At 70.1% G+C, this 113,258-nt stretch carries 102 protein-coding genes, 2 tRNA genes and 2 pseudogenes (2 of these 106 cut by a window edge); 53 read left to right on the top strand and 53 right to left on the bottom strand.

The genetic code is table 11. The annotated features are described in order from the left end of the window. Positions 1-1,009 carry the 5' portion of a hypothetical protein gene (locus EO776_RS07520; protein WP_100050456.1) on the bottom strand. It extends 62 nt beyond the left edge of the window, so 1,009 of the gene's 1,071 nt are visible here — the first part of the coding sequence; it begins with the start codon at positions 1,007-1,009; the stop codon falls past the left edge of the window. A 255-nt stretch (positions 1,010-1,264) separates the two neighbouring features. On the opposite strand from EO776_RS07520, the gene EO776_RS07515 reads away from it, so the two are divergent. Both EO776_RS07515 and EO776_RS07510 read left to right on the top strand, forming a co-directional pair. Beyond that, the gene (locus tag EO776_RS07515) at positions 1,265-3,727 is read left to right on the top strand and encodes a DNA topoisomerase VI subunit B (protein WP_100050455.1); all 2,463 of its coding nucleotides are present in this window, start codon (positions 1,265-1,267) and stop codon (positions 3,725-3,727) included. Continuing rightward, positions 3,727-4,812 (top strand): DNA topoisomerase IV subunit A, encoded by a 1,086-nt coding sequence (locus EO776_RS07510; protein WP_049929589.1) that lies wholly within the window; start codon positions 3,727-3,729, stop codon positions 4,810-4,812. The genes EO776_RS07515 and EO776_RS07510 overlap by 1 nt, the downstream gene beginning before the upstream one ends. A gap of 32 nt (positions 4,813-4,844) precedes the next feature. On the opposite strand, the gene EO776_RS07505 is transcribed toward EO776_RS07510, so the two are convergent. Beyond that, positions 4,845-5,081, bottom strand: coding sequence for a CDGSH iron-sulfur domain-containing protein (locus tag EO776_RS07505; protein WP_094519788.1), 237 nt, complete (start codon positions 5,079-5,081; stop codon positions 4,845-4,847). A gap of 107 nt (positions 5,082-5,188) precedes the next feature. Here EO776_RS07505 and msrB point away from each other — a divergent pair, with 107 nt between their 5' ends. After that, positions 5,189-5,599: a peptide-methionine (R)-S-oxide reductase MsrB gene (gene msrB, locus EO776_RS07500; protein ID WP_049929592.1), complete on the top strand. Its 411-nt coding sequence runs from the start codon at positions 5,189-5,191 to the stop codon at positions 5,597-5,599. Between the two features lie 27 nt (positions 5,600-5,626). Here the strand turns inward: msrB and EO776_RS07495 are convergent, their stop codons facing one another. From EO776_RS07495 to EO776_RS07480, 4 genes are all read right to left on the bottom strand, one after another. Beyond that, positions 5,627-6,379, bottom strand: coding sequence for a sensor histidine kinase (locus EO776_RS07495; protein WP_089307668.1), 753 nt, complete (start codon positions 6,377-6,379; stop codon positions 5,627-5,629). Positions 6,380-6,447: 68 nt separating this feature from the next. Further along, entirely contained in the window at positions 6,448-7,602 is a 1,155-nt protein-coding gene (locus EO776_RS07490; protein ID WP_094519789.1) for an acyl-CoA dehydrogenase family protein, read from the bottom strand. Positions 7,603-7,754: 152 nt separating this feature from the next. Continuing rightward, positions 7,755-8,894: a pyridoxal phosphate-dependent aminotransferase gene (locus tag EO776_RS07485; RefSeq protein ID WP_094519790.1), complete on the bottom strand. Its 1,140-nt coding sequence runs from the start codon at positions 8,892-8,894 to the stop codon at positions 7,755-7,757. Next, positions 8,891-9,379, bottom strand: coding sequence for an Lrp/AsnC family transcriptional regulator (locus EO776_RS07480; RefSeq protein ID WP_049929596.1), 489 nt, complete (start codon positions 9,377-9,379; stop codon positions 8,891-8,893). The genes EO776_RS07485 and EO776_RS07480 overlap by 4 nt, the downstream gene beginning before the upstream one ends. Before the next feature lie 136 nt (positions 9,380-9,515). Between EO776_RS07480 and EO776_RS07475 the strand changes: the two genes are divergently transcribed. Continuing rightward, on the top strand, positions 9,516-10,382 hold the full coding sequence (locus EO776_RS07475) for an aldo/keto reductase (RefSeq protein WP_049929597.1): 867 nt from the start codon (positions 9,516-9,518) through the stop codon (positions 10,380-10,382). Positions 10,383-10,413: 31 nt separating this feature from the next. Here EO776_RS07475 and EO776_RS07470 read toward each other — a convergent pair whose 3' ends face one another. Next, a complete protein-coding gene (locus tag EO776_RS07470) occupies positions 10,414-11,820 on the bottom strand; it encodes an adenylosuccinate synthase (protein ID WP_100050454.1) in 1,407 nt (468 codons plus the stop codon). Positions 11,821-12,124: 304 nt separating this feature from the next. On the opposite strand from EO776_RS07470, the gene EO776_RS07465 reads away from it, so the two are divergent. Next, complete coding sequence (locus EO776_RS07465) at positions 12,125-12,430, top strand: hypothetical protein (protein WP_049929599.1); 306 nt, start codon at positions 12,125-12,127, stop codon at positions 12,428-12,430. 83 nt (positions 12,431-12,513) lie between these two features. Here the strand turns inward: EO776_RS07465 and EO776_RS07460 are convergent, their stop codons facing one another. The 4 genes from EO776_RS07460 to EO776_RS07445 form a co-directional block, all read right to left on the bottom strand. Then, positions 12,514-14,790 carry a DUF7527 domain-containing protein gene (locus tag EO776_RS07460; protein ID WP_094519791.1) on the bottom strand — a complete coding sequence of 759 codons (2,277 nt, stop codon included), beginning with the start codon at positions 14,788-14,790 and terminating at the stop codon, positions 12,514-12,516. 131 nt (positions 14,791-14,921) lie between these two features. Continuing rightward, the gene (locus EO776_RS07455; protein WP_094494699.1) at positions 14,922-15,395 is read right to left on the bottom strand and encodes an NUDIX hydrolase; all 474 of its coding nucleotides are present in this window, start codon (positions 15,393-15,395) and stop codon (positions 14,922-14,924) included. An 81-nt stretch (positions 15,396-15,476) separates the two neighbouring features. Further along, positions 15,477-16,454: a transcription initiation factor IIB gene (locus tag EO776_RS07450; protein ID WP_049929602.1), complete on the bottom strand. Its 978-nt coding sequence runs from the start codon at positions 16,452-16,454 to the stop codon at positions 15,477-15,479. A gap of 270 nt (positions 16,455-16,724) precedes the next feature. Next, complete coding sequence (locus EO776_RS07445; RefSeq protein ID WP_094494700.1) at positions 16,725-17,381, bottom strand: hypothetical protein; 657 nt, start codon at positions 17,379-17,381, stop codon at positions 16,725-16,727. Between the two features lie 119 nt (positions 17,382-17,500). On the opposite strand from EO776_RS07445, the gene EO776_RS07440 reads away from it, so the two are divergent. The 3 genes from EO776_RS07440 (at position 17,501) to EO776_RS07430 (ending at position 21,221) form a co-directional block, all read left to right on the top strand. Next, entirely contained in the window at positions 17,501-18,676 is a 1,176-nt protein-coding gene (locus tag EO776_RS07440) for a M24 family metallopeptidase (RefSeq protein WP_100050453.1), read from the top strand. An 84-nt stretch (positions 18,677-18,760) separates the two neighbouring features. Continuing rightward, positions 18,761-19,945 carry an MFS transporter gene (locus EO776_RS07435; RefSeq protein ID WP_094579802.1) on the top strand — a complete coding sequence of 395 codons (1,185 nt, stop codon included), beginning with the start codon at positions 18,761-18,763 and terminating at the stop codon, positions 19,943-19,945. Positions 19,946-20,099: 154 nt separating this feature from the next. Beyond that, positions 20,100-21,221 carry a DUF7537 family lipoprotein gene (locus EO776_RS07430; RefSeq protein ID WP_100050452.1) on the top strand — a complete coding sequence of 374 codons (1,122 nt, stop codon included), beginning with the start codon at positions 20,100-20,102 and terminating at the stop codon, positions 21,219-21,221. A 72-nt stretch (positions 21,222-21,293) separates the two neighbouring features. Here EO776_RS07430 and EO776_RS07425 read toward each other — a convergent pair whose 3' ends face one another. Further along, entirely contained in the window at positions 21,294-21,530 is a 237-nt protein-coding gene (locus tag EO776_RS07425; RefSeq protein ID WP_008442562.1) for a hypothetical protein, read from the bottom strand. A 71-nt stretch (positions 21,531-21,601) separates the two neighbouring features. On the opposite strand from EO776_RS07425, the gene EO776_RS07420 reads away from it, so the two are divergent. Next, positions 21,602-21,988 (top strand): hypothetical protein, encoded by a 387-nt coding sequence (locus tag EO776_RS07420; RefSeq protein ID WP_049929607.1) that lies wholly within the window; start codon positions 21,602-21,604, stop codon positions 21,986-21,988. Positions 21,989-22,072: 84 nt separating this feature from the next. On the opposite strand, the gene EO776_RS07415 is transcribed toward EO776_RS07420, so the two are convergent. The 7 genes from EO776_RS07415 to EO776_RS07385 form a co-directional block, all read right to left on the bottom strand. Then, on the bottom strand, positions 22,073-22,675 hold the full coding sequence (locus EO776_RS07415; protein ID WP_049929608.1) for a CDP-alcohol phosphatidyltransferase family protein: 603 nt from the start codon (positions 22,673-22,675) through the stop codon (positions 22,073-22,075). A 26-nt stretch (positions 22,676-22,701) separates the two neighbouring features. After that, positions 22,702-23,259: an adenylate kinase family protein gene (locus tag EO776_RS07410; protein WP_094553507.1), complete on the bottom strand. Its 558-nt coding sequence runs from the start codon at positions 23,257-23,259 to the stop codon at positions 22,702-22,704. After that, positions 23,256-24,350: a histidinol-phosphate transaminase gene (gene hisC / locus EO776_RS07405; RefSeq protein ID WP_089307673.1), complete on the bottom strand. Its 1,095-nt coding sequence runs from the start codon at positions 24,348-24,350 to the stop codon at positions 23,256-23,258. Before hisC ends, EO776_RS07410 begins: the two co-directional genes overlap by 4 nt. Positions 24,351-24,433: 83 nt before the next feature. Continuing rightward, the gene (locus tag EO776_RS07400; RefSeq protein ID WP_094519794.1) at positions 24,434-25,879 is read right to left on the bottom strand and encodes an HflX-like GTP-binding protein; all 1,446 of its coding nucleotides are present in this window, start codon (positions 25,877-25,879) and stop codon (positions 24,434-24,436) included. 280 nt (positions 25,880-26,159) lie between these two features. Further along, positions 26,160-26,903, bottom strand: a complete 744-nt coding sequence (locus tag EO776_RS07395; protein ID WP_086215868.1) for a fumarylacetoacetate hydrolase family protein — start codon at positions 26,901-26,903, stop codon at positions 26,160-26,162. A 95-nt stretch (positions 26,904-26,998) separates the two neighbouring features. Further along, positions 26,999-28,126, bottom strand: coding sequence for a double zinc ribbon domain-containing protein (locus EO776_RS07390; RefSeq protein ID WP_094519795.1), 1,128 nt, complete (start codon positions 28,124-28,126; stop codon positions 26,999-27,001). Positions 28,127-28,165: 39 nt separating this feature from the next. Then, positions 28,166-29,263 (bottom strand): sensor histidine kinase, encoded by a 1,098-nt coding sequence (locus EO776_RS07385; protein ID WP_086215870.1) that lies wholly within the window; start codon positions 29,261-29,263, stop codon positions 28,166-28,168. A gap of 245 nt (positions 29,264-29,508) precedes the next feature. Here EO776_RS07385 and EO776_RS07380 point away from each other — a divergent pair, with 245 nt between their 5' ends. The 3 genes from EO776_RS07380 to EO776_RS07370 all read left to right on the top strand — a co-directional run bounded on the left by EO776_RS07380 (position 29,509) and on the right by EO776_RS07370 (position 32,437). Then, complete coding sequence (locus EO776_RS07380; RefSeq protein ID WP_094519796.1) at positions 29,509-30,231, top strand: metal-dependent hydrolase; 723 nt, start codon at positions 29,509-29,511, stop codon at positions 30,229-30,231. A gap of 315 nt (positions 30,232-30,546) precedes the next feature. Then, entirely contained in the window at positions 30,547-31,944 is a 1,398-nt protein-coding gene (locus EO776_RS07375) for a sugar porter family MFS transporter (protein ID WP_086215872.1), read from the top strand. 94 nt (positions 31,945-32,038) lie between these two features. Next, a complete protein-coding gene (locus tag EO776_RS07370; RefSeq protein ID WP_094519797.1) occupies positions 32,039-32,437 on the top strand; it encodes an OsmC family protein in 399 nt (132 codons plus the stop codon). 38 nt (positions 32,438-32,475) lie between these two features. Here EO776_RS07370 and EO776_RS07365 read toward each other — a convergent pair whose 3' ends face one another. Both EO776_RS07365 and EO776_RS07360 read right to left on the bottom strand, forming a co-directional pair. Continuing rightward, complete coding sequence (locus tag EO776_RS07365; protein WP_094519798.1) at positions 32,476-35,067, bottom strand: PAS domain S-box protein; 2,592 nt, start codon at positions 35,065-35,067, stop codon at positions 32,476-32,478. A gap of 218 nt (positions 35,068-35,285) precedes the next feature. Continuing rightward, complete coding sequence (locus tag EO776_RS07360; protein ID WP_094519799.1) at positions 35,286-35,951, bottom strand: O-methyltransferase; 666 nt, start codon at positions 35,949-35,951, stop codon at positions 35,286-35,288. A 131-nt stretch (positions 35,952-36,082) separates the two neighbouring features. Between EO776_RS07360 and EO776_RS07355 the strand changes: the two genes are divergently transcribed. Next, on the top strand, positions 36,083-37,756 hold the full coding sequence (locus EO776_RS07355; RefSeq protein ID WP_049929622.1) for an acyl-CoA mutase large subunit family protein: 1,674 nt from the start codon (positions 36,083-36,085) through the stop codon (positions 37,754-37,756). A 39-nt stretch (positions 37,757-37,795) separates the two neighbouring features. Here EO776_RS07355 and EO776_RS07350 read toward each other — a convergent pair whose 3' ends face one another. Continuing rightward, positions 37,796-38,599, bottom strand: coding sequence for a formate/nitrite transporter family protein (locus tag EO776_RS07350; RefSeq protein ID WP_049929623.1), 804 nt, complete (start codon positions 38,597-38,599; stop codon positions 37,796-37,798). A 112-nt stretch (positions 38,600-38,711) separates the two neighbouring features. On the opposite strand from EO776_RS07350, the gene mce reads away from it, so the two are divergent. Next, a complete protein-coding gene (mce, locus tag EO776_RS07345) occupies positions 38,712-39,098 on the top strand; it encodes a methylmalonyl-CoA epimerase (protein WP_094519800.1) in 387 nt (128 codons plus the stop codon). A gap of 31 nt (positions 39,099-39,129) precedes the next feature. Here mce and EO776_RS07340 read toward each other — a convergent pair whose 3' ends face one another. Further along, positions 39,130-41,292: a S9 family peptidase gene (locus EO776_RS07340; RefSeq protein WP_100050451.1), complete on the bottom strand. Its 2,163-nt coding sequence runs from the start codon at positions 41,290-41,292 to the stop codon at positions 39,130-39,132. Positions 41,293-41,424: 132 nt separating this feature from the next. Between EO776_RS07340 and EO776_RS07335 the strand changes: the two genes are divergently transcribed. The 9 genes from EO776_RS07335 to EO776_RS07295 all read left to right on the top strand — a co-directional run bounded on the left by EO776_RS07335 (position 41,425) and on the right by EO776_RS07295 (position 49,149). Beyond that, positions 41,425-42,102: a cyclase family protein gene (locus EO776_RS07335; protein WP_100050450.1), complete on the top strand. Its 678-nt coding sequence runs from the start codon at positions 41,425-41,427 to the stop codon at positions 42,100-42,102. Between the two features lie 101 nt (positions 42,103-42,203). Then, positions 42,204-42,485, top strand: coding sequence for a 50S ribosomal protein L44e (locus EO776_RS07330; RefSeq protein ID WP_004595867.1), 282 nt, complete (start codon positions 42,204-42,206; stop codon positions 42,483-42,485). Between the two features lie 2 nt (positions 42,486-42,487). Further along, positions 42,488-42,661 carry a 30S ribosomal protein S27e gene (locus tag EO776_RS07325; RefSeq protein WP_100050449.1) on the top strand — a complete coding sequence of 58 codons (174 nt, stop codon included), beginning with the start codon at positions 42,488-42,490 and terminating at the stop codon, positions 42,659-42,661. 18 nt (positions 42,662-42,679) lie between these two features. Beyond that, positions 42,680-43,480 (top strand): translation initiation factor IF-2 subunit alpha, encoded by an 801-nt coding sequence (locus EO776_RS07320; protein WP_049929626.1) that lies wholly within the window; start codon positions 42,680-42,682, stop codon positions 43,478-43,480. Positions 43,481-43,532: 52 nt separating this feature from the next. Beyond that, positions 43,533-43,712: an RNA-protein complex protein Nop10 gene (locus EO776_RS07315; RefSeq protein ID WP_049929627.1), complete on the top strand. Its 180-nt coding sequence runs from the start codon at positions 43,533-43,535 to the stop codon at positions 43,710-43,712. 77 nt (positions 43,713-43,789) lie between these two features. Further along, positions 43,790-44,542 carry a proteasome assembly chaperone family protein gene (locus EO776_RS07310; RefSeq protein ID WP_049929628.1) on the top strand — a complete coding sequence of 251 codons (753 nt, stop codon included), beginning with the start codon at positions 43,790-43,792 and terminating at the stop codon, positions 44,540-44,542. Between the two features lie 127 nt (positions 44,543-44,669). Further along, positions 44,670-45,836, top strand: a complete 1,167-nt coding sequence (locus EO776_RS07305) for a thiolase domain-containing protein (RefSeq protein WP_049929629.1) — start codon at positions 44,670-44,672, stop codon at positions 45,834-45,836. Next, positions 45,833-46,297: a Zn-ribbon domain-containing OB-fold protein gene (locus EO776_RS07300; RefSeq protein ID WP_049929630.1), complete on the top strand. Its 465-nt coding sequence runs from the start codon at positions 45,833-45,835 to the stop codon at positions 46,295-46,297. Before EO776_RS07305 ends, EO776_RS07300 begins: the two co-directional genes overlap by 4 nt. A 140-nt stretch (positions 46,298-46,437) precedes the next feature. Then, positions 46,438-49,149, top strand: a complete 2,712-nt coding sequence (locus tag EO776_RS07295; RefSeq protein ID WP_049929631.1) for a hybrid sensor histidine kinase/response regulator — start codon at positions 46,438-46,440, stop codon at positions 49,147-49,149. A gap of 41 nt (positions 49,150-49,190) precedes the next feature. Here the strand turns inward: EO776_RS07295 and EO776_RS07290 are convergent, their stop codons facing one another. Next, positions 49,191-49,958: a VOC family protein gene (locus EO776_RS07290; RefSeq protein WP_049929632.1), complete on the bottom strand. Its 768-nt coding sequence runs from the start codon at positions 49,956-49,958 to the stop codon at positions 49,191-49,193. A 449-nt stretch (positions 49,959-50,407) separates the two neighbouring features. Between EO776_RS07290 and EO776_RS07280 the strand changes: the two are divergent. From EO776_RS07280 to EO776_RS07270, 3 genes and pseudogenes are all read left to right on the top strand, one after another. Beyond that, positions 50,408-52,188 (top strand): annotated as a pseudogene (locus EO776_RS07280) (histidine kinase N-terminal 7TM domain-containing protein). A gap of 30 nt (positions 52,189-52,218) precedes the next feature. Next, a complete protein-coding gene (locus EO776_RS07275) occupies positions 52,219-52,659 on the top strand; it encodes an EamA family transporter (protein ID WP_049929634.1) in 441 nt (146 codons plus the stop codon). Between the two features lie 98 nt (positions 52,660-52,757). After that, positions 52,758-54,293 (top strand): MATE family efflux transporter, encoded by a 1,536-nt coding sequence (locus tag EO776_RS07270; RefSeq protein WP_049929635.1) that lies wholly within the window; start codon positions 52,758-52,760, stop codon positions 54,291-54,293. A 49-nt stretch (positions 54,294-54,342) separates the two neighbouring features. On the opposite strand, the gene EO776_RS07265 is transcribed toward EO776_RS07270, so the two are convergent. Next, positions 54,343-54,750, bottom strand: a complete 408-nt coding sequence (locus tag EO776_RS07265; protein WP_129452380.1) for a DUF6069 family protein — start codon at positions 54,748-54,750, stop codon at positions 54,343-54,345. Positions 54,751-55,045: 295 nt separating this feature from the next. Here EO776_RS07265 and EO776_RS07260 point away from each other — a divergent pair, with 295 nt between their 5' ends. Continuing rightward, positions 55,046-55,339, top strand: coding sequence for a hypothetical protein (locus tag EO776_RS07260; RefSeq protein ID WP_049929637.1), 294 nt, complete (start codon positions 55,046-55,048; stop codon positions 55,337-55,339). A 140-nt stretch (positions 55,340-55,479) separates the two neighbouring features. Here the strand turns inward: EO776_RS07260 and arcS are convergent, their stop codons facing one another. Further along, on the bottom strand, positions 55,480-57,312 hold the full coding sequence (gene arcS, locus EO776_RS07255; protein WP_100050448.1) for an archaeosine synthase subunit alpha: 1,833 nt from the start codon (positions 57,310-57,312) through the stop codon (positions 55,480-55,482). Positions 57,313-57,442: 130 nt separating this feature from the next. Here arcS and EO776_RS07250 point away from each other — a divergent pair, with 130 nt between their 5' ends. Together EO776_RS07250 and EO776_RS07245 are read left to right on the top strand one after the other, a co-directional pair. After that, positions 57,443-57,946: a hypothetical protein gene (locus EO776_RS07250; protein WP_049929639.1), complete on the top strand. Its 504-nt coding sequence runs from the start codon at positions 57,443-57,445 to the stop codon at positions 57,944-57,946. Between the two features lie 82 nt (positions 57,947-58,028). Next, positions 58,029-59,309, top strand: coding sequence for an amidohydrolase (locus EO776_RS07245; protein ID WP_094520300.1), 1,281 nt, complete (start codon positions 58,029-58,031; stop codon positions 59,307-59,309). Between the two features lie 30 nt (positions 59,310-59,339). Here the strand turns inward: EO776_RS07245 and EO776_RS07240 are convergent, their stop codons facing one another. Further along, the gene (locus EO776_RS07240) at positions 59,340-59,789 is read right to left on the bottom strand and encodes a Rieske (2Fe-2S) protein (RefSeq protein WP_049929641.1); all 450 of its coding nucleotides are present in this window, start codon (positions 59,787-59,789) and stop codon (positions 59,340-59,342) included. Positions 59,790-59,793: 4 nt separating this feature from the next. Next, complete coding sequence (locus EO776_RS07235) at positions 59,794-61,164, bottom strand: geranylgeranyl reductase family protein (RefSeq protein WP_094580682.1); 1,371 nt, start codon at positions 61,162-61,164, stop codon at positions 59,794-59,796. Between the two features lie 156 nt (positions 61,165-61,320). On the opposite strand from EO776_RS07235, the gene fer reads away from it, so the two are divergent. Then, on the top strand, positions 61,321-62,121 hold the full coding sequence (fer, locus tag EO776_RS19615; RefSeq protein ID WP_094519360.1) for a ferredoxin Fer: 801 nt from the start codon (positions 61,321-61,323) through the stop codon (positions 62,119-62,121). Between the two features lie 35 nt (positions 62,122-62,156). Here the strand turns inward: fer and EO776_RS07225 are convergent, their stop codons facing one another. The 5 genes from EO776_RS07225 to EO776_RS07205 form a co-directional block, all read right to left on the bottom strand. Next, on the bottom strand, positions 62,157-63,203 hold the full coding sequence (locus tag EO776_RS07225; RefSeq protein ID WP_086215892.1) for an ABC transporter permease: 1,047 nt from the start codon (positions 63,201-63,203) through the stop codon (positions 62,157-62,159). Next, on the bottom strand, positions 63,196-64,512 hold the full coding sequence (locus tag EO776_RS07220) for an ABC transporter permease (RefSeq protein WP_049929645.1): 1,317 nt from the start codon (positions 64,510-64,512) through the stop codon (positions 63,196-63,198). The genes EO776_RS07225 and EO776_RS07220 overlap by 8 nt, the downstream gene beginning before the upstream one ends. Next, positions 64,509-66,119 carry an ABC transporter ATP-binding protein gene (locus tag EO776_RS07215; protein ID WP_094553492.1) on the bottom strand — a complete coding sequence of 537 codons (1,611 nt, stop codon included), beginning with the start codon at positions 66,117-66,119 and terminating at the stop codon, positions 64,509-64,511. The genes EO776_RS07220 and EO776_RS07215 overlap by 4 nt, the downstream gene beginning before the upstream one ends. Positions 66,120-66,277: 158 nt before the next feature. Then, a complete protein-coding gene (locus EO776_RS07210; protein ID WP_086215894.1) occupies positions 66,278-67,363 on the bottom strand; it encodes a BMP family lipoprotein in 1,086 nt (361 codons plus the stop codon). A gap of 215 nt (positions 67,364-67,578) precedes the next feature. Continuing rightward, a complete protein-coding gene (locus tag EO776_RS07205) occupies positions 67,579-69,117 on the bottom strand; it encodes a phosphohexomutase domain-containing protein (protein ID WP_094519361.1) in 1,539 nt (512 codons plus the stop codon). Between the two features lie 115 nt (positions 69,118-69,232). Between EO776_RS07205 and EO776_RS07200 the strand changes: the two genes are divergently transcribed. After that, the gene (locus EO776_RS07200; RefSeq protein WP_049929649.1) at positions 69,233-69,511 is read left to right on the top strand and encodes an acylphosphatase; all 279 of its coding nucleotides are present in this window, start codon (positions 69,233-69,235) and stop codon (positions 69,509-69,511) included. Between the two features lie 26 nt (positions 69,512-69,537). Here EO776_RS07200 and EO776_RS07195 read toward each other — a convergent pair whose 3' ends face one another. Next, complete coding sequence (locus tag EO776_RS07195; RefSeq protein WP_086215896.1) at positions 69,538-70,011, bottom strand: hypothetical protein; 474 nt, start codon at positions 70,009-70,011, stop codon at positions 69,538-69,540. 128 nt (positions 70,012-70,139) lie between these two features. Between EO776_RS07195 and EO776_RS07190 the strand changes: the two genes are divergently transcribed. Beyond that, positions 70,140-71,042: a hypothetical protein gene (locus EO776_RS07190; RefSeq protein WP_049929651.1), complete on the top strand. Its 903-nt coding sequence runs from the start codon at positions 70,140-70,142 to the stop codon at positions 71,040-71,042. A gap of 435 nt (positions 71,043-71,477) precedes the next feature. Here EO776_RS07190 and EO776_RS07185 read toward each other — a convergent pair whose 3' ends face one another. Then, positions 71,478-71,870 (bottom strand): winged helix-turn-helix transcriptional regulator, encoded by a 393-nt coding sequence (locus EO776_RS07185; RefSeq protein ID WP_089307691.1) that lies wholly within the window; start codon positions 71,868-71,870, stop codon positions 71,478-71,480. A gap of 69 nt (positions 71,871-71,939) precedes the next feature. On the opposite strand from EO776_RS07185, the gene EO776_RS07180 reads away from it, so the two are divergent. Further along, on the top strand, positions 71,940-72,389 hold the full coding sequence (locus EO776_RS07180) for a DoxX family protein (RefSeq protein WP_094519362.1): 450 nt from the start codon (positions 71,940-71,942) through the stop codon (positions 72,387-72,389). A gap of 119 nt (positions 72,390-72,508) precedes the next feature. After that, positions 72,509-72,991, top strand: coding sequence for a VOC family protein (locus tag EO776_RS07175; RefSeq protein ID WP_086216626.1), 483 nt, complete (start codon positions 72,509-72,511; stop codon positions 72,989-72,991). A gap of 19 nt (positions 72,992-73,010) precedes the next feature. On the opposite strand, the gene EO776_RS07170 is transcribed toward EO776_RS07175, so the two are convergent. Continuing rightward, a complete protein-coding gene (locus EO776_RS07170; protein ID WP_094519363.1) occupies positions 73,011-73,469 on the bottom strand; it encodes an SRPBCC family protein in 459 nt (152 codons plus the stop codon). Positions 73,470-73,814: 345 nt separating this feature from the next. Between EO776_RS07170 and EO776_RS19885 the strand changes: the two are divergent. The 4 genes and pseudogenes from EO776_RS19885 to EO776_RS07155 form a co-directional block, all read left to right on the top strand. Next, positions 73,815-73,946, top strand: a pseudogene (locus tag EO776_RS19885) (CNNM domain-containing protein); the annotation flags it as partial. Positions 73,947-74,108: 162 nt separating this feature from the next. Next, a complete protein-coding gene (locus EO776_RS07165; protein WP_089307692.1) occupies positions 74,109-75,140 on the top strand; it encodes an ABC transporter ATP-binding protein in 1,032 nt (343 codons plus the stop codon). After that, positions 75,137-77,272 carry a PrsW family intramembrane metalloprotease gene (locus EO776_RS07160; RefSeq protein ID WP_100050434.1) on the top strand — a complete coding sequence of 712 codons (2,136 nt, stop codon included), beginning with the start codon at positions 75,137-75,139 and terminating at the stop codon, positions 77,270-77,272. Before EO776_RS07165 ends, EO776_RS07160 begins: the two co-directional genes overlap by 4 nt. Further along, the gene (locus EO776_RS07155) at positions 77,265-78,311 is read left to right on the top strand and encodes an ABC transporter permease (RefSeq protein WP_094494654.1); all 1,047 of its coding nucleotides are present in this window, start codon (positions 77,265-77,267) and stop codon (positions 78,309-78,311) included. The genes EO776_RS07160 and EO776_RS07155 overlap by 8 nt, the downstream gene beginning before the upstream one ends. Before the next feature lie 53 nt (positions 78,312-78,364). On the opposite strand, the gene EO776_RS07150 is transcribed toward EO776_RS07155, so the two are convergent. After that, entirely contained in the window at positions 78,365-79,024 is a 660-nt protein-coding gene (locus EO776_RS07150) for a trimeric intracellular cation channel family protein (RefSeq protein WP_049929659.1), read from the bottom strand. Continuing rightward, entirely contained in the window at positions 79,021-79,842 is an 822-nt protein-coding gene (locus tag EO776_RS07145) for a DUF2797 domain-containing protein (RefSeq protein ID WP_176454909.1), read from the bottom strand. The genes EO776_RS07150 and EO776_RS07145 overlap by 4 nt, the downstream gene beginning before the upstream one ends. Before the next feature lie 97 nt (positions 79,843-79,939). On the opposite strand from EO776_RS07145, the gene EO776_RS07140 reads away from it, so the two are divergent. Further along, the gene (locus EO776_RS07140) at positions 79,940-80,389 is read left to right on the top strand and encodes a hypothetical protein (protein WP_049929660.1); all 450 of its coding nucleotides are present in this window, start codon (positions 79,940-79,942) and stop codon (positions 80,387-80,389) included. A gap of 2 nt (positions 80,390-80,391) precedes the next feature. On the opposite strand, the gene menD is transcribed toward EO776_RS07140, so the two are convergent. Both menD and EO776_RS07130 read right to left on the bottom strand, forming a co-directional pair. Continuing rightward, positions 80,392-82,329, bottom strand: coding sequence for a 2-succinyl-5-enolpyruvyl-6-hydroxy-3-cyclohexene-1-carboxylic-acid synthase (menD, locus tag EO776_RS07135; protein WP_094519365.1), 1,938 nt, complete (start codon positions 82,327-82,329; stop codon positions 80,392-80,394). A gap of 112 nt (positions 82,330-82,441) precedes the next feature. Next, positions 82,442-82,840 carry a DUF5830 family protein gene (locus tag EO776_RS07130; protein ID WP_049929662.1) on the bottom strand — a complete coding sequence of 133 codons (399 nt, stop codon included), beginning with the start codon at positions 82,838-82,840 and terminating at the stop codon, positions 82,442-82,444. A gap of 121 nt (positions 82,841-82,961) precedes the next feature. Here EO776_RS07130 and EO776_RS07125 point away from each other — a divergent pair, with 121 nt between their 5' ends. Together EO776_RS07125 and EO776_RS19610 are read left to right on the top strand one after the other, a co-directional pair. Beyond that, complete coding sequence (locus EO776_RS07125; RefSeq protein WP_049929663.1) at positions 82,962-83,327, top strand: hypothetical protein; 366 nt, start codon at positions 82,962-82,964, stop codon at positions 83,325-83,327. 54 nt (positions 83,328-83,381) lie between these two features. Continuing rightward, a complete protein-coding gene (locus EO776_RS19610; RefSeq protein ID WP_254921850.1) occupies positions 83,382-83,513 on the top strand; it encodes a hypothetical protein in 132 nt (43 codons plus the stop codon). A gap of 198 nt (positions 83,514-83,711) precedes the next feature. Here EO776_RS19610 and EO776_RS07115 read toward each other — a convergent pair whose 3' ends face one another. Continuing rightward, positions 83,712-84,395 carry a helix-turn-helix domain-containing protein gene (locus EO776_RS07115; protein ID WP_394296309.1) on the bottom strand — a complete coding sequence of 228 codons (684 nt, stop codon included), beginning with the start codon at positions 84,393-84,395 and terminating at the stop codon, positions 83,712-83,714. 173 nt (positions 84,396-84,568) lie between these two features. Here EO776_RS07115 and EO776_RS07110 point away from each other — a divergent pair, with 173 nt between their 5' ends. Together EO776_RS07110 and EO776_RS07105 are read left to right on the top strand one after the other, a co-directional pair. Next, positions 84,569-84,829, top strand: a complete 261-nt coding sequence (locus EO776_RS07110) for a hypothetical protein (RefSeq protein ID WP_241897874.1) — start codon at positions 84,569-84,571, stop codon at positions 84,827-84,829. Positions 84,830-85,435: 606 nt separating this feature from the next. After that, entirely contained in the window at positions 85,436-86,539 is a 1,104-nt protein-coding gene (locus tag EO776_RS07105; RefSeq protein ID WP_100050433.1) for a TIGR04053 family radical SAM/SPASM domain-containing protein, read from the top strand. A gap of 19 nt (positions 86,540-86,558) precedes the next feature. Here the strand turns inward: EO776_RS07105 and EO776_RS07100 are convergent, their stop codons facing one another. From EO776_RS07100 to EO776_RS07075, 5 genes are all read right to left on the bottom strand, one after another. Continuing rightward, entirely contained in the window at positions 86,559-88,640 is a 2,082-nt protein-coding gene (locus EO776_RS07100; protein ID WP_094519496.1) for a S9 family peptidase, read from the bottom strand. A 167-nt stretch (positions 88,641-88,807) separates the two neighbouring features. Continuing rightward, positions 88,808-90,175, bottom strand: a complete 1,368-nt coding sequence (locus tag EO776_RS07095; protein WP_094519495.1) for an MFS transporter — start codon at positions 90,173-90,175, stop codon at positions 88,808-88,810. Positions 90,176-90,378: 203 nt separating this feature from the next. Continuing rightward, the gene (locus EO776_RS07090; protein ID WP_094519494.1) at positions 90,379-93,264 is read right to left on the bottom strand and encodes a UvrD-helicase domain-containing protein; all 2,886 of its coding nucleotides are present in this window, start codon (positions 93,262-93,264) and stop codon (positions 90,379-90,381) included. Further along, on the bottom strand, positions 93,261-95,843 hold the full coding sequence (locus EO776_RS07085; protein WP_094519493.1) for a PD-(D/E)XK nuclease family protein: 2,583 nt from the start codon (positions 95,841-95,843) through the stop codon (positions 93,261-93,263). The genes EO776_RS07090 and EO776_RS07085 overlap by 4 nt, the downstream gene beginning before the upstream one ends. 505 nt (positions 95,844-96,348) lie before the next feature. Then, a tRNA-Arg gene (locus EO776_RS07075) sits at positions 96,349-96,423 on the bottom strand. Positions 96,424-96,755: 332 nt separating this feature from the next. Between EO776_RS07075 and EO776_RS07070 the strand changes: the two genes are divergently transcribed. Together EO776_RS07070 and EO776_RS07065 are read left to right on the top strand one after the other, a co-directional pair. Beyond that, positions 96,756-97,355, top strand: coding sequence for an RAD55 family ATPase (locus EO776_RS07070; RefSeq protein ID WP_086219755.1), 600 nt, complete (start codon positions 96,756-96,758; stop codon positions 97,353-97,355). A 76-nt stretch (positions 97,356-97,431) separates the two neighbouring features. Further along, on the top strand, positions 97,432-97,854 hold the full coding sequence (locus EO776_RS07065) for a CoA-binding protein (RefSeq protein ID WP_049930089.1): 423 nt from the start codon (positions 97,432-97,434) through the stop codon (positions 97,852-97,854). 61 nt (positions 97,855-97,915) lie between these two features. Here the strand turns inward: EO776_RS07065 and EO776_RS07060 are convergent, their stop codons facing one another. Next, positions 97,916-98,896, bottom strand: a complete 981-nt coding sequence (locus EO776_RS07060; protein ID WP_094519933.1) for a PLP-dependent cysteine synthase family protein — start codon at positions 98,894-98,896, stop codon at positions 97,916-97,918. Between the two features lie 155 nt (positions 98,897-99,051). Between EO776_RS07060 and thrS the strand changes: the two genes are divergently transcribed. Beyond that, positions 99,052-101,028: a threonine--tRNA ligase gene (gene thrS / locus EO776_RS07055; RefSeq protein WP_176454974.1), complete on the top strand. Its 1,977-nt coding sequence runs from the start codon at positions 99,052-99,054 to the stop codon at positions 101,026-101,028. A gap of 9 nt (positions 101,029-101,037) precedes the next feature. Here thrS and EO776_RS07050 read toward each other — a convergent pair whose 3' ends face one another. Beyond that, positions 101,038-102,558, bottom strand: coding sequence for an ATP-binding protein (locus EO776_RS07050; RefSeq protein ID WP_049929673.1), 1,521 nt, complete (start codon positions 102,556-102,558; stop codon positions 101,038-101,040). A gap of 283 nt (positions 102,559-102,841) precedes the next feature. On the opposite strand from EO776_RS07050, the gene EO776_RS07045 reads away from it, so the two are divergent. The 5 genes from EO776_RS07045 (at position 102,842) to EO776_RS07025 (ending at position 107,110) form a co-directional block, all read left to right on the top strand. After that, positions 102,842-103,351, top strand: a complete 510-nt coding sequence (locus EO776_RS07045) for an IS630 family transposase (RefSeq protein ID WP_080508662.1) — start codon at positions 102,842-102,844, stop codon at positions 103,349-103,351. Next, the gene (locus EO776_RS07040; RefSeq protein ID WP_080508661.1) at positions 103,348-103,911 is read left to right on the top strand and encodes a transposase; all 564 of its coding nucleotides are present in this window, start codon (positions 103,348-103,350) and stop codon (positions 103,909-103,911) included. The genes EO776_RS07045 and EO776_RS07040 overlap by 4 nt, the downstream gene beginning before the upstream one ends. 14 nt (positions 103,912-103,925) lie before the next feature. Continuing rightward, a complete protein-coding gene (locus tag EO776_RS07035; protein ID WP_094519932.1) occupies positions 103,926-105,092 on the top strand; it encodes a pyridoxal-phosphate-dependent aminotransferase family protein in 1,167 nt (388 codons plus the stop codon). A 78-nt stretch (positions 105,093-105,170) separates the two neighbouring features. Beyond that, positions 105,171-106,280, top strand: a complete 1,110-nt coding sequence (locus EO776_RS07030) for a guanosine monophosphate reductase (protein WP_049929675.1) — start codon at positions 105,171-105,173, stop codon at positions 106,278-106,280. Between the two features lie 110 nt (positions 106,281-106,390). Then, positions 106,391-107,110 (top strand): methyltransferase domain-containing protein, encoded by a 720-nt coding sequence (locus EO776_RS07025; protein WP_094519930.1) that lies wholly within the window; start codon positions 106,391-106,393, stop codon positions 107,108-107,110. A 38-nt stretch (positions 107,111-107,148) separates the two neighbouring features. On the opposite strand, the gene EO776_RS07020 is transcribed toward EO776_RS07025, so the two are convergent. From EO776_RS07020 to EO776_RS19310, 4 genes are all read right to left on the bottom strand, one after another. Further along, the gene (locus tag EO776_RS07020) at positions 107,149-108,441 is read right to left on the bottom strand and encodes an MFS transporter (RefSeq protein ID WP_094494642.1); all 1,293 of its coding nucleotides are present in this window, start codon (positions 108,439-108,441) and stop codon (positions 107,149-107,151) included. An 89-nt stretch (positions 108,442-108,530) separates the two neighbouring features. Next, positions 108,531-109,268: an SDR family oxidoreductase gene (locus EO776_RS07015; protein WP_094519934.1), complete on the bottom strand. Its 738-nt coding sequence runs from the start codon at positions 109,266-109,268 to the stop codon at positions 108,531-108,533. Between the two features lie 91 nt (positions 109,269-109,359). After that, entirely contained in the window at positions 109,360-109,617 is a 258-nt protein-coding gene (locus EO776_RS19315; protein ID WP_241897966.1) for a hypothetical protein, read from the bottom strand. Positions 109,618-109,638: 21 nt separating this feature from the next. Then, positions 109,639-109,974 carry a hypothetical protein gene (locus EO776_RS19310; protein ID WP_241897967.1) on the bottom strand — a complete coding sequence of 112 codons (336 nt, stop codon included), beginning with the start codon at positions 109,972-109,974 and terminating at the stop codon, positions 109,639-109,641. Positions 109,975-110,554: 580 nt separating this feature from the next. Here EO776_RS19310 and EO776_RS07005 point away from each other — a divergent pair. After that, the gene (locus EO776_RS07005) at positions 110,555-111,610 is read left to right on the top strand and encodes a sensor histidine kinase (protein ID WP_241988236.1); all 1,056 of its coding nucleotides are present in this window, start codon (positions 110,555-110,557) and stop codon (positions 111,608-111,610) included. A gap of 431 nt (positions 111,611-112,041) precedes the next feature. On the opposite strand, the gene EO776_RS07000 is transcribed toward EO776_RS07005, so the two are convergent. After that, positions 112,042-112,115, bottom strand: a tRNA-Lys gene (locus tag EO776_RS07000). A 213-nt stretch (positions 112,116-112,328) separates the two neighbouring features. Between EO776_RS07000 and EO776_RS06995 the strand changes: the two genes are divergently transcribed. Next, positions 112,329-113,258: the 5' portion of a DHH family phosphoesterase gene (locus tag EO776_RS06995; RefSeq protein ID WP_086220460.1), read on the top strand. Its footprint extends 537 nt past the window's final position; only the first 930 of its 1,467 coding nucleotides appear in the window; the start codon lies at positions 112,329-112,331; its stop codon lies beyond the right edge, outside the window.

Genomic DNA, 113,258 nt, shown 5'->3' with positions numbered 1-113,258 from the left:
CGGCGTACTCGGTCGGGTGCCGTCGGGCGTGCGGGTACGTGTCCGGCTGCGGGACCGCGTACGTCTCCCGCCCCTCGAAGCCCCTGAAGAAGTCCCGCGTGATCATCGGTTCGACGAACGCTAACCGCGGCGGCTCGCTCTCGTCGGGTGCGATGAACCCTTGGATGAGCGTATTCGCGAACGCGTCCGGGTCCCCCGGCTCGCCCGGGCCGTCCGGGAGTTCCGGCGCGTCCGCGGGAGCCGTGTGTTCGCCCATGTCGGTGATGTACCGCTGGTCGGCGACCGGCTCGGGCGACCGCGCGTACCCCTCGGGGAGCTGGTCGTAATCGAACCGCGTCTCCGTCACCTCGCCGTCGGGATCCGGCTGCGGACTGCCGGGCGCGTACTCCCCGTTCCCGGTGTCGTACGGCGGGAGTCGAGGTCCGTCGACGGCGTCGACGGTCGCCGGATCGAGCATGTGGAAGTGAATATCGAAGTGCGGCTTGAGCCACGCGCCCGCCCCGCCGAAGTGGCCGCCCGGATTCCAGTTGAGCCCGAGGAACGTGAACGGCGTCCGCTCCGCGGCTGGGAACGGGACGAAGAACTGGAGCGACTGCTTGAAGTGGACCTGCGTCGCCTGCCCGCCCGCGTGGTACTTGTCGGTCTCGGCCCGGTGGTCGGCCGCTTCGAGCTCGCCGGCGTTCGGGAGGCCCTCCAGCGCCGTCCGGTCGAACTCCACGCCGTGGTACTTCGGCTCGCCCGACGGGGTCTCGGTGGTGAACGTCCTGACCGAGCCGTTTCCGAGGTCGACGCTCCGGCCGTAGGTCGTGATCCCCTTCGGTGGGAACCCGCCCGCAGCGCGGACGCCGGCGCCGTTCCCACTTCTCGGTTCGCCGACGGCGGTCGACGTGCCCCAGACGAGGGCGGCGCCGGTCGCGGCCGCGCCTCGGGGTACCGCCCGTCGGTCCGGCTCCGGCGGTCGGGTCGTGGTTCGCGCTCGGTTCGCCTCGCCACTCGCGTCGTCTGTCATTTCGGTGCTCCCTCCCGGCACGAATGCTGGTCTGTGACACATCACCGTGCCACATTAATCAATAAATTTAAATTATTTCAATGTAACGACCGGGCGGCCGACGGTACGACGGGATAGCAAGTTCAGACGCGTCCCGAGAACTGTCACGTGAGAGCGGCACACGCATCCGTCGGAGACGGCTTCTTCCGCGGGGATACACTTTCACCGCGCCGCCGGTGCGTTTTTAGGTGCCTCGGGGAAAGGAGTGAGTACCGAATGACGTCCTTCCAGTCGACGATCGGCGACGAGGAGGGGATCGCGGAGGAGCTGGCCGAGGGCCAGCGCGAGATCTCCATCGCCGAGTTCTTCGAGAAGAACAAACACATGCTCGGGTTCGACTCGGGCGCCCGGGGGCTCGTCACCGCTGTCAAGGAGGCAGTCGACAACGCCCTCGACGCGACCGAGGAGGCCGGCGTCCTCCCCGACATCTACATCGAGATCGAGGAGGTGGGCGACTACTACCGGCTCGTCATCGAGGACAACGGGCCTGGGATCACGAAAGAACAGCTTCCGAAGGTGTTCGGAAAGCTCCTGTACGGCAGCCGGTTCCACGCCCGCGAGCAGTCCCGCGGGCAGCAGGGGATCGGGATCTCGGCGGCCGTCCTGTACTCGCAGCTGACCTCGGGCCAGCCGGCGAAGATCACTTCGCGGCCGAAGGGCCAGTCGCGGGCGCAGTACTTCGAGCTCATCATCGATACGGACACGAACGAGCCGGAGATCCAGGCCGACGAGGAGACGACGTGGGACCGCCCCCACGGGACCCGGATCGAGCTGGAGATGGAGGCGAACATGCGCGCCCGCCAGCAGCTCCACGACTACGTGAAACACACCGCGGTCGTCAACCCCCACGCACGGCTCGAACTGCGCGAGCCGGGGCTCGACGAGCCGATGAAGTTCGAGCGCGCCACCGACGAGCTGCCGGCGGAGACGGAGGAGATCCGTCCGCACCCCCACGGCGTCGAGCTCGGCACGCTGATCAAGATGCTGGAGGCGACCGAGTCGTACTCGGTCTCCGGGTTCCTCCAAGAGGAGTTCACACGGGTCGGCAAGAAGACCGCCGACAGCGTGATCGACAACTTCCGGGACGTGTACTACGGCCGCGAGCTGTCGTGGTCGCCGCCCCGAGCGCACGACGACCGCGATATCGCGAGCGCGGTCTCCGAGGCCGTCGCCAACAAGGGCGCGGAAGCGACGACCGCCTTCGCAGCGGGCGTCGCCGAGACGGTCGGGAACAACGACCGGATCACCCGGTCCGAGCTCGCCGACATCGTCGACAACGTCGCGGAGACGGTCGAGGACGACACCGGAAAGACGTTCGGCGGGACCGTCCGCGAGAACGCGGTCGACGCCGGGTGGCGGGCGGTCACCGGCCGCGGCGGCGCGGACGAGGAGGCCGCGGCGTCGAGCGGCGACGGCGGGGCCGACGACCCCGAGGAGTCCCCGCTCGTCCCCGACGTGTACGCGCTGGTCGACGAGGCCACGTCGACGCGGAAGGACGACGCCGCGGTTCAGGCGATGGCCGAGGCGCTCGCGCGCCGGTTCGAGAACCTCGACGGCGACGCGTTCCGGACCACCCGCGACGACCTCGAACGCCTCGTCGCGGACGCGGCGTCGTTCGTCGCCGAGCAGCACGACGCGACCTTCGGCGAGACCGCGCGCGAGAACGTCGTCGAGGCGTTCTGGTCGCGGGCGCGGACCGTGCCAGACGACCCGCCGAAGGTGAAGTCGATCGCGGGCGACCGCGACGCCGCGGCCGACCTCCTAGAGGCGATGCGGACGACGGACATCCTCGCGCCGCCGACCGGGTGTCTCGCACCGATCACGGCGGAGCTGGTCGAGGCCGGGCTACGGAAGGAGTACGACGCCGACTTCTACGCGGCGGCGACCCGCGACGCCGAGGTCCACGGCGGCGACCCGTTCATCGTCGAGGCCGGGATCGCGTACGGCGGCGAGATTCCCGCCGAGGGGTCGGTCGAGCTGCTCCGGTTCGCCAACCGCGTCCCGCTCGTCTACCAGCGGGGCGCCTGCGCGACGACGGACGTGATAAAACAGATCGGGTGGCGCAACTACGGGTTAGACCAGCCCGGGGGGTCGGGGATGCCGAACGGGCCGGCCGTCATCAGCATCCACGTCGCCTCCACGAACGTCCCGTTCACGAGTGAGTCGAAGGACGCGCTCGCGAACGTCCCCGAGATCGAAGACGAGATCGAGCTCGCGGTCCGGGAGGCCGCCCGCGAACTGAAGTCGTTCCTCAGTAAGCGGCGCTCGATGCAGCAGCGCCGGGAGAAACAGGACGTGCTCGGTCGCATCCTCCCGGAGATGGCCGACAAGGTCTCGGAGGTCACCGGCCGGCCGCGCCCCGACATCGACGGGGCCCTGGCGCGGATCATGAACAACGTCAGCGTCGAGCGCGAGGTGAACGGCGAGGCGGTGACGCTCACCGTCGAGAACCACTCGGACGTGAACGAGGAGCTGGAGATCACCGACATCGTCTCGACGGAGCCGACCGACCTCTCCGACGGAACGGTGGTGGATATGGACGGCGAGTGGTTCGTCCAGTGGGAGCCCGAGGTCCCCTCGGGCGACGAGCGAGAACTGACGTACGCGGTCGACGGCGACCCCGAGTTCGAGGTCAGCGTCGGCGGCGTGGAGACCGAGAAACTCACGGTGAACGACTAATGACGACCGAAAGCGACGCACGAGACGAGCTGATCGACCTGGCCGCCGACTTCTACGACCAGTTCGCGGCGGGGTCGATTCCGGAGATGACGCTCCCCACGCGGACGAAGAGCAACATCGAGTACGACGAGGAGAGCGGCGTCTGGACCTACGGCGACCGCACCTCGACGCGAAGCGCGAACTCGGTGCGGGGCGCGCGCAAGCTGCTGAAAGCCGCCTACACGATCGAGTTCCTCGCGAACCAGCTCGACGACGATCGCTCGTCGACGCTGCGTGAGCTGTACTACCTGTCGGAGTCGTGGGACAACGACGAGGCGCAGTTCAACTCCCAGGACGAGTCGAACGACCTCGTGGAGGACTTAGAGATCGTCACGGGCGTCACCCGCGAGGACTTCCACATGCGCCCGGAGGAGTCTGGCGCGAAGGTGATGGGGCCGCTGCTCCTCCGCGAGCAGACCAACCGCGGTGAACGCGAGATCCACTGTCAGCTCGACGTGGGGCAGGGCGGCTACCAGATCCCGAACAACCCGGACACCATCGAGTTCCTCGACAACGACGCCGAGTTCGTCCTCTGCGTCGAGACCGGCGGGATGCGTGACCGGTTGGTCGAGAACGGGTTCGACGAGGCCCACGACGCCCTCGTAGTCCACCTCGGCGGCCAGCCCGCCCGCGCCACCCGCCGGCTCACGAAGCGCTTCCGCGACGAGCTGGACCTCCCGGTCGTGGTGTTCACCGACGGCGACCCGTGGTCCTACCGGATCTACGGCTCCGTCGCGTACGGCTCGATCAAGTCCGCACATCTCTCGAAGTACCTCGCGACGCCCGAGGCGCGGTTCATCGGGATCCAGCCCGAGGACATCGTCGAGTACGACCTCCCCTCCGACCCGCTATCCGACTCGGACATCAACGCCCTCGAATCCGAGCTGGAGGACCCGCGGTTCCAGACGGACTACTGGGAAGAGCAGATCGAGCTCCAGCTCGACATCGGCAAGAAGTCCGAACAGCAGTCCCTCGCGAGCCGCGGGCTCGACTTCGTCACCGACACCTACCTCCCCGAGCGGCTCGGGGAGATGGGCGTGATCTGACCGCCGGCGCCGTCGCGCTCGGCGGCCCGCCGCTACGCATCTTCGAACGCGATCCCGTCGACCTCGCGGCGCTCGCCGTCGGCGTCGTCGTCCTCGTACTTGTACACGACGCCGTCTTCCTCGTCGGCCGTGGCCCTATGCGAGCCGTCACAGAGCGGTTGCGAGTCGGAGAGCCCGCACCGACAGACGTAGATCAGGCCGTCGTCCCCCTTGTCGTCGTCGTCCAGTATCGTCGGCCCCCGGTCTTCGTGCGTGACTTCGCGTGCCATGGGCGCGAATCGGACCGCCGGGTGGATACCGTTTGGGGCCGCGGGCCGCAACTTCTCCGCGGCTCGCCCGTCGCAACCCCCTTGCCCGTGGGGCGCGTATCGGGGGTATGAGCGAGACAGACGAGCGCGACCCGGCGGAGCTGACCGACGACGAGTGGCGCGAGCGACTCTCCGACGAGGAGTACCGCGTGCTGCGCGAGAGCGGCACGGAGGCGAAGTTCTCCGGCGAGTACGTCGACCACCACCCCGACGACGGGGAGTACAAGTGTCGCGCCTGCGGCACGGTCCTGTTCGAGGCCGAGACGAAGTACGAGTCCGGCTGCGGCTGGCCCGCCTTCTACGCCGCCGAGGAGGAGTCGGTGACGACGACGGTGGACACCAGCCACGGGATGCGCCGCACCGAGGTCCGGTGCGCGAACTGCGACTCGCACCTCGGGCACGTGTTCGACGACGGCCCGGAGCCCACGGGGAAGCGGTTCTGCATCAACTCGGTCGCGATGGAGTACGACGACGAGTGAGCCGCCGCGACACGGCGCGTCGCGGGGTCACTCCGAGCAGAGCGGAAGCCTGACGACGAAGACAGCGCCCCTCGGCTCGTTGTCCTCGACCCACACGCCCCCGCCGTAAATCTCGACGAGCGAGCGGACGAGGTACAGCCCGATCCCCGCGCCCGGGCTGTCGAGGCCCTTCTCCCCCTTCCCGAATATCTCGTCGCGCTGGCCTTCGGGGATCCCCGGCCCGTTGTCGGCGACGCGGACCTCGGCGACGCCCTCGCCCTCGTCGACGGTCGCCGACACCGTCACCTTCGGCGGGGTCTCGTCGTTGTGCTGGACCGCGTTCCGCAGGAGGTTCCGGAACACCGAGCTCAACATCTCGTCGCCGACGACCTCGACCTCCGGGTACGAGCCCTCCACCGTGAAGACGGCCTCTGAGTACGCGGACCGCACCTCCTCGACCTGCTGTGAGAGGACCCGGTCGAGCGCGACACGGCTCGGCTCGGCGTCCTCGCGGAGCATCACTTCGGCGAGGTCGCGGACCGTCGTGGTGAGCGAGACGGCGCTCTGCGTGTTCCGCTTGATCACGTCGAGGTACTCCCGCCCCTCCTCGTCGACGTGGTCGTCGAGCAGTTCGGCGTACGCCCCGACGAGCTGGAGATCGTTGCGGATGTCGTGGCGCATCACCTGGTTCAGCAGCTGTAGATCGTCGCGCTGTCGCTTGAGGCGCTCTTCCGGGTCCGCCCTGTCGCCGCCCTCGAAGCGCGCGTCGTTACCCTCTCCGAGGGCCTCCTCCTCGTTCATACCGACGATATAGGCCTACCGGGGGTTTTAGATGTCGGTCGCGGGCGACCGGCGGTCCGTCGCCGCCCTCACACCCCCTCGTCGAGCAGTTCGCGGGCGACGATGTTCTTCTGGATCTCGGTCGTCCCCTCGTAGATCTGCGTGATCTTCGCGTCGCGGTAGAGCCGCTCGACGTCGTGGTCGTTGACGAAGCCGGCGCCGCCGTGGATCTGGACCGCCTCGTCGGCGACCTCGACCGCGGTCCGGGAGGCGAACTCCTTGGCCATCGACGCGAGCGCGGTCAGGTCGCCGGCCTCGTTGTCGACCGCCCACGCGGAGCGGTAGGTGAGCCAGCGGGCGGCCTCGGTGTTCGTGTGCATCTCCGCGAGCTTGTGTTTGATCGCCTGGAAGTCGGAGATGGAGCGGCCGAACTGCTCGCGCTCCTCGGCGTACTCCAGCGCGCGCTCGGCCGCGCCGCGGGCGATGCCGACGCCCTGCGCGGCGACCGCGGTCCGCGTCTCGTCGAAGAACTGCATGAGCTGGAGGAATCCCATCCCGCGCTGGCCGATCAGGTTCTCCTCCGGCACCCGCACGTCGTCGAAGCGGAGCTCCGCGGTGTCGCTCGCGCGGATGCCGAGCTTCCCGGTTATCTTGTCGCGGGTGAGCCCGTCGCGGTCGCCCTCGACGAGGATCTGCGAGTAGCCCGAGTAGCGGTCGTCGATATCGGGGTCCGTCTCGCAGACGACGACGAAGTAGTCCGCGACGGTGCCGTTCGTGATCCACATCTTCGACCCGTTTATGACCCACTCGTCACCGTCCTTCTCCGCCCGCGTCGTCACGCTCGTCACGTCCGAGCCGGCCTGCGGCTCGGAGATGGCCGACCCCATCACTGCGTCGCCCGCGGTCACTTCGGGAAGGACGCGCTCCTTCTGTTCCTCGGTGCCGAACTCCATCAGCGCCTCGGCGCCGAACCCGGCGCTCGAGATACAGAGCCCGATCCCGGGGTCGGCCGCGAACAGCTCCTCGGTGAGGATGGCGTTCTCCAGCGAGGAGTAGCCGATCCCGCCGTACTCGACCGGGACATGCGGCGCGAGCAGCCCCATGTCGGCGGCCTTGTCCATCACCTCGTGGGGGTACGCCTCGTCGACGTCGTACTCGGTCGCGACCGGTCGGATCTCCTCGTCGGCGAACTTCCGTACCTCCTCGCGCAGCTGCTTCTGTTCGTCGGTTAGCTGGAACTCCATGGCTCAAACATTAGGATCGAGCGTGATAATCTTTGGCGAACAGAAATAAATTTGGAATTAGTTGTTCGTTTACGCGCCGCGAGTGTGCCACCAGCGCGTCAGGCGCCCCGCGACGGCCGTATCGCGACGGGGACTGCGCCGCGACCGCGGCCTCAGCGTCCTTCGACGAATGCCGCGATCCGGTCGGTCGCCTCCTTCAGCTCGCGCATCGAGGTCGCGTACGACACCCGGAGGTGCCCTTCTCCGCCCTCGCCGAAGACCGACCCCGGGACGACGGCGACGCCCTGCGCCTCCAGCAGCTCCTCGGCGAACGCCTCGTCGTCCCCGCCGCACTCGGGGAACGCGTAGAAGGCGCCGCCCGGCTCGAAGGTGTCGAGGCCCAGCTCGTTGAACCGGGAGACGACCAGCCGCCGGCGGCGGTTGTACTCCTCGACCATCTCCGACACTTCGTCGTCGCAGCGGTCGAGCGCCTCGATCGCCGCGTACTGCGGCGTCGTCGGCGCCGACAGCATCGTGTACTGGTGGATCCGGTTCATCGCGTCGATCGCGTCGGTCGGCCCCAGCGCGTACCCCAGCCGCAGTCCGGTCATCGCGTACGCCTTCGAGAAGCCGTTGACGACGACCGTGCGCTCGCGCATCCCCGGCTGGGTCGCGATCGAGGCGTGGTCGCCCCCGTACGTGAGCGCGGCGTATATCTCGTCGGCCACCACGCGGAGCTCGTTGTCGCGGCAGAACGCCGCGACCTCCGCGAGTTGCTCGTCGGTCATCGTCGCGCCCGTGGGATTGTTCGGGTAACACAGCACGAGCAGGTCAGCGTCGGCCGCGCCCGCGGCCTCCAGCGACTCCCGGGTGAGCGCGAAATCGTCCGCGGCGCGCGTGGGGACCGTCAGCCGCTCGCCGCCTGCCAGTTCGATCCCCGGTCCGTATGAGATGTACGTCGGCTCGTGGACCGCCACGGTGTCGCCGGGGTCGACGAGCGCGCGGAAGGCGAGGTCGACCGCCTCGCTCGCGCCGGTGGTGACCAGGACCTCTTCGGACGGGTCGTACGACTGGTCGTAGCGCTCGTGGTGCGCGGCGACACGCTCGCGGAGCGCGGCCATCCCGCGGTTCGCGGTGTAGGACGTTTTCCCGCGTTCGAGCGAGTCGATCGCGGCGGTGCGGGCGGCCCACGGCGCCGAGAAGTCGGGCTCGCCGACCCCCAGCGAGATCACGTCGTCGCGCGCCTCAGCGAGTTCGAAGAACTTCCGGATCCCCGACTCCGGGAGGGTGCGCGCGCGGTCCGAGATCCTCATGGCGACACGGAGAGGCGGTCGTCGTCGTCCCCGTCCTCGAACCGGATCCCGCCGTCCTTGTACGTCTCCATGATGTAGTGGGTCACGGTCTGGGTGACCGCCGGCATCGGCGCGACCTGCTCGGAGATGAACTCGGAGACGTCCTGCATGTTCTCGCCGAGCACCTCGACGGCGAAGTCGTAGTCGCCCGAGACCAGGTGTAAGGCGTCGACGGCGGGGAACTTCGCGATCCGGTCCGCGACCTGCTCGTACCCCGTCTCGCGGTCGAGTTCCACGTTGATCTCGACGACGGCGCGGATCTTCCCCTCCTCGACGCGGTCCCAGTCGACCACGGCTTGGTAGCCGTGGACGACGCCGTCGCCCTCCAGCGCGTCGATCGCGTCAGCTACCGCCGCCGCGTCGAGGCCCGTCTGGGCCGCGATGTCGTCGATGTCCTCGCGGGCGTTCCGCGCCAACACGTCGAGTACCTCGCGCTCGGCGTCCATACCCTACGATTACTCGGGGGCGGTTTATGAGTAGCGACGGGCGCAAGACGGGCGGCGGCGCGCCGCGCCGCGCCCGTTCGTCGCGTCCCCTTCCGCCACCCCTACCGCTTTCAGCGTGGCGCGAGACGGACGGACCATGGCTTCCGACACCAGCGGCGGACGCGACACGTTCGACATCGGCGGGGCGTTCACGGTCGACCGACTCGGTTTCGGCGCGATGCGGGTCACCGGCGAGGACGTCATCGGCCGGCCCGCCGACGAGGAAGACGCGAGGGACGTGCTCCGGCGGGCAGTGGACCTCGGCGTCGACTTCGTCGACACCGCGGACTCCTACGGCCCGGGCGTCTCCGAGCGGCTCATCCGCGAGGCGATCGGCGATCCCGACGACGTGGTGATCGCCTCGAAGGCCGGGCTGCTCCGCAACCGCGAGGGCGACTGGCTCCCCCACGGCGACCCGGACTTCCTCAAGAACCAGGTCCTGTGTAGCCTCGACCGCCTCGGCACCGACACGATCGACCTCTACCAGTTCCACCGCCCGGACCCGGACACCGACTTCGCGGAGTCGGTCCACGCGTTCGCGGAGATGAAAGACGCCGGGCAGATCGCGCACGTCGGGCTCTCCAACGTCACCGTCGAGCAGCTGGAGACCGCGACGGACATCGTCGACATCGCGACCGTCCAGAACCGGTACAACGTCGGCCACCGCGACGACGAGGCCGTGCTGCGCGCTTGCGAGGGCCGCGGCGTGGGCTTCATCCCGTGGGGCCCGATGTACGCGGTCGACGACGACGAGTCCGCCGACGCGCTCGACGAGGTCGCGGCGCGACGCGACGCCACGCCGCGGCAGGTTGCGCTCGCGTGGCTCCTCGATCACTCCGACGTGACGCTCCCGATCCCAGGCACGTCGAGCGTCGACCACCTCGAATCCAACCTCGCGGCCGCGGACCTGTCGCTGACGGCGGAAGACATGGCCGCGCTGAACGCGATAGATCCGCGGGAATAGGCCCGAAATCCGACGGTAGACGGGCGAGTTCCTATTCGTCGAACGGGTTCGTCAGTTCGACCGTCTCCTCGCGGTCGGGGCCGACGCCGACGGCGTAGACCGGCGTGTCGATCTCGTCGGCGACGAACTCCAGGTAGTCGCGGGCCGCCTCGGGGAGCGCGTCGTAGCCCGCCTCGGCGACCGCCGAGGAGTCGAACGGCGCCCACGTGTCGAGCATCTCGTATACCGGCTCGCAGCGCTCCCACCGGTCGGTCGTGGTGGGGACGGTGTCGAGCGTCTCTCCGTCGAGCTCGTAGCCGGTACACACCTTCAGCTCGTCGAGCCCGGCGAGCACGTCGACGTGGTTGACCGCGACCCCGGTGAACCCGGAGACGCGCGCGGCGTGACGGAGCATCGGCAGGTCGAGCCAGCCGATCCGGCGTGGGCGGCCGGTGACCGTGCCGAACTCGCCGCCCTTCTCGCGGATCTCGTCGGCGAGCGCCTCCTCGTCGGCGTCGCCGTCGAGTTCGGTCGGGAGCGGCCCCTCGCCGACGCGCGAGAGGTACGCCTTCACGATGCCCACGACCTCGCCGTCGCCGACCGTCGTGACGCCGAGCCCGGAGCCGACGGCCGCGCCGCCCGCGGTCGGGTTCGACGAGGTGACGAACGGGTAGTTCCCGTGGTCGACGTCGATGTGCGTCCCCTGCGCGCCCTCGAAGAGGATCTCGTCGCCCGCCTCGTGACGGCGGTGAAGGTAGTCGGAACAGTTGACGGTCATCCCCTCGTCGGCGAGGCGCTCGCCGATCGCGGCGAACTCCTCGTGGAGGGCGTCGACGTCGAAGGCGGCCGCGCGGTCGTCATCGCTGTCGTCGTCGCCGGACTGCGTCCGGCTGCCAGAGGCGCGTTGCGCCTCGCTGTCGAGGTCGAGCCCGTACACGTCCTCGACGAGCGCGCGCTTCTGCGGGACCGCGTACTCGAGCTTCTCGCGAAGGGTCTCGGGGTCGAGCAGGTCCGCGACCCGGATCCCGCGGCGGCCGGCCTTATCCTCGTAGGTGGGGCCGATACCGCGACCGGTCGTGCCGACCGCGTCGCCGGCGTCGTCGTCGGCTTTTACCTCCTCCTCGATCCCGTCCAGCACGCGGTGGTACGGCATGATCACGTGCGCCCGGCGGGCGACGCGCACGTCGGGGTCGAGCCCCTGCTCGCGCAGGTTGTCGATCTCGGCGAACAGCGTCTTCGGGTTGACGACGCAGCCGTTGCCGAGGATACCGACGGTCCCCCGGACCGCGCCGCTGGGAACCAACGAGAGTTTGTACTCCGCGCCGCCTTCGACGACGGTGTGGCCGGCGTTGTCGCCGCCCTGATAACGGACTACGACGTCCGCGTCCCCTCCCCACCGGTCGACGAGCGCGCCTTTGCCCTCGTCGCCGAGTTGGGAGCCGACGATGGTGAGTGTCATACGACCTGCCGATTCCCGGCGGGGGGTAAAACCGATTACGGTCTGTGACTGCGACATAACCACGAATGAGGATCACTGAATAAACGGCTCACAGGAAATAGGCTCGTTCGTGTATCTTCGCAGTTTCCGGACCTGTACTCACTCTCGCGGTCTCCGTCGCGATCGGGCGCGCCGCGTCCGAGCCGCGCGCTGCGCCGCAATCGAACACGTTAATTACTGCCACGTCAAAGAGTGCGATCTGACAGGGTGACCGCGGTCGCCGACAGCAACTTTTAAACGGGGGCATGACAAGTTAACATGTGCCATGATAGATCGACTAGAGAAAGAGGTAGACATGCTGGAACGTCACCTCCAAGTCCTGCGGATGGTCATCGAGAACGAGCCGATCGGCATCGTGAAGATGTCGAACGAGACTGGGTACCCGCACCACAAGGTCCGATACTCGCTGCGCGTCCTCGAAGAGGAGAACCTCATCGAGCCGTCCAGCCAGGGAGCGATCACCACGGAGCGGACCCACGAGTTCGTCGACGAACTCGACGAGAAGCTCGACGAGACCGTTGATAAGCTGGGGTCGATGCGGATCGACGACGCCGCGGAACTCCAGAACTGACTGCGATTCCGATTTGGCCCGCCGACGTAGGTGCCGCGTTTTCTCTCTCAGCCCGCGCTCGCGAGCCGCGGCGGTCGGACCGACTACAGGTCCGGGACCGTCATGTGGAACCCGCCGTCGCGCGCCTCGACGAGGCACAGGTGGAACCCCTGCTTGCGCGAGAGCTTCACGAAGCTCGCCCGCTTGGACCGGCTGAACAGGCCGCCGCCGACCGCATCGCTCGCGGTCTCTAAGGCCCCGGGCTCGAAGAAGCTCTCAGTCACCGCGAACGCCCCGGCGAACGTCTCGTTGGAGGCGGCGATGTCGCGCCCGTTCTCGACGAGCGACTCCAGCGTCCCCTCGGGCGTCGGGTCCCGGCTGTCGTTCAGGTCGGCGACGAACAGCGGGTGCCCCATGCGATCGCGCAACACGAGGTCGAACGACCGCTGCTCGCGGACCTCCTCGCCGCCCTCGCGGAGTTCGACCGACACTGCCCCGCCGATCTCGGCGCGGTCGATGTCCGGGAGCGCGTCGTAGAGGTCCCGAAGCGTCCCCTCGTTCCCGGTACCGCGGACCTCGAACGGGAGGTCCTCGACGAGCCAGCGGGTGAAGCCGTACTCGATGGTGTCCCCGAGGAACTCCTCGAACGGCCGCCCGTCGACGGCGAGGCCCTCTGTCTCGAAGCTGGTGTGGTGTTCGACCCGGAGGTTCTCGCGGAGGGCCTCGCGGTCGACGCTCCCGTTGTGGGCGTCCGCCAGCGTCGCGCCCTCCTTCGATTCGTACCTGATGAACAGGTTCGTTCCGCTGCGCGCCTTCGCGGGGGTGAGCGTCCGCTCGGCGTCCGGGAGCCGGTCCTTCGCCTCGGAGAGCTCGCGGCGGAGCCGGTCGCGCTCCTCCCGGAGGTCGCCGACCTCGGACTCGAGCCGCTCGACCTCGTCGACCAACTCGTCGCGTTCGGTCGCGATCTCGTCGCGCTCGGCCGCTAGCCGGTCGCGTTCGTCGGCCAGCGACTGGCGCTTCGTCTCCGTCTCCTCGAGGGCCGCCTCGAGCTTCCGAAGCCGCTCCGGGCTCGCGTCGCCCGTCGCGTCGCGGGCGTCGCGGGCGTCGCGCTTCGAGACCGCCGACGGCGTCGACGCGGACCGCTCGGTGGAGCGCGGCGACGGCGACCCGCCGTTCGCGTTCGATCCGCTCCGCTCGGCCCGCCCGGGGTCGGCCGCCGAACGAGAACGCTGCGACGGCGGGTCGGGACGCTCGTCGGCCCCGCGGGGTTCGTCGCCAGCCTCCGACGGGTCGAGCGCCGGGATGGACTTCTGCTCCCGCCACTCGGCCTCCTCCGAGAAGACGTCCTCGTCGCTCGACGCGTTCCCGGTGCCCGACGCGCCCTCGGCGTTCGATGCGTCTCCCGCGTCCGGCGTTCCCCGGGTGTCCCGCGAAGCACCGTCTCCGGTCGCTTCGGTCGGTGGCCGGCGCTCGCGGTCCGCCACCCCCGCCGCCTCGACGTCCGTCTCCGCGGCGTCCATCTCCGCGGCGTCGGCGGCTCCTATCTGTACCGCGTCGGGCGACTCTTCGCCCTCCCCCGTCGTCGCTTCACCGCCCGCTTCGGCCGCGTCGGGCCCGTCCGAATCTGAGTCGCGAGCGGCGGTCGTCGGGTCGTCTCGGGGCCGGGCCGCCGAGCCGTCGTCCCGCCCGGTGTTCGGCGCGGGATCAACGGCGTCCGCGGGGGAAGCTTCATCGGCTCCGCCCGGCGCGTCCCTCCCGTCGTCGCCCCTCGAGTCGGGGTCGCTCCCCGCGTCTTCCGTCTCGTCGGTCGTCCCGTCGTCCGTAGCGTCCGCCGTCCCCGCGTCGTCCGGGAGCGGGCGGACGTCGAGATCGACCTCGTACACGGTGTAGATGCCGACCTCGTCCGCGGCGAGTTCGAAGGCGTCGTCCCCCGTCTCCAGCCGGCGCGCGTTGCCGACGTACGCGGCGGCCATCGACTCGCCGCCGGTGTACGCGACGTAGTAGTCGCCGGAGAGGACGTTCTCCGACAGCTCGATGTAGCCGGTGAATCCGCCCTGCGAGAGCTTCCGGTCCGCCTCCTTGAGCGGCGTGTCATTGGTGTAGTACTTCGCCCGCGGCTCGCCGCCGAGCTCCTGCATCGCGAAGAGCACCGGGAGCGCGTCGTCGGGGGCCCGGTAGACGGTCCCCGAGGCCTCCGCGAAGGCGTCGAGCGTCGCGTCGACCACGCCGACGACGCGACCGTCGACGAGGAACACCCACCCGACCCCGTCGGTCGCGGCGCCGGAGAACCCGTCGTCGACGATCCGCCCGAGCCCCGCGAGCCCGTCGGAAAACGAGCGCTCGTCCCACTCGGCGATCGCTTCCCTTCGCTGTGCGTCCATCCTTGCGTTTACGTCGCCAACACCGACTCAAATACCTTCCGGAGCGTGAGACGGCCGTCTGACGCCCCGCTCCGCCGCTCCGACCGGCGGACGGCGGCGGCCCCGAGAGCGCTCTCGACGGCCCGTCCCGCTCACCCCTCGTCGACGGCGGCGATCGCCTCCCGACCGAGGTCGACGACGTCCTCCGGGAGGTCGCTCGCCGCGAGTTCAGACCGGGTGTACCAGCGCCACTGGTCCGGGTCGACCTCGTCGTCGCCGACGGGAGCGATCTCTCGGGAGCCGACGCGGGCGTAGTAGAGGTGATCGACGTGCTGGTGGCCCACCGACCCGTCCTCGTGGACGTTGATGTCGTGGAGCATGAGGTGGGCCGGCTCCGGGAGCCCGCGGGTGTTCGGGCCCGTGATCTGCGACTCGGCGGCGACCAGCTCCGGCGTCAGCCCCGTCTCCTCGCGGACCTCGCGGCGAGCGGCCTCGTGCGGGAGCTCGTCGCGGTCGACGTGGCCGCCGGGCGGCAGCCGGATGCCGAGCCGCTCGTGGTCGTGAAGCGCCGTCGCGCCGTCGTTGACGATGTACGTCGTCGCCGTGAAGTGGCGGGTCGTCTCCATACGTGCGGGTGGCGACGCGTCACCTTCGCGGTTTCGACCCGGACGGAGGGCGACCGACGCGGCGGCGGGCAGAAAAGCGGCTCAGTTCAGCGCGACGGAGTCCTCGGCCTCGAGGAGCTCGTGGTACCGGTTCCGGATGGTGACCTCGCTGATGTTCGCGACCTCGCTGACCTCGCTCTGGGTCACCTTCTCGTTGACCAGCAGCGAGGCGGCGTAGACGGCGGCGGCGGCGAGCCCGACCGGCGACTTGCCGGAGTGGATCCCTTGCTCCTTCGCCGTGTCGAGCAGGCTGCGGGCGCGGCGCTCGGCCTCGTCGGAGAGGCCGAGGTCGGAGGCGAACCGCGGGACGTAGCTCTCGGGGTCGGCGGGCTGGATCTCCAGCTTCAGCTCGCGGACGACGTAGCGGTACGTCCGAGCGATCTCGTCCTTCTCGACGCGGGAGACGCCCGCGATCTCGTCGAGGCTCCGCGGCGTCCCGGCCTGCCGGGCTGCGGCGTACAGCGAGGCCGTCGAGACGCCCTCGATGGAGCGCCCCGGCAGGAGGTCCTCGTCGAGCGCGCGGCGGTAGATGACGCTCGCGGTCTCGCGGACGTTGTCGGGGAGGCCGAGGGCGCTGGCCATGCGGTCGATCTCGCCGAGCGCCTGCTTGAGGTTGCGCTCCTTGGAGTCGCGGGTGCGGAACCGCTCGTTCCACGTCCGCAGCCGCTGCATCTTCTCGCGCTGGCGGCTGGACAGCGACTTACCGTAAGCGTCCTTATCCTGCCAGCCGATGTTCGTCGAGAGCCCCTTGTCGTGCATCATGTTCGTCGTCGGGGCACCGACGCGGGACTTGTTGTCCTTCTCCTTGGAGTCGAACGCGCGCCACTCCGGCCCGCGGTCGATCTCGTCCTCTTCGACGACCAGTCCGCAGTCGACGCAGACGGTCTCGCCGTGTTCCGTGTCCGTCGCTAGCTGACCGCCGCACTCGGGACACCGCAGTTCCTCCTCTTGGCTCTCCGACTCGGTTTCGCGCTCGTCGTCGGCCGTCTCTGTCGTGTACGTTCGAAGGTTCTCGCTCATTGGTTTGGTACGTGGAGGGAACAACGAAACCGAGAGACGGATCTCGGTGTTTTCCTCACCTTCGGGTAAGTGAGCCAAATACTTAAATGTTTGTGTGGTTGGTCCCTCTGAGACACGCCCGAAAACGGAGTGTACAACCCTGTAAGATTCGGTATTCGAGATGCCTCCTGCGAAACCACGTCACGAGCGAAACAGACGGACTCTCCCCGGGATATAGTATATAGGCGTTTCGCGGTGACGGGACGGCGTTCGCGGCGACCGATCCGGCCGTCAGTCCCCGGTCGCGAAGGTCGCGCTCGCACCGACGAGATGGCCGACGACGACGCCCAGTCCGGTCACCAGTAGCACTGTCGCGGCGAAATCCGGACCGGCGGTGACGCCGGCGGCCTCCGTCACAGGTATCCCGTCCGCGTCGGAGATCGGCACCGTCCCGTCGGTCGCGTGACGCGTCAACGGCACCCGAGAGACCGCCCGCAGCGCGAGCATCGTCGGGAGGTATCCGAGGGTCGCGCCCATGCCGGTCACGGCGCCGGCGAGCAGGTCGTCGACACCGAGGTATCGGACGGCGGCCGCGGCGCCGAGAGCGAAGGTCAGCGGGACCGCGCGGAGCGGCCACAGCGCGGCGTCGGCCTGTATCAGCGGATGCCCGAAGATGACGTGGTTCGACAGCCCGGGTCCCGTCCGGACCCGGACCCAGTGGGCGTCGAGGAGGAACCAGATCGACCCCTCGACCGCGGATATCGGGCCGCCGACCATCCACCGGGCGACCTCGGACTCCCCCGGCGAGACGCCGGCGACCGCGAGCCCGATCCAGGTGAGCGCCAGTCCGAGCAGCGCCGCAGCGCTCCCGCAGGCGACGGCGACCGGCAGCCAGCCGGACGGGAGGTGTACGAGCGAGAGGAGGGTAGTTCGTCGGTCCGTCGACATCACGCCCCGGTCGTTCCGGCTTGGCGGGCATATGCTTTGTCGCGGGTCGTCGAGGCCCCTCACCGTCTCGCCGGTTCCGAGAGGACAACCGCTTTGCCCCTCCCCGAACAGGGGCACGTATGAACCGACCGCGGCTCGACGACCGCCTCGCCGACCTCGAGACGGACGGCTACCTGATCGACGCCTCGCAGGAGGACGCCAACCAGCTGTACCTCTCCGGGTTCACCGGGCCCGACCCGTTCCTCACGCTGTACGCCGACGGAGCGGTCCACGTCCTCGTCGGCGGCCTGGAGTACGGGCGGGCGAAGAAGGAGGCGACGGCCGACGGCGTCGAGCGCCACGCCGACTACGACTACGAGTACGGCGGGTGCGAGGCGCGAAACGACATGTACGCCGCGTTCGTCCGCGACAAGGGCGTCGAGTCCGTCTCGATGCCGCCCCGCGGCCCGGTCGGTACCGCCGACGCCCTCCGGGAGCGCGGCGTGGCGGTGACCGTCGACACCGACGACCGGCTCCGGGAAGTCCGGGCGGTCAAGACCGACGACGAGATCGAGGCGATCCGCGAGGCCCAGGCGGCGAACGAGGCGGCGATGCGCGCCGCCGAGGACCTGATCGCCGGCGCGGACGTGGCGACCGAGAGCGACGACGCGGAGACGGGCGTCCTGCTCCGCGACGGCGAGCCGCTCACCAGCGAGCGGGTGACCGAGGAGATCGAGGTCACCCTCCTCCGGCACGGCTGCGCGCTCGACGAGACGATCGTCGCCGGCGGCGCGCAGGCCGCGGACCCCCACGACCGCGGCTCGGGCCCGCTCCGCGCGGACGAGGCGATCATCGTCGACATCTTCCCCCGGTCGAAGGCGACGAAGTACAACGCCGACATGACGCGGACGTTCTGCGTCGGCGAGCCGAACGAGACCCTCCGCGAGTGGTACGAACTCACCGAGCGCGCCCTCGACGCCGCGCTCGACGCGGTCGAGCCGGGCGCGACCGGGGAAGACGTCCACGCCGCCGCCTGCGAGGTGTACGAGGAGGCCGGCGAGCCGACCTTCCGCACCGACCCGGAGACGGAGACCGGGTTCATCCACTCGACGGGGCACGGCATCGGTCTCGACGTCCACGAGTCGCCGCGGCTCGCGAGCGGCGGCGGAGAGCTGGAGCCGGGCCACGTGATCACCGTCGAGCCCGGCCTCTACGACCCCGACGTGGGCGGCGTCCGGATCGAGGACCTCGTCGTCGTCACCGAGGACGGCTACGAGAACCTCACCGACTACCCGATCCGGTTCGCGGCCGAGTAAGCTCTCGGGCGGTCCGGCCGGGGAGGCTCCGGTTCGTCTGACCGCGATCGGAAGCCGCTTTGACCCGTGTCCGGTACGGCGACCGTGAACTGGCGGTACGAACACACGGCGCTCGCGCTCTGTACGCTCGCGTTCACCGGCACCATGGTGGCGCGGCTGGCCGTCAGCCCGCTGGTCCCGGAGATCACGACGCAGTTCGGCGTCACCAACGGCACCGTCGGGCTCGCGCTCAGCGGCATGTGGCTCACCTACGCGCTGGCGCAGTTCCCCTCCGGCGTCCTCGGCGATCGCTACGGCGAGCGCCGCGTCATCCTCACCGCGGTGGGGGCCACCGCGATCGCGTCGGTGCTCCTCGCCGCCTCGCCCTCGATGCTCGCGTTCGGACTGTTCGCGGCCGTTCTCGGCGTCGGGGCGGGGCTCCACTACTCGGTCGCGACGACGTTCCTCACGCGGCAGTTCGACGACACCGGCCGCGCCATCGGCGTCCACGTGGCCGGGGGACCGCTCGCGGGACTCGCCGCGCCGCCGGCGGCCGCGCTCGTCGGATCGCGGTACGGGTGGCGCGCCGGGGTCCTCCTCGGCGCTGCCGTCGCGGTCCCCGTGTTCGCGCTGTTCGCGTGGCGGGTCCGGCCGACCGAACCGCTCCGCCCCGACCAGCCGATGGGCGAGCGGTTCGCGTTCGGTCCGCTCGCCGAGCTGCTCTCGCGGCCCGAGATCCTCTACACGACGGCGCTGGCGACGATGGGCGCGTTCACGTGGCAGGCGACCGCATCCTTCCTGCCGACGTTCCTCGAGGTCGGGACCGGCTTATCGAGCGCGCTGTCGGCGCTTTTGTTCTCGGCGTACTTCCTCGTCCACGGGGGAACACAGCCGGTCACCGGGTCGATATCCGACCGGATCGGCCGCGACGCCACCGCGATGGTGACCATGAGCGCCGGCGTCGTCGGGTACGGGGCCCTCGTCGCGACTGCGACGCTCGACCTGGGGCTGCCGGTCACGGTCGCGGGCGTCGGCCTCGTCGGCCTCGCGATGTCGTGGGGCGCGCCGGTACAGTCGCGGTTCATGGACCTCCTCTCCGACGCCGAGCGCGGCGCCGGGTTCGGGCTGGTCCGGACGGCGTACATGGTCACGGGGGCCTCCGGCAGCGTCGTCGTCGGCGCCGTCTCCGACGCCGCGGGGTGGCCAGTCGCGTTCGGGCTGCTCGCCTGCGTGATGGCGCTCGGGCTGGCCACGCTGTCGGCGAACCGGCTGTTTGGCTTGGGGTACTGACTCGCCGCAGGTATGTCAGCTACATGCCTGTTGTAGAGTTACTACACACAGATTCGGTCGACTGAACCCCGATTCGAACGCCAGCCAGAATATAATATACAAAACAAGTCAGCACGTATTTACGTACGTGTCTGGAGGGTACCGTAGACCACATATGAACAGGCGATACGTTCTCACCAGCGCGGCGGCCGTCTCTCTTCCACTTGCGGGCTGTAGCGGTTCGACCCCCGACGAGTCGGCGCCGCCGAACGGGTCCGAGGAAGCGTCCGACGGGGACGACGGGGACGACAACGGCTCGGAGAATCAGACGGAAAGCACCGAAGACGCGGCGCCGACACTGGACGATTTCGACTACCCGGACGGGGCACGTCAGGACGGTGTCGACGGAGCGACGCTGTTCGGCACGCACGAATCGACCCTGGTCGAGGCGGGGTCGTTGACGCACGAGGGGGAGCGCACCGACGTGTTCGACGACAACGAGTTCTCCCAGACGCAGACGAGCAAGTTCGACGACAACGCCGTCTCGCGTGAGGTAACGGAGAACGGGGAGACCGAGCGTGTCTGGTCGCCGGCCGACGAGGACGTGGCGTACGTCAGGATGGAGTCCGGGTTCGAGCAGGCCTACAGGGTGGACGAGCGCGCACCGCCGACGGACGAGGTGACCGGGCTGAGCGAGTTCAGGCGGTACATCTCCGAGGTGGAGTGGGGAGCGGCGACGGAACTGGTCGAGACCGCGGGCGGCTTGGGGGTCGTCTACGAGTCGGTCGGCTACTCGGAGCGACTCAGCTACGGGGAGATGCGGGAGTTCGACGCGTCGATAACGGTCAGCGAGTCCGGATTCGTGAGCCAGCTGGAGTACGATCAGACGGAGCTCCAGGGCGGCGAAACGATCGCGTTCGACGTTACGGCCGCGATAACCGCGGTCGGCGACACGAGCGTGGACGAGCCCGACTGGGCGGACGCGGCGCGAGAGCAGGGCGTCCGGTTCGACGTCGCGTTCACCGACGACGGCACCGCGTTCCGGGTGGAGATGACGGGCGGCGACGACGTGTCCCGAGACGCACGTATTCGTCTGCGAGACGAACGGGGGAGCGCCAGCAGCAGGCTTTCGGAGCCGCTCTCGGTCGGCGACGTGCTGTTCGTCGGACTCTCCGAGAGCGGCGGCCTCCTGATCGACGAGAGCGAAGCGCCCGCCGAGGCGCGACCGCTGGCCGGGGACCTTCGGCTCACCGTTCGCACGGAGTTCCCGCTTCTGACTCACACGCGGCGGCCGTAGTCCGCCGGACGCCGCTCGCTGTCGGCGTGGTGCGTTTCTAGGAAGAAGCCGGGTCAGGCGTCGAGACGACCCTTACAGCCGGTCGTCTTCGATGCTTCCGGGGTCTTCGGCGGTGTCGAACATGTTGTTCTCGGCGCCGTCGAGCATCTCGTCGCGGGGATCGTCGTCGACGACGCTCACGTTGTACGCCTCGATGCCGGACGCGATGAGGTCCTCGGCGGCCTGCTCCTCGGAAACGAACTCCTCATCGGCCAGCTGCTGAAACTCCGCGTACACGTCGTCCGAGAGGTTCAGCTCGAAAGTGGGCATACCTCCCGTATCGACCGGACGCTTTTAAATTGTTCCCTCGTTTCGCGAGGCGTTCGGAGAGGCTGGTTCCAGTGAGCGACTCTGCCGAGACGATCATCGAAACGTACGACGACGGCCATCGGATCGTCCGCGAGGAGCGTGTCCGCCCTGACGCGTACCACTTCGACGGCCCCGACGGGCGCATCGCGCCGTCCGACCTCCCGCAGGCGGCCCGGCTGTACGCCGATCTGTACGCTATCGCCGGCGGGTTCGACGAGAGACAGACCGGCAGACGGGGTACCCCGCCCTCGGTCGTCCGAGCCGACGAGGAGGTCCGGATGACGTGTCTCGCCGTCAGGCTGTCGGTGGCGTACGCCGCCCGGGCGTTCGACGTCGACGAGTCGATCGTCCGCGACGCCGTCGACGACGTCCACGCGCGGGGGTCGGAACTGCGATCACGGGCGGGCGAGAACGGCTGAGAACCCATCGCCGACGACGATCCGAACATCTGCTCAGGCGCCGCTCTTGGGCAGGACCGGACCGGGGGAGGGAACTGCGAGCGGCTACAGGTCGCTCCACGCGCCGAGGAACCGCTGGACCGCGGTCAGGTGACCGACGACGGCGAACAGCGCGAGCAGCAGGCCGACGACGTTCAGTCCGGCGACGATCGGCGCCGAGTAGACCGCGGCGACGACGCCCACGACGCCCATCAGCGCGAGCCGGTCGGCCCGGCCGAGGAGGCCGCCGTACTCGCGGCCGATCCCGACCGCCTGGATCTGCGTGCCGAGGTACGAGGTGAGCAGGACGCCCGTGACGGCGGCGAAGCCCAGCGCGTACGCCTCCACGCCGGCCGTGAGCCCGCCGATGACCGCCACGTCGGCGTAGCGGTCGAGGACGTGGTCGAGGAAGTCCCCGCCGTCGGAGGCGATCTCCTGGTGGCGCGCGAGGGCGCCGTCGACGAGGTCGAGCCAGCCGTTGAGGAGGACGAGTAGCGCGCCGGCCGCGTACAGCGGCGTCGACCCGGCGGCGAAGGCCGCGGCGGCCCCGACCGCGACGAGGAAGGCGATCACGCTCACCTGGTCGGGCGAGAGGCCGAGCCTGTCGGCCGCGGACACCCACGGGCCGAGCAGCCGGTCGGCCACGGAGCGGTACTGGTCGAGGGTCATCTACCGTCTCGACGCTCGCGGCCGGCTCATATATAATCGATGAAGTCCACGGTGCCGGCGCTCGGCTCGCGCTCCCCCTCGATCGCTGCCCGGATCGCATCGGCGACCGCCTCGGGGTCGCGGTCGGTGGCGTCCACCTCGTAGACGTTCTCCGCGCCGTGTTCGGCCACCGCCTCCGAGAGGATCACGTCGAGCGCCTCGCTCTCGGCGTTCTCGGCCGCCGTCTCGGCCGTCTCGCCGCGCGCCTCGAGTCGGGACTCGACCGTTTCGGGGTGACAGCGCAACACGACGACGCGGTCGACAGCGAACCGGTGCGCGAGGTGCGAGTCGAGGACCCCGGACCAGCCGCCGAGGTCCTCGCGGACCGCGTCGAGGTCGGCGACGAGCGTGTCGCGCTCGTCGTCGCGCTCGGTCCAGAGGTCGTCGTCGGACTTGATCCGGTCGTTGAGGTGGATCACGTCGTACTCCCCTTCGAGCAGCGCCGTCGCGGTCGTCTTCCCGGTCCCGGGCGTGCCCGTGACGGCGACGCGGTCGGCGCGGTCGCGGTCAGGGGTGGCGTCGGCGTCGTCGGCCCCCGCCGTCACGCCCGAACACCGAGGTCGAGGTCGGCCAGCGTCTCGTTGAGCAGTTCGACCGCCTCGCGGGTCTCCTCGCGGGTCCCCGTCGAGATACGGACGTGCTCGGGGAGCCCGAACGAGGTACAGTCGCGGATGATCACACCGCGCTCTTGAGCCGCCTCCGCGACGCGCTCGCCGTCCCCCACCGCGGCGAGGACGAAGTTCCCCGCGGAGTCGACGGTGGGCGCGTCGAGCTCGTCCGCGATGTACTCGCGGGCCCAGCGGGCGGACTCGATCGACTGCTCGACGTGGTCCTCGTCGTCGAGCGCGGCGAGGGCGGCCCGGCACGCCAGCTCGTTGGCCGCGAACGGCGTGTTGACGCGGGCGTACGCCTCGCCCCACGCCTCGGGGACGACGCTGTACCCGATCCGGAGCCCGGCGAGCCCGTACGCCTTCGAGAAGGTGCGCAGGACCGCCACGTCGTCGCGCTCGTCGGCGAGCGGGATCGCGCTGTCGACGTCCGAGAACTCCCCGTACGCCTCGTCGACGACGACCAGCGTCTCCGGCGCGGTCGCGTCGGCGATCGCCTCGACCTCGTCGAGCGGCATCGTCGAGCCAGAGGGGTTGTGCGGCGAGGTGACGTAGACGATGCGCTCGCCCCCGTAGGCGGACAGCACCGTCTCCGCGTCCTGCGCGAAGCCGTCGGCGGTCGAGAGCTCGTACTCGGTCACCTCGCCGTGGTGGTACCGCGAGGACATCGCGTAGTACGCGAAGCCGGGGCTCGGCACCAACACCTCGTCGCCCGGCTCCAGCGCGGCCCGAGAGAGGTAGTCGATCGAGCCGTCGGCGCCGGGCGAGACCCACACCTGCTCGTCGTCGACGCCCCACTTCTCGGCGATCTTCGCGGTGAGGTCCGTGTGCGAGGACTTCGGGTACTGGTTCACGCGGTCGGCGTGGTCGCGAATGGCCTCAACGGCCGCCGGGCTCGGGCCGTGCGGGTTCTCGTTCGAGGAGAGCTTGATGAGGTCGTCGGGGTCGATCCCGCGCTCGCGGGCGACCTCCTCGACGCCCCGCCCGGGCACGTACGGCGAGTGATCGGAGAGATCCCGTGGTCGCATGCCCGGAGGTCGGGGGCGGTCGGGCTTAAGGGTGGTCTTGACGGACGCCGGTCACGGCGCTCCCGGGTCGGTGTCGGGAGCGCTCACGGGGGCGAACCCGCGCCGCGCAGCCGCCGCTCCGCCTCGGCGACGACGTCGGGCCGTCCCGCCAGGTCGACGGCCATCGTCTCGCCGCCGTACTCGACGCCCGCGACCACCGCTCGGTCGTACGCCCACGAGAGCGCGGCCTGCGCGTCCCCGCCGTTCTGGACCTCGACGGTCGCCGTCGCCGTCGGCAGCGCGTCCGCCACCGCGTCCGCGAGGTCGCCGAGCCCCGACTCGTCCCGGACGCTCACCGGAACCGGCGACCGGAGCGCGTCGGCGACGGGCGCGTCCCGCGGGCCGAGTTCGGCGACGACGGTTTCGTACGCCTCGACGGCGGACGCGAGCCCGTCGGCATCGACCTCGTCGACCTTCGACAGGACGGGGACGACCGGGCCGTCGGTCGCTTCGATCGCCGACAGCGACGCGCTGAGCTTCCGACGGAGGGCCGCGGGGTCGTCGCTCGCGTCCACGACGAGCAGCGCGCAGTCGGCGGCCCGGACCGCGTCGATGGTGGCGCGGAACGAGCGCACCGCCTCGTGCGGCAGCCCGTCGAGGAACCCGACGGTGTCCGTGAGCAGGGTGCGCCGTCCGGCGACGGTCGCGCGACGCGTGGTCGTCGAGAGCGTCTCGAACGGGCGGTCGGCGACCGCGAGCGCACCGGCGTCGTCCGCCGGGTCCCCCGCGGCCGTGTCGGCGCGCGCTGCGGGCCGATCCGAGGCCTCGGCACCGAAATCGGGGTCGTCGACCTCGTCCGCGAGCCGCCGCGCCAGCGTCGACTTCCCGGCGTTGGTGTAGCCCGCGAGGGCGATCAGGTCGAACCCGGCGTCGCGGCGCTCCGCCCTGCGCGCCGCGCGGTCGTCGGCGATCTCGTCGAGCGCGCGCTCGGCCGACTCGATCCGCTTCTCGACGTCGAGGACGCGGCTGTCGCCCTCCGGCCGGAGGCGCACGTCCTCGCTCGCGTCGCGGGCGACCGCCTCCCGGAGTCTCGGCAGCTCGTAGCGGAGCCGCGCCAGCTCCAGCTGTCGGTCGGCGGCCCGCGAGTCGGCGGCGTCGGCGAACAGCTCCAAGGCCAATCGCGGGCGGTCGACGACCGCGGTCCCGGTCGGCAGCAGGTCGCCGAGTGAGAACGTCTGTCCCGGCGACAGGCTGCCGTCGTAGATGACGGCCTCGGCGTCGGCGTCGGCCGCGAGCCGCATCAGCTCCTCCGCCTTCCCGCGCCCGAGGTCGTAGGTCGGGTCCTCGCGCCGTCGCTGGGTGACCTCGCCGACCACCGCGTAGCCGGCCGCAGCGGCCAGCTCGCGGATCTCCGTTGTGTCTGGCGGGTCGTCCTCGGACCGCGCCGCGACTATCGCTCGGGTCGCATCGCTGTGTGCGGCGTCGGTCTCGGTTGTGCTCGGTCCGCTCGATTCGTCGCGTTCGTTCGTCGCGTCGTCGTCTCGTGACATTCGGTCGGGCGCTCGCGTCGGCCCGGAGAGGGGAGCGTCTCCGCTCCGCGTGCGGTCTCGGCGGCGCGTCCGATCGGTCGATCTGATTCGGACCGGTTGTCCCGCGTCCGACGGGGCCGGCCGGCGTCGGATCGCGCCGCGACGGTGCCGTCAAGGTTCGGCGACGAACGAACTGGTCTCCATACCTCCGACTCCGGGGGCTGGCATATAAGCGTTCACCGGAAACGAGGTGTGGTACCGAGCTACAGGAACGGCCGGACAGGTCGGTCGGTCCGGGCGTTCAGGGGACGCGAACGTCGTGTTCGAGCGTGCCGACGCCCTCGATCTCGATCTCCACCGTGTCCCCGTCAGAGAGGGCGCCGACCCCCTCCGGCGTGCCAGTGGCGATGACGTCGCCGGGCTCGAGCGTGAGGTACGTCGTGATCTCCTCGATCAGCGTCGGCACGTCGAAGATCATGTGCTCGCGGTCGCTCGACTGCTTCGTCTCGCCGTTGACGCGGAGCTCGACGCTCGCGTCGGCGGGAACCTCGTCGGGCGTCGCGAGGACCGGGCCGAGCGGCGCGGCGCCGTCGAACGCCTTCCCGCGCACCCAGTTCTGCTCGCGGTTCTGGTCGTCGCGGTTCGACACGTCGTTCATACAGGTGAACCCCGCGACGACCTCCATGGCGTCGGCGGCGTCGACCGCCTTACACTGCTCGCCGATCACGACCGCGAACTCCGCCTCCCAGTCGATCCGGTCTTTGCCGGCCGGGACGGTCACGGTGTCGCCGTGGCTCGCCACCGCGTTCGGCGGCTTGAGGAAGAGCAGCGGGCGGTCGGGCACGTCGTTCCCGAGCTCTTCCGCGTGGTCGGCGTAGTTGCGGCCGATACAGACGATCTTCGAGGGCTCGCTCGGCGCGAGCACGTCGATCGCGGGGTCCGAGAGCGCGTACGCCTCGCCGCCGAAGGCGACCGTGTCGGTCGCCGGGTCGTACTCGCCGTCGCGGATCGATCCGGCCGGATCGCGGAACCGTACGTGGTACATACGAGGCCGAACGGGCGGCCGCCCGAAAAGCGTTCGCGGAGGGGCAAGCGACGACCCATCGAAGGAAGCGACGACCGCGGCGGAGAGGCCCCGACTCACTCGGCGGAGTCAGCCGACTCGCGGACCGAGTCAGTCGCTGACTCCGCGCTCGAACCGTCGCCCACGGCGTCGTCCGCGGGACGGCCCGCGCCGCCGTCCGCGGCCTCGTCGTCGACCGCGGCCCTCTCGTCCGCGAGGCCGCCGAGCGACGGCGAGTCGACGCGGTCGCCGAACACCTCCGAGCGCGCGCAGTCGACGCAGTAGTGGTTGTGGCGGACCGAGTGGGTGCGGACGGGGACGCCGGCGACGAGCGTCTCGTCGCGGCGCCGCCTGACGAGTCCGCGGTCGAACTCTTGGCCGCAGACCACGCAGGGATCGTCGACGGACTCGGGCGGTCGGACGATCCGGTGGTCGACCGTCCGCTGCCGACCGAACCGCGTGATCCCGTGGCGGCGGTCGAGCCGTCGGCGGACTGGCGGAGCGACGCCGAGGCCGAGCCCCGCGAACGCGAGGCCGATCAGCGCGGCCGGCGGGGAGCCAGACTCGACCGAGAGGAACGCGATCCAGCCGCCGATCAGCAGCAGCAGCGCGGTCAGGACGTACGCGGAGGCGGTCTCGACCCGACCGCCGCCACCGTCGACGCTCGACGGGGCGCGCGCGGTCGTCTCGTCGCCGCGGACGAGTCGGCGCCGTTCGGCCAGCTTGGAGTAGTGCCACCAGCCGTACAGCAGGTTGCCGATGCCGCTGGTGAAGATGAACAGGAGGATGTGGACGCCGACGGAGCCGATTCCCCTGTCGACGAGGACGACGCGGTCGCCGTCGTCCCGCTCCACGTCCCACCCGGCGTCGAGGTGGTCCTGAACGCGGCGCCTGAAGGCGCGCTCGCTCTCGCCCGGGGACGGCTCCGAGCGGGAGGCGCGTTCCGCATCGCTCGGGCGCTCGGCCGCGTCGGTCCGGCTCTCTGACGCGGCCGGGGCGGACCCGTCGCCCGACCGCGACGCGCCGCAGTTCGAGCAGAACCGGTCGTCCTCGTCGAACGCCTCGCCGCACTCGGCGCAGTACGCGGCGGGGCCATCGAGGTCGGCGCCGCAGTCGGGGCAGAAGCTCGCCCCGGCCGGAACCGCCTGAGCACACTCGTGACACCGGTCGGTCGGCGGCGGGGCGTCGGTCCGCTTGGAGGGCATCGACAGTCGGTTCGCGCGGAGGCGTGTTAACTCCTCTCCTCACCGCCGGCGGAGCCGGATCGACACGTCGTTCCCGCCGAGGTCGCTCGCGCCGAACGAGAGCTCTCCGCCGAACGTCTCGACGGTCAGCTCAGCGAGCCAGAGCCCGAGCCCGCTTCCGTGGTGCGTCGGCGTTATCGCCGATCCGTCGCGGATCACGTCCCGCTCGTCGGCCGGGATCTGGGGGCCGTCGTCCTCGACGTGGATCACGACCCACTCCCCGGACGCCGCGCCCGAGAGGCCCTCCGCGCTCGTTATCCGGAGACGGACCCGGGGCTCCGGGCTCGGATTGTGCTCGATCGCGTTGTCGACGAGGCTGTCGACCGCGTACCGGAGCCGGCTGTCGGCCATCACCCGACCCGTCTCGCCGGTCTCGATCTCGATGTCGGCGCTCGGCGTCCGCTCTCGGTGGTCGTCGACGACGGCGCGCACCGTCGGTTCGGGGTCGATGTCGGCCACCTCGTCGGTCGGATGTTCGAGGACCTGACGGATGTGGTTGGCCTCGTCGGCCAGCTGTTCGAGCTCGTGGGCGGCGCGCTCGATCGTGGCCGCCACGTCGACCGTCTCGCCGCGTCGATCCTCCAGTTGGGCCAGCAACCGCGTCGTGTGGCCGGCGACGACGTTTGCGTTGTTACGGAGGTTGTGCCGGAGGATCCGGTTCAACACCTCCAGCCGCCGCTCGTTTCTGGACACCTCCGTGAGGTCGGTGTAGACCGCGAAGCCGCCGTCGGGGGTGTCGTCGTCCGCGTCGCCGGTCGCGTACGGGATCCCCCGGTAGAGGAACTCGCGGAGGCCGGTCGCGGTCTCACGGGTCACCTGCTGGTAGTTGATCGCGCCGGAGGCGGTGTTCGTGTCCAACTCCCTCGCCTCCGCGAGCTTCCAGTCGGGGACGACCCACTCGTTGAGCGACTCGCCGCGAATGTCGTCGGCCTCGTAGCCGAAGACGTCGACGAACGCCCGATTGACGTCGCTGACCGTTGGCTCTCCGTCGGCGAGCGTGAACTCAACGACCGCGTCCTGAACGTGTTCGATGAGGTGACGATATCGGCCGTCATTCGAGCCGTCCTCGACGCGTTCGTCGGTCGGCTCACCCGCCATGTCGAGGCTCCACTGTCACGGGCGTCGTAGGACGATCCGATTGTTAAGGCTGTATTCGCGGGAAGATATTGCGCAGGCCGCCGCTCGAACTGATCAGTCTGCGGAAAAACTGCGAAGACGAGACGAACAGACACCGCCGGTCGCGGTGCGGACCGGTTCGCCGTGGCCCCGCTCTCTATCGCGCGCCGATTGGGATCCGCAGCGTCGAGTTTTATTACCGTTCGCCGAGACGCATCGAACGGACCATGGAACTCACCTGGCACGGCCACTCCACGTGGCACGTCGTCGTCGACGACACGGAGCTGCTCATCGACCCGTTCTTCGACAACCCGAAGACCGACGTCGATCCCGCGGACCTCGACCCCGATTACCTGCTCTTGACCCACGGCCACGCGGACCACATCGCCGACGCGGCCGAGTTCGAGGACGCCACCGTGGTCGCCACCCCGGAGCTGACCGCCTACGTCCAAGAGAACTTCGGCCTCGCGAACACCGTGCCGGCCGGGGGGATGAACATCGGCGGCACCGTCGAGTGCGGCGACGCGTGGGTGACGATGGTCCGGGCGGACCACTCGAACGGCATCGAGAACGACCCGGACTACGCCGGCGGCATGCCGACCGGCTTCGTCGTGGGCGACAAGAAGCCGACCCAGGAGTCCGACCCGGACTGTACCACCTTCTATCACGCCGGCGACACGGGCCTGATGTCCGAGATGGTCGACGTGATCGCGCCGTACCTCGAGCCGGACGCCGCCGCCTTGCCCGCCGGCGACCACTTCACCATGGGGCCCGCCGGCGCGGGAATCGCCGCCGACTGGGTCGGCGCCGACGTCGTCTTCCCGATGCACTACGACTCGTTCGGCCCGATCGAGATCGAGACGCAGGAGTTCGTCAGCGAGGTGAAGGCGGCGGGGGCCGCCGCCGAGCCCGTCGTCCTGGACGGCGACGAGACGTACACGCTGGAGTAGCGCGAGGGGCGTCTCGTGCCCACGGCGACGGGGCTCCGACCGGGCTCTTTTCGCGAAACGACGACGCGTCCGCGGAGCGCGAGGGCCGCGCGAGGCACCGTTTCGAGCCCGCGTTCGGCGTACCACTGTCACGCGTCGAGTCCCGACTGCCGGGCGGACCGGTGATAAGATACTATTCGGATCCGAATAAATATAAGCCGTCCCAGTGGTAGATTTCGTCGCGCTCCGCTGACAGAAATATATTGAATATACGTAAATTAATAATAAATCAGAAGTCTTCTAAATAAAAGATGATTAGCGCCGGATCGGTACACCATGTCAACCGCCGATATGCGGGCCGCGATACGCGGAGACGGGGGACGGTTCGTGTACATCGTCTCCGCGCTCGCGGCGCTCAACGGACTCCTGTTCGGGTTCGACACGGGGATCATCTCCGGAGCCATCCTCTTCATCGACACCGCCTTTGAGCTGAGTCCCTTGGTGGAGGGGATCGTGGTCAGCGGCGCGATGGTCGGCGCGGCGGCCGGCGCGGCCGTCGGCGGGCAGCTGTCCGACCGAATCGGCCGCAAGCGCTTTATCCTGCTGTCGGCCGGGGTGTTCTTCCTCGGCTCGTTCCTCATGGCGGTCGCGCCCACCGTCGAGGTGCTCGTCGCGGGGCGGATGATCGACGGGATCGCCATCGGGTTCGCGTCGATCGTCGGCCCGCTGTACATCTCCGAGATTGCGCCCCCCGCCGTCCGCGGGGGGCTCACCTCGCTGAACCAGCTGATGGTCACCGTGGGGATCCTCTCGTCGTACTTCGTCAACTACGCCTTCTCCGGCTCCGGATCGTGGCGGATCATGCTCGGCGCGGGGATGGTCCCCGCCCTCGTGCTCGCCGCGGGGATGTCCCGGATGCCGGAGAGCCCGCGGTGGCTCTACGAGCGGGGCCGGACCGACGAGGCTCGCGCCGTCCTCCGTCGCACGCGCGACGGGGATATCGAGTCGGAGCTGTCGGAGATCGAAGCGACCGTCGAGGCCCAGTCCGGGAACGGGGTCCGCGACCTGCTCAGCCCGTGGATGCGCCCGGCGCTGATCGTCGGCCTCGGGCTCGCAGTCTTCCAACAGGTCACCGGGATCAACGCCGTGATGTACTACGCGCCGACGATACTGGAGTCGACCGCGCTCGGCAGCTCGCAGTCGATCCTCGCCTCGGTCGCCATCGGGACGGTCAACGTCGTCATGACCGTCGTCGCGATCCTCCTCGTCGACCGCGTCGGGCGGCGGCCCCTCCTGCTCGTCGGGACCGGTGGGATGATCGGGTCGCTCACCGTCGCCGGCCTTGTCTTCCAGTTCGCGGACCCGACCGGCGGAATGGGGTGGCTGGCGACGCTGACGCTGGTCTCGTTCGTCGCGTTCTTCGCCATCGGGCTCGGTCCGGTGTTCTGGCTGCTGATCTCCGAGATCTATCCGCTCGCCGTCCGGGGGAGCGCGATGGGGTTGGTGACCGTCGCCAACTGGCTCGCGAACCTCGTGGTGGCGCTCTCGTTCCCCGTGCTGCTCGACGGGATCGGCACGCCGATGACGTTCTGGCTGTTCGGCGCGTGTAGCCTCGTCGCGCTGCTTTTCACCTACCGCGTCGTGCCCGAGACGAACGGCCGGACGCTGGAGGCGATCGAGGCCGACCTCCGGGGGGCGACGGGACTGGGGTCCGACGCGTCAGAAGACGACTGAGGCCGGTCCGCCGCCCTCGGCGACGGGTCGCGGCGGTGTCGGCGTGCCGATGGCGGTAACTTTTATCCCCGCGAGTCCGAACTGCGAGACGACTATGGCAGACATCGAGACATCCACAGTTTCCGAGTCCGGATACGCCAGCACGAGTCAGGTCGGCGAGTTCGACCTCCAGATCGACGCGACCGACGAGACGGGACCGAACCCGAACGCGACGCTCGTCGCCACGTACGCCTCCTGTTACCTCCCGGCGTTCCGCGTCGGCGGCAACCAGCGCGGCGAGGAGGAGCTCGGGCAGATCCAGATCGACGCCAGCGCCGAGCTGGACGACCACGACGACCTCGAGTCGATCGCCTTCGACGTCCACGTCGAGGCCGACCTCGACGACGAGACCGCCGCGGACATCGCCGAGCGCGCCGAGGGTATCTGCCACGTTCACAGCGCTCTCCGCGAGGAGCTGAACGCCGACGTCAGCGTCTACACCGGCGCGTTCTAGCCGGGTCGACGCGGTCTTCTCTTTCCCGCGCCGTACGCTCAGCCCGACGACTCGGCGGTCTCCGCGGGCGACTCCGGCCGGTCGACGCCGGTGAACTCGAACCGAGCGCCGCCGCGTTCCCCCTCCGTCACCGCGACCTCCCAGCCGTGCGCCTCGGCGATGCGCTGGACGATGGAGAGCCCGAACCCGGTGCCGGTCTCCGAAGTCGTGTAGCCGCTCTCGAACACCTCGTCGCGGCGGTCCGCGTCGATCCCGGGGCCGTCGTCCGCGACGTAGAACCCGTCCGGGAGGTCGCCGACGACGACGCGGTCCCCGCCGTGTTCGTCGGCGTTGCGGAACAGGTTCCCGAGCAGCTGGCCGACCCGCCCGGAGTCGGCGCAGATCTCGCCGTCGGCCTCGACCGCGACCGTGACGCGAGGCTCTCCCTCCGTCTCGTCGCCGCCGAAGGGGTCCTCGCCCTCGGCCGACCCGAACGCGTCGTCGCTGTACCGGGCGGCCAGCTCGCCCAGGTGGACGGGCTCGAACGAGCCGACCGCCTCGCCCTGTTTGGCGAGCGTCAGGACGTCCTCGATGAGTCGCTCCATCTCGTCGAGCGCGCGCTCGCACCGGTCGAAGTACGAGTCGTCCCCGGTCTCGCGGGCGAGACGCAGGTACCCCGAGAGGACGTTGAGGGGGTTCCGGAGGTCGTGTGAGACGATGCTCGCAAACTCGTCGAGCCGCTCGTTCTCCCGTTCGATCCGGCGCTCGTACGCCTTCCGCTCGGAGATGTCCCGGCTGCTCGCGAGGAACCGGTCTTCCCCCTGAACGTCGATGCGTCGCACGTGGACCTCGACGGGGAACGTCGACCCGTCCGCGCGGGTGAACGTCGTCTCCAGCCGCACCGTCTCGTCCATCTCCAACCCCTGCCAGAGCCGTATCCCCTCGTCGGGCTCCAGCTCCGCGTCGACCTCCCATACGTCCATCCCGACGACCTCGTCGCGGTCGTACCCCAGCTCTCGGGTCATCTCCCGGTTGGCGTCGACGATCTCTCCCCCCTCGTCGTGGATGTCGATCATGTCGGGAGACCCCTCGAACAGCGCTTCGAGGCGCGCCGAGGTGCGTTCGAGCCGGCGCTGACGCCGTCGCTGCTCGGTCACGTCCCGAGAGATGCCGAGGACGCCGTCGAGCTCGCCGTCGATGACCAGCCGGCTGAAGTCGTAGTCGACGATGGCGTCCGACTTCGTCGGCAAGTCGACTTCCGTCGTCCCGGTCAGCGAGTCGCGGTCACCCTCGACGAGCGCCCGCCACGGGTCCCCGTCGCTCGCCGCTCGAACACGCTCGACGAGGCGACTCGACTCGCCGGCGAGCCCCTCCGGAGCGGCGTCGTACACCTCGGCGAGGTGGTCGTTGACGAGGGCGAACCGGCCGTTCGCGTCGTATGTACAGACGGACTCGGGCAGCTCGTCGACGATCCGCCGGTACCGTTCGAGGTCGCGTTCGCGCTCCTTCTCGTCGGTGACGTCGATGTGGATCCCGACGGCCCGCCGGGGCTCGCCGTCGTCGGTCCACTCGACGACACGACCGCGGTCGCGGATCCACTTCCAGTCGCCGGACTCCGTCCGCATCCGGTAGTCCGACTGGTAGAGGTCCGACTCGCCGGCGAAGTGAGCCTCGATGGCGCTCCACGCGGCGTCGATGTCGTCGGGGTGAACCCGCTCTTCCCAAGTGCCGAGCTCGAACGCCAACTCGTCGCGCTCGTGCCCCAGTATCGCCGCCCACCGCTCGTCGAACCGGACCTCGTCCGTCCGGACGTTCCAGTCCCAGACGCCAATGTCGGCGCCTTCCACGGCCAGCTGAAGGCGCTCGGAGAGCTCGCGGAGCTCTCGCTCCCGCTCTCGCCGCTCGGTCACGTCGCGGAAGTACAGCGCCCGCCCGCCGGGGGCCGGGTACGCGTTCACCACGAGGTCCGCGCCGAGCCGGTCGACGTGGTATTCGAACCGCTTCCCCTCGCCGGTCTCGGCGACCTCGCGCAGCGCCGTCTCGGCGTCGGTGCCGACGATCTCCGGGAACAGGTCCCAGATCCGCTCGCCGAGCACCTCATCCGGGTCGCGCTCGATGAACTCGGCCGCCCGCCCGTTGAGGTACGTCAGCCGCCACTCGGCGTCGAGTTCGCAGAAGGCGTCGCTGGTGTGCTCCAAGTGCGTGGCGAGCCGACGGTCGTCCCGCGTCTCCGAGACGAGTTCGGTCACCGCGCCCGCGAGCCGCGCGTACTGGTCGGCGGGCTCGCTCCGCCTGACGTACTCGTCGACCCCGGCGGAGATCGCCTCACTGGCGACCGCTTCGGACCCCGATCCGGTGAACAGGACGAAGGGCACGTCGCCGTGTCTGTCACGGACCGTTTCGAGCAGGTCGACCCCGTCGGTCTCCGCCAGTTCGTAGCCGGACACCACGCAGTCGAACGTCGCCGCGGACAGTGCGTCGAGCGCCGCGTCGGCGTCGACCGCCGTTCGCACCTCGATCCGGTCGTCGCGCGACTCGAGCCGCGAGGCGGCCGCCTCTGCGAATCCCAGTCCCCCGTCGACGACGAGCACGCGGACCGGCGACGCCGCTTTCGCTCCGGCCGTCCCGTCGGCTCTGTTCGCTCCGCTCATCCGGACTGATGTTTTCTATTCGACATGATAACCGTTTCGTTCGGTTTCACCGAATAACCGCCGAAACGGAGATACCGGAGCCAGCGGGGAGCAGCGCCGGCGCCGACGAGTACGCGAACCGGTGACGGCGCGTTCGCCCCGCCGTCCCGTCGGTCCCGTACGGTCCGCACACCCGGAGTAATATATGTAACTCGATATGATGACCGTTCCGTTCGATCTCATCGAACGACCGTCGAAACGGCGATTCCGGAGCCGACGGGGAGGATCGCCGTCTCCACCGCGTCGTCGGAGCGGACGGTCCCCACGTACTCGCCGATGCCGCGCGTCGCTCCGTCGACGGCGTCGTCCGGCAGCGGCTCGCCCGCCTCGAAGTGTGCGACGAGGGTCTCGAAGTCGATGGGCCCCCGGGCGATGTTGTCGGCGACGATCACGCCCCCGGACCGGACTTTCGGCAGGACGGTCCGGTAGGCGTCGGCGTACCGGCCCTTCTGGTGGTCGATGAGGACCACGTCGAAGGGCCCGTCGTAGCGGTCGACCGTCTCCATCGCGTCGCCGACCTCGAAGGTGACGCCGTCGGCGTAGCCGTGGTCGGCGGCGAACGCGACGCCGCGCTCGGTCTCGTCGGCGTCGAACTCGGTACAGACCACGCTCTCGGCGCCGCCGCGGAGGAACCACGTTGCCGAGTAGCCGAAGCCGGAGCCGAACTCGAAGACGCGGTCGGCGTCCGTCAGCCGCGCGAGCAGCCGGAGGACCGCCCCCGCCTCGGGACCGATGATCGGGAACCCCCACTCGTCGGCGAGGTCGGCCATCTCCGCTTGGACCGCGGTGTGGTCCGGCGCGGTCGCGGCGAGGAAGCGGCGCGCGGGGTCCGTGAGTACGTCCATGCGGCCGTGTCGAACGCGGGATACTTAAATCGCCCCCGCGAGGACGGGGTGCCGTGGCGCCGCCGGTCGCGCGGCCCGCGCCCGCCCGTCCCTGAAAACTGTTAAGTCCCGTTCGGTCGACCGATTTAGTAATGTACGACCCTGAGGAACTCGCCGAGATCCGGGAGGGCAAGGAGTCGTGGGAGGCGGGCACCTACGGCGAGACGGTCGACCGGTTCGGCGAGCGCGAGGAGACGTTCACCACCGACACCGGCGGGCAGGAGGTCGATCCGCTGTACACGCCGGCGGACGTCGACCTGGACTACCGCGAGGACCTCGGTTACCCCGGAGAGGAGCCGTACACCCGCGGCGTCTACTCGACGATGCACCGCGGGCGGCTCTGGACGATGCGCCAGTACGCCGGGATGGGCACCGCGGCGGAGACGAACGAGCGGTTCCGCTACCTCATCGACGAGGGCTCGTCGGGGCTGTCGATGGCGTTCGACCTCCCGACGCAGATGGGGTACGACTCCGACGCCGCGATGGCCGAGGGGGAGGTCGGGCGCTCCGGCGTCGCCATCGACACCCTCGACGACTTCGAGACCGTCTTCGACTCGATCCCCCTCGACGAGGTGTCCACGTCGATGACGATCAACGCGCCCGCCGCGGTGCTGCTCGCAATGTACGTCGCGATGGGGGACAAGCAGGGCGTCCCGCGCGAGCAGCTCCGCGGGACGATCCAGAACGACATCATGAAGGAGTACATCGCGCGGAACCTCTACATCTACCCGCCGAAGGAGTCGATGCGGCTGATCACGGACATCTTCGAGTTCTGCGCGGCGGAGACCCCGAAGTTCAACACGATATCCATCTCGGGGTACCACATCCGCGAGGCGGGGTCGACCGCGGCCCAAGAGATCGCCTTCACCCTCGGCGACGGGATCGAGTACGTCGAGGCGGCCCTCGACGCCGGGCTCGACGTCGACGAGTTCGCCCCGCAGCTCTCCTTCTTCTTCAACGCCCACAACAACATCTTCGAGGAGGCCGCGAAGTTCCGCGCCGCCCGCCGGATGTGGGCGAAGATCATGGACGAGCGGTTCGGCGCGGAGAACCCCAAGTCGAAGCAGCTGAAGTTCCACACCCAGACCGGCGGCTCGACGCTCACCGCCCAGCAGATCGAGAACAACGTCGTCCGCGTCTCCTATCAGGCGCTGGCCGCGGTCCTCGGCGGCACCCAGAGCCTCCACACGAACGGGAAGGACGAGGCGCTCGCGCTGCCGACGGAGAAGTCCGTCCGCACCGCGCTCCGCACCCAGCAGATCCTCGCGCACGAGTCGGGCGCCGCCGACACGATCGACCCGCTCGCCGGCTCGTACTACGTCGAGGACCTCACCGACGGGATCGAGGAGGAGGCGTTCGAGATCCTCGAGGAGGTCGACCGACGCGGCGGCATGCTGGAGGCCGTCGAGAGCGGCTGGGTCCAGCGCCAGATTCAGGACGTGGCCTTCGAGCGCCAGCAGGAGATCGAGGAGGGCGAACGGATCATCGTCGGCGTCAACGAGTTCGAGGTCGACGAGGAGCCCGAGATGGACTTAGAAGAGGTCGACCCCGATCAGGAGCAGAACCAGCGGGACCGCCTGAAGGGGGTCAAAGACGAGCGCGACGACGACGCGGTCGACGAGGCGCTCGCCGGACTGCGCGAGGCCGCACAGGGGACGGAGAACGTGATGCCGCACGTCGTCGACGCCGTGAAGGCGTACGCGACGGTCCAGGAGATATCGGACGTGCTCCGCGACGAGTTCGGGGAGTACAAGCCGGGGCGGTGAGGTCGGAGACGATCCGCGGTCGCCCCTGTCCGGGCGTTTTCAGTCCGCGCCGCGGACGACGTGACCGTACTTCAGCAGCGCGACGAACACCGCGCCGCCGACGGCGTTCCCGACCGTCGCCAGCGCGAGGAACGCGACGTAGTCCATCGGAGTGATCGCCGAGGAGACGATCAGCCCGAACAGTACCTCGACGTTGCCCGCGATCGAGTGCGGGAGGTGGAGCAGACCGATCGTTCCGGTGACTATCAACACGAGGAGGATCCGAGCGGTCGTGTCCTGCGCCGCCGCGACGAGCCACGCCAGCAGCCCCATGAGCCACCCGGCGAAGACGCCGCCGACGAACAGCCACGGGAGGTCGTGGTCGACCAGCTTCAACGCGATCGTCTCGAAGGAAGTCGGGTCGACGACGCCGAGTTCCGGCATCAGCAGCGTCACGAGCAGCGTGAACAGCAGCCCGCCGACGATGTTCCCCGCGTACACCAGTCCCCAGAGCCGGCCAAGCTGGCGGACCGAGGCCTGCCGATCGATCACCGGGATGACCGCCAGCGTCGTGTGTTCGGTGAAGAGCTCCGAGCGCCCCAGTATCACGAACATGAAGCCGACGGAGTAGACTGACGCCAACAGGAGCTCCGTCGTCAGATCGCCGAAGGTCCCCGGAGAAAGCGTCAACACGACTGCCATCATCAGCGGTCCGAACCCGATGTCGAGCCCGGCGGACAGTCCCGAGAGGAGGAGCCCGGACCGTTCGCGGTTCATCTCGTGGAGCCCGCTTTTGAGCAGCGACCCGAGGATGTTCCGCGAGGTCATCTGCTCCGTCGAGCCGCCTGTCTCTGAGTCGCTCACGGCTGGGTGATGATGCGGGGTACGGCAGGGACGCACCCAAACCTTGGGATAGGGGCAGGGCGACCGGGAACCGCGCGGTCATTATAAGTCGACGCCGCCGGAACTGAACCGTATGCGCTTCGACCACGTCGGCGTCGCGACCCGCGACGCGACCGACTTAGCCGACCTGTTCGGCGGCCTGCTCGACGCCCCGGTCGCCCACGAGGAGACGTTCGACGACATGCGGATCGTCTTTCTCGAACTTGACGGCGGTGGGTACTTCGAGCTGCTCGAACCGGACGCTGGCGGGACGATCGCGGAGTATCTCGACCGCGAGGGGCCGGGAGTTCACCACGTCGGGCTCGCGGTCGACGACCTGCCGGCGGCGCTCGGCCACGCGCGCGACCTCGGTATCGACCTCGTCGACGAGGAACCGCGCCCGGGGGCGTGGGGCCACGAGGTCGCGTTCTGCCACCCGCGGTCCACCGGCGGCGTCCTCGTCGAGTTCGTCGAACACTAAGAGCGGTTCCGCCGGAGGGAGCCGCCGCGATTCAGTCCGCCGCCTCGATCGCCGGGTCGTGCGTCTCGTACCAGCCGAGAATCTTCTCTAGCCGGTGGATCGCGCGGTCCGGGTCACCGATGTTGTGATGCTCGTCGGGGTAGACGACCAGCTCCGCGTCGACCCCCTGCTTGCGGGCGGCGACGTACAGCTGCTCCGACTGGGAGGGCGGACACCGCCAGTCCTCGCCGCCGGCCATCACGAGCAGCGGGGTCTCGATGTTCCCGGCGTCCAACATTGCCGTCGACGACGCGTACGCCTCGGGGTCCTCCCACGGGAGCCCGAACTCCGCCTCCAGCCAGACGTGGGTGTCGTCCGTGCCGAACGCCGAACGGAGGTCGTAGATGCCGTGCTCCGGCGCCGCGGCGGTGAACAGGTCCGGCTCCTGCGTGACGAGGAACCCCTGCGCGATGCCGCCGTACGAGAAGCCGTGGCCGAACACGCGGTCCGGGTCGACCCACCCGCGGTCCGCGAGCGACTCGACGCCCGCCGCGATGTCGTCGACCTCTGCGGTGCCCCACTTTCCGCTCAGTTCCGCGGTGAACTCCCGGCCGCGGGAGGTACCGCCGCGGTAGTTCGGCCGGAACACGAGGTACCCTCGGCTCGTCAGGGCGGCGTGGCCGAAGCTGAACACCGGCTCGTCGTACGACATCGGGCCGCCGTGGATCGCCACCACCAGCGGGTGGTCGCCGTCGTCCGGATCCACGTCGGGGCCGTGGTAGAGCACGCCGTCGAGCGTCCAGCCGTCAGACTCCCACTCGACGCGGCGGGCCTCCGGCATCGGGAACTCGTCGGTCAGCGACTCGTTGACGCTCGTGAGGCGGCGAAGGGAGTCGGGTTCGGCGGCCGCGTCGAGGTCGGTGACGTCGACCGCGTACAGGTCGGTCCCGGACTCCGGCTCAGAAAGGACCTTCACCGCGGTCGCCCCGTAGTCGGCGACGTCGAACCCGACCATGGCCCGGTCGCGGCCCTGCGCCTCGAAGACGCGCTCCGCGCTGCCGTCGGTCTCGACACGGACCAACCGGGTGTGGCTCTCGTCGGCGATCCGGGTGTAGATCGACCCGTCGACCCACTCGACCCCGCCGCCGCGGGCGATCGTCCGGTCGAGAGCGGCAGTGACCGAGGTCGGGGCGTCGCGGTCGTCGGCATCCGGGTCGTCGCCTTCCCGCTCGGCGGCGTCGACGAGGTACACCACCGCCGGCGCGGGCGGGTCGTCCGGGTCGCTCGCGGTCGTCGCGATCCGGTCGCCGTCCGGGTGCCACGCGGGCGCGCCGTGGGCGAGGTCGCCGCCCGTGAGCCGCTCCGCGTCGCCCCCGTCGGCCGACACCGCGTAGAGATCGCGGACGGTGGTGTCGTCGGGGCGGTCGAGCCGACAGGAGGTGAACGCGATCCGGTCGCCCGGCCCCCACGTCGGGTCCATGCCGGCGACGTCCTCGAACGCGCCGCCGCCGTGCGCGTCGTCGAGCCGCCGGGGGTCGGTCTCGGGGTCGTCGAGGTCGACGACGAAGAGGTACCGCGTCACGTCGTCGGTCCACCCGGCGCCGTTCACCTTGTGCTGAAGGCGGGTCGTCTCGATCGGGCCGCCCTCCTCGCGGACCTGGTCGAGGTACTCGGACTCCTCGTCGGTCGGGTCGCGCGACTCGATCACCACTCGGTCGCCGTCGGGCGACCAGTCGAACCCGGCGACGCCCTCGTCGCGCTCGGTCACCTGTCGCGCGTCGCCGCCGAGGGCGAGGTCGAAGATCCACACCTGCGGCTTGGGCCCGTCGTCGCCGCCGAGGTGGTCCTCGCCCTCACCGTCGGCCGATTCGTCGTCCGCGTCGTCCTCGCTCGCGTCGCCCTCCGCGTCGCCCGCGTCCTCATCGTCGCGGTCCCGCCAGCCGACCCGCTTCTCGGCGTCGCGATCGCGGGCGGCCACGAACGCGAGGCGGTCGCCGTCGGGTCCCCACGTCGGCGAGGCGGCGCCCGACGCGCTCGTCAGGCGGTGGGGCTCGCGGGAGCCGTCGGTCGGGACGACGAACAGCGAGGAGACCGCCTCGTCGGCGGCCTGGTCGTACTCGGTCGCGGTGAAGGCGACGCGGTCGCCCGCCGGTGAGACGGCGACCTCGCCGATCTGGGTCAGGTCGTAGTAGGCGTCGAGCGGCAGTTCCGACATGGAACCACCCAGCGGCGGGCGCAGGAAATACGTTCGGGCCGCGGAACCCCGCGGACGACGGCGGGCCGACCCCGTCGTGTCGGGGGCACTGACGGCGACCGACTTAACCGCGCCGCGGTCCGACCGCCGACCGTGTTCCGCGACCTCTCGCGACCGACCGAGACGGGGATGCCGACGTACCCGGGCGACCCCGACGTGACGCTCGCGCCCGACGCGACCCACGAGGCCGACGGGTACGCGACGAGCGAACTCCGGACCGGCACCCACGCGGGAACCCACGTCGACGCGCCTCGTCACACGCTCCCCGAGGGGGAGGCGATCGACGACCAGCCGGTCGGTCGGTTCGCCTTCGACGCGCGCCTCGTCGACCTTCGACCGCTGCAACCGCGAGCGGCGATTCCGCCCGAGGTGCTGCCCGAGCCGAGCGACCTCGACCCCGGCGTCGACCTCCTCGTCCTCCGCACCGGCTGGGCGTCTCACTGGGGGAGCGACCGGTACCGCGACCACCCGTACCTCGCTGCGGCGGCCGTCGAGCGCTGTCGGGCCGCGGGCGTCGGGGTCGGCCTCGACACCTTCGGACCGGATCCGACGCCGGCGGCGAGCGGCGCGGCCGACGCGCGGTCGTCCGAACGGAACGAGCCGGACGGGACCCCCGCTCACGACGCGCTCTTGGGCGACTCGCTCCCGATCGTCGAGAACCTCCGCGCGCTCGACGGCCTCCCGTCGCGGTTTCGGCTGTACGCCTTCCCGCTCCGCCTTCGCGGCGCCGACGGGTCGCCGGTGCGCGCGGTGGCAGAGTGGGCGGACTGAGCGGCGCATCGAACGCTCGGTCAGGGGCGGCGTCTCGCCGGCGCCCCAGACCAAACCCGTTTTAAGCGTCGGCGACGAACCGCGTTTCAAGGTCGATATCCATGGAAATGCCACGCCGCTTCAACACGTACTGCCCCCACTGTGACTCCCACCACGAGCACGAGGTGGAGAAGGTTCGATCGGGTCGCGCGACCGGAATGAAACGCGACGCTCGGCAGCGACGCCGCGCGCTCGCGACCATCGGCAACGCCGGCGGGTACTCGAAGGTGCCCGGTGGCGACAAGCCGACGAAGAAGACCCACCTGAAGTACCGCTGCGGCGACTGCGGGAAGGCTCACATGCGCGAGGGATGGCGCGCCGGCCGTCTCACGTTCCAGGAGTAAGCATGGCGGGAGACTTCCACCGCGTCGCCTGCGGCGACTGCGAGAACGAACAGGTCGTCTTCGGCAAGGCCTCCTTCACGGTGTCGTGTGCGGTCTGCGGCACGACCCTCGCGACCCCGACCGGCGGTGAGGCCGAGCTTCACGGCGAGATCGTCGAAACCGTTGAGGCGCGGTAACCGCCTCGCATCTCCGTCATGAAGTACAGCGGCTGGCCCGAACCCGGCGAACTAGTGGTTGGCGAAGTCGACGAGATAGCCGACTTCGGCGTGTTCGTCGACCTCGACGAGTACGAGGACAAGCGCGGCCTCTGCCACATCAGCGAGGTCGCCTCCGGCTGGATCAAGAACGTCCGCGACCACGTCCGCGAGGGACAGACGGTCGTGGCGAAGGTGTTGGAGATCGACGAGTCGTCGAACCAGATCGACCTCTCGATCAAAGACGTCAACGAACACCAGCGCAAGGAGACGATCCAAGACTGGAAGAACGCCCAGAAGGCCGACAACTGGATGCTGATCGCGCTCGGCGAGGACGTCGACGACGACCGCTACACGACGGTCGCGAACGCCCTCCTCGCGGAGTACGAGAGCCTCTACGACGCCTTCGAGGCGGCCGCGATCAGCGGCGACGAGGCGCTCGACGACGTCGACGTCGACGGCGACACCGTCGACGCGATCGTCACGGCCGCCCGCAACAACGTCTCCGTCCCGTACGTCGACGTGACCGGGTACGTCGACCTCGAGTCCGCGGCCCCCGACGGCGTCGACGACGTGCGCGACGCCCTCGCGGCGGCTGAGGGGAACGGCGAGATCCCGGACGGTGTCGACCTCGACGTCGGCTACGTCGGCTCACCAGAGTACCGGATCAAGGTCCGCGCGCCGAACTACAAGACGGCGGAGTCGCAGCTCGAGGCCGCCGCCGAGCGCGCCCGCGAGTCGATCGAGGCCGCCGGCGGCGCCGGCGAGTTCCACCGCGAGCGCCGCGAAGACGACGAGTAGCGCCGATCGGCCGAGGACACGACCGTTTTCCCGTAACACGACCCTTCTATCCGTGAAATCAGATATCCGCGTCTGCGCGAACTGGGAGCGCGTCCACGACCGACCGGTGTACGCGCTCGGCGACCGCTGCCCGGAGTGCGACGGTCCCACCGAGAACAGCGCGCCGGCCCCGTTCGGGCCGGAGGACCCGTACGGCGAGTACCGGCGGCGGGCGCGACGACGGACGGAGTGACCCCTCGGTCGGTCGCGAGGACGGTACCGACGCGCGAATAGCCACGCTCTTGTGACCGCCGCCCGGACGGACGGGACATGGAGGACATCGAGATCGACGAGGTCGCGACGCCGGAGCTGGACGACCCGGTGTTGATCGAGGGGCTGCCGGGCGTCGGCCACGTGGGGAAGCTGGCGGCCGAACACATCTTAGAGGAGTTCGACGGGGAGTTGGTCCGCCGGGTGTACGCCACGGAGTTCCCCCCGCAGGTGAGCGTCGACGACGAGGGGGTCGCGGAGCTGACCTGCGCGGAGTTCCACGCCGTCGAGACGGACGGCGCCGACCTGCTCGTGCTGACCGGCGACCACCAAGCCGGGTCGAACGCGGGCCACTACCGGCTCACCTCGACGTTCCTCGACGTCGCCGCGGAGTTCGGCGCCGAGCGCGCGTTCGCCCTCGGGGGCGTCCCGACCGGCGAACTCGTCGAGGAGTACACCGTCCTCGGCGCGGTCTCCGACGGCGACCTCACCGCCGACCTGGAGGACGCGGGCGTCGAGTTCCGCGCGGACGAACCGGCCGGCGGCATCGTCGGCGTCTCCGGCCTCGTGCTGGGGCTCGGCGGTCGCCGCGGCTTCGACGCCACGTGCCTGATGGGCGAGACGAGCGGCTACCTCGTCGACCCGAAGAGCGCGCGGGCCGTGCTGGAGGTCCTCGAAGCCGTCCTCGATCTGCGCGTCGACTACGAGAGCCTCGAGGACCGCGCCGAGGAGATGGAGGAGGTCGTCGGCAAGATCCGCGAGATGCAGGAGGGGCCGGCGGTGCCGGACGACGACCTCCGGTACATCGGCTGAGCGCGGGCAGACCCTCGACGCAGTCCGGCAATTTTTCTCTTCCTCGCCCACGCGCTGCTCCGCCGTCCGCCGACCGGGACTCCCGCTTCCGGCAGAGCTAAACCGCATCCCCGATCATCGTTCGTGTATGTCTGAGGTACGCGTCGCCGGTGTCGGGCTCACACCCTTCGGCAGCCACCCTGAACGGACCGGCCGCGATCTGTTCGCGGAGGCCGCGCTCCGGGCGTTCGAGGACGCCGCAGTGGCTCGGTCCGACGTCGAGGAGCTGAACTACGGGAACTTCATGGGCTCGCTCGCCGAGCACCAGGGCCACCAAGCGCCGCTGATGGCCGAGGCCGCCGGGGTCCGCTGCCCGGCGACGCGCTACGAGTCGGCCTGCGCGTCGGCCGGGGTCGCGGTCCGCGAGGCGGTCCGGACGGTGGCGGCCGGCGACGTCGACGTGGTCCTCGCGGGCGGAATGGAACGGATGACGAACCTCCCGACCGACGAGGTGACGGAGGGGCTCGCCATCGCCGCCGACGACCTATTCGAGGTCCGGTCGGGCGTGACGTTCCCCGGCGCGTACGCGCTCATGGCGAACGCGTACTTCGACGCCTACGGCGGGACCCGCGAGGACCTCGCGCACGTCGCGTCGAAGAACCACGCCAACGCGGTGCCGAACGAGTACGCCCAGTACCGGAAGGAGGTGTCCGTCGACGAGGCGATGGACGCCCCGCCGGTCGCGGAGCCGCTCCACCTGTACGACGCCTGTCCGATCACCGACGGCGCGAGCGCGCTCGTGCTCGTCTCCGAGGAGTACGCGGCCGACCGGGACCTCGACGCGCCGGTCGCGGTGACGGGGACCGGACAGGGGACCGACCGGATGGCGCTCGGCGACCGCGACAGCCTCGCGCGGACGCCCGCCGCGGACGACGCGGCCGACGCGGCCTACGCCGACGCCGACATCGGTGCCGACGCGGTCGACGTCGCGGAGGTCCACGACTGCTTCACCATCGCCGAAGTGCTGGCGCTGGAGTCGCTCGGACTGTTCGAGCCGGGTGAGGGGATCGCGGCGGCCCGAGAGGGCGTCACGACCGCCGACGGCGACCTCCCGGTGAACCTCTCCGGCGGCCTGAAGGCGAAGGGCCACCCGGTCGGCGCGACCGGCGGCTCGCAGATCGCGGAGCTGACCCGCCTACTGCGGGGCGACCACCCCAACAGCGACCACGTTCCGGACGCCGAGGTCGGCGTCGCGCACAATGCGGGCGGGACCGTCGCGAGCGCGGTCGTCCACGTGCTGGAGGTGGCGGAATGAGCGACGACGGCGCGGACGCGGCGGACGCCTCGTCGCCGACGGACCGAGAGTACGCCGAGTGGCTCGACGCGCTCGCAGACGGGGACGGGTTCGCGGTCGTCTGCCCGGAGGGGCACGGTTCCCTTCCCCCGCGGCGGGTGTGTCCCGAGTGCGGCTCCCCCGAACTCTCGCGGGAGCCCCTCGACGAGACGGGGACCGTCGAGACGTACAGCGTCGTCCACGTCCCCTCGCCGCGCTTCGCCGACGACGCGCCGTACGCGACCGCGGTGGTCGACTTCGGCCCGACGCGGCTCACCGGCGTGGTCCGCGACGGCGACGCGGAGCGAGACGGAGACGACGCCGCCCCGGCGGTCGCGATCGGCGACGCGGTGACGGTCGATATCGGCGAGCGGGCCACCGACGGCGAGCGGCTGGTCGCCTTCCGTCCGGCCGCCGGTGAGACCCCGGCCGAAGACGAGTGAGCCGCGAGCGGCGGGCTGACGGACCGGTTCGGGAGCCCCGGGCGATCGCGGCCGGCGACCGCTGACCGCTCGGACGGAGCCGACCGCTCGACGCCTGCGGGGCAAAACCGTTATACCCGAATGGTAAGTAATCCGAGTGTATGACCGACCGCATCCCGGTCCTGCTCGTCGACGACGACCTGGACCTGCGTGCGGTCGTCGCGTCGTTCTTACGGGAGGAGCGAGACCGGATCGCGGTCGAGACGGCGCCCGACGCGGCCGCCGGACTCGAGACGCTGTCGGAGCGCGACGTGGAGTGTATCGTCTCCGACTACGAGTTGTCCGGTCGAGACGGCCTCGATCTCCTCGACGAGGTCCGTGAGCGCGACCCGGACCTTCCCTTCATCCTGTTCACCGGAGGGGGGAGCGAGGCGGTCGCGAGCGAGGCGATATCCGCGGGCGTCACCGACTACATGCGGAAGTCCGGCGACACGGAGCAGTGCGAGCGGCTGGCGGACCGGATCGTCGAGGCCGTCGAGCAGCGGCGGGCCGAGCGGGAGGCCGAGCAGGCCGTCGGACAGTTCCGCGCGGTCGCAAAAGGGGCGTCGGACGCGATCCTGTCGGTCGACACCGACGGCGTGATCCGGTTCGCGAACGCCGCCGTCGAGCCGATGTTCGGGTACGAACCGGCCGATCTGGAGGGTGAACCGCTCACGACGCTGATACCGGAACGACACCGCGACGACCACCTCGAGGCGGTCGATCGGTATCTCGCCGACGGCGAGCGGAGCGTCGACTGGTCAGACGTCCGGTTCAACGCGCTCCACCGCGACGGCCACGAGGTCCCCGTCTCCATCTCGTACGGTGAGTTCACCGCGGACGGCGAGCGGCGGTTCGTCGGCGTGGTCCGCGACGACAGCGAGCGCGAGCGACACCGGGCGTTCATCGAACACGCCGGCGACGTGGTCACGGTGCTGTCGAGCGACTGGCGATTCCGGTACCTGAGTCCGTCGTGCGAAAGCGTGATCGGCTACGCGCCGTCGGACCTCCTCGGCGAGCGGGCGCTGGAGTACATCCACCCGGAGGATCGAGATGCCGTGAGTGAGGCGCTCGGCGCGCTCGAGGGCGACGGGGACCCCCCGACCGCCGAGTACCGGTTCCGAACGACCGACGGCGGCTACCGCTGGCTCGAGTCCGTCGGCAGCGACCGGATCGAGACGGACGGCATCGAGGGGTACGTCGTCACCACGCGCGACATCTCCGAGCGGAAGGAGCGCGAGCGGACGCTCGCGAGCCTCCGGGAGTGGACGCGGGAGCTCAACTACACGCGAACCACCGACGAGGCGGCCGAGCTGGCGGTCGAGGCGGTCGACGACCTGATCGACGCCGGGTTGAGCGGGATCCACCTGCTCTCGGAGGACGGCGAGAGCCTCCAGCCGGCCGCGCTCGGCGACTCTGTGCCGATGCTGTTCGAGGAGCAGCCGTCGTACGACCGCGACGCGCCGGCAGGATCGCGCGCGGCGCTGGCGTGGGGCGCCTTCCGCGGCGAGGGGTCGGTCGTCATCGACGAGCTCTCGTCGTCCGATCGGTTGGACGAGCCCTCGCCGGCGGAGAGCCTCGTGTTGGGCCCGATCGGCGACCACGGGCTGTTCGTCGTCTCCTCCCCGGACCCGCACGAGTTCACCGACACCGACGTCCTCGTGGCGGAGATCCTCACCGACCACCTCGAAGCGGCGCTCGACCGGATCGAGCGCGAGAGCCGCGTCGAGCGGCTCCACGGCGCCACGCGGACGCTCGTCCGCGCGGAGTCGCGGGAAGCGATCGCCGAGCAGGCCGTCGCGGCCGCCACCGACGTCCTGGAGTTCTCGATCGTTACCGTCCGGCTCTACGACGAGGCGGCCGGCGGGCTGGTCCCGGTCGCCGTCTCCGACCGCGCGACGGAGGTGTTGCCCGAGCGGGAGACGTTCACGCCGGACGGCGGGAGCCTCAACTGGGCGGCGTTCGAGGCGGGCGAGCTCCGGAAGTTCGACGACATCCGGACGACCGACGCGCTCGACGTCGACACGCCGCTCCGGAGCCTGCTCATCGTTCCGATCGGCGAGTTCGGGACGATATCGATCGGCGAGACGGAGCCGGGCATGCTCGGCAGCGTCGACGAGTACCTCGCCGGAATCCTGGCGACCGCGGCCGAGACGGCGTTCCAGGCCGAGGCGCGCACCCGTCGCCTCGCGGATCGGACTGCGGAGTTGGAGCGGCAGAACGACCGACTAGAGGAGTTCGCCGGCGTCGTGTCACACGACCTCCGGAACCCGCTCGAAGTCGCGCGGGGCCGGACCGAACTCGCTCGCGAGGAGTGTGACAGCGAACACCTGGCGGCGGTCGAGCGCGCCCACGACCGGATGACCGCGCTGATCGACGACCTCCTCACGCTCGCGCGCGAGGGCGACCCCGTGACCGACGCCGAGCCGGTCGACATCGCACGGGTCGTCGGCGCCTGCTGGCGGACCGTCGACACCAGCGACGCGACGCTGCGCACCGAAGTCGAGGGGACGGTGGTCGCGGACGAGGGGCGACTCAAACAGCTGTTAGAGAACCTGATCCGGAACGCGATAGAACACGGCGGCGAGGACCTGACCGTCACGGTCGGATCGCTGCCGGACGGTTTCTACGTGGCCGACGACGGCCCGGGGATCGACCCGGACCTGCGCGGGACGGTGTTCGACGCCGGCTACTCCACATCGCAGTCGGGGACCGGATTCGGGTTGCGGATCGTCGAGCAGGTGGCCGACGCGCACGGCTGGTCGGTGCGGGCCGTCGAGAGCGAGGCCGGGGGGGCGCGCTTCGATATCACCGGGGTCGAGTCGGCAGACTGACGGCGACCGCGGAGGAGAAACGGAGTCGGACGGCGGCGGACTCAGTCCCGCGTGACCAGTTCGACCTCGTGGCCGTCCTGGTCCTTCGTGAACGCGTAGTTGTGGTCACAGGAGGCGGGGTCGCGGTAGTCAGGGGCCTCGCGGGTCATCAGCGCGTCCCACGCGTCGTCGAGGTCGTCGACGCGGACCGCGACGTGGCCCCACGCGTCGCCCATCGTGTACTCCCGGCCGTCGTAGTTGTAGGTGAGTTCGAGCTTCATCGCCTCCTCCGGTGCGTCCTCGGGCGCCACGAAGTAGTTCGAGAAGGTGTCGGCCTCCCAGCGGCCGGGGTACTCGGTGTACTCGAACTTGCGGGTCCAGTAGCCGAGCGCCTCGTCGGCGTCCTCGACGCGGACCATCGTGTGGTCGATGCTCCACTTCGCGCCGTGGTCGCGCTTGACGATCTCGATCTCGTGGCCGTCCGGGTCCTTCACGAACGCGTAGCGGTTCCCGCAGGACTCGGGGTCGCGGTAGTCGTCGACGCCCTCCGACATCAGCTGGTCGTACGACTCCTGGAGCGCGTCCTCGGGGACGCGAACCGCGATGTGACCCCACGCGTCGCCGAGCTCGTAGCTCCGGCCGTCGTGGTTGTACGTGAGTTCGAGGAGCGCGCCGTCCTCGTGAACGTCCTCGGGACCGAGGAAGACGTTGGTGAAGGTGTCGGCCTCCCAGCGGCCCTTCTCCTCGTAGTTCAGGTGGGTCTGGTACCAGTCGAGGCTCTCCTCTAAGTCCTCGACGCGGATCATCACGTGATCGAAGGTTCCGTCCATACGCGAGTTATCGGCCGCTCGTGTCAAAAGCGTACTGAACCCCGAAGGTGCCCGCGTCGTTCGACCGAGCCCGCTGATACCGCGAGCGCTCGCGTTTTGTTAACGCCTCACGGCGTGGGTAAGTGTAGATCGATACCCCACGACGCACGTCCGTCGCCGACCTGCGGCGGACGTCTCCATGGCAAACGAACCGATCAGGCCGTCGACGCCAGACGGCACGGCAGCGCAGTCTCGTCCGCGCGCAACCACCCCCGCCGCGGGGTCCCTCGGACGGGTCGCCGCGTTCGACGCGGGCGCGCTGTTCACCGCGCGTTCGTCGCCGGCGTCGCGCTCCTCGCGCTCGGCGGGTGAGGCGGCGCCCACCGGTAGGTTCGGCCGGGTGACGCCGGAATTTTCAATTAGGTGAACAGACCCGATGAGTTATAAATCCGATCTGTGTAAAAAACGGCATGGCCGCGTTGAGCCCGCTCTCCGTCGCTCTCCTCGTCGCCGTGACGGTCGGTCTGGCGGCGGCGATCCTCGCGTGGCGGGAGCGACCGGAGCCGGGCGCGACGTGGCTCGCGGTGTTGCTCGCCGGGCAGGTCTGGTGGGCGACGTTCCTCGTCTTCGAACTGGAGGCGACCACGCTGCCGGCGAAGGCGCTGTGGTACGACGTCCAGTGGGTCGGCGTCGTGGCCATCCCGGTCGGCTGGCTCTTCTTCGCGCTGGCGTACACCGGCTACGACCGCTACGTGACGCCGTTCTCCGTTGCGCTGGTGTCGGTCGTGCCCGTCGCCACCGTCGCGGTCGCCGCCGCGGACGACCCGGGGAACCTCCTCACGGTCGGTCGATTCGTGCGCGAGACCGCGGTCGGAACGTTCCTCGACGTCGTCCCCGGTCCGCTGTACTACGTCATCGCGGGGTACACCTACCTCCTCGGCGCCGTCGGTTCGGTCCCACTTATCCAGCTGATCCGCGACGACGCGCGCCCGTTCCGCGGGCAGAGCGCGGCGCTGCTCGTCGGGACCGCGGCGCCGTGGGCCGGGAGCGTCGCCTACCTCTCCGGCGCGATTCCGATCCCGGGGCTCGATCCGACCCCGCTGGTGTTCGTGGTCTCGGGGGTGGCATACCTCCTCGCGCTGTCGCGGTTCCGACTGCTGACGCTCGCGCCCGCGCCGCGCCGCCGCGCGCGCCACAGCTCGTCTTCGAGCAGCTTCACGACCCCGTCTTCGTCGTCGGCACCGAGGGGCTCGTCGTCGACCTGAACGAAAGCGCGGCCGAGACGTTCGGCGTCGACCGGCGCGCGGCGATCGGCGAGCCCGCCGACGCGGTCGTCCCGAAGTACGAGACGGTCAGCGAGCCAGACGGCGCCGAGGGTGACGCGCCGCGAGCGGTCCCGATCGTCGGCCGCGACGGGCGGCGACCGTACGAGGCGACTGTCAGGGACGTGACCGACGACCACGACCGCACCACCGCCCGAGTGATACCCTTCCACGACGTCGGCGCGTACCTCGGCCAACAGCAGCGGCTCAACGTGCTCAACCGCGTGTTCCGTCACGACGTGCGGACGGAGACCAACCTCATTCAGGGGTACGCCGCGCGGCTCCGGACCGACCCGACGGACGAACGCGCGCTCTCGGTCATCGAGGAGAGCGCCGGGCGGATGCTCGAACGCAGCGAGCGCACCCGGACCGCCGGCGAGCTGTTCGCCCCGACCGAGGAGTCCGGGTCGGCGCCGCTGCCGGACGTGGTCGACGAGGCCGTCGCCGACGCGCGGGAGATCGATCCCGACGCGCGGATCGAGGTCGGAACGGTGCCGTCCGTCTCGGTGTCGGTGGTGCTGCGGGTCGTCTTGGAGAACCTCTGTTCGAACGCGGTCCGACACAACGACGCGGACGAGCCGTGGGCCCGGATCGACGCCCTCGTCGAGGACGGCTGGGTCGAGGTCACCGTCGCGGACGACGGTCCCGGCATCGACCCCGCGGAGTACGACGTGTTGGACCGCGGCACCGAGACGCCGCTGCGCCACGGGAGCGGGATCGGCCTGTGGATCGTCAAGTGGGGCGTCGACCACCTCGGCGGCCGGATATCGTTCGCGGAGCGCGAGCCGAGGGGGACGGCGGTGACGGTCTGCGTCCCGGTTCACGACCGGGGCGGTTCGGACGCCGACCGGGAAGGCGACGTTCCCGACGACTCGCGGTCGGCCGACGAGTCGGCCCCGCTGGGGCCGCCGCCGAACGCGGGTCGATAGGCACTTGCCTCCGGGCGGTGACCCCGTGGTATGGACGCTACGGCCACGACCTACCTCCCGTACGCGCTGCTCGCCATGGGTGCGTACGCGCTCGTCTCGCCGCTGATGCGCGTCGCCACGACCGGTCCGAACGCGATCCCGAGCGACGTCGCCGTCGTCGTCTCGAACACGCTGCTCGTCGCCATGGCGCTCGGCGTGATCGCGTACACCGGACAGGAGTTCACCGGCCACCTCGCCTCGCCGAAGCTGGCGCACGTGCTCGCCGCGGGCGTGTTCCTCGGTATCGGGATCCTCGCACTGTACCGTTCGCTCTCCGCGGGTCCGGTGAGCGTCGTGACGCCCATCTTCGCGATGTTCCTCGTCTTCTCGTCGGTGATCGGCTTCCTCTTCCTCGGCGAGTCGTTCACGGCTCGGAAGGGGCTCGGGATCGTCTTCGCCGCCGCGGCCGTCTACCTCGTCTCGGGCGCCTGATCGGGCGACGGCTCGGCCCGCGACCCCCGCTCGATCCGGAACCGCCTGCCGCGTGACGAAACTCCTTTAGCCGCCAGCGGAAAAGGCGGGCATCTGCCGTGTCTCGCCTTCCGAACTCCCTCCGCGAGCTGATCTCTCGGCTGCCGAACCCCTTCCGCGCGCTGATCCTCTACATCGGCTTCGCCCTCGCGAGGGCCGGGCTGATCGACCGTCACCGGGTGGTGCGGACCACCGACCTCGCGTGGCCCCGGATCGTCACCGGGATCGCCCGGATGTCGAAGAACGCGGTCGACGTCGCGATGGTCGGCGTCGCGGTCGGCACGAGCGCCGTCGCCGGCGTCGGCTTCGCGGGGCCCTACTGGGGGCTCGCGTTCGCGTTCGGCGGCGGCGTCGCCGGCGGCACGATCGCCTTGGTCTCCCAGCGGTACAGCGCCGAGGCGTTCGGCGAACTGGGGGACGCGGTGCGCTCCAGCGTCCTCCTCGCGGTGGCGATCACGCTGCCGGTCAGCGCGGCGTTCTGGCTGTTCGCCCCCGCGCTCATCGACGTGTTGAGCAGCAACGAGGCGGCGATCGCCTACGGCGCGGACTACCTCCGCGTCGTCGGCCTCGGCGTCCCGTTCGCCGCGCTCAACCTCGTCGGGAGCCGCATCCTCGTCGGCTGCGACGACGCCTACACCGCGATGCAGGTCCGGGCCGGCGGCGCGGTCGCGAACATCGCCCTCAGCGCGCTGTTCATCTTCGGGTTCGGCTGGGGCGTCGAGGGGGCCGCGGTCGGCACCGTCCTCTCGAACGTGCTCGCGGTCGGCGGCTTCACCGTCGGCCTCGTGCGCGGGAGCGCCCCCCTCATCGGCGAGTTCCCGGTCGCGATCGACCCGACCGGCTCGTACCTGAACCCCGGCATGCTCCGCGACCTCGTCGAGATCGGCGTCCCGGTCGGGGCGCGCAACCTCGTGTGGACGGCCGCCGAGTTCCCGATGCTCGCCATCCTCGACGTGTTCGGGGAAAACACCGTGGCCGCGTTCGTCATCGCCCGCCGCATCTGGGGGATCATGAACACGCCCGGCTGGGGGTTCGGCCTCGCCTCCTCCAGCCTCGTCGGGCAGGAGCTCGGCGTCGAGCGCCCGGACGAAGCGGAGGCGTACGCCCGCGACATCATCCGCTTCTCGGTGGCGACGTACGCCGTCTCCGCGGTGCTGATCGCCGTCTTCGCCACCGACATCGTCTCGCTGTTCGCCGAGTCGCCCGACAGCCCGGAGATACCGATCGCCGTCAACCTCGTGTACGCGGCCTGCGCCGCGGTGATCTTCCAAGGCGTCTCCGGCGGGGCGGCCGGCCCCCTCGACGCCGCCGGCGACACGAAGATCCCCTTCGCGAGCCAGTTCCTCGGGATGTTCTGCGTGTCGATCCCGCTCGCGTACGTCGGCGCACACGACGCGACACCCGCGATCGACCTCCCGCTCGTCGGCCTCACGGTCCCCGAGGTGGCGCTCCCGGCGATCGGGCTGTGGGGACTCTACTTCGCGTTCATGGCCGAGACGACGATCCCCGCCGCGATCAACTACCTCCGGTTCCGGTCGGGGAAGTGGAAGAAGATTAGCGAGGCGTACCGACCCGAGGCGACCGCCGACGACTGAGGAGTGCGGGTTCGGCCGGCCTCGCGAAGGTGTAAACTCCGGAAGCTGGCTAACGCCCGAACGGAGTGTTCGGGAGCGCGATCATCGCGGTGATCGCCGGCGGGACGTGAAGCGCCATCAGCGCGACGGCCTCGCTCGTCGTCACGCCCTCGACGGCGACGAGCAGGCCGACATCGGGGACGAACGACAAGACGAGCGCGGCGACGGCGACGCGGACGAACGTCCGGTCCGGCGTCGCGGAGAAACGCGTGAGCGCCCCGTAGATAACGGCCGCACCGATCGTTCCCAACAGCGTCCAGACGACGATCGGGGGGTACCGGAAGAACTCCGTCGACGCCACGAGACCCCCGGTCAACGCGATCCACCCGAGAGCGAGATTGACGGCGACCCCGATCAGGAACGTCCCGGCCCCGCGGACGGCGAGCGTCCGAGCGGCTATCGGATTCCGTGCGGTCATGCCGACCTCCCGTCCGGGGACGGCCCGACGCGCGACGGGGTGTCGGCTCCGAGCGGCGAGTCTGTCGGGCGCTGCTTCGCGGTCGCAGCGACGGCGGTTCCACAACATCGGTCCGCCGCCTCAGCGTCTCTCATCATAGGTCGTATACAGGCGCCCTACGGATAAACATAGTGTTGTAAAAAGTCCACAATATATACGGAGGAAGTTGCTGGAAATGCGCATCTGAAGAAAACTGACGGGGTGGTATTGCGTGTTAGGGGCAATAGTTATCCGGCGGCGAGACGTACTACCGTGTATGAAAGGCTGTGAGAAAGGCCGTCTATTCGGGTCCGCAATGATACTCGTCCAAGGGGTCGTCACCGCGCTCTTCCCGCGGGCGAGCGTCAGGCTCAGCAAAAAGATGATCGGGAAGAACTTCGACAACGCGTCGGAACTCGAAGCGAAGCCGGCGTACCTCCGGCAGCTCCGTGCGATCGGCGTCGGTATGATCGCCGCGGGCGGGACGGGGTTGCTCCTCGAAGACTCCGAGGAATTGGAAACCGAACTGTCCGAACTCGGCGGCGCGGAGGGATCCGAGGCCGACGAGTGAAGCGCTCGCAACGCCGATAGTTCGGGGAACTTCTCGCGGAGCGCTCCCGAGTCGTAGCGGGCCGACATCGAAACGGGCTCCGGGTCCGGCGCGACAACTGAAGGCGATCGTCCGCCGAGGAGTTCACCGGAGCCGTCCAGTTACTTCTCCTCTCCGTGCCGCACCTCGACGGCGACGCCGCGGGTCGATCCCGCCATTTCTGGGCCAGACATCGCCGCGCGGCCGACCGCGAACGCCTTCGGCCCCTCGATGACGACCTCGTCGCCGACCCGAATATCGTCGTCCGCGTCGACGACGCCCGGCGCGAGCACGGAGCCACGCGGGACGAACTGATCGATCTCCACCCGCTTCGTCGGCGCGTCGCTCTCGACCCAGCGGCGCGCGCCGGCGAGGGTGAACGAGAGCGTGCCGTACTGCGGGACCATCGTCGCGAGCTGTTCGCCCGGCTCGCCCTCGCGGCCGGCGTCGGGCTCGTCGCCCCACACCTGGAGCTTGGGGTAGCGGCCGGTGGTGCGGACGTCGGCCTCGCCGCCGTATCGGTCGCCTCCGCCGCTCGCGCCGAGACCGCCGAACAGGTCGTCGCCCGCGCCGTCGCCGAGCAGGTAATCGGCGATAGCGCGAACCGTGTTGTGCTCGCGCTCCCGCTTGCTGTACGCCGGCTCGCCCTGGAGGGCGGCGTTCAGTTCGCCGAGCGACTCGTCGGTCGTCGGGTGGTCGACGCAGGTGTACTCGAAGCCGGCGTCGATCGCGGGGTCGCTCTCCACGCGCTCGCAGATCTCGCGGTACCCGTCCTCGGGGACGTGCGCGACGACGCGCGAGTAGTCGTTGCGTTCGAGATACCGCCGGAGGACCTCCGCGACGAACTCGATCTCGTCTTCGCTCCAGTCGCCCGTGACGACCGAGTCGTAGTGTTGAGCGGGGTAGGTCGTCTCGAGCTCCTGCGGCACCACGCCGATAGGGGAGGTAATCGAGACGGTGTGGCCGCGCCACTTGATCGCGTCGTGGAACTGGCGGTGACTCTGGGAGTCGCTGTACGGCTTCGTCGCCGAGCAGGGGACCAACACGAGCGGCTGGTCGGTGAACCGGTTCCGGTAGCGGCTCGTGACGCGGTCGGCGAACCGACGGATCTCGACGCGGTCGAGCGTCTCCGCCGACGCCGCCGTCACCTCCGCGTCGCGCATGAGCGGCGTCCGCTCCTCCAAGTACCCCCACTGGTCGTCGAACTCGCGGAACGCGGCCGTGAGCCACCCCTCGTGGCGGGCCTGCGCCTCGATGTAATCGCGCAGGCGGCCGCTCCGGATCCGCTCGCGGACCCGCCGAAGCTCGGCCCGCAGCGCGTTGGCGTTGTGGTCGGCGCAGTCGTCCCGGGTGAACTCGCTTCGGGGTTTCGCGCAGGCCGGGCAGGCGCAGGGGAGCTCCTCCAAGTCTTCGAGGAAGTGTTCCGCGTCGGCGGTGAGGTACATCCCCTGCGTCCCCTTCGTCCGGGCGCGCGTCGCGTCGACGAGGTCGGCGCCGGCGTACGCGAGGAGCGCGACGTTCCGCGGGGTCGCGACGCCGGAGAGGCCGAGCGCGGCGTCCGGCGGCAGCGCCGACTTCGCGCGGAGGATCGCGTCCCGGAACGCCTCGCCGTGGCCGACGAACCCCTGCGCGTCCGAGAGCAGGTACGCGTCGGCGCCGAGGTCGCGGGCGCTCCGACTGTCGACGACCGCGGCCGAGGGGAACGCGACGCCAGGGTGGTCGACCGCGAACGACTCGCGCACCTCGTCGCGGGTCCCCGCGGGGAACGCCCTGTGGGGAAGCACCGTCAGCGCGGTCTCGTCGCCGTCTGGGACCTCGCGGTCACCGGCCCAAAGACTTCCGCCGTCGTCGAGGAACGGGTCCGCCAGCGCCGGCGTGGACATGGGCTCGGCGAGGCGGACCTCCCCGAGCCGGGCGGCGCCGTCGCGCTCGTGGACCTCGAAGTAGTCGGTCATACCACCTCTCGCGGGGGGACCGTCAATTCTCTTGTGTTCCGGAGCCGCCGGGCTCCGAGTGGTTCGGCCGCCGACCTCGATCGAGTCCGGGCGGCGCAACTGTTAGGCGGGGCGCGGGCGTGGGATCGGTATGGACCCGACCGGCCCGTGGGACCGCGACCGCGTCGACGAGTTCCTCGCCGCCGCGTCCGTCCCGGTCCGCCTCGGCTGCCGTACCCCGGGCGACCGTCCGTGGATCGTCTCGCTGTGGTTCGCGTGGGACCCGGACGGGGGGAGCGCCGACGGTGGAGACGACGGCGACGGCGCGGCGCGGCCGCCCGGCGCGATCCGCTGTGCGACGAGCGCGAACGCCGATCTGGTCGAGTTCGTCGACCACGACGACAGCGTCTCTTTCGACGTGTCGACGAACGACCCGCCGTACAAGGGGGTCCGCGGCCGCGGCCGAGCGACGGTCCGACCCGACGATGGGAAGCGGCTCCTGCGGTCGCTCCTGACGAAGTACCTCGGCGGCACGGACAACCCGACCGCCGACCGGCTCCTGCGATCCGAGCGCGAGGAGGTCGAGATCCGGATCGAACCGGAGCGGATCCACGCGTGGGACTACTCTGAGCGGATGGGGACGGCCGAGGAGTGAGCCGCCCGCGGTCGGCTCCGATGCGGTCCCCGTCGCTCTCCGGCAGCCGACGTTTTAACCTGTCCCCGGGCCACCCACGGGTATGAGCGTTCTCGAAGACGACGAGTACCGCGCGTTCCGCCGCGACCTCCACCGCCACCCCGAGCCCGCGTGGCGCGAGTTCTACACCACCGCCCGCATCGTCGAGGCCCTCCGCGAGCGGGACCTGACGGAGCTCCACGTCGGCCCAGACGCGCTGGCGACCGACGAGCGACTGAACGTCCCCGACGACGAGGAGCTTTCGGAGTGGGAGGAGCAGGCGCGCGAGGCGGGCGCTGACCCGGATATCCTCGACCGGCTCTCGGGCGGCTACACCGGCTGCGTCGCGGTCGTCGAGCGCGGCGACGGCCCCGTGATCGGCCTGCGGGTCGACATCGACGCGCTCCCGATCACGGAGTCTGAGTCGGCCGAGCACGTCCCGGCCGCCGAGGGGTTCCGCTCCGAGCACGAGGGGTTCATGCACGCCTGCGGCCACGACGCCCACGCGACGATGGGGCTCGGCGCGCTCGACGCCGTCCTCGACTCCGACTTCTCCGGCACGCTCAAGGTGTTCTTCCAGCCGGGCGAGGAGCAGGTCGCCGGCGGGAAGCCGATGGCCGAGTCGGGCCACCTCGACGACGTCGACTACCTCTACGCGGTCCACGTCGGCCTCGATCACCCGTCCGGCGAGGTCGTCTGCGGCGTCGAGGGGTTCCTCGCGGTGCGGCACTTCCTCGCGGACTTCTCCGGCGAGCCCGCGCACGCCGGCGCGCGCCCCGAGCAGGGTCGGAACTCGGTTCAGGCGATGGCGGCGGCGGTCCAGAACCTCTACGCCATCCCGCGGCATGCCGACGGCCCCACGCGCGTGAACGCTGGGCTCGTCGGCGGCGGCACCGCGACAAACATCATCCCCGAGGAGTCGCACATCGAGGGCGAGCTCCGCGGACAGACGACGGAGCTCGCCGAGTACATGTCCGACCACGCCGACCGCATCCTCGACTCCGCCGCGGCGATGCACGACTGCGAGGTCGAGGTGTCGACGCTCGGCGAGGCGCCCAGCGCGACGAGCGACGACGCGCTCGCCGCCCTCGTCCGGGAGTCCGCGGGCGACGTCGAGGGCGTCACGAACATCGTCGACAGCGACGACCTCGGCGGCTCCGAGGACGCTACGTACCTGATGAACCGCGTCCAAGATCAGGGCGGGCTCGCCTGCTACCTCGGCGTCGGAACCGACCACCCGGGCGGGCACCACACCACCGACTTCGACGTGGTCGAGGACGACCTGTCGCTCGGCATCGACGTGATCGCCGGCGCGATCCGGCGAGTCGCGGAGGCGCAGCCGTAGACGTCGCCAGTCCGCCGAATCTCGCCCCGTTCAGAAGGTGAGGTGCGAGCTCGACGACGGCCCCGCGCCGTCGTCGTCGTCCTCGTCCGGCAACCCCTCGCGGAGGTAGCTGAGGTCGTCGTCGGTCAGGAACACCGCGCCGTCGCGGACGGTCACGTCCACCGATCGGAGCGTCGTGCCCGCCGCCTCGCCGTTGTCGCAGCCGCCGTCGCACGCGTCGAACGCCGAGCCGTGCTTCGGGCAGACGACGGAGCCGCCGCGGGTGACGGCGCCCACCGCCTCGCGGTGAAGCCGCTGGTCCTCGTGGGTACAGCGGTTGATCCACGCACGCACCGGTGGGTCCTCGTCGTCGCGCTCATCCGACTCGTCCGCGCACGGCACGAGGAACACCTCGCGGTCCTCGTCGCCCTCACGAGCCGTGAACGCCCACGAGCCCTGCTCGCGCACCGTCTCGACGGTAGTGAGCCGGTAGCCGCTCACGGCCTCAGTACTTCGCGTCGGCGCCGGTCGTCTCGTAGACGCGGTCCATGATGTCGTCGCGCTGGCGGGTCCAGTTCGCCATCGCGGCGGGGCTCGTCGGGTACTCCTCGTAGTGGCCGATCAGCTCGTCCGCCAGCGACTTCGTCTGGTAGAAGTTCCGGATCGTCCCCCAGTAGCCGAACGACTTGACCGCGGCCTTCAGCTTCAGCCCGAAGGACATCGAGGTCGACCCCTCGTACAGCGCCTCCGCGAGCTTCTCGCCCGGCAGCGACGCGAGCAGCCCCATGAGGTTGTCCACGTCGACCGAAGTCGCGAGGACGTTGTACACGTCGAGGCCGGCGTACCGGCCGCCGAAGTGGTCCATCACGCGGGTGTTGTACCGCCAGAGGTTCTCCTCGCTCACGTCGTCGTCCGAGACGGCCTTCACGGCCTGCTCGCCGGCGTACTTGCCCGCGTACGCCGCGCCGGCGATTCCCCCTCCGGTCGTCGGGTTCACGTGACCCGCCGCGTCGCCGACCGCCATGTACCCCGGCGCGACCGCCGAGTCGTAGGGGCGTCGGGTGGGCAGGGCGGCGCCCAGTTTGTCGCGGACCTCCGCGCCCTCGAACTCGGGGCGGTCGCGGAGGTCCTTCTTCAGCGACTCGACGAGCTTCATCGGCTCCTCCGTCATCTGGAAGCCGAGGCCGGCGTTGATCTCCGTCGCGGTCCGCGGGAAGTACCAGAGGTAGCCCGCCGCGCGGTCGGTCGCCTTGAACACCAGCGCGTCGTCCCACTCGACCGGCTCCGGCACGTCGACGATCTCGCGGTACGCCGAGCAGAACTGCGAGTACCGGACGTTCGTGTCGAAGGTCGTCCCCTCGAAGTCCGCCTTGTCCTGGAGCAGCGAGAGCGACCCGGCACCGTCGATCACGACGTCCGCCTCGTACGTCCGCGGGTCGCCCTTCCGCACCGCGTGGATACCGGTGACGCGGCCGCTCTCGTCCTGTCTCACGTCGTTGATGACGGTGTCGTAGTGGAAGTCGACGCCCGCGTCCTCGGCCCCGGAGATGAGCTGGCGGCCGTACTCCCAGCGATCGATGACGGCGAGCTCACCGGGGACGGGGATCTCTAGGACCGTGTCCTCCTGCGGGATCTCGAAGCGACCGTGGTCGACGCCGGTGTTCGTGAACGCGGGTTCGAGTCGGTCCTTCGGGATCGCTTCGGGGAAGGCGTCGGCGCCCTTCAGGGCGTCGCCGCAGGCGATGTGGCCGGCCTCCTCGGCGTCCTTCCGCTCCACGATGACGACGTCGAGCCCCTCGTTCGCGATCGTCGCGGCGGCGTAGCAGCCGGCGGTCCCGGCCCCCGCCACGACGACGTCGTACTCGTCGATATCCATTACCGGACCGTGTCGTGCGCCGGGCAAAACTCTTTGCTCCCGTTTCGGTCGGCCGCGCGCCGACGAATTTCGCGATGGCCGGGGCGAGCCGGGGCGCGTCCGGAGCCTAACTGTTCAGGCTCGTCGTTTAACGGCCTCGAAACGAACGATACGGACATGGGGCAACTCGAACGGGTCGACGCCGACCGGCTCCGGGCGTGGCTCTCGGAGGTCCGGTCGGCGGAGGCGACCGCGGCGCTGATGACCGCCGTCGCGTACGACCGAGGTATCGGCACGGCCGAACTCGCTTCGTGGTACGACCGCTCCGAGGAGTGGGTCGAGGAGACGATCACGGCCCTCGACTCGCCGGGGCTCGTCTCGACGGTCGCCCGGCTCGAAGGGGTCGACATCGGGGCGGTCGCCGCGGAGTCGAACCTCGCGCCCGCGACGGTCCGCGATTGGTTCGACGACCTCGGCGACGAGCCGGTCGGCGAGGCGGCCGACGTGGTTCGGCGGTACGCGGAGGGGTCGGTCGAACCGGTCCGCACCGGGTCGCCGTCTACCGTCTATCACCTCGACCGCGACGCGCTGACCGAGCACGGCTGGTCGCTCGACGATGAGGACCTCTTCGAGAAGGCCGCGGACGCCGACCTCGACCTCCCGGAGTACGGCCGCTTCCTCGTCGAGCCCGGCGAGTCGATCCTGGAAGCGGCGGAGCGCGGCGGCCGGTCGTGGCCGTACGCCTGCCGCGGCGGCGCCTGCTCCAACTGCGCCGTGGTCGTGGTGAAGGGCGACGTGGCGATGCCGGGGCAGTCGATCCTCTCCGACGAGCAGATCCGCGGGGCGAACGCCCGCCTCTCCTGCGTCGGCGTCCCGATCACCGACGAGGTCAAGATCGTCACGGGGATCGGCGACACCGAGGCGTTCGCCGACCTGCGACTGCCCTCGCCGACCGAGGAGACCGAGGCGTCGGACTGACCGTCCGGACCCGGGAGGTCGTCAGCGGGCGCGAGCTACTCCTCGGTCTCGTAGTGTTCGCCCGCGGCCTCGGGGATCTGCGTCCGGCCGACCAGCGTGAGGACGACGATCACGACGACGTACGGGATGGTCTGGACCAGCGTGTCCGGGATCGCGTACCCGAGCTGCTGGAGCCGGATCTGTATCGCGTCGAGGCCGGCGAACAGCGCGCCCGCGCCGAGCGTCCCGAGCGGATTGTAGTTGCCGAACAGGTACGCGACGATGGCGATGAATCCCTTGCCCTGGACCATCGTCTCGCCGGAGCCGACGAACTGCCCGATGGACAGCGCCAGCGCCGAGCCGCCCACTCCGGAGAGGACGCCCGAGAGCAGCACCCCGGCGTAGCGCACCTTCGAGACGGAGACGCCGACCGTGTCGAGCGCCTTCGGGTTCTCGCCCGCCGCGCGGAGGTGTTTGCCGAACGCGGTCTTGTTCAACAGCCACCACGAGCCGGCGGTCGCGAAAACCACCATCGTCGCCGAGTACTGCCACCCGACGCTCACGCCGAGGTTCGGCGTGTTGACGCCGCCGAAGAACACGGTCGACAGGAACGGCGCGAGCCCCAACGCGATGAGCCAGACGGCCAGCCCGGCGATGATCTGGTCGGCCTTGAACTCGATACAGACCACCGCGAACACCGCCGACAGGAACGTCGACGCCGCGATGCCGGCGAGGAACGCGATCGCGAGCGCCGGGACGCCGAGGACGGCGTTGCCCACGCCGACGACCGACGCGGCGTACACCGACACGAACGCCGAGATGATGAGGAGCCCCTCTAGGCCAATGTTGATGACGCCGGACTTCTCGGCGAAGATGCCGCCGAGTCCGGCGAGCACGATGGGCGCCGCGAGCCGCGCCGTCGACGTGGCGGTACTCGTCGAGAAGACGATGCCCGCGAGGTCGCCCGCCACGGAGTCGGGGAACGCGAGCCCGGACACGCCGAGCAGCGCGAGCACTCCGACGGTGCCGGCGATAAGCGAACGGACGTACCCCGACTCGCTCGCGCCTTCGAGGAGCGACGCCGGCGAGAGCGGGTTACGCATCGGCTTCACCCCCGTCGCCGCCGGCGGAGGCATCTGACTCCGCCGACGCCGCGCCGCCCGGGCCGCCGGCAGTCCCCCCGACGCCGGTGTATCGACCGATCATCCGGAAGAACTCCGGCATCGCGACGAACAGGATGATGAGCCCGCGCAGCACGGCGACGAGCTCCGTGGGAACGTCGGTCCGGAAGCCGATCTCCAAGGCGCCGCCCTTCAGGACCCCGAAGAGGAACGCCGCCGGCAGCACGCCGATCGGGTTGTTCCCGGCCAGGATCGAGACGGTGATCCCGTCGAAGCCGAGGTCCGGGATCGAGGCCATCCACCGCCCCTCGGACATCAGCACCCACACCGCGCCGCCGATACCGCCGAGCGCGCCGGACAACGTCATCGCCCGCACGGTCGTGAGCTTCGCGTTCACACCGCCGTACTCGGCCGCGGCCGCCTGGACGCCACTCGTCCGGAGGTCGTACCCGAGCGACGTGTGCTCGACGAAGTAGTAGAGCGCGCCGATGAAGGCGATGCCCCCTGCCAGCGCGAGCAGCGCGAAGTCGGTGGACGGGGGGAATAGCACCGACGGGAACTGCGCGTATTCTGGGACGTAGCGGGTGGCGACCACCGAGGAGCCCTCGGCGCGGAACACCTCCAACACGAGCACGTACGCGACGTTCGCGGCGACGAAGTTGAGCATGATCGTCGTGATCACCTCGTTGGCGTCGGCGTACGCCTTGAGCGCGCCGGGTATCGCGCCCCAGAGTCCGCCGCCGACCGCGCCCGCCGCGGTCCCGACGACGATCAGCACGGCACCGGCGACCGGGCCGGCCGGGAGCAGGGGCGCGAGCGCGAGGACCGAGAGGGCGGTCGAGAGCGCCCCGACGACGAGCTGCCCCTGCGTGCCGATGTTGAACAGGCCGGCGCGGAAGGCGACGGCGACGGAGAGCCCGGTGAAGATCAGGAGCGTCGTCTCCGAGAGCGTCAGACCGAACGAGAGGTTGAACGGCGTCCACGCGGGGTTGAACAGCCCGGGGTCGCCGACGGCGAACGGGTACCCGAGCGCGCCGTTGAACAGCACGACGTACACCTCGATCGGGTCGTAACAGAAGCCGATCCCGGTGAGCGGCATCGTCCACGCCGCGGTCGAACACTGCGCGATCCGGCCGGAGACGAGCACGAGCGCGAAGCCGACGACGATCGAGAGGAGGATCGCGGCGACGCTGATGACGAGCCGCTCGGCGACGCTCCGGTCGACGAAGGGGGCGACCACGCGGGCGAGGAGGGACTCCGTACGGTCCCCGTCGGGCGCCGAATCGCTCACGCGTCCACCCCCTCGTCGTCGGCCGCCCCGCCGTCGACCTCGTCCGGCGCGCCGCCGGCGTCGTGGATCGCCGCCCGTTCGACCGAGTCGTCGTCGAGCGACTCGCCCGCCATCAGCAGCCCGATCTCCTCTTCGGTCACGGTCGCGGGGTCGACGACTCCGGTGAACTCTCCTTCGTGAATCACCGCGAGCCGGTCGGAGAGCCCCTGTACCTCGTCGAGCTTCGAGGAGACGAGCAGGACCGCCTTCCCCTCGGCGCGCAGTTCGAGCAGCCGGTCGTGGAGGAACTCCGTGGAGCCGATGTCGACGCCGCGGGTGGGGTGGGCGGCGACGACCAGCTCAGGGTCGCGCTCGAACTCCCGCCCGACGATGAACTTCTGCTGGTTCCCTCCCGACAGCGACTCGGCCTCCGCGTCGGCGTCCGGCGGCCGGACGTCGTACTGCTCGATGACGGACTCGGCGTGGTCCTGCGCCGCGCCCCAATCGAGCCGTCCGCCGCGCGCGAACGGCGGGTCGTGTTGGCTCCCTAGAACCCCGTTTTCGGTGAGGTCGTATGACATCACCAGGCCGCGCTCCTGTCGGTCTTCGGGGATGAACGCCATCCCGCGGTCGATCCGGTCGCGGCGGGTCTGCCCGACCATCGACTCGCCGCGGTAGCGGATCTCCCCGGACGCCGTCTCGCGCAGACCCGTGATCGCCTCGGCGAGCTGTGACTGTCCGTTGCCGTCGACGCCCGCGATCCCCAGGATCTCCCCGCCCCGGAGCTCGAAGGACAGGTCCGAGACCGCCTCGACGCCCCGGTCGTCCTCGACGCACAGGTCGGTCACCTCCAGCACGCGCTCGCCCGTCTCTCGGGGCGACGTGGCGGGGTCCATCAGCACCTCCCGGCCGACCATCATCTCCGCGAGCTCCTCGCGCGTCACGTCGGCCGCGGCGACGGTGCCCACGTTGACCCCGTCGCGGAGGACGGTGATGTCGTCGGCCGCCGACAGCGCCTCGCCGAGCTTGTGCGAGATGAAGATGATCGTCTTCCCCTGTTCGGTGAGCTCTTCGAAGACGCCGTACAGCTCCTCGACCTCCTGCGGCGTCAGCACCGCGGTCGGCTCGTCCATGATGAGCACCTCGGCGCCGCGGTACAGCGCCTTCAGGATCTCGACGCGCTGCTGCTCTCCGACCGAGATGTCCGCGATCGTCGCGTCCGGGTCCACGTCGAAGCCGTACCGCTCGCTCAGTTCGACGACGGCCTCCCGCGCCGCCTCCCTGTCGACGCGGAGTCCGCCCCAAGTCGTCGGCTCGTTGCCTAAGACGACGTTCTCCCACACCGTCATCGGGTCGACGAGCATGAAGTGTTGGTGGATCATGCCGACGCCCGCGTCGATCGCGTCCCGCGGCGAGTCGAACGACCGCGGCTCGCCGTCGAGCCGGACGGTCCCCTCGGTCGGTCGGTAGAGACCGTACAGGACGTTCATCAGCGTGGTCTTGCCGGCCCCGTTCTCGCCGAGGAGGGCGTGGACGCTCCCGCGCTCCACCGCGAGATCGACGTCGTCGTTCGCGACGACCCCGGGGAATCGCTTCGTGATACCGTCCAAGTGGACCGCCGGGTTCATTCACCCGTAACTCCGCGCCGGAGCCTAAAAGCGCCCGGATTCCGAGCTACTGCGCCCGGTCCTGTTCGTCGTCCGACCGGAACGAGGGACACTCCGTCGCCCGACCGGAAACAAAAATTCCGCCGGCGAGGTTCGGTTCCGAGTCGGCGGCGCCGCGTTCAGTTGCTCGTCGTCTCCGGGACCTCGATGTTCCCGGCGATGATCTCGTCGCGCGCGTCGGCCACGGCGGTCGCGATCTCGTCTGGGACCTGGTCGCCGATCTCCTGCCCGTAGACGCACTCGACGCCGTTGGACTCCAAGCCGAGCGCGGTGGTCGACCCGCCCTGGTGATTGTCGTCGATGACGTTCGATATCGACTCGTACACCGCGGTGTCGACGCGTTTCACCATCGACGCCAGGATGACGTCCGAGAACGACTCGTTGGAGACCGACTGGTCCTGGTCGACGCCGAAGGCGAACCGCCCCTCCTCCTGTGCGGCTTGGAACACGCCGACGCCCGTCGCGCCCGAGGCGTGGTAGACGACGTCCGCGCCGCTCTGGTACATCGACAGCGCCGCCTCCTGCCCGCCGGTGGGGTCGGCGTAGCTGCCGACGTAGCTCGTGGTGACGTCGACGTCGTCGGTCGCGTAGTCGACGCCGGCCTCGAACCCGGCCTGGAACCGGCGGATGACGGGGCTGTCGACGCCGCCGACGAACCCGACGGTCGTCGAGTCCGGGTCCGTCTCGCCGGCGCCGGCCGAGAACTCGGTCTCGGTCAGGCGGCCGGCGAGCACGCCCATCAGGAACGAGCCCTCGTGCTCGCGGAACAGGTAGTTCGCGACGTTCGGTTCGTCGACGACGGTGTCGACGATCATGAAGTCCTGGTCGGGGTACTCGGGCGCGGTCTGCGAGAGCGAGTCGCCCTGATTGAACCCGATCGTACAGACCAGGTCGTAGGCCGGGTCGGTCGAGCCGGCGTACTGCTGCTGGAACTGCTCGAACTCGCCGGCGCCGTCGGGCTCCGACTCGTCGTACGCGATGCCGAACTCCTCTTCCGCCTGGAAGATCCCCTGCTGGGCCGCGTCGTTGAACGAGTTGTCCCCCAGTCCGCCGTCGGAATAGACGATGCCGATCCGCGCCGGCACGTCGCCGTCGCCCCCGTCGCCCCCGTCACCGCTCGGGCCGCCGCTACACCCGGCGAGGCCGACGAGGCCCGCTGCGCTTGCCGCCTTGATGAACCGCCGCCGATCGAAGTCGGATGCCATCTCACTCGTACCCCCGTCGGAACGCGGCATAAATTCGTCGTTCTCGCGGTGTCGAGGTGGCACGTTCGTGGAGAGAAGCGGCCCGATTCCGGGGTATCAGTCGCCCGATCGCCGCCGTCTGATCCACGAACCCGAATCTCTCACGGTTCCGAACGGGGTGACGCGGGGTCGCCGACGCGTCCGCGACGGGGCGTCGGCGGTCGGACCGGCCGGCCCTACGCGTCCGCGACCGCGTCCTCGACCACGGCTTCGACCTCGGCGACGAGGGCGTCGACGTCGTCGCTCTCGGCGTACACGCGGACGTACGGCTCGGTGCCGGAGGGCCGAACCAGCGTCCACGAGGCGTCGTCGAACTCCAGGCGGACGCCGTGGTCGGTGTCCACCGCGGCGTCGGGGAACGCGTCCGGCAACGCCGTCGCCAACCGGTCCATCGCCGGCTCCTTCGCGTCGTCGGGACAGGCCACGCTCACCTTTCGGTACGGGCGCTCGGTCACCGGGCCGCGGAGCGCGTCGAGCCCCTCGTCGGCGACGAGGCGCGCGAGCACCGCCGCGGAGGTCACGCCGTCGATCCAGCCGCCGAACGCGACGTGGATGTGCTTCCACGGTTCGGCCGCGAAGACGACGCGCGTGTCAGCGCCCACCTCTCCCGCGGCGCCCGCCTCGCCGACCGTGCCGGCCTCGCCGAGGGCGCCGGCCGCGCTGGCGTCCTCCCGGACCGCGGCGATCCCCTCGTGGAGCGCGCCGAGCCGGACGCGCTCGACGCGCCCGCCGGCGTCGCGGACGCGTTCGTCGATCCGACCGGAGGCGTTCGGCGTCGTCACGACGACGGGGTCAGCGGCGTCGCTCGCGCGGGTGTACCGCTCCGCGAGCACCGCGAGCACCGTGTCCTCGTGGACGACCTCGCCGTCCGCGTCGACGATCACGATCCGGTCGGCGTCGCCGTCGTGACCGATACCGAAGGCGAACCCCTCGGTCTCGTCCGCGTCGCCGTCGCCTCCCGCTCCCCTCCCGTCGTCGGTCGGCCGTCCGGGGTCCTCGACGCCCTCGTTGGCGTCGGCGACGAACGCGCGCAGGTCGGCGAGCGTCTCCGGGGTCGGCTTGCTCCCGCGGCCGGGGAAGTGGCCGTCGACGTTCCCGTTGAGCGTGACCACGTCGGCGCCGAGTTCGCGGAGGACGGTCGGCGTCGCGGGCGCGCTCATCCCGTTTCCGCAGTCGACCGCGACCCGGAGCCCGTCGAGGGGCGCGCCGAACCCCGCGGCGTACTCGCGGACGGCGGCGAGGTAGTCGCCGAGCGGGTCGGTTCGAGTCGGCTCGGTCCACTCGTCCCACGGAGCGACCGGCTCCTCGTCGGCGACCCGCGACTCGACGGCGCGCTCCGCGTCGCGGTCGAACTCCGTCCCGTCGCGGAACAGCTTGATCCCGTTGTCCGTCGGCGGATTGTGGGACGCGGTGAGCATCACGCCGTAGCGCCCCCGCGAGGCGTACGCGAGCGCCGGGGTCGGGAGCTGCCCGGCGCGGCGGACGGCGACGCCGCCGGCGGAGAGACCGGCCTCCATCGCGGCCGCGAGCGCCGGGCCGGTCACCCGCCCGTCGCGGGCGAGGACGACCGTCGGCTCGGGCGTCGACGCGGCGGTCGAATCGTCGGTACGCGATCGGATCTCGGCGCCCACGGCCCGCCCGACTGCGAGCGCGAGCGACGGGGTGACGCGGTCCTCGACGCCGCCGCGGATCCCGGCGGTTCCGAACAGGTCCATGTCGCCCACGTCGGCGCGCGGGAGTTAGTAGGCGTCGGTTGCGGGCGCGGGTCGGTCGGCGGCCGGTCGGTCGCGGGCGGGTCGTTTAACAGGCAGCGCGCCGCACCACCGACCGATGACCGACCGCGTTCGAGCGCACGTGTTCGTCTCGGGCCGCGTCCAAGGCGTCTACTACCGGGCGAGCACCCGCGACGCCGCCCGCGAGAAGGGCGTCGACGGCTGGGTGCGGAACCTCGACGACGGCCGGGTCGAGGCCGTCTTCGAGGGTCCGGAGGGAGCCGTTCGCGACATGGTGGCGTGGTGTGAGACCGGGAGCCGGGCCGCCGAGGTCGGCGACGTGGACGCCGAGTACGGCGCGCCGGAGGGGGAAGACGGGTTCGAGGTCAGGCGGTGAGCGGGCGTCGGCGCCGCCCGACCGTCTCAGTCGTCGCGCGCCAGCGCGGCGGCGTCGCCGGGGGGCTCCCGGACGCCGAGCTCCTCTAGCGCGCGCAACACCACGATCGCCTCGACCACGTCGCGCTCCTCTGTGTAGGGATCGTCGACCGCGTCGAGCGTCGCCTCGGCCTCGGATGCCAGTCGCGTCTCCAGTTCCGTCTGGTCCGTCTCGGCCTTCGTCGCCGACAGCAGCGCCTCGTGGTCCTCGCGGAGGTCGAGGGAGACGTGCGCCGCGTTACACCGCGAGAGCGGGTGCGCGTCCATCTCGACGGCGAGGTCGCTCACGAGGTCCCAGTCGTCGGCGCAGAAGCGGAGCGTCACGGTGCCGACCACGTCGCGCCACGCGATCGGCTCGCCGTTCTCCATGAGCCGGAGCGCCCGCGGCGGCACGGCGATCCGGGTGTGGGTGTCGTCCCGGCCGCACAGGCAACAGGGAGTGTTCTTCAGTCCGGCGTACACGGCGTCACGTACGCGCCGGAGAATGGTGTGCGTTTCGGCGGCGAAGCACTTTCCGCCCGCGCCGGGAGCGCCGTCGCCGAATCGAGGTCACACAAAACACATACGCCGTCGGAGGATCGGAACAGGTGATGAATCGCCCGTCACCCGAACTCCTCGCGGCCCTCTGCCTGTTCGTCGTCGGAGTCGGGGTCGTCACCGGCGCTGTCGCGGGCGCGACGGACCCGGCCCCGGTTACGTACTCGGTGGATCGAACGGACAGCGAAGTCCACCGCTACGCGGACCTCTCCGGGGCGGCGCGGGACGTCGTCGACGCCGGCTCTGATCGCGGTGAAGCCTCCGTCAAGGCTGCCGGCGATCGCGACGAGGTCGCCGTCGACGACCTCCCGTCCGAGTTCCGGTCGGGGGCTTGGAACTTCGTCAGGGACGGCGGCGAACTGGCGTGTTTCTTCCCGACGGACGACGCCGACTCCGGAGACGTCAGCGTCGCGTTCGCCGACTGCGAGGGGTTCGCCTTCGAATACGAGGACCTCTCCGAACGGGGACAGCGCTTCTTCACGGTGGCGGCGGACTCCGACGACGGCAGCGTCTCGATCTCGAAACCGGTTCCCTCGGGATTGGACGTCGCTCCGGGAGACACCGGGATCGACATCGAGGAGGCTCCCGAGGAGGGAGGCCTGTACTACGTGTTCGCGGACGAGCGCGTCTACGAGTTCACGCTCTACGGACCGGGTCCGCTCGGCGGGTTCGGCGCGCTCATCTACGCCGCCTTCGTGATCGCTCTCGGCCTCGCCCTCATCGCCGGCAGCGCCTACGGCTATCGGGTCTCGGCGGTCCACGCGCCGGCGGCCGCGGCGGTCGGTGCGAGCGTGTACCTCGTGCCGCCGCTCGTGGAGGCCGCCGGGCTGCTCAGGTGGTCGATACGACTCGACGGGTACACCCCATGGGGGGTCCCGCTCGTGATCGCTCTCGCGGTGGGCGGGGTAGCGTACATCATCCCGGACCTGTACGCGTTCGCGCGAAAGTACGTGTGAGAGCGACGCAGCGGCTGCGCGACGCGGCGGCACGATTTACAAACCGATGTGCCTGCCAGCGCCGCTCATCGATTTGTGAGGCGGTGGCGCGTGCCTCCGAGCGTCCAACGGACGCGAGGAGCACGCGCGAGGGAGTCGGCGGGCCGGAGCGAAGCGGAGGCCGGCCGACGAGGCTGGGGAGGTGTGAGGCTGCGGTGCTGTACGGGGCGGGACTCAAAGGGGCAGTCGCGAGGGCAGCGCAGGCGACGCAAGCACCGCAGGGAGCGAGCGACCGAGGAGCGCAGCGAGCGACCGAGGAGCGCAGCGAGCGTGCGCCGCCCTCGCGGCTGGGGCTTTGGAGGCCTTCATCGACGATTCGCTGTTGGTAGTTTATAAACAAACAGCCTGGGAACGGATGTCTGTTTATAAACGAAATCCACTCCTGCTAACGCACGCTTACGCGTCGCACTCGGCGAGCCACTCCTGGGCCCACTCGTCGATCTCCTCGAAGACGGGGGCGAGCGACTCGCCTTTCGCGGTCAGGCTGTAGTACGTCGCCACCGGCGCGTCCTCCTCTAACCGGCGGTCGACGAAGCCCGTCTCTTGGAGGTCGTCGAGCACGCGCGAGAGCGTCCGGGCGTTCGCGTCGGTCTCGCGCTTGAGCTCGTTGAACCGCGCCTCGCCGTTCAACAGCTCGTGGAGGACGACGAGCCGCCACTGCGAGCCGATCTGTTCGATGGAGTCGATGACGGGGCATGGGGTCTCGGGCGCCGTCGCCTCGCCAGCCGCTTCAGCCCCCGAATCCGCCGTCTCCGCCGACTCCGCCGCGGAAAGGTCCTGTGATGACATCGGTGTTACCTACTAACTCTATTGTCCGGGAAACGATAAATAGGTTACGTCCGTATAGCAGGTTACACGATGTTAGCTGAAACCGCGACGTTACCGCTCCAGTTCGACACACCCCTCGCGGGCGAACTCTTCCTGCTCGGCCGGATCCTGTTCGGCGCGACGCTCGCGTTCATGGGGCTCAACCACTTCACCGACCTCGAGACGATGGCCGGCTACGCCGAGTTCAAGGGCCTCCCCGCGCCGCAGTTCTCGGTGATCGCCTCGGGCGCCGTCCTCGTCCTCGGCGGACTCGCCGTCGCCGCGGGCGCGTTCCCGGTCCTCTCCGGGGGCTCGCTCGCGTTCTTCCTCCTCGTCTCCGCCGTGACGATGCACGACTTCTGGTCGGTGGACGACCCCGAAGAGCGGCAGAATGAGATGACGAGCTTCCTGAAGAACGTCTACGGCGCCGGCGCCGCGCTGGCGTTGCTCGCCGTCGGCGGGGCCGCGTGGCCGTACGCGGTCGGCGTCGGGCTGTTCTGAGCGCCGTTCGAACCGACTGACCGAGCCGACCCCCAACCGAATCGTCCGGCGACTGGCGTATCCGCGTTTCGAACCCCCAGTACGACTAACTACTCTCCCGACGACCGATCACGCGGACCATGACCGACGCGCCGCCGACGACGGGACTCCACCACGTCACGAACATCTGTACCGACATCGAGGAGACCGCGGCGTTCTACGAGGACGTGCTCGGCTGGCACACGGTCAAGCGGACGCAGAACTACGACGACCCCGGGACGCCGCACTACTACTTCTCGTCGACTCCGGAGGGCGAGCCGGGCACCAACGTCACCTACTTCGAGTACCCGAACTCGCAGGGGACGCCCGGCCCGGGCGCGAGCCACCACTTCGCGTTCGGCGTCGAGGACGAGGCGACGCTCCGCGAGTGGAGGGAACACCTCGAGGCCCACGATGTCCGCGTCTCCGAGGTGAAAGACCGGACCTACTTCAAGAGCGTCTACTTCACCGACCCCGACGGGCTCGTCTTCGAACTCGCGACGCGAGGGCCGGGAGTCACCCGCGACGAGGACGAGCCCGGCGGCGAGGTCATCGACCCCTTCGAAGCGGGTTACGAGAACTGAGGCACGGGCGCCGCCCGGATCACCTTCCCTCGACGAGCGCCGCGAACTTGTCGAGCGCGCGTCGGCAGACGGGGACGTACGGGGCCGCGACGAGCGGGACTTCGATCACCGCTCGACACCGACCCGGATCCTCCGGATAGCGGTCGACCCGGTGGCCCGTGGCCGGAACCCCGGCGACCCGCCAGTCCCAGCGGAGGCGCGTCGCGGCCGTCACCCGGAACGGAACCCAAGCGTCCGCGACCCGGACCCGTCCGGTCGTCCCGGTCTCGACGTACCGATCGGTGCTCTCCACGCCCCCCACGGACGGGCTCCAGTCGGGCCACCGTCGCGTGTCGCGGAGCGCCGTCGCGGTCCGCTCAGGCGGGGCGTCGATGTCGCGGCCGACCGCGAGCGTCGTCCCCTCTCGGACCACCGCGGTTTCGCTGTCGCGATCGGAATCTCCCAACACGTCGCGTCCTCCGGCGGCGGCGTCCCTCATCGCTGTGATCCTCCGCTCAGATCCGAACACACATCCGATACCTGGGGCATAAAACAGAGGCAATACGCAATTCGTCCACTTTTTGCGCTATCGTGGCACAGAGCCATATTAATACCTTATATGGTATGAGGACTCATTATCTCTTTCCACGAAGGGTTAATACAGAGGTCCGGGGTATTGGGAGTCAATATGGCAAGCAATCGCGACACCATGAAAGACGTCTCGCACACAGCACCGAACGACACCTCCGCGGACGCGGTCTGGGAACGAGGGCGAGGACCGGTCGAGGAAGAAGAAGAAGAGTAGCGCGAGTCGACCGTTTTCTCTCGTCGGGCCGGCCCGTCCCGGCCTTCGTCGCCGATCCGACTCGTCGAGCGCGTCCTCTCGCCGCTCAGTACGCTGTTCGACGGGATCACCCGTCGGATGAACGCGTACATCAGCGGCGACGGGAACGTCGAGAAACCTTACACGGAGTGACGGACTACCGGACGGAGCGATCGACTACCGAACGGAGTCGGGGGCTCGGCCGACCGTCGTTCGTCGCGCTCGCTCGCCCTCCGGTGTCCTCGCCGTCGCCGCGTTCTCGGGGCCGATAACCGCGGGCGTGGCTTTAACCCACGCGCCGGCGGAGGCGCAGGCATGATCGAGGTGTCGGGGCTGCGGAAGACCTACGGTGACTTCGCGGCCGTCGTCGACAGCGACTTCTCCGTCGACGACGGCGAGGTGTTCGGGATCGTCGGCCCGAACGGGGCCGGCAAGACGACGACGCTGAAGGTGATCGCCGGTCTCGTCGAACCGACCGACGGCGAGGTGACCGTCGCCGGGTTCGACGCCTCGGACCCCGAGATGCGTCGCCACCTCGGGTTCCTGCCCGAGGATTCGCCGCTGTACGAGGAGATGACCGCGCGGTCGTACCTCCGCTTCTTCGCCGACCTCTACGACGTGCCCCGAGAGGTCGCCGACGAGCGGATCGAGGCCGCGCTCGACCGGCTGGAACTCGACCACCGGGAGCGTCGCCTCGGCGACGTCTCGAAGGGAATGAAACGCAAGGTCGCAATCGCGCGCTCGCTGGTCAACGACCCGGACGTGCTGGTGTACGACGAGCCCGCGTCCGGGCTCGACCCGGTGACGACCAACTCTGTGCTGGCGTTCACCCGCGAACTCCGCGAGACGGGGAAGACCGTCGTCTTCTCCGCGCACAACCTCTACCACGTCGAGTCGGTCTGCGACCGCGTCGTGGTGATGAACGAGGGGCGGATCGTCGCCCGCGGGAGCGTCGACGGGATCCGCGAGCGACACGGCGAGACGACCTACCGCGTGTTCACTGACGTCGAGCCGACCGCGACGCCGCCCCTCGACGACCTCGACGCGACGCCCGAGGAGGTCGGCGACCGGTACCGCACGGCGGTCCCGAGCATGGACGCGGTCGCGGCCGTCCGCGAGGCCGCCGCCGACGCCGGCGGCGAGGTCGTCGACATCCGGAGCCGCGAGCCGAGCTTGGAGGACGTGTTCCTCGACATCGTCGGCCGGCCGATGCCCGGCCGCTACACCGGCGACGGGCTCGACGACGGCGAGGTCGACGGGCAAGAGCCTGACGGGCCGGAAAACGACCGATCGACCGACGGAACAGAGCGGGAGACGGCGGCGACCGCGACGGAGGCCACCGAGTGACCGACCGGCTGCGTCGCCTCGGTCGACGGCTCGCCGTCGCCGGCCGCCGAGTGCTTCGCGTCGCCAAGTGGGAGTCGGCGCGGGCGTCCGGCGGCGTCGACCGCCGGACGCTCGCCGCGGGCGTCGCCCTGCTTCTCGTCGCCGGCGGCGTCGTCGGGGTCGGCGTGGCCACCGGCGTCGCCGGCCTCGACGTCGACCAAGACGTGTACCGGGTCGGCGTCGACGCCGGCTCGCCGTACGCGGAGGCGATCGAGGAGGAAGCGTCGCTGCGACCGGTCCCGGCCGAGACCGCGTCGCTCGGCGACTCCGCCGACGCGGTGGTGGTGACCGTGGTGCGGCCCGGTTCCGTCGACGACGGGGCGATCGATCCGGCGGACGTCGACTCGGTCGTCGTCCGCGCGACCGACACGCGGAAGGGCGAGGCGGCCGCCGCGTCGGTTCGCGAGGCGGTCGAGGCGCACAACGAGCGGCTGCTGCGCGCCGAGCCGAACCGGACCGCGGCGTTCCCGGTCACCGTTACGCTCCGGTACGTCGGCAGGACGACCGGGTTCGACGACGGCGCGACGCTCGGCGGGAGCGACGGCAGTCGGACGGGCGATCCGGGCGGCGGCAGCGCGAGCGACGGGGACGACGGCGGCACCGCGGCCGACGGCGGAACGGAGGGCGACGGCACGGAGACGAGCGGTTCCGGGTCGGACGCGGACTCCGCCGGCGACTCCGGTGGGGCCGACTCGGGCGACGGTTCCTCCGGAGACGCGTCGACCGACGGGGAGTCCGGCGGCGGGTCCGCTCCCGACTTGGGAGCGGGCGGAACCGCCGACCCGGGCTCTGATGGCGGCGAGACGGGATCGGACGGGGAGGGCGGCTTCGCGATCCCGTCGATCGGCGGCGGGGCGTTCGGCGCGGACACGACCGGTTCGCCCGCCTCGATCACGCCGCCGTTCCCGTTCACCTCGCTGCTCTTGGCGTTCGCCTTCCTCGTACCGATGAACTTCCTGATACAGGCGTACGGCTCCTCTATCCTCGACGAGCGGACGAACCGTCGCGGAGAACCACTGCTCGTCACGCCGCTCGCGCCGGCGGAGATCGTCGCGGGCAAGACGCTTCCGTACGCGGCGGCCGCCGCGGTCGTCACGACCCTCATCGCGCTCGTGATCGGCGGCGGACCGCTCTCCGTGGTGGCGGTGGCGCCCGTCGCGGCGACGTTCCTCGGGGCCACCTTCGTCGGCGCGATGTTCGCGCGGTCGTTCAAGGAACTCACCTTCGTCACGGTTGGCGTGAGCGTCCTCCTGACGACCTACGCGTTCGTCCCGGCCATCTTCACGAACGTGACGCCCGTCGCGCTCGTCTCGCCACTGACCCTCGTTGTCTTCGACCTTCAGGGCGAGGCGGTGTCGGCGGGCCAAGTTCTCTTTTCGACCGCGCCGATGGCGGTCGGGGCGACTCTGCTTTTCGGCCTCGGGCTCGGCGTCTACCGCGAGGAGGACATGTTCTCCCAGAAGCCCGTGACGCGGAAATTCCTCGACGCGCTCGCGGTCCGGCTCTCGGCGGTGCGGACCGGCGGCGGACCCGGCGGCGTCGGGGGCGCGCTCTTCGACCGCGAGCGGCTCCGCGCGCTCGGTTCGGTCGCGTTCCTCACCGCCTGTACGATTCCCTTCGTGTTCGTCGCGGAGCTTCTGGCCGTCGCGGTGCTGTTCGCGCTGCCAGTCACCGTGTCGATCCCGGTGTTGCTCGTGACGATCGCGTTCATCGAGGAGGTCGCGAAGAGCGTCGCCCTGTACGCCGGGTTCGAGCGCGGCGTCTTCGAGCGGAGCGACCGCGTCGCGCTCGCAGTCGGCGTCGCGTCCGGGACCGGCTTCTTCCTCGCGGAGAAGGCCACGGCGGTCGTCCAAGCGGTCGGGCTCACCGAGCTCTTCCTCGGCCGCGCCGCGTTCGCCGACGTGGCCGGGCTCTCCGGGCTGCCGCCGATCGCGCTCGTGGCGCTGTTCTTCGCCCCGCTCGTCCTCCACGTGACCGCGACGAGCGCGGCCAGCCTCGGCGCGAGGAGGGGCCGGACCGCCTACGCCCTGGCGCTGACGCTGGCCACGCTGGGGCACGCCGCGTACAACGTCGGGGTGGTGAGCCTTGGATAGCCGCGTGACGATCGCCGGCCGGGAGCTCGCGGGGCTCCGCGCCGAGAAGACGATCCTGTTGGCGATCGGGATCCAGCTGTTCATCGCCGCGTTCTCGTCGTTCCTCGTCGTCGGGCTCGTCTCGATGTACGACCCGGGCGCGCTCGACGGCGCGCAGATCGAAGTCGCGGCCGCGGGCGACGCGGTCGACGACCTAGAGCGCGCCGCGAGCGAGGTCCCCGGCGCCTCGGTCACGCCCTACGACGACGCTGACGCCGCGCGAAGCGCCTTCGAGCGGAACGCGGCCGACGCGGTGGTGGTCGCGACTCGCACGGAGTCGGGACGGGTGTCCGCCGCCGTCACCGCCCCGGACGCCACCGTTGAGACGACCGTGATCGTGGTACAGCTGCGCGAGCTGCTGCGAACCTACGAGCTGAACGAGCGTGAGCGCCGCGCCTCGTACCTAGAGGAGTCGCCGCTGCCCCTGCCCGACCGGAGCGACACTAGCCCGTACTTCACATTCACTTACACCGTGTTGATCCCGCTCTTAGTCTTCCTCCCGGTGTTCATCTCGGGCTCGCTCGTCGTCGACTCGATCACCGAGGAGTTGGATCAAGGGACCATGGAGCTGCTCCGGGTCGCGCCCGTGACGCTCGCCGAGATCGTCGACGGGAAGGCGGCCGCGGCGATCGGGATCGCCCCCGCGCAGGCGCTGCTGTGGCTCCTGCTGTTGGAGGCGAACGGCACCGCGGTCGCGAACGTCGGCCCGATCTTGGCGCTGATGACCGCGCTGACGACGCTGGTCGTCGCCGTCGCGGTGGGCATCGCGGCGGTCGCGCCCGACCGGCGGGCGGCGCAGCTGCTCTACTCGGTCGCGGTCCTCGTGCTGTTCGGCGGCGCGACGGCGATGGCGGGCGGCCCCGCGAACGCGGTCGCCAGATTGGCGATCGACAGCGCGAGCGCGACGACGGGCGTCCTCGTGGTTGCGTACGCCGCCATCGCCGCGGCGGCGTACCTCGGCGTCCGCCGCGTCGTCTCGGTCGACGGGCTCGGACGCTGAGGGGGCGGATCGCTTCGGGCTCGGCCCGTTGTGCGGCCCGCCCCCCGAATCGATCAGTCGGCGAAGCGATCGCCGAACCGCTTCGCTGTCGGGAGCCGCCAGCCGCGGGCGACGGCGACGAGTCGGAGGCCGACCGTCACCGCCGCGCACGCCGCAGCGGCCAGTCCCGCGGGCCCGCCGAGCGTGCCGACGGCCCAGTACGTCGCGCCGCCCAACACGGCGCAGCTCGCGTAGAAGTCTTCGAAGAGGATGAACGGCGAGCGGTCGAGGAGGATGTCGGCGAGCGCGCCGCCGCCGACGGCGTTTATCGTCGCGACGGCGACGACGCCGAACGCGGACACCCCGGCGTCCGTCGCGACGATGGCGCCGGCGGTGGCGAACGCGGCGAGCCCGACCGCGTCCGCGACGACCGTCACCGGGTGCTCGTCGGGCGAGGCGAGCCACGCGCTCAGCCCGACGGCGAGGGCGACGCCGATCAGCCCTAGGAGTATCTCCGTCGGCGAGCGCAGCGCGAGGGGGACGCGCGCGACGAGGAGGTCGCGGGTGACGCCGCCGGCGAACGCCATCGCCAGCCCGACGACGGCGACGCCGAAGAGGTCGAACTCCTCGCGGACCGCCTTGCTCGCGCCGACCAGCGCGAACGCGACGAGCCCGACCGTGTTCATCACCGCGAACGGGTCGCCGAAGAGGACCGCGAGAGCGCCGCCCGTCATCCGCCGAACGCCCCGAGGCTGGACTGGAGTTCGCGCTCCGGGACGGCGTCGGTCAGCTCGTAGCCGACGAGGTCGCGCGCGTCGACGGCGTACGTGGAGCCGCCGCGGTCGAGTACGATCACCCGCCCCTTCCAGCCGCGGACGGTCCCCGCCGCCATCGTCTCGGCGACGGGCCGGTCGTCGAGGCCGAGCCCGTAGTCGAAGTCGAACCGCGCGATCGGGTCGAACCGGTCGAGGAGCGCCTCCCACGCCGCCTCGTCGACCGCGCGCCCGAACCCGTCGAGCTTCGTCGGGACGCGGACGCGGTCGACGAGGTTGTCCCCAGCGGCCAGTTCCGCCTCGACCTCGCGCGCGATCCGGCCGTTCGGGAACGTCCGGATGTGGGCCGCGCGGTCCGCGCCCTGCTCCCGGAGGCGGGTCCCGAGCCGCCACTCGCGGGTGACGCCGATCTTCAGTACGTCCGGCGCGAACGCCGCGAGGTACATCGCGTGCGTCTCGTGGCAGTCCATCTCGTCTTTCAGACACGTCCCGGTACACCGGGCACACACCCAGACCCCCGAGTGGTCGTCGCAGTACGGTGCGTCCGCGGCGTCGCAGGCGACGTGGTCGCCATCGTGGACCGTTCCCGCGCAGCGGCGCTCGCCGAGCCCGAACGCGAGTTCGGTGCCCGGGCTCGCGTCCACGTACTCGACGCTCCCGCCGCTCGCGACGTAGAGTCCGCCGCCGATCGGGCCGCTCGTCTCGACCGTCTGAGCGCCGTCCGCCCCCGGCTCGGCCGAGTCGCGCGCGACATCCGTCTCGTAGCCGACGACCTGCACGCCGAGCGGTACGCGAAGCCGAGGCTTATGAGCTTCGTCGGGCCCGATACCCCCTCGAATCGGATTTTATAAGTGAACTCGGCGTCGCCTCTCGGGCATGCGCACGGCAGCCCTCCCCCCCGTCGTCGCCGCGGTCGTCGCGCTCGCGGTCAGCGGCATCAGGCGCCTCGCGCCGATACTGCTCGAGTCGTCGGTCTCGCTGCCGTCGACCGAGGCGCTCTCGACGTACCTCCTGAGCGCCCGGTTCACGGCGTTTTTGCTGGTGTACGGGCTCCTGTTCGGCGTCGCTTTCCTCGCAGGACTGCGCGACGCGGACGCCTCCGCGGCGTCGACCGCGCTGGCGACGGGCGCGAGCGCGACCGCCGCGTTCCTGCTCGGCTCGGCCGCCGTCCTCTGGTACCTCGGTCCGGAGCGCGGCCCGGTCGCCACCGCCGTCTTCGCCCTCGGCGCGAGCCTCGGCGTCGGGATCCAGTTCGCGGTCGTCGCGTACGCCGGGGTCGCGCTCGGCGAGAGCCGCGGCGACGGGCCGATCTCGACGCGCCCCTGACCCTACTCGTCCGCCTCGCCCGCCGCGCCGCCGTGGACCGCGGCGTCGACCGCGGCCGCCAAGCGCTCGCGCGTCCGGTGGCTGGCCTCCGCGTCCGTGTCGACCTCGATCAGGTGCGAGCCCGTCGCCTCGTGGGCCCGGCTGACGGCGGCGGCGAGGTCCTCACCGACGACATCCGCGCGCTCCGCAGGGGTGTCGCCGCGGTCGGCGTGCGCGTCGGGCCGGGCATCGATCCGGACGTGTTCGAGGCCGTGGAGCTCCGCAAGCGACCCGAAGTCGAGGCCGTGCGGCGTCTTGAACGACTCGGTGAACGGCGGCTCGAACTCCTCGATCGGGAGCTTGTGGAAGATGCCGCCGCCGTCGTTGTTGACCGCGACGACCGTGACGTCGACGTCGCACCGGTCGACCGCGAGCAGGCCGTTCGAGTCGTGGTAGAGGGCGAGGTCGCCGACGACGAGCGTGAGGTCGTCGGTCGTCCCGCTCCCCGCGCCGAGCGCGCTGGAGACGATCCCGTCGATGCCGGAGACGCCGCGGTTACCGAGCGCGGTGACGTTCGCGGTCGTCGGCCCGACGAACCGGTCGAGGTCGCGGACGGGCATCGAGTTGGAGACGAACAGCGTCGCCGGATCGGGGAGCGCCCCGGCGACCGCGCGGAGCGCGTCCCCTTCGTGGAACCCGGCGTCACCCTCGTCGGCAGCGGGCTCCGCGTCTTCCTCGCCGCCCCCCTCGCCGTCAAGCGCGTCGGCCTCGCGGGCGTGAACCGCTTCCGCGACCCGGTCGGCCTCCTCCCACTGCGCGCGCCAGCCTTGGTCTCCGCTCCCGCCGCCGACGAGCCGCGAGAGTCGGGCGCAGAACCGGCTCGGCTCGGCGACGACGAGGTCGGTCGCGGCGAACTCGGCCTCGCGCCAGCGGCCGGCGGGGTCGACCTGGTACTGGTCGGCGCCGGTCGCGGCGAGGTACTTCCGGAGCCGCTTGGAGGTCGGCGAGGCACCCAACCGAAGGACGAGGTCGGGGTCGGCCCACGCGTCGCCCGCCGCGGCGGCGTCGCCCGCGTCGCTTCCGCCGTCCGCGAGGTCGGCCGAGAGGTACGCGTCGTAGGTGCCGATCACGGGCGCGACGCGCGTGTGACCGCCGTACCGGAGTCCGGAAAGTGGGTCGGCCAGCACGGGGAACCCGGTGGCGTGCGCGAGCGCCGTGACCGACTCCGAGTCGATCCCCGGCGGGTCGGCGGGGCCGGCGACGATCAGGCCGCGGTCCGCCTCCCCGAGCGCGGTCGCGAGCGCCCGGAGTTTGTCGTCGCCCGGTTCGGGGGCCCCGTGAGTCACGTCGACGTAGGGGCCGTCGCGCCCGCGCTCGGCCGCCTCCGGCAGGTCGTCGGGCACGTCGCCCGGGACCGGCGTCGGCTCCAGCGGCTTCTTAAACGGGACGTTGAGGTGGACCGGGCCCGGGTCGGCCCCTTCTGCCGTCGCGACGGCGCGGGCGACCGTCGTGCGCAGCGACCGGAGGGCCCGATCGTTTGCGGCCGGCTCCGGGAGGTCTTTATAAAATCGAACCGCGTCGCCGTACAGCTTCTCTTGATCCGCGGTCTGGTTCGCGCCGGAGTCGCGCAGTTCGGGCGGCCGGTCGGCGGTGAGCGCGAGCAGCGGGACGCGGGCCTCGCTCGCCTCCATCACGGCCGGGTGGTAGTTGGCGGCGGCGGTGCCGGAGGTACAGATCAGCGGCGTCACGCGGCCGGTCCGACGGGCGCGCCCGAGCGCGAAGTACGCGGCGGAGCGCTCGTCGAGCTGCGAGAACACGCGGAGATCCTCGTGGCCCGCGGCGGCGACGGTCAGCGGCGTCGAGCGGCTGCCCGGCGAGGCGACGACGGCGTCGACGCCCGCGGCGACGAGCTCGTCGACGAGCGCGTTCGCCCACAGGGCGTTCCGGTTCGGCGCGGTCATTACCGTCGCTTCGGGCGCGGACGTAAATACTCCGGCGAGTTCGGTCGACGCTCGGGCGGCGGGAGAGCGCGGTGGACGCTCGACCGGCCGGAGGCCGCTCTCGGCGCCGCCCTCACGCCGCGTCCGACGCCGACTCCGACTCGCGGCCCGTAACCTTGCGGACGCACGAGGAGCCGAACGGGCCGAGTTCGCCCGCGTCAAGTTCGACGAAGTGGCCCGTCGAGACCGAGGCGCCGCAGCGCCGACACTCGAAGTCGCCCTCGCGCGCGACGACCTGGCGCTCGTACTCGACGTAGGCACCGCCGGTGTTGACCCGGAGCCGAGCGCCCTCGCGGTCGATGACGCCGCGCTTCTCCGCGGCGTCGAGGATGTCGCGGGTGAGCGCCGGGCTCGTCGTGATCGTCTCGATCCGGTCGACCGCCGCGGCGAGGTCGAGCTCCTCGCGTTCGAGGTGCGCCAGCAGCTCGACGCCGAGCTCCAGCTTCTCGTCGCGGGTCGACGGCCCCGTCACGGCCGCCGAGACGGCGCGATCCCTATTAAGTCGGCCGGACGCCGGTCGGTCTCCGTCCGCAAAGCGCGCGCCGGCCCCAGCGGATCGGCAGATTCACGTTCGCCGCCCGACAGTTTCGCCCGTGGTTCGATCCCGCGATCGGTCTCGGCGTCGCCTCGCCTACCGCCGGCGCCCCAACGAGTTCTACTGGCTGTGGATCGCGGCGACGGCGACGTACGGCGTCGGCGACATCGTGTCGACCGTCGCCTTCCTCCGGTACGTCCCGACGATCGAGGAGGCGAACCCGGTCGTGCGGTTCGCCCTGGAGTCGTTCGGGCTCTCCGGGCTCGTCGCCCTGAAGATCGCCGTCTACCTCGTGATGCTCTGGATCAGCGTCGAGGGCGCGCGTGAGGGTGACGGGCTCCTCTACTACTTCCCGCCGGTGCTGCTCACGCTCACGGGGACGTACCTCACCGCGAGCAACGTGCGCCTGCTGTGGCTCGCCTGAAGGGCTGACCGCTCGCGTCCGGAGGCCGAATCCGATCTCGGCGCGGCGCTGCTGGTGCGGGTCTGGTTCGTGCTGGTCCACGACCTGCTCGCGCTCGGAACCGTCGCGGCGACCGAGCCGCCGGACGCCGCGCTGTCGGCGCTGGTGCTGTCGAATCCGGCGAGCCCTTCCGGGTGTTCGTGTTGAGCGGGCTCGGGGCGACCGACGGCGGCGGGTTCACCGTCGCCCTCGCCGGGAGCGGGCTCTCGACGGTCACACTGGCGGCGTCGCTCGTCGCGTGGTGCGTGGTCCAAGCCGCCGTCGCGGGGCAGTTGGTCCGTCGCCGTCGGCTCTGGCGCGAGGCGAGACCGGGCGCGGCGACCGGTCGGACTTTTTCGATCGCCGCTACTGGATCCGCTCGATACCGTCCTCCTCCGGCGATTCGAAGTCGAGGGGGCGGCGCGGGAGGTCGTCGACGAACTCCCGGACGATCGTGCGCTCGACGCGCTGGAGCACCTCGCTACACGTGGACTTCGCGATGCCGACATGGTCAGCCACCTCGGTGAGCGTCGTCTCTCGGGGCACGTCGTAGTAGCCGCGGTCGACCGCCTCGAAGAGGACCTCGCGCTGGCGCTCCGTGAGCGACCCGCCGGGGTTGATCCGCTGTTGGACGTACTCGACCTCGAACGCCGCGCCCACGTCGCGGAGGGCGTCGCCGAACTCCGCGACGCGCTCGTGATTACCCGTCACGTCGACGCGCGCGACGCCGTCGCGGATCTCGACCGGCATCTCGATGGGGACGCCCGCCCGGCGGGCGACCGTCTGTAGCAGGGGGACGAGCGCCTCGACCTGAACGGTGACCATCCCGTCGTCCGCGGCCATCACCGACGAGTGGGTGATCGTCTCGTGGTCGTCGATCGCGTCGAGGATCGGGTCCGTTTCGTCCGCGGTGATCCGGACCAGCGCGAACCCCGCGCCGTCGTCCGGCGTCGCGGTCAACACCTGGAACCGCGCCTCGGGGAACTCACGCGAGACCTCGCCGACCCACGGACCGTCCGGGATCGTCACGCGGAGACGTGCCTGTGCCATGCCGGAGGCTTCGACGCCGGCGTGGAAGTAGCTTCGGCTCCGCGGTCGGCGTCGGAACATGTTCGGCGGAACGGACCCAGAGATCGGGTCCGTACCACCGGATATGAGTTCCGAGCCCGACGAGTCGGCGGCGGTGGAGGGCTCGACGCGCGGGACCTCGCGCCGCCGCAACCTTGCGCGAGACGCTCGAACGCGCCGAGCCGCTCGGCGGTCATGACGTGTTGGTCCAGTACAACGACCGAACGCCGCAGTCCCTCTTCCCGCGGCTCGACGACCGCTGGTACGCCTACGCCGCGGTCGGGACCGACGCGCCCACCGCGGTCGTCACGGCGGTCTGGTCGGGCGAGGGCGAGTGGACCGTTTCGGACGAGCGAGCGGGGGAGGGCGACCAGACCGACGCGAGGGAGCGGTCCGGCGAAGGCGACGCGACCTGAGTTACTTCGAATCCGCCAGTACGCGTGAGAGTGACATAACCGTCCAAATCGCGGCACAGGCGATCCAGACCCCGGGGCTCGTGAGCAGGGTTATCGCTCGCTCAGTCGAGTACAGTACGAACAACCATGGCGGTATTCCAACGACGAATGACACAAATCCCGACCGCGACGGCTCGCATGGCTCGCTGCGCTCTTCGCTCGTTCGCTCCACTCACTGCGGTGCGTGCGTCGTCAGGCTTCGCCCTCGCGGCAGCGTGGCGCGACGCGCCACTGGCAGCAGGCGGCGAAGCCGCCGGCGACTGCCCCTTTGAGTCCCACCCGACCGCACAGCGCCGCAGCCTCACGCCTCCCCAGCCTCGTCGCCCTCCCTTCGGTCGGCCGACTCCCTCGCGCGTGCTCCTCGCGGCCGCCTGCGGCGGCCGCGCGCAGGCACGCGCCGACCACTCTGTCATCTATAATCGATTGTCGGGGTCGCTCACGTGTATTTAAATCCCGCATCGCAGTTGTCGATCCGACGCGTCCCTCCCGCCGTCGCTCGCCGTTACGTCCGGTGAACACGTTCGGGAACGACCCCAAACGGGTCCGGGTCGTAGCCGGACGTGAGCGATGTTCGACGACCTCGACACGGACCGGCGGCCGCTGGTCCTCGTTTGGGAGGTCACGCAGGCCTGCGGGCTCGCGTGCCGCCACTGCCGGGCTAACGCGCGGCCGCAGCGACACCCCGACGAGCTGACGACCGCTGAGGGGAAGCGACCGCTGGCGGACGCCGCCGCGTTCGGCGACGGACAGCTGGTCGTCCTCTCCGGGGGCGACCCGCTCGCGCGCGACGACCTCACGGAGCTGGTCGCGCACGGCGACGACCTCGGCCTCCGGATGACGATCACGCCGAGCGGAACCCGGTCGCTCACGCCCGAGCGCGTCAGCGACCTCGGCGACGCGGGGATCGCCCGCATGGCGCTCAGCCTCGACGGGTCGACCCGCGAGCGCCACGACGCGTTCCGCGGCGAGGAGAGCTTCGCGGACACCGTCGCGGCCGCGCGCGCCGCCCGCGACGCCGGGATCCAGCTCCAAATCAACACTACCGTCTGCGCGGACACGGTCGAGGACCTCCCCGCGATCCGCGACCGCGTCCGCGACCTCGGCGCCGTCCTCTGGAGCGTCTTCTTCCTCGTTCCGGTGGGTCGCGGCCGCGTCCTCGACCCGGTCTCCCCCGAGCGCGCCGAGGCGGCGATGGCGTGGCTCCACGAGGTGTCGGAGGAGGAGCGGTTCGGCGTCAAGACCACTGAGGCCCCGTTCTACCGACGTGTCGGGATCCAGCGCGCCGAGGCCGGCAGCGCCGACGCGGGGGCCGACCGACGGGGCGGGATCACGGCCGGGCGCGGCTTCGCGTTCGTCGGCCACACCGGTGAGGTGTACCCGTCCGGGTTCCTGCCCGAGTCGGCGGGGAACGTCCGCGAGCGGTCGGCCGTCGATGTCTACCGGAACGCCGACCTCTTCGAGTCGCTCCGCGACCCGGACGGCTTCTCGGGGAAGTGCGGCGCCTGCGAGTTCCGCCACGTCTGCGGCGGGAGTCGGTCGCGAGCCTACGCCGTCACGGGCGATCCGACCGACAGCGACCCGCTCTGCCCGTACGTCCCGGACGGCTACGACGGACCGCTGCCCGAGCGCCAGCGAGGGGCCGACGGGGAGCGGTCCGAATCTGCCGACTGATCCCGGCGTCGCCGGCGACTCACTCCGGCCGTTCGCCGACGAGGAGGTCGAGGTCGGCGACGCTGCCGGCCGGGTCGAAGTCGAACGCCGCGCCGTAGAACGCGAGTTCGGCGGCGTGCGCCCGGGCGACGTTGTCGGCGTCGCGGAACCCGTGGCGCTCCTCCGGGAACTCCACGTACGCGTACGGCGTCTCGTTCGCGACGAGGGCGTCGATCATCGCCTCGGCCTGCGCGGGCGGGACCACCTCGTCCTCGCCGCCCTGTAACAGCAGCAGCGGCGCGGTGATCCCCTCGGCGTGCGCGACCGGCGACCGCGCCTCGTAGACGTCGTCGGCCTCGGGGAGCGGGCCGACGAGCCCGTCGAGGTAGCGCGACTCGAACTTGTGGGTCTCCGCCGCCAGCGCGCGGAGGTCGGCGACGCCGTAGTAGCTCGCGCCCGCGTCGAACGTGTCGTGGAACGCGAGCGCGGCGAGTACCGCGAACCCGCCCGCGCTCCCGCCCGAGATCGCCAGCCGGTCCGGGTCGGCGAACCCCTCGTCGGCGGCGTACCGGGCGGCGTTGACGCAGTCGAGGACGTCGCGGACGCCCCACTCCCCCTTCAGCGACTCGCGGAAGGCGCGGCCGTACCCCGTCGACCCCCGGTAGTTCACTGTGAGCACCCCGACGCCGCGGGTCGTCCAGAACTGGACCGTCGACGACAGCGACGCCTCGGACCGACTCGTCGGCCCGCCGTGGACCCTGACGAGGAGCGGCGGCGCCGCGTCGGCCGGCGCTTCGACGTCGGGGTTGTGGGGCGGGTAGTAGTGGCCGTACGCGGTCGCGTCGTCGGCGCCGACCGCGTCGCCGGTCGGGAAGGCGATCGACTCCGGCTCCGAGACGTACGCGGCGTCGAGCGCGTCCTCCGTCGACTCGCGGAGCCGAGTTGCTCCGGTCCCCGCCGACCCCGGTCGCCACGCGACGACCGCGCTCGGCGCGTCCGTCCGGTGACCGGCGAAGACGACACGGTCGCCGTCGGACCGGACCGAGGCCGGACGGAAGGAGCTGTACGGGAGGCCCGGGTCGACGAGGTCGCCCGTCTCCGGATCGAGCAGGCGCAGGCTCGGGTCGCCGCCCTCGGTGACCAGCGTGGCGATCCGCCCGTCGCCGAGGAACGCGAACGTCGACACGCCGAGGGTCCACATCGGCACGCCGAACGCCGCCGGCATCTCGCGGAGGACCTCCGCGTCCGATGTCGTCGGGAGCGCGACGCCGGCGCCGCGCTCCCCCTCCTCGGTCCCGGACGCGACCGGGAACCGATAGAGGTTCCACCAGCCGGTGGGGTCGGCCGCCGCGTGGAGGACGCCGTCGGGCGACCACTTCGGCGAGACGACCGACTCGTCGGCGCCGCCCGCGACGACGCGCTCGTCGCGGATGTCGCCCGTCTCGTTGACCGCGCCGACGACGAGTTCGGTCCCATCCCACGGCATGTTCGGGTGATCCCACCGCAGGTACGCGATCCGGTCCCCGCCCGGGGCCGGCCGCGGCGCCGCGTAGAAGTCGTGCCCGTCCGCGACGACGACCGGGTCCGAGATGCCGGTCTCCGGAGCCGGGTCGGGTGACAGCGGGAAGCGGACCAGCTCGTTCCGGGGCTCCTCGTCGGTGCCGGGTCCGACGTGACGCTCGCGGACGGCATAGACCGTCTCCCCGTCCGGAGCGAGCCGCATGTCGGCGTAACGGTGGGCCATCGGCTCCGGCGGCACCGGCGTGACCGGGGTCGGTTCCGCGTCGCCCCCGGCAGCGCTCCCGTCCGCGGGCAGTCGGTAGAGCCGCTGGTCGTCCATGCTCGCCGCGAGCACCGTCCCGTCCGCGACGAGCACGTCGCCGCCCCCGTACTGGTGGACGAGCGTGCGCACGTCGAGTTCCTCCGACGTCACTTCTGTCGGATCGGCGTCGCGGTCGTCGACCGGGGCGCGACAGACGACGCCGCGACCGCCCTCGGACGGGCGGCGTTCGATCCAGTAGACGTGGTCTCCGTCGGTCTCGACGGACGCGAACGACCTGACGTCGGCGGCGACGTCCTCCGGGGCGACCGGCGACGGCCACTCGCCGTACGGTGTCGGCATGGGATCGACGAGCGTCGCCGCTCCAATAAACCTACGCGAGCCGGCCACCCGAGCCACCGGGCGGGGTCCGGCGCCGGGGTCTGTGGTCGCCCGCGCCGGGGTCGATGGCCGCCCGCGCCGGGGTCGATGGCCGCCCGCGCCCGGTTCCCGATCCGGGGCGTCTCGCTTCACGCGTACGCCTCGAACTCCTTGCCGAACGCGAGGAAGTAGCCGGTGCCGACGAGCCCGACGACGGCCGCGACGGTGAACGCGACCTCGGGGCTGACGAAGTCCCACAGGTACCCCCCGACCGCCGCGCTCGGGATCACGACCGTGTTCCGGAGGAGGTAGTACGTCCCGGTGACGCGGCCGCCGGCCCCCTGCTCCGCCGGGCCGACGATGAGCGCCTTGTGCGACGGCAGGCCCGCGAACCGCAGCCCCGAGAACGCGAAGACGGCGATCATCACGGCCGACAGTGGCAGCGCCGACCCCGCGAGGGCCGGCGCGTAGATCAGTACGACCGGGAAGAGGGCGTACACCGCGAACCCGACCGCGACGACCGGCTTGAGGCCGATGCGCTCCGCGAGCCGCGAAGCGGGGACCATGATCAACAGCGCGACGAGCATCTCGACGCCGAGAAGGTAGCCGAAGAACGCCTGCGGCGAGAGGTCCACGTCGTACGCGAACCCGCCCAGCGCGACGGTCGCGTCGAGGCCGACTTGGAAGAACTGCGTGACGACGAGGACGAAGAACACGTACACCATCCCGTTCGCGAACCGGACGAGCGTGTCGCCGACGAGCAGCGGCCGGAGCGGCGCCGGCATCTCCCGCAGGTCGCGCCGGACCCGGTCGAGCCCCGCGAACGAGTCGCCGAAGGAGTCGCCGCTCGCGTCGTAGAGGACGTGCTGGACGAGCGTGCCGAGGACGCCGAAGGCGACCGCGACCGCGAGGACGAACTGGAAGCTGACGGTGAACTCCGTGCGGAGTCCGATGAGGACGGCGGCCAGCACGGGTCCGACGAGGAACGCCGTCCGCCGGAACGTCTCCGTGCTGGCGAACCCGGCGGCCAGTCGCGAGGGGTCGGTCGCCTGCTTCACGACGGCGAACGTCGCGCCGAGCCCGAACGACTTCCACGCCTGCGCGAGGACCAGTCCGACGAAGATCCAGACCCACGGCTCCACGATGAGTCCGCCCACCGCGATCGGGCCGACCCCGGGCGCGACCAGCCAGACGAGGAAGCCGAGCGTCGACAGCAGCCCGAAGAGGGTGAGCGCGTACCGCGAGCCGATACGGTCCGAGACGGCGCCGCCCGGGTACGGGTAGATCGCCGAGATAACGTTGCCGAACGTGCCGAAGAGCCCGACGACGAACCCGGACGCCCCGAGCGTGACCATGTACTCCGGGAGGTACCGGTTCGTCATCTGGAACCCCAAGCTGAACGCGAACATCGCGATCGACAGCACGAACACGTCGCGCTCCAGCGCGAAGAGTCGCCGAAACCCGTCCAGCGCCCCGGAATCCGCCTCTGCGTCCGCGTCGTCGCCGCCGGCGCTCACGGGGGCGCCCCCGGTGTTCCGGAGCGGTCGCGGTCGTCGACGCCGGCGCGGGTCGGTCCTGCCTCGGGGAGCGCCATACGCGTCGTGCGGTTCGCGTCGACAAAAATTCCACCCCGTCACGGGGCCGGCGCGAGACGGTCACTCACCTCGGGTGGCGCCGGCGAGGGAGCAAGTCGGGAGCGCCAGTCGGACCGGTCGGGGCCTCACCCGGACGGCGACTCGGTCGCTCGAACGAGCGCGCGCAGCTCCTCGACGGCGAGTGGCTCGACCCGCTCGCGCGTCCCATCGCTCGTGTAGAATAGGCTCGTTTCGACCGCTTTCTCGGCGAACCACTCGTCGAGGACGTGGTAGTAGACGCTGAGCTGCTTCTGGTACTCTGCCCGCGCGCGCCGCGTCGAGTCCGTCTTGTAATCGACGACCGCGACCCGGTCGTCGGTCACGTGAACGAGGTCCGCGATCCCCGAGACCGTGACGCGGCGGCCGTCGACCTCGAGCGGGAGCGTCACCGGCTCCTCGACGTACCGCTCGCCCGACAGCCCGTCGAGTAGGTCGACGACTCGCCGCTCGTGGTCGTTCGACGGCGTCACGTCGTCGCCGAGCGCGTACGCCTCCGCAAAGTCGTGGACCCGAGAGCCGAAGTCCATGCCGCGAGTCTCGGGCGCCGCCTCGGCGCCCGCCTCCGACCGCTCGTCCGCCGCCTCGAACACGGTCTCGTCCATCAGCGAGTGTGGGCTGTGACCGATCGGGCCGTCAGGCGCCGTCACCGAGAACGGCAGTTCCGCGTCGGCGGGCTCCTCGCGGTCGAGCGACTCGACCGCTGGTTCGATCTCTTCGACGGCGACGGGAAGCTCCTCGAGGAACGTGTTCGGGTCCTCGCCGGCCGCGAACACGACGTGGCTCTCCGCGCGCGTGACCGCGACGTAGAGCAGCCGGCGTTCCTCGTCGTACGCCCGCGGTAGGCAGCGCCGGATCACGTCGTGCCGCCAGTTGTCGTACACGTGCGGGTGGGCCCGCTCCGCCGAGTACACCTTCTGCTGTCGGAGCCCCACCGGGTCCCGGTACTCGATGACGCTCGATCCGCCGGCTCGAGGCGGGAAGCGCCCCGCGTTCATGTTCGCCATGACGACGATCGGATACTCCAACCCCTTCGCGGCGTGAATCGTCTGGACGGTCACCGCGTCGTCGCCCGCGGACGCGGCGACGTCGACCGTGCTGCCGGTCTCGACGCCGCGCTCCATGAACCGGATCAGCTCGCCGCGAGTCGCCGTCGTCGCGTCGTGGACCGACTGGACCGTGTGGAGGAGCACGTCCGCCGCGTCGCCCGCGAAGCCGTAGCGGTCGAGGACGCGGCGGGCGACCGCGCCGACCGACTCCAGATCGTGGAGCCCGTCGCGGAACGCCGCCGGGTCGTCAGGGTACGACCCCGTCTCCAGGAAGCGACCGATCTCGTCGAACGCGTACCCGGCCCGTTCGAGGACCACCGCCCAGCCGCGGTCGGCGTCGGTTTCGAGGATCCGAAGCCACGCGAGCAGCAGTTTCGCCGGATCCGTCCGGAACAGTTCGATCCCGCCGTCGTAGGCCATCGGGAAGTCGTACTCGTCGGCGGCGCCGAGGAGTTCCCGCCCGTAGTCCCGGGTCCGGGTGAACACCGCGATATCCCCGTACTCCGGCGGTCGCGGTTCGCCGTCCGCCCCCTCGACGGCGTAGTCGTCGTTGCCGACGATCGCCTGAACCTTCGAGAGGACCGCCTCGTGTTCGTCCTCGTGGCGGATTCCCTCGACGACCGTGTTGTCGAAGGGAGCGTTCGAGGAGAGCCCGACGACGTCGTCGGGGTCGACCGCGACGGTATCTCCGCTCGCAGCCGGCGCCGCGATCGCCCGCTCCGAGAGGTCGATGACCGACGCCGTCGACCGGTAGTTCTCCCGCAGTTCGATCCGGATCGGGTCGGTCGCGTCGAACGGGACCCGGTCGGCGTCGTCGTTGAGTTCGGCGGCGAACCGCTCCAGCCGCGCTTCGAACTCGGTGACGTTGCGCACGTCCGCGTACTGGAACGAGTAGATGCTCTGCTTCCAGTCGCCGACGGCGCAGAAGTTCTCGGTCCCGGACAGAAGCAGCGCGAGCTTGAACTGGAGCTCACTCGTGTCCTGAAACTCGTCGACCATGACGTACTCGAACTGCGCCGCCTCGCGGGCGCGCTCGTCCTCGCAGAGGAGGACGAACGCGAACAGCTGGAGGAAGCTGAAGGATAGGTAGTTGCGGCGCAGCGCAAATCGCAGGTACTCGAAGTACACGTCGCGGACGAACGCCTTGAGCCCGTCGCGGTCCTCGTCGAAGACCACGCGCGCCACGTCGTCGTCGAGGCGCTTCGTCCCGCGGCCGCCGCGCAGCTCCGACTTCGACGGGGCGTCCGAGCGGTACGTCTTGTGGCGGCCGAAGTCGCTCAGGTCCTCGCGCAGCGCCGACTGTTTCCGGCCGTCGTTCCGGGGTCGGTTCGCCGCGTCGAACCGCGCTCTGAACGCCTCGAAGTCGCCGTCGAGGTATGATTCGCCGCCCCGATACCACCCGTCGGCAGTGGGGAAGATCCCCTTCGACGCGAGCTCTCCGATCAGGTCGAGCAGCTCGCCCGGTTCGGCGAGCGCGCGGTAAAACGCCGCGTGTTCCGGGTGGTCGTCGCGGAAGCCGCCGAAGAACTCGCGGAACCGCTCGGCCTCGATCAGCTCGTCTTCGAGGATCCGCGTCGACCCCGTGATCCGCTCGTCGAGGCCGAGGTGTGTCGGCGCGGCGTACCCGTGCTCCTGAAGCAGTTCGTGGCAGTGCGAGTGGAACGTCCGGATCGGGGCGTCGGCCAGCTCCCGCAGGCCGTACGCGCTGTGGTCGACGATCCGCTCTCGCATCTCGGTCGCGGCGCTCCGCGTGAACGTCGCCAGCAGCACGTCGTCCGGTTCCACGTCCGGCCGGTCGACGATCCGTCCGTAGCGCCGGGTGACGGCGAACGTCTTCCCCGTCCCGGGACCGGCGTCGACCAGGTGCGTCCCCGCCGTGCTCTCGATGAGCTCTCGCTGGGCCTCGTTCGGCGCCGGCTCGCTCATCGGTCCCCCTCCAACAGCAGGTCGCGGTTGTCCACGCGCCGGTAGTTCGGCTCGCCGGCGAGCCCGTCGACCGGGAACCGCTCCTCGCCGGCGCGCCGGGCGTTGAGTTCGTCGAGGCGCTCGTCGACGAACGCCTCGAAGGCGTCGAGGTCCTCGCGGAAGAAGGCCCGCCTGCGGGCGCCGTTGAGCTCTCGGATCGCCTGGTCCGCGCCCTTCTCGGCGTCGACGGCCGCGGACGTTTCCGCGTCGACCGCGGCGGTGAACCGCTCGGCGAACTCGGAGTCGCGGAGTTCGCCCTTGTCGGTCGTCTCGGGGAACGTCAGCGGGGCCACAACCTGCTCGTAGGCCGAGTAGCCGAGGTCCTCGAACGTCTCCCGACAGTCGGTGTAGCCGTCGAGGAGCCGCTCGTACGCATCCCGGGAGCCGACGTACTCGTCGAATGCGACCGGGTGGTAGGTGACCGTCGTGAGCGCGTCGCCGAGGTCGGCGTCGCCCGCGATCACGTCGGCCATCGGCTCGAGGAAGTGGAAGAACGTGAACTCCAGCCGCTCATTCGGACGGACCGACCGGTAGTACGTCAGGTACAGCGCCGCCTGAAAGTTCGGCGCGTCCGCCGGCGGGTCGACCGCCGCGTCGCCGACGACCTGTGCGGTGCGCTTCTTGCGTCCGCTCTTGTAATCGAGCAGCGCGGTCGGTGCCCGCACGAGGTCGATCTTCCCCTTCACGCCGAGGGCATCGTCCTCGAACCAGCGCTCGGTGAGCGGCGAGTCGACCGGCTCGTCGAAGTGTTCCGCGAAGAAATTGGTTCCCCACCCCGACGCCGCCGTGAGGAAGTCGTCCGACTCCGGCCCCTCCTCGTCGAGATACTCCGCGATCAGCTCCAGTCCGATGCGGTACTTCCGGCGGCGGAGGGGCTCGTCGGCGGCCGAGGAGAACGCCTCGGTCTCCGCGAGCATGGCGTCGACGAGGGCGTCGGTGTCGGCCGCGGCGACCGCCTCGGGGTGGTTCACGTAGAACTCCGCGAAGTCGTGGAAGAGGGTCCCCTCGACGAACCGTTCCCGATCCGGAGTGTCGAGGAGCCGCCCGAAGAGGTAGTCCCGGGGGCTGTTGACGTAGCTATTCAGGGTCGACTGGCTGACCCTCCCGACCGTCTCGGGGTCCACTCCGGTCGGTTCACGGTCGAAGCCCGCGCCCGTCGACCGCGGTCGCGGCCGGTGTTCGACCGAGTCGAGGTCGCTGAACCGCTCGAACTCCTCGTCGAGGAGGTCGCCGAGGTACAGGCACGGAGTGACCGGCTCCCCGCCGGCCGCGTCTTGAACGAGGTAGTACCGTCGGTCACCGCTCTGGAGCAGGCGCTGGAAGTCGCCGACGTAGCGCGCGAACTGGGTCTCGGTGTCCACCCACGGCCGCTGGGGCGCCGAGTGCGTCCACTCCTCTCCCATTCCGAGGTGGAAGACGACGGGGCGGTCGACGTACGCGGAGGACTTCGCGTCGGCGAGGAGGACGCCCTCGTTCTCCCTGTCGACGGGGACCTCGTAGGTCTGGAGGTAGTAGGCGAGTCGGTCGACCGCGCCGGCGGTCACTTGCGCGTCGGCGAGCCCCAGGTTCCGCAGCTCCTCGTCGAGCCGGTCCAGTTCGACGCCGGCCTCGGTCGCGTAGGCGTCGAGCGCCGCCGCGAACGTCCGGTCGCCGACGCCGTCGCGGAACGTCCGCAGCCACTCCGTGGCGGGGTGGTCGACGGCCGCCAACCGCCGCTCCCGGTCCGCGGTCGGGACGTCCATCCCCAGTTGCGCGAGGATCGGGGCGGCGTCGCCGACGGTCGCGTCGCTCCCCCGGAAACAGAGCCGGAGGAGCCGGACGAACGTCCGGTGGTGCGGGTCGTCCGCGAACCCCGGCCCGCCGTAAAAGGGGATGCCCGCGGCCTCGAACGCGGACTCGACGAGCGAGGAGTACTTCCCGCCGCCGTCGAGGACGACGGCGACGCGGTCCGCATTGTGCGCCGTGATCGTATCGCGGAGCGCGGCGACGATGTCGGTCGCCGACTCGAAGACGTGGAAGGGCGGGGGGTCGAACGCCTCCCCGCTGAAGAGGTCGACGCGATCGAACGCCTCCGGGAGGACGCCGCGCTCCAGTTCGGTCAGCTGGTCGTACCCGACGACGGCGACGGACCCACCGTCGTCGATCGCGTACTCCGTGAGCCGCTTCGAGGTCGTCCGCAGCGTCCGCATGACTTCGACGACCTCGCGGGTCGCGTCGTCGACGTAGGCGTCGTACTCTAAGACCGCGCCGAGCCGGCCGGTGTGTTCCCAACACTGGAGGACGTTCCCGACGGCGTACGCGACCGCCTTCCAGTCGTGGTCGGTCTGTCGGACGATCTCGAGGAACGCCCGGCGGTCCTCCGCCTGCTCGCGGCGACCGGCCGCGAGGCGGCGCGGCGTGGTCGCGAACGTTCCGAAGTGCGGGCGGTCGAGGCGGCGGTTGATCGCGCTCGCGAGCGGGGCGTCGGGCGTCACGACGAGGTCGTAGTCCCGGACCTCCGCGTAGAGCGACGCCGCGTCTTTCGCGCTCCGAATAGGCACGACTATCGGGAGCCGGACGAGTCACAAAAAGATAGCGGGGACGCCGATCGGTTCGCCGAGTCCGGAAGCATCCGGAGGCGCCGTTGTGCGACGTATTCAACTCCGATCAGACGATCGATCGACGGCTTCCGAAGCTTGAGGACGCGGGGCTCGTGGACCGCTACGACCCGCAGGGGGACAGTCGTATCACGATCGCGGTCGAGTCTCCCTCATTGGCGAACGCGACGAGAGCACCTCGAAGCCGACTGAGTCCGGTTCCCGTCGCTACTCGACACCGAGCTCGCGAGCGGCGGCCGAAATTGTGAGTCTCGTGTGCGCTCCGCACCGTCTCTAGTAACCGGCAACCGATCGGAACGGTAAGCGAGTGACGCCAGTGTTAGAAGACGCAAGGAGAATACCCGCGCCTTTAGGTGCGGGATGAATCCGGCAAGCTCTCTACACCCACCATTCGATCCGAGACTCTACAGTAGAATTAAGACTAGTTCGGCAACGGACCGCGAGTGAGTGGGCGCTACAGGATTTGAACCCGTGGCAACTTGGTCCGAAGCCAAGCACTCTGTCCAAACTGAGCTAAGCGCCCTCACGTCGGCTTACATCCGAGAGCGTGTTAAGTCCCGCGATTCGAAACCGGCGCCGCGCAGTCCGTCGGTTCCGGCCCGGCGTCGCCGATCGGTCGATTCGCCTGCGTGATAGATTTCCACGGTTCGGCGGCGTTCGGCCCCCCACTGGCGGCCGAATTCGCCGTCCGATCGGGTCCACGGCCCGATCGAGACGCGCCGTCGCGTCGCAGGGGCCGATCAAAAAGAATATTATTCGGAGCGGGCATGTTCAGGTAGTAGATGTGTCTTGGTCGCACGGCCTCGCGGCCGAACGAGTGGATCGCGCCGACGTCGCCGCCCCCGAGGTGCGTCCATGTATGAGCTGACGCCGCATTTCGACGCCGAGGTCGATCCCGGGACCAACATTCTGTTGACCGGCCCGCCGCTCAGCGGGAAGCGGTCGATCATGATGGACGTCCTCGCCGCAGGGACCGATCGCGACGAGGGCGCCATCGTCGTCACCACCAAGGACGGCGCCGATCGGGTGCTCCGCGACTACGAGGAGCGGACGCCCTACGAGGGGAAGCCCGTCGCGGTCGTCGACTGCGTCACCCGCCAGCAGGGGGGCGAGACCCGCGAGTCCGACCGTATCAAGTACGCCTCCTCGCCGGTAGACATGACCGGGATCGGGATCAAGCTCTCCGAGTTCCTCCAGGCGTTCGGCGACCGCGGTATCGATCAGAACCGCGTGATGGTCCACTCGCTGTCGACGCTGCTGATGTACTCGGACCTCCAGACGGTGTTCCGGTTCCTCCACGTGTTCACGGGCCGCGTCCAGAGCGTCGACGGACTGGGACTGTACAGCATCGACTCGACCGCCCACGACGACCAGGCGATGAACACGCTCAAACAGCTGTTCGACGGCATCGTCACCGTCCCCGAGGACGGCGACCCCGAGATCCGACTCCCCTGACCGGGAGCCGACGACCACGCTTCTCTTCACAGCGGCTAGGGATCCGTTTAATCGCATGGCGATCGAATCGTCGACCATGCCCGTCACGGACGACGCCGGACTCGACCGCCTGCTCGACGCCGAGACGATCGCCGTCGTCGGCTGTTCGACGACGCCCGGGAAGGCCGCGCACGACGTGCCCGCGTATCTTCAGGACCGGGGGTACCGCGTGATCCCGGTGAATCCGTTCGCGGACGAGGTGCTCGGCGAACCGGCGTACGACGCGGTCGGCGACGTGGAAGAAGAGATCGACATCGTTGACGTGTTCCGGCCGAGCGAGGAGGTCCCGGAGATCGCCGAGGCCGTCCGCGAGCGACACGCGTCGCGCGGCGACGCCGGGACGCTGTGGCTCCAACTCGGGATCAGCCACGACGAGGCGGCCGCGGCCGCGGAGGAGGACGGGATCGACGTCGTTCAGGACCGCTGTCTCAAGGTCGAACACGGTCGGCTGCGCGGATAACGGACCGGGCGGCGGCCGCGGTACCGGCCGGTGTCTGGGCGGCGTCGCGCCGCTCCGCCACCTACCCCTCCCACTCCTCGAAGGACCGGTAGACGCCCTTCGAGAGGTAGCGCTCGGAGGAGTCGGGGAAGACGGTGACGACCGCGTCGTGCGGGGCGTCTATCTTGCCGTCGCGGATCTCCCGCGCGACCCCCTTCGCCGCGATCGCGTTCGCGGCCGACGAGGAGGCGACGAGGTGGCCCTCCTCGCTCGCGAGCCGGCCCATCTCCTCGTGGACGTCGCGGTCGTCTATCGCTTGGATCTCGTCGACGAGGTCCGGGTCGAACAGCTCGTTGCGTCCGGTGTCGTGGGTGCCGATCCCCTCGGTCTTGTACGCCTCGTGGTCGACGTCCTCGCCGAGGAACTCGCGGTACGCGGAGCCGGCCGGCTCGACCGCGACGACGTGGGTGTCCGGGTCGGCCTCGCGGAAGTAGCGGGCGATCCCCATCAGCGTCCCGCCCGTGCCGCAGCCGGCGACGACCGCGCCGACCTCGCCGTCGAGGGCCTCGTCGATCTCGGGGGCGGTCGTCTCGTAGTGTGCCTCGGCGTTGAGCGGGTTCGAGAACTGTTGGGGGACGACCGCGTCGTCGAGCTCCGCCGCGATCTCGTGGGCGCGGTCGATCGCGAGCCCCATCCCGTCCTCGCTCGGCGTGTTCACCACCTCGGCGCCGAGCGCGCGCATGAGCTGCTGTTTCTCCACCGAGAAGCGCTCGGGAACGACGAAGACGGCGTTTAACCCCAGCTGCTTGGCGGCGACCGCGAGCCCGATCCCGGTGTTGCCGGCGGTCGGCTCGACCACGGTGCCGCCCTCGCCGAGGTCGCCCCGCTCCAGCATGCGTTCGAGCATGTACCTCCCGATGCGGTCCTTGATGCTCGCTCCCGGGTTGAACGACTCCAGCTTGGCGTACACCGGCACCGCGGTCGGCGCGTCGTGGACCTCGACGAGCGGCGTCTCCCCGATCGCCTCCAACACCGACGACAGGGGCTCCCGATGACTGGTCATAGGGCGGCAAACGTTGCCGGGTGATTTGTGTGTTGCCATCGCTCGCTCCCGATCCGGGGCTCCAGAGCGGCGGCGTGACTTGCCGGGATCTGGCGGCGAGCGCCGAACGATGTCCGGTCGACCGTGACGCTCGGCGCCGCGGATCGAACACACTTATGCCGGTCGTCCGGTTCCGACACTGTATGAGCGAGACCGATGCGGAGGCCGAGGTGACGGTCGTCCTGCCGGACGGATCAGAACTCACCGTTCCGGCGGGCTCGACAGTCGAGGATGTCGCCTTCGAGATCGGCCCCGGGCTCGGTCGCGACACCGTCGCGGGGAAGATCGACGGCGAACTCGTCGAGAAGCACGCGGCGGTCCACGACGGCGCGCGGATCGAGATCGTCACCGACCAGTCCGACGAGTACCTCACGGTGTTGCGCCATTCCGCGGCCCACGTGTTCGCGCAGGCGCTCCAGCGGCTCCACCCGGAGGCGACGCTGACGATCGGCCCGCCGACCGACGACGGCTTCTACTACGACGTGACCGACGTGGACGTCGACGAGGACGACCTGGCCGCCGTCGAGGCGGAGATGGACGAGATAATCGCCGCCGACTACGACATCGAGCGCGAGGTCCGCTCGCGCGAGGAGGCGAAAGAGATCTACGCCGACAACGAGTACAAACGCCAGATACTCGACGAAGAGGCCGACGGCGAGGAGGTCACCTTCTACGTCCAGGACGACTGGCAGGACCTCTGTCAGGGCCCCCACGTCGAGTCGACAGGCGAGATCGGCGCGGCGACGCTGCTCGAGGTGTCGGCCGCCTACTGGCGCGGCGACGAGGAGAACGACACGCTGACGCGCGTGTACGGCACCGCGTTCGCGAGCGAGTCCGACCTCGAAGAGTACCTCGAACTCCGCGAGGAGGCCCAAGAGCGCGACCACCGAAAGATCGGGCAGGAGATGAACCTCTTCTCGATCCCGACGGTGACCGGCCCCGGCCTGCCGCTGTACCACCCGCCGGGGAAGACGGTGCTGCGCGAGCTGTCCGACTTCGCGAACGAGCTCAACCGCGAGAAGGGGTACGAGGAGGTCGAGACGCCGCACGTGTTCCGGACGGAGCTGTGGAAGCAGTCCGGCCACTACGAGAACTACAAGGACGACATGTTCCTCCTCGACGTGAACGACGAGGAGTACGGCCTGAAGCCGATGAACTGCCCGGGCCACGCGACGATCTTCGACCAGCAGAACTGGTCGTACCGCGACCTCCCCCAGCGCTACTTCGAGAACGGGAAGGTGTACCGGAAAGAGCAGCGCGGCGAGCTGTCGGGCCTCTCGCGCGTCTGGTCGTTCACCATCGACGACGGCCACCTGTTCGTCCGCCCCGACCAGATCCGGCAGGAGATCGAGTCGGTGATCGAGATGATCTTCGAGGTCGTGGAGACGCTCGATCTGGAGGTCGAGGTCGCCTTAGCGACCCGCCCCGACAAGTCCGTCGGCGGCGACGAGATCTGGGAGTCCGCCGAGGAGCAGCTCCGCGACGTGCTCGAATCGGGCGGCTACGACTACGACATCGAGCCCGGCGACGGCGCGTTCTACGGCCCGAAGATCGACTTCGGCTTCGAGGACGCTCTCGGCCGCGTCTGGGACGGTCCGACCGTCCAGCTCGACTTCAACATGCCCGACCGGTTCGACCTGACCTACACGGGCGAGGACAACGAGGAGCACCAGCCGGTGATGATCCACCGGGCGCTGTACGGGAGCTACGAGCGGTTCTTCATGGTGCTGATCGAGCACTTCGACGGGAACTTCCCGCTGTGGCTCGCGCCGGAGCAGGTTCGGATCCTCCCCGTCTCCGACGAGACGCTGGGCTACGCCCACCGCGTGAAGAACGAGCTGGAAGACGCGGGCTTCCGCGTCGAGGTCGAGGACCGCGACTGGACCGTCGGCCGCAAGATCCGCGCGGGCCACGACGACCGCCTCCCGTACATGGTCATCGTCGGCGACGACGAGCAGGAGGCGGGCACGGTCTCGGTGCGCGACCGCTTCGAGAACCAGCGCGGCGACGTCGACCTCGACACGTTCGTCGACCACCTCGTCGACGAGCGCGCGGAGAAGCGGACGGAGCCGGACTTCGTCGACGCCGAGTGACCGAACGGCTCAGGCGGCCTCGACGCCGGTGATCTCGAACCGGGCGCCGTCCGCCTCGGACGCCGTCACTCGCACCGCCCAGCCGTGCGCGTCGGCGATCTCGGCGACGATGTTCAGCCCGAACCCCGTCCCGTCCGTCGTCGTCGTGTAGCCGGTCTCGAACACCTGGTCCCGCTCCGCTTCGGGGATCCCTTCTCCGTCGTCGGCCACGTAGAACCCGGCGCCGTCCGCGAGCGGTCCGACGGTGACCGTCACGTCCTCGCCGCCGTGTTCCACGGCGTTCCGGAACAGGTTCTCGAACAGCTGTCGCAGCCGCGCCTCGTCGGCGAGGACTTCAGAGTCGTCGAGCGCGACGCGGAGCGTCCCGCCCCGACTGTCGCTCGTCTTCCACGCGTCGGTCGCGAGCGCCGCGAGGTCGACCGGGTCCGGGTCCTCGACGTCGCTCCCCTCGCGCGCGAGCGCCAGCAGGTCGTCGATGAGCGTCTCCATCCGTGAGAGCGACCGCTCGATCGGGGCGATGTGGTCGCTGTCGGACTCCTCCGCGAGGAGGTCCAGCCGACCCCGGGCGGCCGTGAGCGGGTTCCGGAGGTCGTGGCTCACGACGCTGGCGAACTCGTCGAGCCGGTCGCGTTCGCGTTCGAGCTGCTCCGCCGCGTGCTGTCGCTCCAGCTCGTAGCTCACCCACCGCGTCAGCAGTTCGACGAACGTCCGCTGCGTGTCCGTGAACGGCTCGCCGCGCGGCGTGGTCGCGGCGAAGCAGAGCGTCCCGTACTGCTCGCCGTCGATCTCGACCTGTCCGCCGATGTACGTCTCGAGGCCGAACGTCTCGTAGGCCGAGTCGTCGTTCCACCCGTTCTCGGAGGCGTCGACGACTGTCAACAGCCGGTCGCGCTCGATGGTCCGCTTACAGTACGCCTCGTCGAGGGGGCAGGTCTCGCCGGCCTGTAGCAGCGGGTGTTCCGCGTGCGATATCTCGACGTGCTGGGTGCCGTCCTCGATCCGGGTGAGGAAGCCGTTCGGCACGTCGAGGTACTCGCAGCCGAGCGTCAGTATCGCCTCGACCTTCTCCTCGAAGGTGCGGTCCTGGTCCGAGGAGACCGCGTAGAGGCGCTGGATGGCCCGGAGGCTCTCCCGCTGGCGCCGCTCTAGGTCGCGTCGCTCGGTGATGTCCCGGAGGTACACCGAGAGCCCCTCGTCGGAGGGGAACACGCGCACGTCGAACCAGACGCCCAGCGGTTCGTAGTACGAGTCGAACGAGACGGACTCTTGGACGTCCATGGCGTGGTGGTACCGCTCGTAGAACTCCGTCCCGGTCGAATTCGGGATCGAGTCCCACAGGTGACACCCCACAACCGTCTCGCTCGGATCGACCGCGTCGTCGCGCATCGCGGCCCGCAGGATCCGCCGTCCCTCCTCGTTGGCGTACGTGACCCTCCAGTCCGCGTCGAGGGCGAAGAACCCGTCGGCCATCCGGTCGATGACGGTCTGGAGGTCCTGGTCTGCGCTCGATTCGCCCGCGCGGTCGCTCATGTCGCGTCATACGCGTCACGGGGATTTAGGTACCGGTGGTCACCGCCCCGGACCACCGAGCGTCTGCGCGGGTCGACGGAGTTCGATCGGCCGGGCGCCCGCTCGCGGTGCGGCGACTTCGATCGTCCGGGCACCCGCTCGCGGCGCAGCGATAGCGGCCGGCCGTCGTCGTCGGCCGTCACTGCGTCGGCGAGCCCGCGCGTTCCGTCGGGTTTTTGTCACCGCTGGCTGGACTCATAGTGATTAAAGAAAATATTTACCTTTATGCGTAGTAGAGCTGGTAATGAGTCGGCTCGACGGGGTCACGCTTGAGGAACTCTACGAACTCAAAGGGCAGATCGACGAAGGGAAGCCGCGAGAACGTGTTCTCGCGGCGATCGGACGCAAACAGGGCGATCACTTGGATACGTTGGCTGAACGCCATGGCGTCGTCGAGAAAACGATCCGCAACTGGCTCGATCGGTTCGAAAAAGAACCGATCGAGCAAGCTCCCTACGACACACCTCGACCAGGAAGACCAGCAAAAATCCAGGGAGAAGAGCGTGAACAGCTGTTCGAACAGCTACAACAGCCACCGACTGAACTCGGCTACGACCAGCAAGCGTGGTCTGCGAAGCTCTTGCTCCACCACGTCAAAAAAGAGTATGGCGTCGAATACCACGAGAACTACGCGTACGAGTTGTTGAGAGAGGCCGGACTGTCCTTGCGGACAGCACGGCCTCGACACCACGAAGCTGACCCCGAGGAGAAGGCCGAGTTCCAAGAGACAGTCGAAAAAAACAGCCCGAATTGAGCGAAAAAACGGTCGTTGTCGTCGATCAGTTCACCAAACACGTCGGAACTGTCCAGCGGCGTGGCTGGTACCCAATCGGGTCAAATCCGACGATAGAGACGGCAACGTCTTGGAAGTCGGTGACAGTGCTGGGCGCTGTCACCGACGACGGTGACAGCCTCTTTTGCTGGACGGAAGAGAACTTGACCAGATTCCACGGAATTCGGCTGTTAGAGGCATTGAAAGACGAGTTTGGTGATGAATTAGTGGTGTTTCTGGACCGAGCGGGCTACTTCTACGCGAGGGATCTCTGGGAACACGTCAGCGGTGAGCGAGAGACCGAAACTGTCGGAGACAGTTCGGTCTCGTGCGTGCGTGGAGACGACCTTGAAGTGTGGTACTTCCCGTCAAAGCTTCCCGAATTGAACGCCGTCGAAGGATGTTGGGATCAGCTCCAAGAGTGGTTCAAGTACCGCCTTGTTCCAGATCTCTCAACGCTGAAAGACTACATGACACGAGGATTGAGCGCAATCACCGAACCAAATATCTGGCCGTATCTTACTGGTAAAGATTTATCGTAACCACTATCAAGCGCATGTCAGAGCGATACGCCGAACGCGGCGTCGACGAGAAAGCGCCCGACGTGGGGGAGCTGACGCCGCCGGACCGCACGCTGATGGGCCCCGGTCCGAGCGACGTCCACCCGCGCGTCCTCAAGGCGATGAGCACGCCGCTCGTCGGCCACCTCGACCCGTCGTTCGTCGAGATCATGGACGAGGTCCAGGAGCTGTTGCGCTACACGTTCCGGACCGACAACCAGTGGACGATCCCGGTCTCCGGGACCGGGTCGGCGTCGATGGAGGCCGCCATCGGCAACCTCGTCGAGCCGGGCGACACGATGCTGGTACCGACGAACGGCTACTTCGGCGGCCGGATGAAGTCGATGGCCGAGCGCGCGGGCGGCGAGGTCGTCGAGGTGGACGCCCCGTGGGGCGAGCCCCTCCACCCCGTCGACGTCGAGCGCGCGTTCAACGAACAGCAGCCGGACGTGTTCGGGTTCGTCCACGCGGAGACGTCGACGGGCGTCCGCCAGCCGAACGTCTCCGAACTGACCGACATCGCGCACGCTCACGACGCGTTCGTGATCGCGGACTGCGTCACCTCGCTCGGCGGCGTCGAGATGCGCGTCGACGAGTGGGGCGTCGACGCCGCCTACTCCGGCCCGCAGAAGTGCCTCTCGTGTCCGCCGGGGGCGAGCCCACTCACGCTCAACGACCGCGCGATGAACAAGGTGCTCGACCGCGAGGAGCCGGCCCGCTCGTGGTACCTCGACCTCTCGCTGTTGGAGGGGTACTGGGGCGACGAGCGCGCGTACCACCACACCGCGCCGATCACGAACGTGTACGCGCTCCGCGAGGCGCTCCGCCTCGTCGCCGAGGAGGGGATCGAAGAGCGGTGGACGCGTCACCGCGAGGTCGCCGGCGACCTGAAGGTAGGGCTCCGCGATCTGGGCCTCGAAATGAACGCTCCCGACGAGTACTGGCTCCCAAGTCTGAACGCGGTCCGGGTGCCCGACGGGGTCGACGACGCCGCCGTCATCGACCGCCTGCTCGACGAGTACGACCTGGAGATCGCCTCCGGGCTCGGGGACCTGGAGGGCGACATCTGGCGCATCGGCTGTATGGGGCACTCTGCCCGCCCGAAGAACGTCGAGTACGTCCTCGCGGCGCTCGAGGGCGCCCTGGCCGAGCAGGGGTACTGACGCGTCGCGGCAGCGCGACCGCGCCCGCTCCGGCTATCGAGAGGTTTTTTACCGTCCGTCCCCCGTCCCGCTAAGGGTATGAACGATCTACGAACCGGGCTGAGCTACGGGGACGTGCTGCTCGTCCCGCAGCGGTCGCCCGTCGACAGCCGGAGCGACGTGGACCTGTCGACGCGGTTCACGCCGAACGTCGAACTGGAGACCCCGCTGGTCTCGGCGGCGATGGACACCGTCACGGAGGCCGAACTGGCGATCGAGCTCTCGCGGGCCGGCGGGCTCGGCGTCCTCCACCGCTTCCTCACCGTCGACGAGCAGTCGGCGCAGGTCGAGCGGGTGGCCGCGGCCGGCGAGCGGGTCGCGGCCGCGGTCGGCATCAACGAGGACCACCTCGCTCGCAGCGCCGCGCTGGTCGACGCCGGCGTGGACGCGATCGTCGTCGACGTCGCGCACGGCCACCTCGACCGGACGATCGCGGCCGTCGAGGAGATCGCGGCGGAGTTCCCGGAGACGGACCTCGTCGCCGGCAACGTCGCCACGCCGGCGGGCGTCGAGGACCTCGCGGCGGCCGGGGCCGACTGCGTGAAGGTCGGCATCGGGCCGGGTTCGCACTGTACGACGCGGAAGGTCGCCGGGGCCGGCGTCCCACAGCTCACCGCGGTCGACGACTGCGCGACCGCGGCCGCGGACCTCGACGTGACGATCTGCGCCGACGGCGGCATTCGGACCTCCGGCGACGCGGCGAAGGCGCTGATGGCGGGGGCCGACACGGTGATGCTCGGGAGCCTCTTCGCCGGGACGGCGGAGGCCCCGGGGGCGGTCGTCGAGGTCGACGGGACGCGGTACAAGCGGTCGCGCGGGATGGCGACGACCGCCGCCGCCGAGGACCGGGACGACAAAGGCGCGAACGTGGGCGCCGACGAGGGCGTCGAGGCGCTGACGCCGTTCAAGGGCCCGGTGGGGACGGTCGCCGAGGAGTTCTGCCAGGGGATTCGTTCGGGCCTCTCGTACTGCGGCGGGCACACGCTCGAAGGCGCCCGGGAGCGCGCCGAGTTCATGCGCGTCGCCCCCGGCGCGAAGGAGCGCGAGGGGTTCCACACCGACGACGACTGGGAGGGGATCAGCGTGGACAGCGAGACGAAGCGGGTCGCCGACTCGACCGGCGGGTCGGCCGCCGAGGGCGACGACTGAACGGTCAACTGCGTCCGGTCCCGTCGCCGGCGGACACGAGGTGCGACCCGGTGCGTCACTGCGTGACGATATCACGGACCGCTTTTCACCGTGAGCGGACAGTCCGGCGTATGGCCGACGCCTTCGGACGCGCGCTCCGCGACCACAACCGTGGCGACCGGACGGAGCCGCTCTACCAGGGAGACGGCGAGGCGGTCCGCGAACATCCGATCGAGGCGTTCTATTTCACCGAGTTCGACCCCGACGACGAGGCGGGGTCGTGGCTAGCGTCCCGGCTGGAGTGCCCGCTGGTCGACCTCGGCGCCGGCGCTGGCCGCCACGCGCTGCGGTTTCAGGAGCGGTTCGAGACGGTGGCCGTCGAAGCCAGCCCGGCGCTCGTCGAGACAATGCGGGACCGCGGCGTCGCCGACGCGAGGGAGGGCGACATGTTCGCCCTCCGCGAGTCGTTCGAGCGCGACCGATTCGCGTCGGCGCTCGCGATCGGGACGCAGATCGGGCTGGCGGGGTCGATGCGCGGGCTCTCGGCGTTCCTCAGCGACCTCGCGTTCGTGACGACGCCCGACGCGACCGCGGTGGTCGACTGCTACGATCCCGAGCACTCCGAGGCGGCAGACCTGTTCGGCTACCGCGCGGACCCGACGCCGGGGCTCGCGCACCGCCTCATGTGGTTCCGGTACGACGGGGAGACGGACCCGACGCTCCACTTCCGGCTGTTCTCGCCGGACCGACTCCGCGAGGCCGCCGTCGAGACCGACTGGGTCGTGGACGCGGTCGACCGCGAGGGCTCCGGCAACGGCCCGCACTACCGGGCCGCGCTGCGGAAGCGGTAAGGGGACGTAACCGCTCGGTGTGCGGGTCGCACGCGGCCCTACCACGTCGTCAGCGCCGCACGACCGTGGTCCCGCGCGAGGATCGCGAGGAACGCGAAGACGCCGGTGACCGCGAACGCGCCGCCGACGTAGAAGACGGACGCCATGCTCACCTCGACCATGAGCCAGCCGGCGATGAGAGGGCCGGCCACCGACCCCGGCCGCCACACCAGCTCTCGGATGCCGAAACTGGAGGCGACGCCGCCGTCGTCGGTCCCCTCGTCGGCGAACAGCGCCATGCTGGCCGGCTCCCGGAACGAGTCGGCGACGCCGAGGAGTCCCGAGAGGCAGACGAGCGGAAGGTACGCCGGCGGGAGCGCGCCCAGTACGGGGACCGTGACGCCGCTACCGAGGGCGGCACCGATCGGCGCCGAGAACGGGATCGCCATCGCGATCACCCCGTAGGCTCCGCCGCCGCCGAACACGAACAGCGACCGCCCGTAGGCGTCTGAGAGCCGACCCGTGAACAGTTGCCCGACCATGTTGGTCGCCTTCTCGGCGGTGACCGTCACCGCCACCGCGGTCGCCCCGACCGCGAGCCCCCCGCCGCCGACCGCCGTCCCCGCGTAGATGGGAACCCACGTCCGGACCATCGTCACCGCGAAGGCGTACTGCGCCCGGAACGTCGATATCGTCAGGAGCTTGCGGTTGACCGCGAGGTCGGTGAAGGGGAACCCCTCGATCCGCGTCGGGTCGTCGTCGAGCACGCCCCACGTGACGAGCCACGCGGCCACCATCAGCGCCGTGATGACCCCGAAGACGGGGCCGAAGCCGACGGCGTCGTAGATGGCGCCCGCGCCGAGGGAGCCGAGTATCGAGGCGGCGAACGAGGCGGCGTTCGCCTTCCCGATCTTGTCTGCCCGGGTGCCCGCTTCGGCGATCTGGCCGACGAGCGAGAGCGTCATCAGCCCCGCGCCGGTGACGACGAACCCCTGAAGCGCGCGCACGGCGACGAACGTGGCCGAGGAGTCGACCAGCGGGAACAGCGCGTACACGCCCGCACCGGCCACGAGAACGGCGAGGAGGACGCGCCGCTTGTCGAACCGGTCGCCGGCCCACGCGAGCGGGACCACCGCGGCCGTCTGCGCGAGCGTGAACCCGGTGGTGTACATCCCGATGACGAAGCCGGCCGAGACCGTGACGCCCAACACGGTGACCGCCTGCGGGTCCAAGGCGTTGATGTACGTCGGCAGAAGCGTCAGCAACGTGATGAAGCCGAACCCCTCCGCGAACCGAGTGAGGTACAGCGCCCAGAACTGCGATCGCTTCGGTCCGTCCGTCGCGTTGCTCACACGCGTCCGCCGTCCGGTGATTCAAAAGGGGTTACGGTTCGAAGGCCGGGGCCCGACGCTCGACGGCTCGTCCGCCCGGACCGGGGCGGCTACAGCGTGTCGGCGAACTTGTCGCGCCGGAAGAGGTCGATCTCCTGGGCCGTCGAGCCGGGCCGCGACGCGGCGAAGGCGATCGCCTCAGCCACCTCCTCGGGCTCGGTGACGCTCCCGGGCTCGAACCGCTCCTCGAACGGCTCGCCGTCCTCGCTCCCGAACTCCGTCCGGACCTCCGAGGGGTTGACCACGGAGACGGCCACGCCCTCGTCGCCGACCTGCGCCGCGACGCTGTGCGCGAACCCGCGGACCCACCACTTCGTCGCGGCGTACACGGGGTTGAACGACCGCGGGTACTCCCCGGCGAAGCTGCCGACCGCGATCAGGCTCCCCTCGCTCTCCGTGAGGTGCGGGAGCGCCGCGCGCGTGAGGAAGAACGCGCCGTCGACGTTCGTCTCCTGCATCACCGAGTACTCCTCGTCGGTCATCGTCGCCACGTCGCTCCCGCGGGCGACGCCCGCGTTGACGACGGCCACGTTGAGGTCGCCGAACTCGTCGACCGCGGCCTCGACCGCCGCTTGCGAGGTCGCCGGGTCGCGCACGTCGCCGTCCGCGACCACGGCCCCGACGTCGTGCTCGGACCGCACGTCGTCCGCGACCGATTCGAGCGCCTCGCGCCGCCGCGCCACGAGGACGACGTTCGCCCCGCGCTCGGCGAGCGCGTGCGCCGTCGCCTCACCGATTCCCGAACTCGCTCCCGTTATCACCGCCGCCGCGTCGTCGAGACTCGACATGTACGCAGCGTCGTCGTCGGCGAAGCACATAAATCACCCACGCCGCGGCGAGCGGCGCAGGGGCGGTTGAACGAACTGCTCGCCGACCGCCTCAGCGGTTGGAGGAGGTGACGCGTCGGTGGTTCGCGCCCGCCCGCATGTCCACGTGGCCGCAGCGCTCGCACCGCCACACGTACGCGCCGGTCTTCACCGCCGCCCGTTCGCCGTCGACCCGTTCGGTCCAGTCGCTCCCGCGCTGGGCGCACTCGTCGGGGCGGTACTTGCTCTCGACGGACTCCTGCTCGGCGACGCCGTCGCCGTCGCCGACCGCGATCCCCTCGGCGACGGCGCGAACGTCCTCGCCGCTCATCCGTCGTCGCAGCCGAGTCAGCTACTTCCGGAAGCGCTCGGTCCGGCCGACGAGTCGGTCGTACCGGCCGTCGTCCGTCGGATCACCGCCGTCCCGCCACTCGTACGCCGAGATGAGCACGGTGGTCCGGTAGTGCTGGTCCAAGAGCAGGTGGTAGTCGGCCCGGTGGAACAGCGTCTCGACGGTGTCGACGAGGTCCGCTTCGAACACCGGGCGTTCGATGTCGCGGCCGTACGGCGCCTCCGCGTCCGGGGCCGACCGCTCCCTGACGCAGAGCACGCGACAGTGCGACGCCTCCGACCGCGACCGTTCCAGTATCTCCTCGGCCGCCCCGTCGCCGAGCGACTCGTCCGGCACGAGGACCGCGACCCCGCCGTCGAACGCCTCGGCGAACTGGGCGGTCGTCAGCCCTCGGCGGGGGCGTACTCGTCGAGCTAGAGCCCGGAGAGGTCGGCCCGGGTCTTGTTCGCCTCGCAGACGACGACCGACGAGGCGAGAAGCGCCACGGGAATCACCCACCGCGGGCCGCTCGGCGCGACCGCCCGACCGGCCGCGGCGTGGCGTCACTCATCGCGCTCCGTCGGCGCGGCGCTCGACTCGTGCATCGACTCGGAGAGCCGCCTCGGCTCGACGAAGAACGGGTGGACGGTCGTGAGGTCCTCGACGAGCGGGACGGCCGTCTCGACCGACCGCTCCGCGCGCCGGAGGTCAGCCTCGATGAAATGACGTTATATTGATTATTTCTGGGTGTTTCGTCGAACACAGCGCGGGTAGCCGGGATAATCTGTTCGGTCGCTGCCGTGCTGAATGCCCGGATAAGTGCGCCACATGGGCTCGTTTCGACCCTCGATCACGGCCTCGACCGGCGCTCGGAGCGCCGAGGGCTCTCGTACATATCGAAATTATTTAAATATCGCATACTGGAATACATCCAAAAATGGCTCCCGACACTCAGATGAATCCCGTCGTTATCGTGGGGGCGGCGATCATCGTCGTAACAGGGGTGATGAGTGTGCTCGTGGACGTCGACTTTGGGATACTCGCACTCCAGGCCGCGGTTCCGATGCTCATCGGAGTCGGATTGGTGTCGTACGGGCGGCTCCGATCGGACGGGGTCGCCGCGACGAGTCAGCGGACGGTGTTGAAATGGACTGTCACCGGATTTCTCGCGTTCGTGATTCTCGGAGCCTGGTTCGGGGAGATGGCCTCCCGAGCGGACTCGTCGATCCTGCTCTCGATGACCGGATCGCTGAGCGTCGGCGCGGCGCTCGGCACGGTCATCGGCGTGTACGCGGCGCGGCTTCGTCGTACGAACGAGGAGCTCGCGGAGACGGTCTCCGAACTCGAACGGGCGAACGAGCGCCTGACGATGCGGAACGAGCAGCTGGATCAGTTCGTCGACGTCGCCAGTCACGACCTCCGAAACCCGGTGAACGTCGCGAAAGGGCGGATCGAACTCGCCCGCAGGGAGTCCGACAGCGAACACCTCGAAACGGCGGACGCCGCCCTCACTCGCATGGAGGCCCTGATCACCGACCTCGTTTCGTTGACGAAGGCGGGCGACCGGATCGACGAAGTCGCCCCCGCGAATCTCGAAGCGGTCAGCCGGTCGGCGTGGGGGAGCGTCGACACGGGCGACGCGTCGCTGCGCGTCGAGACAGAGATAGCCATTTCCGCCGACGAGAGCCGATTACGACAGATCTTGGAAAACCTGTTCCGCAACTCGGTCGAACACGGCGGCGAGGACGTGACCGTGCGGGTCGGAGCCATTCCGAACGGGTTCTACGTCGAAGACACCGGCGCGGGGATTCGAGACGACCTTCGCGACCGACTGTTCGAAGACGGAGTCACCACGGGCGAAGGGGGCGCGGGCCTCGGACTGACCATCGTCAAGCAGATCGCCACCGCTCACGGGTGGGAGATAGGCGTCGAGCAGAGCGCCGAGGGCGGCGCTCGCTTCGCGTTCACGGGCGTTGAGTTCCCAGACGGGTGAGGAGTGTCACACGCAGTCTGACTCCGGCCACCCCGCGGGCCGGAATCGAGTGTCGGTCCTGTGGCGCTCGATCCCTCGTCCGTTTGTCCGTGCGGTCCGCCAGGAGTCCCGTCGACGGGCAGAGCCGTCCGTTCAACGTTCGTATCAACCGTCTCGGCACGACTCTTCCCCCTCGGCTAGTTCTCCGAGCCGTCGGCCACCTCGATGGCGCCGATCTGGCGTTCTACCCCGTTCGTGATTCCGCCTTTCGAGACGGCGGCACAACGCGGGAACTCGTCAGTGGACGGTGAACCGTTATGAGAAGCGGGCCGGGCGCGATTGTGAACCACGAGAAGACGGTCGCTCGCTTCGCTCGCGCTGCGACTTCTCTACTTCAAATCGCTTCCGTCCGGTTCCCTCACCGCATCGCTGTCGCTCTGCGGTTCAGTGTACGGGCCGGGCGCGATTTGAACACGCGACCGACGGATTAAGAGTCCGTCGCTCTCCCTAACTGAGCTACCGGCCCTCACAAGTTCATACCCGGGTCACGGTAAAAGGCCTTTTCATTCGACCCCGTCGGCGCTCGGCGGACGCCGGTACAATCGCACGAAAGCGACGGTATCGCGTTCGGACCCGAACGCGTCTCTCGGGAGCGAAGCCGCCGGACTCGGCGACCTCGTGGCCGGGGGACGACGCCGAGAGCGCACTCGTTAAGTGTCGTGCCGCGGAAATCCCTCCAATGAGTAGTGGGGCATCCGGATCCGCGCGGACCCGGTACGCCATCCTCGGCTGTGGAAGCGTCGGTCACGCCGTCGCGGAGGAACTGACCGAGCGCGGGAAGGACGTCCTCATCCTCGACCGCGACGAGAGCCGCGTCGAGGCGCTCCGCGACCAGGACCTCAACGCGCGCGTCCAGGACATCGCCGAGCCGGACGTCGTCGACGAGCTCGCCGACCGCGACATCGTGTTGATCCTCGCCAGCGACGTGGAAGCGAACAAGGCCGCCGTCTCGGCGGTCAGAGAGACCGGCGGCGACCACTACCTCGTGGCCCGGGCCTCCGACCCCGTCAGCGAGGACGAGCTGCGCGAGCGCGGCGCGGACGTGGTGATCAACCCCTCGACGGTGATCGCCGACAGTGCCCTCCAGTCGCTGGAGACCGGCGAGCTGGAGTACATGGCCCGCCAGCTAGCGGAGATCATCGAAGACGGCGGCGACCGGATGGCCATCCTCACGCACGACAACCCCGAGCCGGACTCGATCGCGTCCGCGACCGCGCTCCAGGCGATCGCGGAGGCGTTCGGCGTCGACGCCGACATCATCTACTCCGGCGACGTGGGCCACCAAGAGAACCGGGCGTTCGTCAACCTCCTCGGGATCGACCTGCTCGCCCGCGGCGAGGCCTCGCCGCTCTCCGAGTACGAGACGATCGCGGCCGTCGACCTCGCGAAGGCCGCCGCCGAGGACCTCGATCTCGACGTGTCGGTCGACATCTACCTCGACCACTTGGAGGCCGAGGTGCCGTTCGACGCCCGTTTCGTCGACGTGCGGACCAACGTCTCTTCGACGTCGACGATCCTCACGAAGTACCTCCAAGAGTTCGACCAGTCCCCCTCGGAGGCGGTCGCGACCGCGCTCCTCTACGGGATCCGCGCTGAGACGCTTGACTTC

It is taken from the genome of Halorubrum ezzemoulense (assembly GCF_004126515.1).
GTDB classification, from domain to species: Archaea; Halobacteriota; Halobacteria; order Halobacteriales; family Haloferacaceae; genus Halorubrum; species Halorubrum ezzemoulense.
The sequence above is the reverse complement of the archived record's forward strand: the minus strand, read 5'-3'. Positions and strand labels throughout refer to the sequence as shown.

What these genes read in the sequence shown, in the direction of transcription:
- EO776_RS07515 (WP_100050455.1), top strand. Translation starts at nt 1,265, where the DNA reads ATGACGTCCTTCCAGTCGACGATCGGCGACGAGGAGGGGATCGCGGAG.
- EO776_RS07510 (WP_049929589.1), top strand. Translation starts at nt 3,727, where the DNA reads ATGACGACCGAAAGCGACGCACGAGACGAGCTGATCGACCTGGCCGCC.
- EO776_RS07505 (WP_094519788.1), bottom strand. Translation starts at nt 5,081, where the DNA reads ATGGCACGCGAAGTCACGCACGAAGACCGGGGGCCGACGATACTGGAC.
- msrB (WP_049929592.1), top strand. Translation starts at nt 5,189, where the DNA reads ATGAGCGAGACAGACGAGCGCGACCCGGCGGAGCTGACCGACGACGAG.
- EO776_RS07495 (WP_089307668.1), bottom strand. Translation starts at nt 6,379, where the DNA reads ATGAACGAGGAGGAGGCCCTCGGAGAGGGTAACGACGCGCGCTTCGAG.
- EO776_RS07490 (WP_094519789.1), bottom strand. Translation starts at nt 7,602, where the DNA reads ATGGAGTTCCAGCTAACCGACGAACAGAAGCAGCTGCGCGAGGAGGTA.
- EO776_RS07485 (WP_094519790.1), bottom strand. Translation starts at nt 8,894, where the DNA reads ATGAGGATCTCGGACCGCGCGCGCACCCTCCCGGAGTCGGGGATCCGG.
- EO776_RS07480 (WP_049929596.1), bottom strand. Translation starts at nt 9,379, where the DNA reads ATGGACGCCGAGCGCGAGGTACTCGACGTGTTGGCGCGGAACGCCCGC.
- EO776_RS07475 (WP_049929597.1), top strand. Translation starts at nt 9,516, where the DNA reads ATGGCTTCCGACACCAGCGGCGGACGCGACACGTTCGACATCGGCGGG.
- EO776_RS07470 (WP_100050454.1), bottom strand. Translation starts at nt 11,820, where the DNA reads ATGACACTCACCATCGTCGGCTCCCAACTCGGCGACGAGGGCAAAGGC.
- EO776_RS07465 (WP_049929599.1), top strand. Translation starts at nt 12,125, where the DNA reads ATGATAGATCGACTAGAGAAAGAGGTAGACATGCTGGAACGTCACCTC.
- EO776_RS07460 (WP_094519791.1), bottom strand. Translation starts at nt 14,790, where the DNA reads ATGGACGCACAGCGAAGGGAAGCGATCGCCGAGTGGGACGAGCGCTCG.
- EO776_RS07455 (WP_094494699.1), bottom strand. Translation starts at nt 15,395, where the DNA reads ATGGAGACGACCCGCCACTTCACGGCGACGACGTACATCGTCAACGAC.
- EO776_RS07450 (WP_049929602.1), bottom strand. Translation starts at nt 16,454, where the DNA reads ATGAGCGAGAACCTTCGAACGTACACGACAGAGACGGCCGACGACGAG.
- EO776_RS07445 (WP_094494700.1), bottom strand. Translation starts at nt 17,381, where the DNA reads ATGTCGACGGACCGACGAACTACCCTCCTCTCGCTCGTACACCTCCCG.
- EO776_RS07440 (WP_100050453.1), top strand. Translation starts at nt 17,501, where the DNA reads ATGAACCGACCGCGGCTCGACGACCGCCTCGCCGACCTCGAGACGGAC.
- EO776_RS07430 (WP_100050452.1), top strand. Translation starts at nt 20,100, where the DNA reads ATGAACAGGCGATACGTTCTCACCAGCGCGGCGGCCGTCTCTCTTCCA.
- EO776_RS07425 (WP_008442562.1), bottom strand. Translation starts at nt 21,530, where the DNA reads ATGCCCACTTTCGAGCTGAACCTCTCGGACGACGTGTACGCGGAGTTT.
- EO776_RS07415 (WP_049929608.1), bottom strand. Translation starts at nt 22,675, where the DNA reads ATGACCCTCGACCAGTACCGCTCCGTGGCCGACCGGCTGCTCGGCCCG.
- hisC (WP_089307673.1), bottom strand. Translation starts at nt 24,350, where the DNA reads ATGCGACCACGGGATCTCTCCGATCACTCGCCGTACGTGCCCGGGCGG.
- EO776_RS07400 (WP_094519794.1), bottom strand. Translation starts at nt 25,879, where the DNA reads ATGTCACGAGACGACGACGCGACGAACGAACGCGACGAATCGAGCGGA.
- EO776_RS07395 (WP_086215868.1), bottom strand. Translation starts at nt 26,903, where the DNA reads ATGTACCACGTACGGTTCCGCGATCCGGCCGGATCGATCCGCGACGGC.
- EO776_RS07390 (WP_094519795.1), bottom strand. Translation starts at nt 28,126, where the DNA reads ATGCCCTCCAAGCGGACCGACGCCCCGCCGCCGACCGACCGGTGTCAC.
- EO776_RS07385 (WP_086215870.1), bottom strand. Translation starts at nt 29,263, where the DNA reads ATGGCGGGTGAGCCGACCGACGAACGCGTCGAGGACGGCTCGAATGAC.
- EO776_RS07380 (WP_094519796.1), top strand. Translation starts at nt 29,509, where the DNA reads ATGGAACTCACCTGGCACGGCCACTCCACGTGGCACGTCGTCGTCGAC.
- EO776_RS07375 (WP_086215872.1), top strand. Translation starts at nt 30,547, where the DNA reads ATGTCAACCGCCGATATGCGGGCCGCGATACGCGGAGACGGGGGACGG.
- EO776_RS07370 (WP_094519797.1), top strand. Translation starts at nt 32,039, where the DNA reads ATGGCAGACATCGAGACATCCACAGTTTCCGAGTCCGGATACGCCAGC.
- EO776_RS07365 (WP_094519798.1), bottom strand. Translation starts at nt 35,067, where the DNA reads ATGAGCGGAGCGAACAGAGCCGACGGGACGGCCGGAGCGAAAGCGGCG.
- EO776_RS07360 (WP_094519799.1), bottom strand. Translation starts at nt 35,951, where the DNA reads ATGGACGTACTCACGGACCCCGCGCGCCGCTTCCTCGCCGCGACCGCG.
- EO776_RS07355 (WP_049929622.1), top strand. Translation starts at nt 36,083, where the DNA reads ATGTACGACCCTGAGGAACTCGCCGAGATCCGGGAGGGCAAGGAGTCG.
- mce (WP_094519800.1), top strand. Translation starts at nt 38,712, where the DNA reads ATGCGCTTCGACCACGTCGGCGTCGCGACCCGCGACGCGACCGACTTA.
- EO776_RS07340 (WP_100050451.1), bottom strand. Translation starts at nt 41,292, where the DNA reads ATGTCGGAACTGCCGCTCGACGCCTACTACGACCTGACCCAGATCGGC.
- EO776_RS07330 (WP_004595867.1), top strand. Translation starts at nt 42,204, where the DNA reads ATGGAAATGCCACGCCGCTTCAACACGTACTGCCCCCACTGTGACTCC.
- EO776_RS07325 (WP_100050449.1), top strand. Translation starts at nt 42,488, where the DNA reads ATGGCGGGAGACTTCCACCGCGTCGCCTGCGGCGACTGCGAGAACGAA.
- EO776_RS07320 (WP_049929626.1), top strand. Translation starts at nt 42,680, where the DNA reads ATGAAGTACAGCGGCTGGCCCGAACCCGGCGAACTAGTGGTTGGCGAA.
- EO776_RS07310 (WP_049929628.1), top strand. Translation starts at nt 43,790, where the DNA reads ATGGAGGACATCGAGATCGACGAGGTCGCGACGCCGGAGCTGGACGAC.
- EO776_RS07305 (WP_049929629.1), top strand. Translation starts at nt 44,670, where the DNA reads ATGTCTGAGGTACGCGTCGCCGGTGTCGGGCTCACACCCTTCGGCAGC.
- EO776_RS07300 (WP_049929630.1), top strand. Translation starts at nt 45,833, where the DNA reads ATGAGCGACGACGGCGCGGACGCGGCGGACGCCTCGTCGCCGACGGAC.
- EO776_RS07295 (WP_049929631.1), top strand. Translation starts at nt 46,438, where the DNA reads ATGACCGACCGCATCCCGGTCCTGCTCGTCGACGACGACCTGGACCTG.
- EO776_RS07290 (WP_049929632.1), bottom strand. Translation starts at nt 49,958, where the DNA reads ATGGACGGAACCTTCGATCACGTGATGATCCGCGTCGAGGACTTAGAG.
- EO776_RS07275 (WP_049929634.1), top strand. Translation starts at nt 52,219, where the DNA reads ATGGACGCTACGGCCACGACCTACCTCCCGTACGCGCTGCTCGCCATG.
- EO776_RS07265 (WP_129452380.1), bottom strand. Translation starts at nt 54,750, where the DNA reads ATGACCGCACGGAATCCGATAGCCGCTCGGACGCTCGCCGTCCGCGGG.
- EO776_RS07260 (WP_049929637.1), top strand. Translation starts at nt 55,046, where the DNA reads ATGAAAGGCTGTGAGAAAGGCCGTCTATTCGGGTCCGCAATGATACTC.
- arcS (WP_100050448.1), bottom strand. Translation starts at nt 57,312, where the DNA reads ATGACCGACTACTTCGAGGTCCACGAGCGCGACGGCGCCGCCCGGCTC.
- EO776_RS07250 (WP_049929639.1), top strand. Translation starts at nt 57,443, where the DNA reads ATGGACCCGACCGGCCCGTGGGACCGCGACCGCGTCGACGAGTTCCTC.
- EO776_RS07245 (WP_094520300.1), top strand. Translation starts at nt 58,029, where the DNA reads ATGAGCGTTCTCGAAGACGACGAGTACCGCGCGTTCCGCCGCGACCTC.
- EO776_RS07235 (WP_094580682.1), bottom strand. Translation starts at nt 61,164, where the DNA reads ATGGATATCGACGAGTACGACGTCGTCGTGGCGGGGGCCGGGACCGCC.
- fer (WP_094519360.1), top strand. Translation starts at nt 61,321, where the DNA reads ATGGGGCAACTCGAACGGGTCGACGCCGACCGGCTCCGGGCGTGGCTC.
- EO776_RS07225 (WP_086215892.1), bottom strand. Translation starts at nt 63,203, where the DNA reads ATGCGTAACCCGCTCTCGCCGGCGTCGCTCCTCGAAGGCGCGAGCGAG.
- EO776_RS07215 (WP_094553492.1), bottom strand. Translation starts at nt 66,119, where the DNA reads ATGAACCCGGCGGTCCACTTGGACGGTATCACGAAGCGATTCCCCGGG.
- EO776_RS07210 (WP_086215894.1), bottom strand. Translation starts at nt 67,363, where the DNA reads ATGGCATCCGACTTCGATCGGCGGCGGTTCATCAAGGCGGCAAGCGCA.
- EO776_RS07205 (WP_094519361.1), bottom strand. Translation starts at nt 69,117, where the DNA reads ATGGACCTGTTCGGAACCGCCGGGATCCGCGGCGGCGTCGAGGACCGC.
- EO776_RS07200 (WP_049929649.1), top strand. Translation starts at nt 69,233, where the DNA reads ATGACCGACCGCGTTCGAGCGCACGTGTTCGTCTCGGGCCGCGTCCAA.
- EO776_RS07190 (WP_049929651.1), top strand. Translation starts at nt 70,140, where the DNA reads ATGAATCGCCCGTCACCCGAACTCCTCGCGGCCCTCTGCCTGTTCGTC.
- EO776_RS07185 (WP_089307691.1), bottom strand. Translation starts at nt 71,870, where the DNA reads ATGTCATCACAGGACCTTTCCGCGGCGGAGTCGGCGGAGACGGCGGAT.
- EO776_RS07180 (WP_094519362.1), top strand. Translation starts at nt 71,940, where the DNA reads ATGTTAGCTGAAACCGCGACGTTACCGCTCCAGTTCGACACACCCCTC.
- EO776_RS07175 (WP_086216626.1), top strand. Translation starts at nt 72,509, where the DNA reads ATGACCGACGCGCCGCCGACGACGGGACTCCACCACGTCACGAACATC.
- EO776_RS07170 (WP_094519363.1), bottom strand. Translation starts at nt 73,469, where the DNA reads ATGAGGGACGCCGCCGCCGGAGGACGCGACGTGTTGGGAGATTCCGAT.
- EO776_RS07165 (WP_089307692.1), top strand. Translation starts at nt 74,109, where the DNA reads ATGATCGAGGTGTCGGGGCTGCGGAAGACCTACGGTGACTTCGCGGCC.
- EO776_RS07150 (WP_049929659.1), bottom strand. Translation starts at nt 79,024, where the DNA reads ATGACGGGCGGCGCTCTCGCGGTCCTCTTCGGCGACCCGTTCGCGGTG.
- EO776_RS07140 (WP_049929660.1), top strand. Translation starts at nt 79,940, where the DNA reads ATGCGCACGGCAGCCCTCCCCCCCGTCGTCGCCGCGGTCGTCGCGCTC.
- menD (WP_094519365.1), bottom strand. Translation starts at nt 82,329, where the DNA reads ATGACCGCGCCGAACCGGAACGCCCTGTGGGCGAACGCGCTCGTCGAC.
- EO776_RS07115 (WP_394296309.1), bottom strand. Translation starts at nt 84,395, where the DNA reads ATGGCACAGGCACGTCTCCGCGTGACGATCCCGGACGGTCCGTGGGTC.
- EO776_RS07105 (WP_100050433.1), top strand. Translation starts at nt 85,436, where the DNA reads ATGTTCGACGACCTCGACACGGACCGGCGGCCGCTGGTCCTCGTTTGG.
- EO776_RS07100 (WP_094519496.1), bottom strand. Translation starts at nt 88,640, where the DNA reads ATGCCGACACCGTACGGCGAGTGGCCGTCGCCGGTCGCCCCGGAGGAC.
- EO776_RS07090 (WP_094519494.1), bottom strand. Translation starts at nt 93,264, where the DNA reads ATGAGCGAGCCGGCGCCGAACGAGGCCCAGCGAGAGCTCATCGAGAGC.
- EO776_RS07070 (WP_086219755.1), top strand. Translation starts at nt 96,756, where the DNA reads ATGTATGAGCTGACGCCGCATTTCGACGCCGAGGTCGATCCCGGGACC.
- EO776_RS07065 (WP_049930089.1), top strand. Translation starts at nt 97,432, where the DNA reads ATGCCCGTCACGGACGACGCCGGACTCGACCGCCTGCTCGACGCCGAG.
- EO776_RS07060 (WP_094519933.1), bottom strand. Translation starts at nt 98,896, where the DNA reads ATGACCAGTCATCGGGAGCCCCTGTCGTCGGTGTTGGAGGCGATCGGG.
- thrS (WP_176454974.1), top strand. Translation starts at nt 99,052, where the DNA reads ATGCCGGTCGTCCGGTTCCGACACTGTATGAGCGAGACCGATGCGGAG.
- EO776_RS07050 (WP_049929673.1), bottom strand. Translation starts at nt 102,558, where the DNA reads ATGAGCGACCGCGCGGGCGAATCGAGCGCAGACCAGGACCTCCAGACC.
- EO776_RS07045 (WP_080508662.1), top strand. Translation starts at nt 102,842, where the DNA reads ATGAGTCGGCTCGACGGGGTCACGCTTGAGGAACTCTACGAACTCAAA.
- EO776_RS07035 (WP_094519932.1), top strand. Translation starts at nt 103,926, where the DNA reads ATGTCAGAGCGATACGCCGAACGCGGCGTCGACGAGAAAGCGCCCGAC.
- EO776_RS07030 (WP_049929675.1), top strand. Translation starts at nt 105,171, where the DNA reads ATGAACGATCTACGAACCGGGCTGAGCTACGGGGACGTGCTGCTCGTC.
- EO776_RS07025 (WP_094519930.1), top strand. Translation starts at nt 106,391, where the DNA reads ATGGCCGACGCCTTCGGACGCGCGCTCCGCGACCACAACCGTGGCGAC.
- EO776_RS07015 (WP_094519934.1), bottom strand. Translation starts at nt 109,268, where the DNA reads ATGTCGAGTCTCGACGACGCGGCGGCGGTGATAACGGGAGCGAGTTCG.
- EO776_RS19315 (WP_241897966.1), bottom strand. Translation starts at nt 109,617, where the DNA reads ATGAGCGGCGAGGACGTTCGCGCCGTCGCCGAGGGGATCGCGGTCGGC.
- EO776_RS07005 (WP_241988236.1), top strand. Translation starts at nt 110,555, where the DNA reads ATGGCTCCCGACACTCAGATGAATCCCGTCGTTATCGTGGGGGCGGCG.